Annotated in this window: 82 protein-coding genes and 1 riboswitch (2 of these 83 running past the window's edge); of the genes, 46 read left to right on the plus strand and 36 right to left on the minus strand. The window is 67.5% G+C overall.

The features are described 5' to 3' along the window. The 6 genes from O9271_RS05360 to O9271_RS05385 form a co-directional block, all read left to right on the plus strand. On the plus strand, nt 1-27 hold the 3' portion of the coding sequence (locus tag O9271_RS05360; protein ID WP_298266816.1) for a CoA transferase. Its footprint begins 1,119 nt before the window's first position; 27 of the gene's 1,146 nt are visible here — the last part of the coding sequence; its start codon lies beyond the left edge, outside the window; the stop codon is at nt 25-27. A 161-nt stretch (nt 28-188) separates the two neighbouring features. Next, on the plus strand, nt 189-755 hold the full coding sequence (locus O9271_RS05365) for a sigma-70 family RNA polymerase sigma factor (RefSeq protein WP_298266818.1): 567 nt from the start codon (nt 189-191) through the stop codon (nt 753-755). Beyond that, entirely contained in the window at nt 752-1,096 is a 345-nt protein-coding gene (locus O9271_RS05370) for a hypothetical protein (RefSeq protein ID WP_298266821.1), read from the plus strand. The genes O9271_RS05365 and O9271_RS05370 overlap by 4 nt, the downstream gene beginning before the upstream one ends. A 150-nt stretch (nt 1,097-1,246) precedes the next feature. Then, nucleotides 1,247-2,032, plus strand: coding sequence for a carboxypeptidase-like regulatory domain-containing protein (locus O9271_RS05375; protein WP_298266823.1), 786 nt, complete (start codon nt 1,247-1,249; stop codon nt 2,030-2,032). A gap of 100 nt (nt 2,033-2,132) precedes the next feature. Next, complete coding sequence (locus O9271_RS05380; protein WP_298266825.1) at nt 2,133-5,333, plus strand: SusC/RagA family TonB-linked outer membrane protein; 3,201 nt, start codon at nt 2,133-2,135, stop codon at nt 5,331-5,333. 4 nt (nt 5,334-5,337) lie between these two features. Beyond that, nucleotides 5,338-6,975, plus strand: coding sequence for a hypothetical protein (locus O9271_RS05385; RefSeq protein ID WP_298266827.1), 1,638 nt, complete (start codon nt 5,338-5,340; stop codon nt 6,973-6,975). An 84-nt stretch (nt 6,976-7,059) separates the two neighbouring features. Here O9271_RS05385 and O9271_RS05390 read toward each other — a convergent pair whose 3' ends face one another. From O9271_RS05390 to odhB, 3 genes are all read right to left on the minus strand, one after another. Continuing rightward, nucleotides 7,060-7,509, minus strand: coding sequence for a hypothetical protein (locus O9271_RS05390; RefSeq protein ID WP_298266830.1), 450 nt, complete (start codon nt 7,507-7,509; stop codon nt 7,060-7,062). 62 nt (nt 7,510-7,571) lie between these two features. Beyond that, a complete protein-coding gene (gene lpdA / locus O9271_RS05395) occupies nt 7,572-8,984 on the minus strand; it encodes a dihydrolipoyl dehydrogenase (protein WP_298266834.1) in 1,413 nt (470 codons plus the stop codon). 380 nt (nt 8,985-9,364) lie between these two features. Beyond that, the gene (gene odhB, locus O9271_RS05400; protein ID WP_298266837.1) at nt 9,365-10,606 is read right to left on the minus strand and encodes a 2-oxoglutarate dehydrogenase complex dihydrolipoyllysine-residue succinyltransferase; all 1,242 of its coding nucleotides are present in this window, start codon (nt 10,604-10,606) and stop codon (nt 9,365-9,367) included. Nucleotides 10,607-10,902: 296 nt separating this feature from the next. On the opposite strand from odhB, the gene O9271_RS05405 reads away from it, so the two are divergent. The 5 genes from O9271_RS05405 to O9271_RS05425 all read left to right on the plus strand — a co-directional run bounded on the left by O9271_RS05405 (nt 10,903) and on the right by O9271_RS05425 (nt 17,658). Beyond that, on the plus strand, nt 10,903-11,973 hold the full coding sequence (locus tag O9271_RS05405; RefSeq protein WP_298266840.1) for a zinc-binding dehydrogenase: 1,071 nt from the start codon (nt 10,903-10,905) through the stop codon (nt 11,971-11,973). Between the two features lie 4 nt (nt 11,974-11,977). Beyond that, nucleotides 11,978-12,274 (plus strand): hypothetical protein, encoded by a 297-nt coding sequence (locus tag O9271_RS05410; protein ID WP_298266842.1) that lies wholly within the window; start codon nt 11,978-11,980, stop codon nt 12,272-12,274. 42 nt (nt 12,275-12,316) lie between these two features. Then, nucleotides 12,317-13,195, plus strand: coding sequence for a hypothetical protein (locus tag O9271_RS05415; protein ID WP_298266844.1), 879 nt, complete (start codon nt 12,317-12,319; stop codon nt 13,193-13,195). Nucleotides 13,196-13,482: 287 nt separating this feature from the next. After that, the gene (gene gyrA, locus O9271_RS05420; protein ID WP_298266846.1) at nt 13,483-16,068 is read left to right on the plus strand and encodes a DNA gyrase subunit A; all 2,586 of its coding nucleotides are present in this window, start codon (nt 13,483-13,485) and stop codon (nt 16,066-16,068) included. Between the two features lie 114 nt (nt 16,069-16,182). Then, entirely contained in the window at nt 16,183-17,658 is a 1,476-nt protein-coding gene (locus tag O9271_RS05425) for a diguanylate cyclase (protein ID WP_298266848.1), read from the plus strand. On the opposite strand, the gene O9271_RS05430 is transcribed toward O9271_RS05425, so the two are convergent. Beyond that, the gene (locus tag O9271_RS05430) at nt 17,659-18,123 is read right to left on the minus strand and encodes a CoA-binding protein (protein ID WP_298266851.1); all 465 of its coding nucleotides are present in this window, start codon (nt 18,121-18,123) and stop codon (nt 17,659-17,661) included. Nucleotides 18,124-18,162: 39 nt separating this feature from the next. Here O9271_RS05430 and O9271_RS05435 point away from each other — a divergent pair, with 39 nt between their 5' ends. Continuing rightward, the gene (locus O9271_RS05435) at nt 18,163-19,317 is read left to right on the plus strand and encodes a saccharopine dehydrogenase C-terminal domain-containing protein (RefSeq protein ID WP_298266854.1); all 1,155 of its coding nucleotides are present in this window, start codon (nt 18,163-18,165) and stop codon (nt 19,315-19,317) included. A gap of 54 nt (nt 19,318-19,371) precedes the next feature. On the opposite strand, the gene O9271_RS05440 is transcribed toward O9271_RS05435, so the two are convergent. Then, the gene (locus O9271_RS05440; RefSeq protein ID WP_298266857.1) at nt 19,372-21,087 is read right to left on the minus strand and encodes a methyl-accepting chemotaxis protein; all 1,716 of its coding nucleotides are present in this window, start codon (nt 21,085-21,087) and stop codon (nt 19,372-19,374) included. Further along, nucleotides 21,084-22,340 carry a branched-chain amino acid ABC transporter substrate-binding protein gene (locus tag O9271_RS05445; protein WP_298266859.1) on the minus strand — a complete coding sequence of 419 codons (1,257 nt, stop codon included), beginning with the start codon at nt 22,338-22,340 and terminating at the stop codon, nt 21,084-21,086. Before O9271_RS05445 ends, O9271_RS05440 begins: the two co-directional genes overlap by 4 nt. A 298-nt stretch (nt 22,341-22,638) precedes the next feature. Between O9271_RS05445 and coxB the strand changes: the two genes are divergently transcribed. From coxB to dacB, 9 genes are all read left to right on the plus strand, one after another. After that, nucleotides 22,639-23,964 (plus strand): cytochrome c oxidase subunit II, encoded by a 1,326-nt coding sequence (coxB, locus tag O9271_RS05450; RefSeq protein ID WP_298266861.1) that lies wholly within the window; start codon nt 22,639-22,641, stop codon nt 23,962-23,964. A 38-nt stretch (nt 23,965-24,002) separates the two neighbouring features. Then, nucleotides 24,003-25,886: a cytochrome c oxidase subunit I gene (gene ctaD, locus O9271_RS05455; protein WP_298266863.1), complete on the plus strand. Its 1,884-nt coding sequence runs from the start codon at nt 24,003-24,005 to the stop codon at nt 25,884-25,886. A 1-nt stretch (nt 25,887) separates the two neighbouring features. Beyond that, a complete protein-coding gene (locus O9271_RS05460; RefSeq protein ID WP_298266865.1) occupies nt 25,888-26,580 on the plus strand; it encodes a cytochrome c oxidase subunit 3 in 693 nt (230 codons plus the stop codon). 4 nt (nt 26,581-26,584) lie between these two features. Beyond that, a complete protein-coding gene (locus O9271_RS05465) occupies nt 26,585-26,917 on the plus strand; it encodes a cytochrome C oxidase subunit IV family protein (RefSeq protein ID WP_298266868.1) in 333 nt (110 codons plus the stop codon). A gap of 256 nt (nt 26,918-27,173) precedes the next feature. Next, nucleotides 27,174-28,079, plus strand: coding sequence for a cytochrome c oxidase assembly protein (locus tag O9271_RS05470; protein WP_298266871.1), 906 nt, complete (start codon nt 27,174-27,176; stop codon nt 28,077-28,079). Continuing rightward, a complete protein-coding gene (locus O9271_RS05475; RefSeq protein WP_298266873.1) occupies nt 28,076-28,660 on the plus strand; it encodes a hypothetical protein in 585 nt (194 codons plus the stop codon). The genes O9271_RS05470 and O9271_RS05475 overlap by 4 nt, the downstream gene beginning before the upstream one ends. A gap of 88 nt (nt 28,661-28,748) precedes the next feature. Then, nucleotides 28,749-29,339 (plus strand): hypothetical protein, encoded by a 591-nt coding sequence (locus O9271_RS05480; RefSeq protein ID WP_298266875.1) that lies wholly within the window; start codon nt 28,749-28,751, stop codon nt 29,337-29,339. Beyond that, the gene (locus O9271_RS05485; RefSeq protein ID WP_298266877.1) at nt 29,336-30,532 is read left to right on the plus strand and encodes a hypothetical protein; all 1,197 of its coding nucleotides are present in this window, start codon (nt 29,336-29,338) and stop codon (nt 30,530-30,532) included. The genes O9271_RS05480 and O9271_RS05485 overlap by 4 nt, the downstream gene beginning before the upstream one ends. A 4-nt stretch (nt 30,533-30,536) precedes the next feature. Further along, nucleotides 30,537-32,222 carry a D-alanyl-D-alanine carboxypeptidase/D-alanyl-D-alanine-endopeptidase gene (gene dacB, locus O9271_RS05490; RefSeq protein ID WP_298266879.1) on the plus strand — a complete coding sequence of 562 codons (1,686 nt, stop codon included), beginning with the start codon at nt 30,537-30,539 and terminating at the stop codon, nt 32,220-32,222. A 9-nt stretch (nt 32,223-32,231) separates the two neighbouring features. Here dacB and O9271_RS05495 read toward each other — a convergent pair whose 3' ends face one another. Both O9271_RS05495 and O9271_RS05500 read right to left on the minus strand, forming a co-directional pair. After that, nucleotides 32,232-35,975, minus strand: coding sequence for an Ig-like domain-containing protein (locus O9271_RS05495; protein ID WP_298266882.1), 3,744 nt, complete (start codon nt 35,973-35,975; stop codon nt 32,232-32,234). Nucleotides 35,976-36,101: 126 nt separating this feature from the next. Then, entirely contained in the window at nt 36,102-38,003 is a 1,902-nt protein-coding gene (locus O9271_RS05500; protein ID WP_298266884.1) for an aspartate ammonia-lyase, read from the minus strand. A gap of 157 nt (nt 38,004-38,160) precedes the next feature. Here O9271_RS05500 and O9271_RS05505 point away from each other — a divergent pair, with 157 nt between their 5' ends. The 5 genes from O9271_RS05505 (at nt 38,161) to O9271_RS05525 (ending at nt 47,940) form a co-directional block, all read left to right on the plus strand. After that, nucleotides 38,161-39,198, plus strand: coding sequence for a N(4)-(beta-N-acetylglucosaminyl)-L-asparaginase (locus tag O9271_RS05505; protein WP_298266886.1), 1,038 nt, complete (start codon nt 38,161-38,163; stop codon nt 39,196-39,198). A gap of 497 nt (nt 39,199-39,695) precedes the next feature. Next, nucleotides 39,696-42,128 carry a leucine--tRNA ligase gene (gene leuS, locus O9271_RS05510; RefSeq protein ID WP_298266888.1) on the plus strand — a complete coding sequence of 811 codons (2,433 nt, stop codon included), beginning with the start codon at nt 39,696-39,698 and terminating at the stop codon, nt 42,126-42,128. 119 nt (nt 42,129-42,247) lie between these two features. Continuing rightward, nucleotides 42,248-43,393, plus strand: a complete 1,146-nt coding sequence (locus tag O9271_RS05515; protein WP_298266890.1) for a PDZ domain-containing protein — start codon at nt 42,248-42,250, stop codon at nt 43,391-43,393. 282 nt (nt 43,394-43,675) lie between these two features. Further along, nucleotides 43,676-44,776: an efflux RND transporter periplasmic adaptor subunit gene (locus O9271_RS05520; protein ID WP_298266893.1), complete on the plus strand. Its 1,101-nt coding sequence runs from the start codon at nt 43,676-43,678 to the stop codon at nt 44,774-44,776. Further along, nucleotides 44,773-47,940 carry an efflux RND transporter permease subunit gene (locus tag O9271_RS05525; protein WP_298266896.1) on the plus strand — a complete coding sequence of 1,056 codons (3,168 nt, stop codon included), beginning with the start codon at nt 44,773-44,775 and terminating at the stop codon, nt 47,938-47,940. Before O9271_RS05520 ends, O9271_RS05525 begins: the two co-directional genes overlap by 4 nt. A 57-nt stretch (nt 47,941-47,997) precedes the next feature. On the opposite strand, the gene O9271_RS05530 is transcribed toward O9271_RS05525, so the two are convergent. The 6 genes from O9271_RS05530 to O9271_RS05555 form a co-directional block, all read right to left on the minus strand. Then, a complete protein-coding gene (locus O9271_RS05530) occupies nt 47,998-50,121 on the minus strand; it encodes a KUP/HAK/KT family potassium transporter (protein ID WP_298266898.1) in 2,124 nt (707 codons plus the stop codon). 93 nt (nt 50,122-50,214) lie between these two features. Continuing rightward, complete coding sequence (locus O9271_RS05535) at nt 50,215-51,597, minus strand: TolC family protein (protein ID WP_298266900.1); 1,383 nt, start codon at nt 51,595-51,597, stop codon at nt 50,215-50,217. 17 nt (nt 51,598-51,614) lie between these two features. Continuing rightward, entirely contained in the window at nt 51,615-52,010 is a 396-nt protein-coding gene (locus O9271_RS05540; RefSeq protein ID WP_298266903.1) for a hypothetical protein, read from the minus strand. 11 nt (nt 52,011-52,021) lie between these two features. Next, on the minus strand, nt 52,022-52,459 hold the full coding sequence (locus O9271_RS05545) for a hypothetical protein (protein WP_298266905.1): 438 nt from the start codon (nt 52,457-52,459) through the stop codon (nt 52,022-52,024). Next, nucleotides 52,456-53,076 carry a sigma-70 family RNA polymerase sigma factor gene (locus tag O9271_RS05550; protein WP_298266908.1) on the minus strand — a complete coding sequence of 207 codons (621 nt, stop codon included), beginning with the start codon at nt 53,074-53,076 and terminating at the stop codon, nt 52,456-52,458. Before O9271_RS05550 ends, O9271_RS05545 begins: the two co-directional genes overlap by 4 nt. A gap of 23 nt (nt 53,077-53,099) precedes the next feature. Continuing rightward, nucleotides 53,100-53,720 (minus strand): HDIG domain-containing metalloprotein, encoded by a 621-nt coding sequence (locus O9271_RS05555; RefSeq protein WP_298266911.1) that lies wholly within the window; start codon nt 53,718-53,720, stop codon nt 53,100-53,102. Between the two features lie 363 nt (nt 53,721-54,083). Between O9271_RS05555 and O9271_RS05560 the strand changes: the two genes are divergently transcribed. Next, nucleotides 54,084-54,455, plus strand: a complete 372-nt coding sequence (locus O9271_RS05560) for a four helix bundle protein (protein WP_298266913.1) — start codon at nt 54,084-54,086, stop codon at nt 54,453-54,455. Between the two features lie 250 nt (nt 54,456-54,705). Here O9271_RS05560 and O9271_RS05565 read toward each other — a convergent pair whose 3' ends face one another. The 6 genes from O9271_RS05565 to O9271_RS05590 form a co-directional block, all read right to left on the minus strand. Continuing rightward, complete coding sequence (locus O9271_RS05565) at nt 54,706-56,058, minus strand: TolC family protein (RefSeq protein WP_298266915.1); 1,353 nt, start codon at nt 56,056-56,058, stop codon at nt 54,706-54,708. Between the two features lie 65 nt (nt 56,059-56,123). After that, a complete protein-coding gene (locus O9271_RS05570; RefSeq protein WP_298266917.1) occupies nt 56,124-56,306 on the minus strand; it encodes a hypothetical protein in 183 nt (60 codons plus the stop codon). A 102-nt stretch (nt 56,307-56,408) separates the two neighbouring features. Further along, nucleotides 56,409-56,870: a peptidylprolyl isomerase gene (locus O9271_RS05575; RefSeq protein WP_298266919.1), complete on the minus strand. Its 462-nt coding sequence runs from the start codon at nt 56,868-56,870 to the stop codon at nt 56,409-56,411. 82 nt (nt 56,871-56,952) lie between these two features. After that, nucleotides 56,953-57,774, minus strand: a complete 822-nt coding sequence (nth, locus tag O9271_RS05580; RefSeq protein WP_298266921.1) for an endonuclease III — start codon at nt 57,772-57,774, stop codon at nt 56,953-56,955. A 114-nt stretch (nt 57,775-57,888) separates the two neighbouring features. Beyond that, nucleotides 57,889-59,643, minus strand: coding sequence for a PHP domain-containing protein (locus O9271_RS05585; RefSeq protein WP_298266923.1), 1,755 nt, complete (start codon nt 59,641-59,643; stop codon nt 57,889-57,891). Between the two features lie 168 nt (nt 59,644-59,811). Further along, nucleotides 59,812-60,675: an alpha/beta hydrolase gene (locus O9271_RS05590; protein ID WP_298266925.1), complete on the minus strand. Its 864-nt coding sequence runs from the start codon at nt 60,673-60,675 to the stop codon at nt 59,812-59,814. A 65-nt stretch (nt 60,676-60,740) separates the two neighbouring features. Between O9271_RS05590 and O9271_RS05595 the strand changes: the two genes are divergently transcribed. After that, nucleotides 60,741-62,384 (plus strand): HEAT repeat domain-containing protein, encoded by a 1,644-nt coding sequence (locus tag O9271_RS05595; protein WP_298266927.1) that lies wholly within the window; start codon nt 60,741-60,743, stop codon nt 62,382-62,384. A gap of 37 nt (nt 62,385-62,421) precedes the next feature. On the opposite strand, the gene O9271_RS05600 is transcribed toward O9271_RS05595, so the two are convergent. Beyond that, entirely contained in the window at nt 62,422-63,495 is a 1,074-nt protein-coding gene (locus O9271_RS05600; protein WP_298266929.1) for a M20/M25/M40 family metallo-hydrolase, read from the minus strand. A gap of 29 nt (nt 63,496-63,524) precedes the next feature. On the opposite strand from O9271_RS05600, the gene O9271_RS05605 reads away from it, so the two are divergent. After that, nucleotides 63,525-63,881: a sulfite exporter TauE/SafE family protein gene (locus O9271_RS05605; protein WP_298266932.1), complete on the plus strand. Its 357-nt coding sequence runs from the start codon at nt 63,525-63,527 to the stop codon at nt 63,879-63,881. 11 nt (nt 63,882-63,892) lie between these two features. Here O9271_RS05605 and O9271_RS05610 read toward each other — a convergent pair whose 3' ends face one another. After that, nucleotides 63,893-64,795, minus strand: a complete 903-nt coding sequence (locus O9271_RS05610) for an ABC transporter substrate-binding protein (protein WP_298266933.1) — start codon at nt 64,793-64,795, stop codon at nt 63,893-63,895. A gap of 240 nt (nt 64,796-65,035) precedes the next feature. Further along, entirely contained in the window at nt 65,036-66,739 is a 1,704-nt protein-coding gene (locus O9271_RS05615; RefSeq protein WP_298266936.1) for an amidohydrolase, read from the minus strand. Between the two features lie 236 nt (nt 66,740-66,975). Here O9271_RS05615 and O9271_RS05620 point away from each other — a divergent pair, with 236 nt between their 5' ends. Further along, nucleotides 66,976-67,725, plus strand: a complete 750-nt coding sequence (locus O9271_RS05620) for a PEP-CTERM sorting domain-containing protein (protein WP_298266939.1) — start codon at nt 66,976-66,978, stop codon at nt 67,723-67,725. Between the two features lie 109 nt (nt 67,726-67,834). Here the strand turns inward: O9271_RS05620 and O9271_RS05625 are convergent, their stop codons facing one another. Next, the gene (locus O9271_RS05625) at nt 67,835-68,323 is read right to left on the minus strand and encodes a fasciclin domain-containing protein (RefSeq protein WP_298266941.1); all 489 of its coding nucleotides are present in this window, start codon (nt 68,321-68,323) and stop codon (nt 67,835-67,837) included. A 136-nt stretch (nt 68,324-68,459) separates the two neighbouring features. Between O9271_RS05625 and O9271_RS05630 the strand changes: the two genes are divergently transcribed. Next, entirely contained in the window at nt 68,460-69,473 is a 1,014-nt protein-coding gene (locus tag O9271_RS05630; RefSeq protein WP_298266944.1) for an endonuclease/exonuclease/phosphatase family protein, read from the plus strand. A 26-nt stretch (nt 69,474-69,499) separates the two neighbouring features. Here O9271_RS05630 and O9271_RS05635 read toward each other — a convergent pair whose 3' ends face one another. The 4 genes from O9271_RS05635 to O9271_RS05650 all read right to left on the minus strand — a co-directional run bounded on the left by O9271_RS05635 (nt 69,500) and on the right by O9271_RS05650 (nt 74,034). Continuing rightward, the gene (locus O9271_RS05635) at nt 69,500-70,096 is read right to left on the minus strand and encodes a YggT family protein (RefSeq protein WP_298266947.1); all 597 of its coding nucleotides are present in this window, start codon (nt 70,094-70,096) and stop codon (nt 69,500-69,502) included. A gap of 129 nt (nt 70,097-70,225) precedes the next feature. After that, the gene (locus O9271_RS05640; protein WP_298266949.1) at nt 70,226-71,530 is read right to left on the minus strand and encodes a UDP-glucose/GDP-mannose dehydrogenase family protein; all 1,305 of its coding nucleotides are present in this window, start codon (nt 71,528-71,530) and stop codon (nt 70,226-70,228) included. Between the two features lie 42 nt (nt 71,531-71,572). Next, nucleotides 71,573-72,844 (minus strand): VanZ family protein, encoded by a 1,272-nt coding sequence (locus tag O9271_RS05645; protein WP_298266952.1) that lies wholly within the window; start codon nt 72,842-72,844, stop codon nt 71,573-71,575. A gap of 20 nt (nt 72,845-72,864) precedes the next feature. Beyond that, nucleotides 72,865-74,034, minus strand: coding sequence for an acyl-CoA dehydrogenase (locus O9271_RS05650; RefSeq protein WP_298266954.1), 1,170 nt, complete (start codon nt 74,032-74,034; stop codon nt 72,865-72,867). Nucleotides 74,035-74,342: 308 nt separating this feature from the next. On the opposite strand from O9271_RS05650, the gene O9271_RS05655 reads away from it, so the two are divergent. From O9271_RS05655 to O9271_RS05675, 5 genes are all read left to right on the plus strand, one after another. Continuing rightward, nucleotides 74,343-76,268, plus strand: coding sequence for a hypothetical protein (locus O9271_RS05655; RefSeq protein WP_298266956.1), 1,926 nt, complete (start codon nt 74,343-74,345; stop codon nt 76,266-76,268). Between the two features lie 159 nt (nt 76,269-76,427). Further along, a complete protein-coding gene (locus O9271_RS05660) occupies nt 76,428-81,140 on the plus strand; it encodes a MupA/Atu3671 family FMN-dependent luciferase-like monooxygenase (protein ID WP_298266959.1) in 4,713 nt (1,570 codons plus the stop codon). Nucleotides 81,141-81,177: 37 nt separating this feature from the next. Next, nucleotides 81,178-86,913, plus strand: a complete 5,736-nt coding sequence (locus tag O9271_RS05665) for a type I polyketide synthase (protein ID WP_298266961.1) — start codon at nt 81,178-81,180, stop codon at nt 86,911-86,913. Continuing rightward, nucleotides 86,910-87,707, plus strand: a complete 798-nt coding sequence (locus O9271_RS05670) for an alpha/beta fold hydrolase (protein WP_298266965.1) — start codon at nt 86,910-86,912, stop codon at nt 87,705-87,707. The genes O9271_RS05665 and O9271_RS05670 overlap by 4 nt, the downstream gene beginning before the upstream one ends. Continuing rightward, nucleotides 87,704-88,588 (plus strand): hypothetical protein, encoded by an 885-nt coding sequence (locus O9271_RS05675; protein WP_298266967.1) that lies wholly within the window; start codon nt 87,704-87,706, stop codon nt 88,586-88,588. Before O9271_RS05670 ends, O9271_RS05675 begins: the two co-directional genes overlap by 4 nt. A gap of 21 nt (nt 88,589-88,609) precedes the next feature. On the opposite strand, the gene O9271_RS05680 is transcribed toward O9271_RS05675, so the two are convergent. From O9271_RS05680 to O9271_RS05690, 3 genes are all read right to left on the minus strand, one after another. Beyond that, nucleotides 88,610-89,611, minus strand: coding sequence for a polysaccharide deacetylase family protein (locus tag O9271_RS05680; protein ID WP_298266969.1), 1,002 nt, complete (start codon nt 89,609-89,611; stop codon nt 88,610-88,612). Between the two features lie 72 nt (nt 89,612-89,683). Then, nucleotides 89,684-91,594, minus strand: coding sequence for a bifunctional homocysteine S-methyltransferase/methylenetetrahydrofolate reductase (locus O9271_RS05685; protein WP_298266971.1), 1,911 nt, complete (start codon nt 91,592-91,594; stop codon nt 89,684-89,686). Nucleotides 91,595-91,622: 28 nt separating this feature from the next. Continuing rightward, nucleotides 91,623-92,735 carry a glycosyltransferase gene (locus O9271_RS05690; protein WP_298266974.1) on the minus strand — a complete coding sequence of 371 codons (1,113 nt, stop codon included), beginning with the start codon at nt 92,733-92,735 and terminating at the stop codon, nt 91,623-91,625. 139 nt (nt 92,736-92,874) lie between these two features. Between O9271_RS05690 and metH the strand changes: the two genes are divergently transcribed. Further along, nucleotides 92,875-96,567 carry a methionine synthase gene (metH, locus tag O9271_RS05695; protein WP_343213873.1) on the plus strand — a complete coding sequence of 1,231 codons (3,693 nt, stop codon included), beginning with the start codon at nt 92,875-92,877 and terminating at the stop codon, nt 96,565-96,567. On the opposite strand, the gene O9271_RS05700 is transcribed toward metH, so the two are convergent. After that, the gene (locus O9271_RS05700; protein WP_298266978.1) at nt 96,542-98,860 is read right to left on the minus strand and encodes a PQQ-binding-like beta-propeller repeat protein; all 2,319 of its coding nucleotides are present in this window, start codon (nt 98,858-98,860) and stop codon (nt 96,542-96,544) included. The genes metH and O9271_RS05700 overlap by 26 nt on opposite strands. 371 nt (nt 98,861-99,231) lie before the next feature. After that, a riboswitch (cyclic di-GMP riboswitch) is annotated at nt 99,232-99,320 on the plus strand. 25 nt (nt 99,321-99,345) lie between these two features. Here O9271_RS05700 and O9271_RS05705 point away from each other — a divergent pair. Further along, a complete protein-coding gene (locus O9271_RS05705; RefSeq protein WP_298266981.1) occupies nt 99,346-101,478 on the plus strand; it encodes an Ig-like domain-containing protein in 2,133 nt (710 codons plus the stop codon). Nucleotides 101,479-101,613: 135 nt separating this feature from the next. On the opposite strand, the gene O9271_RS05710 is transcribed toward O9271_RS05705, so the two are convergent. The 4 genes from O9271_RS05710 to O9271_RS05725 all read right to left on the minus strand — a co-directional run bounded on the left by O9271_RS05710 (nt 101,614) and on the right by O9271_RS05725 (nt 106,531). Beyond that, nucleotides 101,614-102,696 (minus strand): hypothetical protein, encoded by a 1,083-nt coding sequence (locus O9271_RS05710; RefSeq protein ID WP_298266984.1) that lies wholly within the window; start codon nt 102,694-102,696, stop codon nt 101,614-101,616. Then, nucleotides 102,696-104,093: an MBOAT family O-acyltransferase gene (locus O9271_RS05715; RefSeq protein WP_298266986.1), complete on the minus strand. Its 1,398-nt coding sequence runs from the start codon at nt 104,091-104,093 to the stop codon at nt 102,696-102,698. Before O9271_RS05715 ends, O9271_RS05710 begins: the two co-directional genes overlap by 1 nt. Nucleotides 104,094-104,178: 85 nt before the next feature. Further along, the gene (locus tag O9271_RS05720; RefSeq protein ID WP_298266989.1) at nt 104,179-105,018 is read right to left on the minus strand and encodes a HAMP domain-containing sensor histidine kinase; all 840 of its coding nucleotides are present in this window, start codon (nt 105,016-105,018) and stop codon (nt 104,179-104,181) included. 19 nt (nt 105,019-105,037) lie between these two features. Beyond that, a complete protein-coding gene (locus tag O9271_RS05725) occupies nt 105,038-106,531 on the minus strand; it encodes a sigma-54 dependent transcriptional regulator (protein ID WP_298266991.1) in 1,494 nt (497 codons plus the stop codon). A gap of 383 nt (nt 106,532-106,914) precedes the next feature. Between O9271_RS05725 and O9271_RS05730 the strand changes: the two genes are divergently transcribed. The 8 genes from O9271_RS05730 to O9271_RS05765 all read left to right on the plus strand — a co-directional run. After that, entirely contained in the window at nt 106,915-109,353 is a 2,439-nt protein-coding gene (locus O9271_RS05730; RefSeq protein ID WP_298266993.1) for a polysaccharide biosynthesis tyrosine autokinase, read from the plus strand. Between the two features lie 80 nt (nt 109,354-109,433). After that, complete coding sequence (locus O9271_RS05735; protein ID WP_298266995.1) at nt 109,434-110,213, plus strand: SLBB domain-containing protein; 780 nt, start codon at nt 109,434-109,436, stop codon at nt 110,211-110,213. 122 nt (nt 110,214-110,335) lie between these two features. Further along, nucleotides 110,336-111,013 carry a sugar transferase gene (locus tag O9271_RS05740; RefSeq protein WP_298266997.1) on the plus strand — a complete coding sequence of 226 codons (678 nt, stop codon included), beginning with the start codon at nt 110,336-110,338 and terminating at the stop codon, nt 111,011-111,013. A 139-nt stretch (nt 111,014-111,152) separates the two neighbouring features. Next, nucleotides 111,153-112,454, plus strand: a complete 1,302-nt coding sequence (locus O9271_RS05745) for an O-antigen ligase family protein (protein WP_298266999.1) — start codon at nt 111,153-111,155, stop codon at nt 112,452-112,454. A 1-nt stretch (nt 112,455) separates the two neighbouring features. Further along, nucleotides 112,456-113,262 (plus strand): polysaccharide deacetylase family protein, encoded by an 807-nt coding sequence (locus O9271_RS05750; protein ID WP_298267001.1) that lies wholly within the window; start codon nt 112,456-112,458, stop codon nt 113,260-113,262. Nucleotides 113,263-113,281: 19 nt separating this feature from the next. Continuing rightward, nucleotides 113,282-113,521, plus strand: a complete 240-nt coding sequence (locus O9271_RS05755; RefSeq protein WP_298267003.1) for an acyl carrier protein — start codon at nt 113,282-113,284, stop codon at nt 113,519-113,521. Between the two features lie 16 nt (nt 113,522-113,537). Further along, on the plus strand, nt 113,538-115,334 hold the full coding sequence (locus O9271_RS05760) for an HAD-IIIC family phosphatase (protein WP_298267006.1): 1,797 nt from the start codon (nt 113,538-113,540) through the stop codon (nt 115,332-115,334). Next, on the plus strand, nt 115,334-115,343 hold the 5' end (the start) of the coding sequence (locus tag O9271_RS05765; protein WP_298267008.1) for an XrtA system polysaccharide deacetylase. 842 nt of this gene lie beyond the right edge of the window; the window shows 10 of its 852 coding nt (coding positions 1-10); its start codon is at nt 115,334-115,336; the stop codon falls past the right edge of the window. The genes O9271_RS05760 and O9271_RS05765 overlap by 1 nt, the downstream gene beginning before the upstream one ends.

A 115,343-nucleotide genomic window follows, 5' to 3' on the forward strand; every position in this document is an offset into this window, starting at 1 on the left:
TGGCACGCCTTCGCGCGCGCCGAGTGATACGGCACACCATTTTCGTGATCCTATCGTGACCTCCGCGTGCGCGCTTCGTCTTTCTGGCGAGACGAACAGCAGACGTGGTGGTCGTCCGGGGGATGGTTCCCGGCGGCGGTTGTGCGGCAGGGGTGTCAAACCCGTCACCGCGGCGTTATCCTAGCGCCGTGACCACGACGGAATCCGAAATCCCACCACACGACGTCGACAACGATCAGGACGTCATTTCCCGGGTGCTCGCGGGAGAGCGCGACGCGTTCGCGTTGCTGATCGGTCGCTACAGTGATCCGCTGTATCGACATGCGCTCGGCATGACGGGCAGTCCCGACGTCGCCGAGGACATTCTTCAGACATCGTTCATCAAGGCCTATCACCATCTCGGTGAAGTCCGCGGACGATTCGATGCCTGGCTGTTCCGGATCGTTGCGAACGGGTGCAAGGACTGGCTGAAGAACATTCGGCGCGCGCACCTCAGCTACGACGAAGACGATCAGCCCTCCGGCTACGCGAGCCCCGATGAGGACCTCGACCGCACTGAACTGCGGCAGGATCTCGATGCAGCTCTCGCGCAGCTGGCGCCAAGCCTTCGGGAAGCCTTCATCATGAAGCACGTGGAAGGGCGCTCCTACGAAGAAATGGCGGACCTCCTGGGTACCACAGTCGGCGCTCTGAAGATGCGCGTGCATCGGGCACGTGAAGCACTTCAGGCCCTGCTCGAGGAGAAATACGCGTGATGCTCGATCGACACGAAGCGCACGACAACCTGAATCAGCAGGTTCGCGACCCGCGTGATGCGACGGCCCCGGCCGAGCGCCCCGTGCCAGATCGCGAGGTGCCGCTCCCCGGCGTTTCGGCGGCGGATCAGACCACCGATGCGGTGCAGCGGTGGCTCGATGGTGACGCCACGGAGGCCGAGGCACGCGCCGAGAACGAGCAGGCGGTGGCCTTCTGGATGCGAGTCAACACCGACGCCGGCGTGATGCGTCAGGCCAAGGCCCCGGCCCACCTGACGGCCAACATCATGGCGGCGCTCCCCGCCACGGCGCCGGTAGTCAACGCCCCGCTGGCAGACTGATTGACCAGCCGGACCATGGCCGGTTGACTAACCGCACGCCATGCTGAACACGCCGCTCGGCTCTGCCGGGCGGCATGTCTCTGTGCCGCCCGCCATGCGCGGCGTACGGTGGGACTGGTCGACACGCGGACCCCGACGCACCTTGCTCGCATGTCCCGCCCGATGACTGTGCTCCGCTCGTCGCTGGTGCTGCTGCTGGGCGCCGCCGTGGCACAGGCCCAGCCCCGTCCCCAAGTCGTCACCCCCGACGCCCGCCCCGACATGCTCGTGGGGACCGTGGTCAATGCCATCGGTCGTCCCATGGCCGATGTCGAGGTCTATCTTGCGCGCACCGAGCGAAGTACCCGGACCGACGCCCGTGGCGTCTGGCGCGTACTCAACCCGCCGGTTGGCGCCCATGTCGTGGTGGCGCGCCAGTTCGGCTATGTGCCCTACATGCGCGAAGTGATCATCGGCAGCGGGACCCCGGATAGCGTGGACCTGTTGTTGCGGCGGTATCCCACGACGCTCTCCCCGGTGGAGGTGCGCGCGCGATCCAATCGGTCGGCCGCCGAAGCGGACGTGGTGGCAGACCGGCTCACCCAGCTCAAGGCCAACGCCGGACGCCTCTTCACGCGGGCGCAGATTCTGGAGCAGAAGCCGTATTCGCTCGCCGAGCTGATTCAGGGGGTGCCCGGCATCCTCGTGCGCCGGGGGCAAGGGGAGATCGTGGCGACATCATTGCGTGGTGGAGCGGCGATCGGTGGCGGGGGCGGCTCCCAGTGCGAGCTGCAGTTCTTCCTCGACATCACGCCGCTGGACAATGCCGGCGCCGCGTCCATCGACCCGCTCAGCGTGCGCAGTGTCGAAGTGTATCCGCAGAACGTACTGCTCCCGGGACTGCCGCAACGCGCCGACAAGTGCGGCTTCATTGTGGTGAATTCGCTGCGCCGCTGATCGCGCGCCACCCTCGCGCTTTTGGGTACGGGCGCTACATTCGCCCGGTCGCTGTGCGTTCCGCGCTTGCGGGCGTCGTTCAATACTCACCCCCTCCGCAATGCCCCACTCCCCCAGTGCATCGCCGCGCTGGCGGTCCATGCTGGTCGCGACCCTATCCGTGGTAGGGTTCGTTGGCTCACCGCAGTCCGCCAGTGCGCAGGGCGCCCAACCGCCCGCCACCACTCCCTCCCGCCGTGCGCGCATCGCGGGCGTCGTGACCGATGTGGCGACGAAGCAGCCGGTCGCCGGTGTCAACATCTTTCTCGTCGGAACGCCCATCACGGCGACGACCGGCGCCGACGGGCGCTATGTCATCGCGAGTGCTCCCACGGGCATCTTCAACATCGAAGCCAAGCGGCTGGGGTTCGGCGCCCAGCGCGCGGACAACGTGCGTCTCATCGCCGACAACGTCACGACGATCAACTTCAGCATGTCGGCCGCTGCCACCCGACTGAATGAAGTGACCGTGGCCGGCACGATGGACCCGGTGTCGGTGGCCAAGTCCACGATTTCGGTGGACAAGATCACGGCGGATAACATTCCCGTGCCGCCGACCACGTCGGCGGCGGGCGCCCTCGTGGGCAAGGTGGCCGGTGTGGCCATCACCCGCGCCAGTGGCGCGCCGGGATCAGGCGTGAACATCGTCGTGCGCACCCCCATTTCCGGCATCACGCAGGACGGCGTGTCGCCATCTCCGCTGTTCGTGGTGGACGGCATCTTCCTCAATCAGGGGCAGAGCGTCACCACGCAGGACATCGAGGCGATGGACATCGAGTCCATCGAAGTCATCAAGGGGGCCGCCGCCGCGTCGCTGTACGGGTCGCGAGCCGCCGCCGGCGTCATTGCCATCACCACGCGACGCGGCCGCGGACTCGCGCTGGGCACCAACCAGTTTCAGGTGCGCGCGGAACAGGGTACCGACCAGTTTCAGGACCGGCTCGACAAGAACCAGTACCACCCCTTCCGGCAGGATGCCCAGGGGAACTGGCTCGACGCCAACAACGCGGTCGTGCCCCGCGCGCAGCGCGCGCTCACGCCCACCGGCTTCATGGACCAGCCGTTCCGCGGGCAGACGTACAATCACGCGGCGCTCTTCTTCCGCCCCGGCCAGTTCAACACCCAGCAGATCCAGGTGCAGGGCAATAGCGCGGCGTCGAACTACAACATTGCGTACACGCGGAATGCCAACCCGGGCATCCTCGAGAACAACGAAGGCTACCTGCGTCACACGCTGCGCCTCAACGTGGATTCCCGCGTGAGCGAAAAGCTCAACGTGGGCGTGTCCATGAATCACACGCGCGGCGTGCAGGATGTCTCGGCCCCCTCCTTCGGCAACTTCTATCGCATCGATACCGATGTGAACCTGAAGGAGCGGTCGCCGTTTCCCTCGACGAACGGGTTCCCGTACGTCATCGTCCCCGACTCGGTGACGCTGTTCGAGAACCCGCTGTACACGCAGTTCCGGGCGGACAACGTGGTCACCCGCTCCCGCACGCTGCTCAACGCGAACGGCGTCTACCGCCCCACGTCGTGGTTCTCGCTGTCGGCCGATGCCAACTACGATCGCGGCGACAACAACCAGACCACCTACACGCCGCGTGGGACCCCACTGGTAACCTCCAGCGGCGGCCTGTCCCCCAGCCTCGGCAGCCTGGTGGAGAACAACGCCGGCAACGGTGGCTGGATCTTCACCGGCACCGGCTCGCTCACCAAGGGGATCGGCGACCTCACGGTGCGTCTGTCACAGCGCGGCGAAGCGCGCCGGGAAGCGAACGTCAGCCTCACCACCACCGGCACGCAGTTCTCCACGGAAGGACTCAAGGCCATGTCGCAGGCCACGGTGCGCACCACCACCAACAGCCGCACCGACTACCGCGTGATCGGTTCCATCACGAGCCTTGGCCTCAGCTTCAAGGAACGGTATATCGGCGACTTCCTTGTGCGCCGCGAAGGCAACTCGCTCTTCGGACGGGCCAACCGCTGGAACACCTTCGGCCGCGCCTCTGCCGCCTGGCTGCTGAGTGAGGAAGGCTGGTTCCCGTTCCAGAACTTCAACAGCTTCAAGCTGCGCTACAGCTACGGCGTCACGGGACTCAATCCCGGCTTCTCGAACCAGTACGAGTCGATGAGCTCCGACGGCACCGGCGCCATTCGCCGCGGTACGCTGGGGAACGTGAACATCTCGCCCACGTACACCAAGGAAGAGGAGATCGGGCTCGACGTGGCGTACAAGTCGCGCCTCTCTGGCACGCTCACATACGTGCGCAACACCAGCCGCGATGTGTTCGTGAATGTGCCGGCGCCCGCCGTCACCGGCTATGAGGTCCAGGTCACCAACCCGGCGGTGCTCGGCGGACGCATCATCGAGGCCACCATTCAGGGGGCGATCCTCACCAACCCGAAGAAGCTGCGCTGGGATGTGCTCCTCACCGCCGACCGGGCGTCGCTGAGCACGGGGCGCTTCGGCCGCACCTGCTTCCAGGACGACATCCAGAACAAGTGCGACGGCATCCCCGTGAGCCAGATGTGGGGAATGATGAACGTCGAGAACCTGTCGCAGCTTCCGGCCATCCACCGCAACTCGCAGGCCCAGTTCGACGTCAACGACGAGGGCTATGTGGTGGCCGTGGGCGCCGGCAACACGTGGCGCGACGGGGTGGCCCGGAATCTCTGGGGCACCAACGTGGTGATCGACGGCACCACCTATCGCTGGGGGCACCCGATTCTGCGCCGCGCGGAGGATGGGACCAACTTCTACGGCAAGATCGGGGACTCCAACCCCGGTCTCAAGTTCGGCTTCCAGAACAACTTCCGGTACAAGGACTTCCGGCTCTTCGTGCAGACCAACGGTCAGATCGGTGGCAACGTGTACGCCGGCAGCAACCAGCTGCTGTATGCGTCGGGCGACCACCCGGACGTGGTGCAGGCCGGCAAGCCAGACGAGTTGAAGAAGCCGATCACGTACTACAATGCGGTCGCGGCGAACAACACCCTCTGGATGAGTCGTTTCGTCCAGAGCGGCACGCACATCAACATCGCCGAAGTCATGTTCGGGTATACGCTGGACGCCACCAGGTGGCGCACCATCGAACGGCTCGGTTTCAGCCGCATGAATCTCGACCTCATCGGGCGCAACATGCGCACGTTCACCGGCTATACGGGGCTCAACGTGATGAACGGCTCCCCCACGGTTCGCGTCGATGACACCCAATACCCGATGACCCGCACCCTCACGGGTGTGGTCACGCTCACGTTCTGATCCCATGTCGCCCAACAGACTCCGCGCAGTGACCGCCACCGGTCCTGCCACGCGCGTGCGTCGCGGACTCGCTGCCTGCGCGGCCCTTGCCGCGCTTGGCGGTTGCATGAGCCTCGATGTCACCGACCCGAACAATCTGAGCATCGAGACGGTGTTCACGAACCCGTCCAATGCAGAAGCGGCGCTCGTGGGCTCGTTCAAGGCCTATACCGAGCTCGCTCGGAGCAGTTGCCCCACCATCCCGCTCGAGATCTACGGCAACATCCAGTCGTCGACGAGCACCACGTACCTCGAGTACTCGACGGAACCACGGCAGCCCATCAACAACCGCGACAACCTCAACTGCCTCTCGCGCTACATCTTCAACACCAGCTACGAAGCGGCGGCGGGGGCCCGCGAGGCGTTCATCGGCATCAAGCAGAACAACCTCAAGTACGGCACCATCTCCACGCAGTTCCCCGACGGACGCGACACGCCGTCGCGCAAGATCTTTGCGCGCTTCGTCATCGGCATCTCGCAGCTCAAGCTGGCGCTGCTCATGGACCAGGCGTACCTCACGGACACCATCACGCCGGGATACAACCAGATCGTCCAGGAGCTCACGCCCTGGCCGGCGGTTCTCGACAACGCCAGGCAGCAGCTGCGCGCCGCCATCACCGAAGCGCGCAACACCCCCGATTTCACGTTGCCGCTGCTGTTCGTGAACAACGCCGCCAATCGGGCCATCAATCGCGACGAGCTGGTGCGGGTGATGCAATCGTTCCTCGTGCGCGCCGACGTCTATTCGGCGCGCACGCCGCAGCAGCGGGCCGCGGTCAACTGGGCCGCCGTGCTGGCCCGGCTCGACAGCACGATCACCCGGGACTTCGGCTACGTGGCCGACCCGGCGGTGGCCGGGACCGGGTCCACGTACATCACGAACTCGTTCGCCCAGAATACGCTTCGTCTATCCAATCGCTTCATTGGCCCGGCAGATACGTCCGGCCAGTATCAGGCGTGGCTGGCGCGGCCTGTCGCCCAGCGCAATGCGTTCGTGATGGCCACCCCCGACCTGCGCATCCGCAACGCCACGACCCCGGCGCCCACGGTTCCTACGCCGGCCCCCGTCCGCATCCAGCGGGTGACGACGACCATGGGCAGCGCCGCCAACGCGCCGTACATCACGTCGTTCTACCGCCACGTGCGCTTTCTCAACGTGGCCGCCGACTCGGGGAGCCGCACCTTCGTACCGGTGATCACGGTGCAGGAGATGCAGTTCATCCGCGCCGAAGCGCTCTTCCGCCTGGGCCGGTTCGCCGATGCGGCCGCCATCATCAATCCCTCCCGCGTCGCCGCCGGTCTCCGCCCGGTGGGTCCCACCGGGCCGCCGGCCGGACGCGACTGCGTGCCGCGCAAGGATGACGGCAGCTGCGGTGATCTCTTCGATGCCATCATGTACGAGAAGCGCATGGAGCTCTTCCCGCTCGAAGGTGACATCAACTACCTCGATCAGCGCGGCTGGGGGCGTCTGTTGCCGGGCACCCCGCTGCACATCCCCGTCAACGGGCGTGAGCTCATCACGCGGGGGTTCCCGTTCTACACCTTCGGCGGAACCGACGACCGGCAGAACTCGGCGCAGCTGCCCAACGCGCAGCAGCCGTAGGCCGCGCGCGGCATGCCCGCCTGCACGACGCCCCCCGCATCGCGTGATCGATGCGGGGGGCGTCGTGTCAGAGCGCCGCTCGATTTACGGCTTTTCGGAGATATTCGCGCATCCCCACACGTTCTCGTCGGTGGGCGAGACCTGCGGATCGAAGATGCGTACGTAGTAGCGCTTCCCCGAGACCAGCTTCGGCACGTTGGCCGTCGCGGTGCCGCCACCGTCCATCTGGCTCTGGATCTGCGTGAAGGCCGCCTGCGGCGCGATGGGGGCCCCGTTGTCGCGACACTGCCCCTCCACGATGTCCCAGGCCATGCGCATGTCGCGGTTCACGTTGCGCACCGACACCTTCACGCGCGACTGCTTGTCGTTGCGCGGATCGATGGTGAAATCGGCCGACCCGCCGGCACTGCGGATCTGGTTCACGGTACCCACCCACTTGCCGCTCTGCGCCTCTGCCATGACGGGCGACAGCAAGGCGACGGCGCCCACGGCGACCATCAGCGTGCGGGAGAAGCGGAACGCAGGGTGCGGCATCGGCAGAGCTCCAAAGAGAAAGGGGGAAGGCGCGCCCGACACGGGCATGCGCCGTGACGGCATCACATGTGAATGGCGCGCCCCAACGCACTCAACGCCGCTTCCTTCACGGTCTCGCTGAGCGTCGGGTGCGAGTGCACGGTGATCGCGATATCCTCGGCGCTACCGCGATACTCCATGGCCAGGACCACCTGGGCCAGGTTGTCGGCCACGTGCGGCCCGATCATGTGGCAGCCGAGAATCTCGTCGGTGGCGGCATCCACGACGAACTTCACGAAGCCCTGCGTCTCGCCCATCGTGCGCGCGCGCCCGTTGGCGCTGAAGGGAAACTTGCCCACGCGATAGGCGCGGCCGCTGGCCTTGACCTCCTGCTCGGTGAGTCCCACCGTGGCGATCTCCGGCCACGTGTACACCACGCCCGGCATCGTGCGGTAGTGCATGTGCACCGGCTTGCCGGCAATCACCTCCGCCGCGATCACGCCTTCGTCTTCGGCCTTGTGCGCGAGCAGCTTGCCGCCCACCACGTCACCGATGGCGAAGACATTGGGGAGATTGGTGCGCATCTGATCGTTCACCATGATCTCGCCGCGCTGGCCGAGCTGCAGCCCCAGTGCCGCCGCGTCCACACCGCTCAGCGACGGGCGGCGTCCGACACTCACGAGCACGTAGTCGCCATAGATGCTCGAGGCCGCGCCGTCCTTCTCCACGTGAATGGTCACGCCATCCTCGCGCACGTCTCCGCCGGTAACTTTGGTGCCCGTGTGAATCTCGAGCCCCTGCTTCCGGAAGATGCGGTCGGCCTCCTTCACCACATCGTCGTCGTTGCCGGGGAGGATGGTGGGGGCGTACTCCACCACCGTCACCTTCGCCCCCAGCCGGCGCCACACCGACCCCAGTTCGAGGCCGATCACGCCGCCGCCGATCACGATGAGGTGCTTCGGCACGTCGGGGATCTGCAGCGCGCCCACGTTGGAGAGCACGCGCTTCTCGTCGAACGGCAGGAAGGGCAGCTGCACCGGGACGGAGCCGGTGGCGATGATCACGTGCTTGCCCTGCCAGCTCGTGACCGTGCCGTCGGCACCCTGCACGTCGATCACGTTGTTTGGCTTGAGCGCCCCGAAGCCCTTGGCCCACGTGACCTTGTTCTTGCGGAAGAGGAACTCGATCCCCTTGGTGTTCTGTGCGACCACGTCGGTCTTGCGCGCCATCATGGCGGGGAGGTCCACCGCTGCCCCGTCCACCTTCACGCCATGTTCCGCGGCGTGGAGGCGCAGCCACTCGTAGTGCTCGCTCGACTGGAGCAGTGCCTTGGAGGGAATGCAGCCGACGGTGACGCAGGTACCGCCCAACGTCGTGTCAGCCTCGATGCAGGCCACGGAAAACCCGAGCTGTGCGGCGCGGATGGCGGCCACATAGCCGCCCGGGCCCCCGCCGAGCACCAGGACATCGGCGGATTGGATGGATGGGGAGGTCATGGCGGGAAAGCTAATCCCGGCGTAGCGGGAGGCGGCTGGGCAGGTAACCGGCTAACCTGTGAATGCCGCGGCGCCCGTTGCCAGGATGAGTTTGTTACCGCTTCCCGCTTGTGCCGTCCATAACACGACGGCACGTTATTCGCAGTAACGCAGCCATTGCCCACATGATCGTCAGCGGCGGCCCCAACCCTCGCGTTGAAAACGTTTGCTGACGAAGCCCGACGTCCCAGCGGAAACGCCAGGGGCGTCGTGGTGCTTTGGGGGGGGGAGTTCTTGGACTGATGACTGACCACTACTACTAAAGACCAAAAACTCCCCGCGGTCGGCGAGGAGTTCTTGGTGGTTAGTGATAGTCCATAGTCGTTAGCCAACTACTCTCCTCAGTACACCAGCATCGCCGCGGGATCTTCCATGAGTTCCTTCACCCGCACCAGGAAGAGGACGGCCTGCTGGCCGTCGATGATGCGGTGATCGTAGCTGAGCGCCACGTACATCATGGGCCGGATCACCACCTGGCCGTCGATCGCGACCGGGCGATCCTGGGTCTTGTGGAGGCCGAGGATACCCACCTGCGGGTAGTTGATGATCGGCGTGGAGATGAGCGAGCCGAAGACGCCCCCGTTGGTGATGGTGAAGGTGCCGCCGGTGAGGTCGTCCATGCTGAGCTTGCCATCGCGCGCGCGCTTGGCCACGGCGCCGATGTCCTTGCCGATCTGCACGACGCTCTTCTGGTCACAGTCCTTCACGTTGGGCACCACGAGCCCGGCGTCGCTGGCCACGGCGATGCCCATGTTCACGTAGTGCTTGTACACGATGGTGTCGCCGTCGATCTGGGCGTTCACCACCGGGTACGCCTTGAGCGCCAGCGCGGCGGCCTTCGCAAAGAACGGCATGAAGGAGAGCTTCACCCCCTGCTCCTTCTCCACGCGCTCCTTGAGGCGTTCACGGAGGGCCGTGATCGCCGTCATGTCGATCTCGTTGAACGTCGTCAGGTGTGCCGTGGCATGCTGCGACTGCAGCAGGTTGTCGGCGATGCGCTTGCGACGCGTGGTCATCTTTTCCCGCGTTTCGCGTCCGGATGCGGCGGCGGGGGCCGGCGCGGCCTGCGGGGAGACGGGGGCTGCAGCCGACGCGGGAACCGGCGCTGCCGCCGGCGCTGCCGCCGGCGCTGCCGCCACGGCACCCATCACATCGGCCTTGCTCACCACCCCACCGCGGCCGCTTCCCGGTACCGCGGCGGGATCGATTCCCGTCTCGGTTGCGAGCCGTGCCGCCGCGGGCGACACCTTGGGGTCGGCAACCACCGGTTGTCCGGCGCCGGCGGATGCCGCCGCGGGGGCTGCGGTAACGCCCGCCACGGGTGTCGCTGCGGCGGTTCCCGCCCCGACTCCTGCGACGATCTCGCCCAGTACTTCCCCGACCGCGACCACGTCCCCTTCGCCCTTGGCGCGCGACGTGAGGGTGCCCGCCTCCAGCGCCGGCACCTCCACCGTGATCTTGTCCGTCTCGAGTTCGACGAGCGAATCACCAACGGCGACCGCGTCGCCTTCCTTCTTCAACCAGCGGGAGACCGTCGCTTCGACGATCGACTCGCCGAGGGGGGGAACCTTGATGGACGACATATAGGCTTGGTGTTGGGGCTTGGGAGCGAACCCGCAATATATGGGGTGACACGGGGCGGGTGGGGATGGGGCTGATATCGCGCCGCGCCGGTGGGAAAAGCAGACGGCAGACGGCAGGAATCACAGTCAGCAGTGCGCAGAAATTCGGAATCGGGGGCGGCGCGAAGCGCCCGCCCCCGTTTGTTTTACCACATTCCTCCCGTCTGCTTACTGTAGTTCCTGCCGTCTGCCGTCTGCATTCAAGCCGTCGTCCCGCTTCCGCTGTTCAAGCTTCCGCCGTCCGAGCGTCCGCCGTCATGAGCCTCTTCCACACCATGCGCGCCCTCACCTTCACCGCCCATGGCGGCCCCGACCAGCTCGTCGTGCGCGACGACCTGCCGGTGCCCAGCGTGCATGCGACGGACGGCGTGCGGGTGCGCATTCACGCCGCCGCGCTCAACCGCCTCGACCTGTGGGTCCTTCAGGGCATCCCCGGGTCCAAGGTCAAGCCGGGTTGGGCGCTGGGCTCCGACGGCGCCGGCATCGTGGAGGCGGTGGGCAGCAAGGTCACCTCGGTGCAGGTGGGTGACCGGGTGATCATCAATCCCGGCGTGGTCGACCGCAGCTGCCGCTGCGAATACTGCCGCGATGGCGACCAGCCGCTCTGTCTCAGCTACGGCGTGCTGGGCGAGCACTACCCGGGTACCTTGGCCGACTACGTCGTGGTGCCGGAGGCCAATGTGCGCACCATCCCCGACTGGGTGCCGTGGGACGTGGCGGCCGCCTTCCCGCTGGCCACGCTCACGGCATGGCGCATGATCGTGACCCGTGCCAGAGTTCGCGCCGGTGAGCAGGTGCTCATCTGGGGCATCGGTGGGGGCGTGGCGCTCGCGGCACTGCAGATCTGCAAGCACATCGGCGCCACCTGTTGGGTCACCTCCGGCACCCCCGACAAGCTCGAACGCGCCTCCCTCCTGGGCGCCGACCAGCGGCTCGATCATCGGCAACCGGATCTCGGCAAGACCATCCGCGCCATGACCGACAAGCGCGGGGTCGACGTGGTCATCGACAGTGTCGGTGAGGCCACCTGGCCGCAGTCGCTGGTGGCCCTCGGGCGTCGTGGTCGACTGGTCAGCTGCGGAGGAACGAGCGGCCCCATGGTGCAGGTCGATCTCCGGCGCATGTTCTGGAACCAGTGGACCCTCATGGGCAGTACCATGGGCAACGACGCCGAATTCGATGCCATTACCGAGTTCTTCCGTCATGGGTCGCTACAACCGCCGGTGGACAGCGTCTGGCCCCTGGCGCAGGCGCCCGAAGCCTACGCGCGCCTCCAGAGCGGGCAGCAGTTCGGCAAGGTCGTGGTGCAACTCGTGCCGTGGAGCTGAGGCAATGGCTGACGCCGGACCGCCCGATGAGACGACGCCCCCAGCCGCCGACAGGCGCGCGGCGCCGCCGAAACCTGCCGGTGACGGGGCACGTTTTACGCCAGAGGAAGAGCAGCAGCTGCGCGCCGCGGTGCGCGACGGGACGCTGCCGTGCTGTCCTCGCTGCGAGGTGCGCATGACCCGTCGCCCCATTGGTGGCGGGTCGTTCGGCCTGGGCTACCATCGGCAGCGCGAATGGCTGCTCTGTCCTTCGTGTCGGCGCAGCGCCATCTTCGACGTACGGCGCGGGACACGGTTGTAGGTCGCCATGTTACCGTTGTACCACCACATCTCTCTCAACTCCGTGTCTGTGCAGCTTTCGCAGGATTCGCCGTCGTTCCCCGATTCCCTCATGATTGCCAGCGCCGCGCAGGACGCGGGCGCCGCCGGCACGGCGACCAGCACGTTTCAGGAGCGCCTCGAACAGAGCTTCGCCCTCCTGGGGGAGTTCGTGCCGGCGCTGTTCGGTGCGCTGGTCATCCTCTTCGCCGGCTATCTGGTGGCGAAGGTGGTCGAGAAGGGAACGGCACGCCTGCTGCGCCGCTTGCGCTTCAACCAGCTCCTCGAGCGCGGTGGGGTGCTGCAGGCCGTGGAGCGTTCGGGGTCCCATCTCAACCCGGCCAAGGTCATCGCCAACCTGCTTTTCTGGGTGGTGATGTTCGCGGTGCTGCTCATTGCCGCCAGTGCCATCGGCCTCGACTCGCTGGCCAATGTGTTTACCGAACTGATGAGCTACATCCCCAGCGTCATCGCGGCCATCGTGATCATCATCCTGGGTATCGTGCTGGGTGGCTTCGTGGGCGGCCTCATCATGGCCTCGGCGGGCGGATTGCACGGCGGTCCCTGGCTGGCGCGCATCGGGCGTGGTGGGGTGATCGTGCTGGCGGTGTTCATGGCCCTGCAGGAGCTCGGCATCGCCACCGACATCGTGACGACGGCCTTTGCCATCCTGTTCGGCGCCGTGGCGCTGGCGCTGGCGCTCTCGTTCGGCTTGGGGAACCGCGATTTGGCCGGCGAGATCACGCGGCAGTGGTACGACCGCTATCGCGCGGAACAGCGTGCCATCGACGCCGAGGCCGCAGCCGAGGAGGCCGAGGAGATGGCGGAGGAGCGGTCTGACGATGCCGCCGAAGACGCCGCCATCGCGGCCCAGCAGCGGGTCGAAGGGCGGGTGACGGCGTAGGGGCGAGGGCAGTTCAACCAGACACTCCAACTACCCACTGACAACTGCCCGCCCATCTGCGATTGCTGGTCGCGAACCGAACTCCCCGCCCACCGCGGGGAGTTTTTGGTTGTGGGTGGCAGTTCTTGGTCGTTGGTCAACCATCCAAAATCAAGGCCCACAAACGATTTAGGGCCGTTCCCCGCCCCTGTGATTAGGGGTGGGACCCGGGTAGATTTCGCGGGTTGGCGCCCAGTCGCGCCGAGCCCCGTGTCGGACGTCGTGTCGGACCCATTCCCCGCCGCCTCATGACCGTACCAAACGCCCGCGAACGCATCCTGCCGCGTCTCATCGACGAGGAGATCAAGGAATCGTTCATCAACTATTCCATGAGCGTCATCGTGTCGCGCGCCCTGCCGGACGTGCGAGACGGGCTCAAGCCCGTGCATCGCCGCGTCCTGTACGCGATGAACGAGCTCGGACTGTTGCCGGGGCGCCCCTACAAGAAGTCGGCAACGGTGGTGGGTGACGTGCTGGGCAAGTACCACCCGCACGGCGACAGCAGCGTCTACGACGCGCTCGTGCGCATGGTGCAGGACTTCTCGCTCCGCTATCCGTTGGTGGATGGCCAGGGGAACTTCGGGTCGGTCGACGGCGACAGCGCGGCCGCCTATCGCTACACCGAAGCGCGTCTCACCCGCATGGCGGTCGAGATGCTCACCGACATCGACAAGAACACCGTCGATTTCGCCCCCAATTTCGACGACCGGCTCGAAGAGCCGCGTGTGCTGCCGAGCGGCTTCCCCAACCTGCTGGTGAACGGGTCCTCGGGCATTGCCGTGGGCATGGCCACGAATATCCCGCCGCACAACCTGCGCGAGATCATTACCGCGGTGGTGGCCTTGGTCGACAATCCCGACCTCGAGGTGGCCGACCTGCGCCGCATTGTGAAGGGACCGGACTTCCCCACCGGCGGGTTCATCTACGGCCGCTCCGGCATTACCGACTATCAGGATACCGGGCGCGGCCGCATCGTCATGCGCGCCCGGGCGGCCATCGAAGAGAACGAGAAGGGGAGCAAGTCGCAGATCGTCATCACCGAGCTGCCCTATCAGGTCAACAAGGCGCGGCTGGTGCAGGACATCGCGGAGCTCGTGCGTGAGCAGAAGCTCACCGGCATCAGCGCCCTGCGCGACGAGTCCGACCGCGACGGGATGCGCGTGGTGATCGAGCTCAAGCGCGATGCGATTCCGCGCGTGGTGCTCAACCAGCTGTACAAGCACACGGCCATGCAGAGCACGTTCGGCGTGATCATGCTGGCGCTGGTGCCCGACCCCAATACCCGTCAGCTCGTGCCGCGGGTGCTTACGCTCAAGGAGTGCCTCACGCACTACATCGAGCACCGGCACGAAGTCATCGTACGGCGGACGCAGTTCGACCTCGATAAGGCGCTGGAGCGCGAGCACATCCTCGAGGGGCTCAAGATCGCCGTCGACAACATCGATGAGGTCATTGCGCTCATTCGCGCCGCCGAGGACACGCCCACCGCCAGTACGCAGCTGCAGGCCCGCTTCGGGCTGTCGGAGCGGCAGGCCGAAGCCATTCTCAACCTGCGCCTGGCCAAGCTCACCGGCCTCGAACGGGACAAGCTGGAAGCCGAGCTGACGGAGGTGCGCCTCACCATTGCCGACCTGCGGGGCATTCTCGAGTCGAAGCCGCGCCGCATGGACATCCTCAAGGGTGAGCTGCTCAAGCTGGCCGAGAGCTACGGCGACGAGCGGCGCACCGAGATCATGTTCGACGACGGGGAGTTCTCCATCGAGGACCTGATCGCCGAGGAAGAAATGGTGGTCACCGTCACGCACGGTGGCTACGTCAAGCGCACGCCACTCTCCGAATACAAGCAGCAGGGGCGTGGCGGCCGCGGCAAGGCGGCTGCCGATCTCAAGGAAGACGACTTCATCGAGCGGTTCTACGTGGCGAGTACGCACACGTACATGCTCATCTTCACCGACGACGGTCGCTGTTTCTGGCTCAAGGTGCACGAGTTGCCGCAGGGAGCACGCAACACGCGCGGCAAGCCCATCGTGAATCTCATCAACGTGGCGCCCAACACCCGGGTCCGCGCCATCGTGCTCACCAAGGAGTTCCGCGACGACGAGTCGCTGCTCTTCTGCACCAGGAACGGCACCGTCAAGAAGACGGCGCTGTCGCAGTACTCCAATCCGCGCACCAACGGCATCAAGGCCATCAAGATCGAGGATGGCGACGAGTTGATGGACGTGCAGGTCACCGCCACCGGGAACGACGTGGTGCTCGCCACCCGTAACGGGATGTCCATCCGCTTCCCCGAGGCCGATGTGCGCTCCATGGGGCGAGATACCACGGGAGTAAAGGGCATCGAGCTGCGGCCGGATGACCATGTCGTGGGCATGGTGGTCATCTGTCGCGAAGCCACGCTGCTGGTGGTGACCGAGCGCGGGCTCGGCAAGTGCTCCGACATCGGGCAGTATCGGGTGCAGGGGCGCGGCGGCAAGGGGATCAAGACGCTCGACCTCACGCAGCGAACCGGTCACGTCGTGGCCCTCATGGAGGTCATCGCCGACGACGAGCTCATGATCATGACCAAGGGGGGCATTGCCCTGCGGCTCAAGGTCAGCGACATTCGCGTCGTGGGACGCGTCTCGCAGGGGGTGCGCCTGGTGGCCCTCGACGATCAGGATCTCGTGTCGGCGGTGGCTCGGGTCATCCCCGATGACAAGGACGCCGCCGCCGCCGAGACCGGTCCGGTCGCGCTGGCAGCGACCGATGCCCTTACGGCGGTGGCCAACGGCGACGTCGAGGGCGCCGAGCACGACGCCGAGGCCGACGGCGGCGCTGGTGACGGTCCGTAGGACGCACTCGTCCATGCGTAGCAGGGAGGTGGCGGCCATGCGGCTGCCGCGCTCCGGGGTGGAACCTGTGGGCGAGTGCGCGCAAAGCGCACGCGCTGACCTTCGAGAGGGGTAATGGCGACGTCGCGCATCCTGGTGGCTGATGACGACGAGGCAGTACTCGAGTCCGTGGCCTGGTTGCTCCAGGAGAACGGATACGATGTCGTGCCCGCCAATGGCGGTGTGTGCTGCATCGAACAGCTGGAGCGGCGCGCCCCCGACCTGATCCTGCTCGACATCCTCATGCCCGATGCGGATGGCTGTCAGCTGCTCGAGCGCATCAAGGGTGACGAACGGTGGCGTGACCTGCCGGTGCTCATGCTCTCGGCGCAGCCACCCGAAGAAGCCTCCGTGAAGTCGTTGGGGCTGGGCGCGGCGGATTTCATCCGGAAACCGTATCGCCCCAAGGAATTGCTGGCGCGGGTTCAGGCCCAGCTGCGCATGGGGGCGCTGCTGCGCTCCACGCGGGCGGCGCTGCTGCGTACCGAGGAGCAGCTGGTACGGGCCCAGCAGGATGCGGATAGCCGACGCAAGCTCGTGGACATCCTCCACGAAGTCACCGGCGACCTGTCGGTCTCCGAGCTCTTCCACCTGCTGGTGCGGCGCGCGGCTCGAGCCCTGGGGGTCTCCCATTGCTCCGTGGTGCTCGCCCGGCCGGGCGATACCCTGGCCACCGTGGTGGCGGCCTTCGAGAACCCCGGGTTGCAGCATCTCACGGTGCAGCTCGATCGCTACCCCGAGCTCAAGGCAGCCTTCGACAGCGGGCAGCCCGTCCTCGTGGAAGACCTCGATACGCATCTCCTCTACGAGGGCGTGCGGAACGTGTGGGGCATCGAGGGGATCGAGGTGCCGATTCGCTCCGTCATCGCCCTGCCGTTCTCCATCGACCGGGGACAGTACGGCGTGTTTCTGGTACGCCGGACGCGCGATCAGGAACGCTTCGGCCCGGCTGACCTCGAGTTCGCCCAGGCGGTGATCACGGCGGCGGTCGCGGTGATCCAGCGCGCGCAGATGGTCGAGAGCACCATGGCCGACAACGCCCGCCTCGAGCAGCTGGCACAAACCGATCCGCTCACGCAATTGCTCAATCGCCGGGCGCTCACCGAGCGCATCACGGCGGAGATGGAGCGCGCCCTGCGCTACGACAGCACCATGGCGCTGCTCATGATCGATCTCGACCATTTCAAGCGCGTCAACGACACCTACGGCCACCTCGTGGGAGACGACGTGCTGCGCGACGTGGCGCAGCTGCTGAGCGACACCATCCGCTCGGCCGATATCGTGGCGCGCTACGGCGGGGAGGAGTTCCTAGTACTCCTTCCCGAAACCGATGACGCGGGCGCCGAATCGTTCGCGGATCGCCTCCGCTGTGCCATCGAGACCCACCCCTTCGCCAGCGACTCCCTCGCCGAACCCCTGCGCCTCACGGCCTCGATCGGGGTGGCGGTGTATCCGGCCACTCGTATCGAAAGCGTCGAAGACCTGTTCGCGCGGGCGGACGCGGCGCTCTACCGCGCCAAGGCCGACGGACGCAACCGGGTACACCTGTAGTTACGGCCGCATGCGGTCCAGCTCCACCTGTACGCAGCGATCCTGAATGACGTCGATCCCGGCCCGCGCCAGCGCTTCGGCCACGGCGTCATGTCGAATGCCGAGCTGCATCCAGACCACGCGCGGACGGTGCGCCAGGATCTCCTCCAGATGGCGCGGCACGTCGGTCGGTCGGCGGAACAGCTGGACCATGTCCACCGGCGGAGTGACCGTGGCCAGTGACCGGTGCACCGGGACCCCCAGGATCTCCTGAACCTCCGGGTAGTAGACTGGCACCGGCACGATCTCGTATCCCGCCCGCTGCATGCGGTCGGGCACGTAGAACGCCGGCCCCCCCACCGCCTCGGGCTTGATCCCGATCACCGCGACCCGCCGCACCTTGTCCAGGGTCCGCAGCACGTCGGCCTGGCGTTCGAGCAGATGCGCCCGCCATGCCGGGACGGCCGTCGTTAGCTTGTCTGTCACCAAAACCCTCCCCGGAAAATCACCCCTGGAGTAATCCCGATGCGTATGCTCGTGCTCGGCGCCGGGCTGCAAGGCTCCGCCTGTGCCTTTGATCTGCTGCGTGAACCCACCGTCACCGCGGTGCAACTCGCCGATCTGCAGGTTGTCGCCCTGCCGCGCTTTCTGCAACGGCAGGCTGACTCGCGACTGATGCCGGCCGTGCTGGACGTGCGTGATGAGGTGGCCGTACGGGAGGCGTTCAGCCGCTGCGACGCGGTCCTGAGCGCCATCCCGTACTACTTCAACGCCGCACTCGCCCGCCTTGCCGTCGAGGCCGGCGTGCATTTCACCGATCTCGGGGGCAACACCCAGATCGTGCAGGAGCAGCGCCAACTGCACGCGGCCGCCGTCGCCCGCGGCGTCAGCGTGGTCCCCGACACCGGGCTGGCCCCCGGCATGGTGAACGTGATCGCGCAGCATGCGATCGATCAGTTCGAGACGGTGGAATCGGTCAAGATGTTCGTGGGCGGGCTGCCGCAGCAGCCCGAGCCCCCATTGGGATACCAGATCGCCTACTCGATCGAGGGCATGGTGGACTACTACACCACCCCCTCGCTGGTCGTCCGCGACGGGCAGCCCACCACCGTCACGGCGCTCTCCGAGTTGGAGTCGGTGGATTTCGCCGGCGACATCGGGACGCTCGAAGCGTTCCATACCGCCGGCGGGCTCTCCACCATGGTCTATCGCTACGCCGGCCGCATTCCCGTGATGGAGTACAAGACGCTGCGCTACCCCGGGCACGCGGCCATCATGGCCGCCATTCGCGATCTCGGATTGCTCGGCACCACCCCGGTGACCGTGAAAGGCACGACCGTGGCACCTCGCGACGTGTTCGTGAAGGTGGCCGGCGACCAGCTGCGACGCGGCAAACCCGATCTCGTCGCGCTGCGGGTGGTGGCCACCGGGACGTCGCAGGGGCGGCGCCTGAGCCGTGCCTGGGAGGTGGTCGACCGCTACGACGCCGAGCACGGGATTTCCGCCATGATGCGGACGACGGGCTACACCCTGTCCGTGACGGGGCAGCTGCAGGCCGGCGGGGCAATTGCAGCCGGCGTGCACACGCCGGACGAGTGTATCCCGGCGGCACGGTACTTCGACATGCTCGCGGCTCGAGGGATCGTCGTGCGCGAGGTACCGGTTCCGCGCGGCGCGTGAGCGTTCCGGGGCTCCCCCCTCACGCTCGCTGCTCCCGTGCCCCTGTCGGGCAGTTCACACGCGGAACTCGGTGGTGAGTCCGCGCACTCGCAAGGACGCCGTCTGCAACAGCTCGGCGGTCGCACTGACTTGCTGCGCCGACGCCGAGGTCTGCTCGGTGCTGGCGGCTACTTGCTCGGCCGCGGCCGCGTGCCCTTCGGCGGTATCGCGTGCCGACGTGAGTGATCGTTGAACCTGTCCGAGTGACTGCCGGTTGGTCTCCACGGCGTGCACCACGCGCGCCGTGGCACCATCCACCTGCGCCACCGCGTGCTCGATGCGCGCCAGGGCGCTGCCCACGGCTTCGGCGACGGTCTCCACGTCCTTGAGCCGTGTCGCGCCCGACTCGACGGCGCTCGACGCACTCGTAATGCGGGCCCGGAAGCGCTTCACGTTCTCGGTGACTTCGTTCGCCGCGTTGGCGCTCTGTTCCGCGAGGGCGCGCACCTCCTGCGCCACCACCGCAAAGCCGCGTCCCGCGCTGCCGGCGCGTGCCGCTTCGATGGCGGCGTTGAGCGCCAGCAGGTTGGTCTGCGTCGCGATCTCGGAAATGACGCTGACGAAATCATCGATGACGCCCGTGGCATCGCGCAGTGATGTCATTTCCTGACGCGAGGCCGCCACGACTTCACGCGCGTTGAACAACGTATCCACGGCCACCTGCACCTGGTCGCGGGCGCTGTTGGTGGTGGTCCGGATCTCGCGCCCCACCCGATTGGTTTCGTCCGCTGCCTCGCCGATCGTGGCCCCGGCCTCCGCCAGCTCCTTCACCGTTTCGCCGGCGTGCTTGAGCGCCGACAGCTGCACGCCGGCGCCGTGCGAAATGTCCATGACCGCCGTGGTGACATGCTGCGACGACGCGGCCGCCGAGGAGGCCGACGCGGAGAGCTCACCGGCGGCGAGGGTGACCTGATCTGCCTCCTCCTGCACGCGCGAGAGCAGCAGGCGCAGCCGCTCACGCGCCTGCTGCATGGCGTCGATGAGTTCGGCGTACTCCTGCGCCACGCCGCCAAACCGCAGGTCGATGGTGGGTTCGCGCAGGTCGCCAGCGCCGATGGCCATCATCTCGTCGCGCAGCTGGACGAGCGGATCGGCGACGGCCCGGGCCGTGGATAGGCCGAAGAACGCTGCCACCCCGAAGGCCAGGGCGACCACCACCACGAGGCTGGCCTCTGCCTTGAACAGTACGCCGCGCATGCGCTCCATGTTGGCCTCGGCGCTCTGGCGTGCGCCGTTGCGCAGCGACTGCAGTTCATTTTCGATGAGCTCAATGTCGCGTGTCGTTTGCGCCAGGACGCGCTCGGCGCCCGCCGCGTTGCCGGCGACCTGCCACGCGCGCGTGACGGCGATGCGCACTTCGAGGGTGGCCTGCAGCTGACCGATGCGCTCGAGGTGACGGCGTTCGGCGGCGGCGAGCGCGCCGCGCCTCAGAATGTCCGTGCGCAGCGTCTCGGCCTGGGCGACGAGACTGCGGTATCTCCGCTCGTCGTCGCTGCGGCCGGTGCTGAGATAGCGCAGCCCTGCCACCAGTTCGCGCAGGACGGTGTTCGTGGTGCGTTCGATGAACTCGGAGCGTTCGGCGAGCGCGCGCACCGTCTGCTCGGCGTCCCGGTTGCTGCGCGACAGTCCGTACCACCCCAGCAAGCCGGCGGCGAGCAGCAGCGTGATCGAGGTCCCGAACCCGGCCACGAGTCGCGCGCGAATGGTGGTGAGACGCCACACCGCGTTCATCGACGACCTCGCGTGGCCCGTGAGGTGGCCGGAACGGGCGCGGTCGCCTCGTCGTCACGGGGGGTGACACCGGGAATGCGCGTGATGACCACCGCGCGGCCCTTGATGTCGTGGTCCTCCTCGAAGGCGATGCGCCCGGCGACCCCGTCCACCGAGGGGGCGCCGTTTCCGACGCGGGCAAGGGCGAGGCGCAGCGCCGCGCGTGTGCGCGCGCCGGCGGCGACGGTGCGGCCAATGACGATCGCCGCGTCATAGGACAGGGCGGCGAACACGTCGGGGGCCCGCCCGTATCGTCCGCGGTAGGCAGGCACGAACGACTGCGCCTCCGCACTCGAGGCGCGGGTCTCGTCGAAGAAGGCGACGTAGTAGGCACCCGACGCATCCGGATGTGCCTTCATCCCCTCGGTCCCATCGCCGCCCACGAAGGGAAGGCGTACCCCCCGGGCTCGCAACGCCTGCAGCAGCGCCAGGGCATCGGCTCCATCCCCGGGGAAGAGCAGTACCTCGGGACGTTCGGCGGCCAGCAACGCCGCGTAGGCGTCCCACTCCACGATGCTGGTGAGATAGGGATTGCGCGATAGCACTTGACCGCCCCCCTGCACGAAGCCGGCGGCGAACGTGTCCGCCCAGTCGCGGCCGTACGAGTCGTTGCGGTACACGATGGCGGCGCGTCGCGCGCGCAACGAGTCGAGGACCCAGCGTGCGGTAAAGTGGGCGGCGTCCGCGTCCGACGGCGCGACCCGGAAGAACCACGGGCTGATGCCGCTCAGCTGCGGCGAGGAGGATGTCGGCGAAACGGCCACCACGCCGTTGGCGCCGCCATGCTCCGCGTCGGCATAGATGGGGATGGCCTCGAGCGTCTTGCCGCTCTCCGGGTGTCCCACGACGGCAATGACGGCAGGGTCGTTGCGGAGCTGCTGGGCGACCTGCACGGCGCTGCTGGCACGGCTGTCGGGGAGGCGCACACGGAAGCGGGGCCCGCCGGCGGTCTCGTTGAGCCGCGCCACGGCAAGTTCGACCCCCTGCGCGACCTGCGCGTAGTTGGGCGCACCCGGGATGGCGCCGACGCCGATCGCTACGGTAGATGACGTGGTGGCCCGCTCGTCGTGTCGGCATCCGGCCAGCGCCGTCAGGAGCAGCGGCCCGCCGCATCGCCACGCGGCCAGCTGTCGAGCTCGGCTGCATTGGCGCGGACGCACGGGAGGGGGGGTGATCGCCGGAGTGACGGCGGCAGAAGCAGCAGTGTTGCTCACGAGGGAAAGACGACTGGCCGACCACCACGAAACGTCACCCCGCGCGGCGGATTCGCGGTGTTTCTGACCGGGCAATTAGGACCGCTTTCGGACTGAAAAACCTATGAAAAGTGCATTTGATGGTTACCACATCAAGAAATGTCGGCAAAACTCCGAAAACAGGAAGGGACTTGCTTGCGGGGTTTTGAAACGCCGGTTTAGCTTCGCACAGCAGTCCCACCACCCCACCTTCTGCCTTGTGCTCGGTATTCAGCCCGTGCACGGGGCAGAGGGATCCCACACTCCCTCAGGAACAGGCATGGTTGGCACGTTCCGCCCGCGGCGGCTGGCTTCCGCTGCGCTGCTGGGCGCTCTGGCCCTCGGGCTCGCAGCCTGCGGCGGCGAGTATCCGAACTCGACGTTCAATCACAACACCGACTTCAACGCGGACATCGACGCGTTGTGGGACAAGCTCCTGTTCTGGGGCACGATTGTCTTCGTCGGCGTTGAGGCTGCCCTCGTCTACACCATCTTCCGCTTCCGTCGCCGCCCAGGCGGCGCGACGCCGAAGCAGGTGCACGGCAACACCGCGCTGGAGATCACCTGGACAGCCATCCCGGCCGTCATTCTGATCTTCATCGCCATCCCCACGGTCCGCACGATCTTCAAGACGCAGGCGAAGGCGGCGCCCGATGCCCTGCAGGTCGAAGTGATCGGCCATCAGTGGTGGTGGGAGTTCAAGTATCCGCAACTCGGCATCACGACAGCCAACGAGCTGTACTTGCCGAACGGGCGCACGGTCAATTTCCAGCTCAAGACGGTCGATGTGCTGCATTCCTTCTGGATTCCCCAGATGGGCGGCAAGCGCGACCTGATCTCGAACCGGACCAATTACCTCTGGTTCACGCCCAACAAGGACCTGCCCACGTCGGCGTGGAACGGGTTCTGCGCGGAGTTCTGCGGGCCGTCGCACGCGAACATGAAGTTCCGCCTGTACACGGTCACCCCGGCGGAATTCGACCAGTGGGCCGCGCACCAGAAGCAGCCGGCCATCTTCCCGGCCGTCGCGGCGGTGCCGGTGCTGCCGGCGCCGTCGGGAGTGGCCCCTGTGCCTTCGGGCACCGGTGCGGCGCCCGTCTTGCTCGCGTCGACGCAGAGCACGATGCCGGCCGATACCGGCACGGCGGCCCCGGCCCCCGCTGCGGTGCCGGTGTGGACCTTCCCGCGCGAAAAGCTCGAGAAGGAGTTCGCGTACACGATCCCCACGGCGAAGATCCCGGTCAGTGTGAGCTTCGACGAGTCGCTGCTGGCCAAGGGGGACCCCGCGCGGGGCAAGGATCTGTACAGCAAGTCGAGCTGCATCGGCTGTCACGCGATCGCGGGCACGCCGTTCAACATGGCGGCCGTGGGCCCGAACCTGACGCACGTCGGGACGCGCTACACGATCGCCGGTGGTCTCTATCCGAACGACGCGAAGCATCTCGCCTACTGGATCAAGAACGCGCCGGCGCTGAAGCCCGGCAGTCTCATGCCGACGCTCGGCAAGGGACTCACCGATCCGAAGACGAAGATGGTCGTGAACGTTGGCGGGCTGACCGACGCCGACATCGCGGATATCGTGGCGTACCTGCAGGCGCTCAAGTAGACGCCGTCACCGACTCACGCTGACTGACTTTCGACACGATGGCTACCATCGCTGCCGCGCCCCCGTACACCGAAGCCAAGGCCGCACCCGCTGACACCGGGCTGTGGTCGTGGCTCACCACGGTGGACCACAAGCGCATCGGGGCGCTCTATCTCATCACGGGGCTGTTCTTCTTCGTCGTCGGCGGTCTCGAGGCCGCCGTCATCCGTGCCCAGCTGGCGGTCCCCAACGGCACGCTCGTGTCGGCGGACATGTACAACCAGCTGTTCACGATGCACGGCACGACGATGATCTTCCTCGCCGTCATGCCGCTCTCGGCGGCCTTCTTCAATTTCCTCATTCCGCTGCAGGTCGGGGCGCGTGACGTGGCGTTCCCACGCCTCAATGCATTCTCGTACTGGATCTACCTGCTCGGCGGCATCTTCATCACGGTGCCGATCTTCTTCTCGGTCGCACCGGATGGCGGTTGGTTCGGCTACGCGCCGCTGAGCACGAAGGCGTACTCGCCGCAGATCAACATGGACTTCTGGGTGCTGGGGTTGCAGATCCTCGGCATCTCGTCGCTCGCCGCCGGCTTCAACTTCATCACCACGATCATCAACATGCGGGCGCCCGGCATGACGCTCATGCGCATGCCGATCTTCACGTGGATGTCGTTCGTGGTGCAGTTCCTGGTGGTGCTGGCGTTCCCGGTGATCACCGTCGCGCTCGTCTTCCTGCAGTTCGACCGCTTCTTCGGCACGAACTTCTACACGATCGCGAAGGGGGCCGACCCGCTCCTCTGGCAGCACCTGTTCTGGGTGTTCGGGCACCCTGAGGTCTACATCCTCATTCTGCCCGCCTTCGGCCTCGTGTCGGAGGTGCTGCCGACGTTCTCGCGCAAGCCGCTCTTCGGCTACCCGGTCATGGTGTACTCGGGGATCCTCATCGGCTTCCTCGGCTTCGGCGTGTGGGCCCACCACATGTTCTCCGTGGGCATGGGTCCGATCGCCGACTCGGTGTTCTCACTGGCGACGATGCTCATCGCCATCCCCACCGGCGTGAAGATCTTCAACTGGATGGCCACCATGTGGGGCGGTCAGATCCGCTTCACCGTGGCCATGAAGTTCGCCGTCGCACTCGTGGGGCTCTTCACCATCGGCGGCATCTCCGGTGTCATGCACTCGTCGCCCCCGGCCGACCTGCAGCAGACCGACACCTATTTCATCGTGGCGCACTTCCATTACGTGCTCTACGGCGGGTCGATCTTCGGCATCTTCGCCGGCACGTACTACTACTTCCCGAAGATCACGGGCCGCTTCCTCTCGGAGAAGCTCGGCAACTGGCACTTCTGGATCTCGCTCATCGGCATGAACCTCACGTTCTTCCCGATGCACTTCAGCGGGCTCCTGGGCATGCCGCGTCGCTACTACCAGTACGATGCCGGGCAGGGCTTCGAGCTCTTCAACATGATGTCCACGATCGGCACGCTGATCCTCATGATCGGCACGCTCTTCGGGCTCATCAACATCTGGAAGAGCTGGACAGGGGGCGCGATGGCCTCGAGCAACCCGTGGGGGGCTGCCACCATCGAGTGGTCCATCCCGTCGCCGCCGCCCGACTACAACTTCGCCGAGCTGCCCCAGATCAAGTCGCGCTATCCGATGTGGAACCCGAAGGAGGGCGCGGAGCTGGTGCACGAGACGACCTACGAAGAAGAACAGGGGCGTCGCATTCCCACGTCGCAGGAGCTGGGCATTACCATGCCCAACCCGTCGATCTGGCCGCTCATCACCGCGGCCGGCATCATCGTGATGTTCTGCGGCCTCATGTTCCTGGAAAAGAGTACGGCCACCGGCGTCGGCATCATGCTGCTCGGCACCGTCTGGTGGGTCGGCTCGCTCTACAAGTGGCTGCTGACGCCGCTCGAGGATCACCACTGAGATGACTGCGACTACTGCTCCCCTCGCCCATGGTGATGGCCACGCCCATGGCGGCGGTCACCACCACACCTCGCTGGGCCTCGACAACCGCAAGATCGCCATTTGGACCTTCATCGGGTCCGAATGCATGCTCTTCGCTTCGCTGATCTCCACCTATCTCGTGTACAAGGGACGCAGCCCGCAGGGGCCGTATCCGCACGAGGCGTGGACGAATCCGTCGACGGGCGAAGTCATGAAGCCCATCCTCGACATCCCGGTCACGAGCGCCTCCACCTTCGTGCTCCTCATGTCGTCGGTGGCCATGGTGATGGCGCTCAACGCCGTGCAGACCAAGTATCAGCCCAAGATCACCACGTGGGACAAGATCAAGGGCTCGTCGAAGCTGTGGCTGTGGGCCACGGCGCTGCTGGGCACGATCTTCCTCATGTTCCAGGCGTACGAGTTCACCTCGTTCGTGCACGAAGGGCTCACCATTCGCACCAACCTGTTCGGCTCGAGCTTCTTCACACTCACCGGGTTCCACGGTGCGCACGTGACCGTGGGGGTGCTCTGGCTGTTCACGCTGCTCGCGATCGACTACAAGCGAGGCCTCGAGCCCAAGGATGCCCTGCTGGTGGACATCTCCGCGCTCTACTGGCACTTCGTCGACGTGGTGTGGATCGTGATCTTCCCGCTCATCTACCTGATCAAGTGAGGCGATGATGGCCAGTCACTCCGACGCACACGCGCACGAGCATCCGGGGCCCGGCACCTACGGCATCATCGCGCTGATCCTCACGGTCATCACGATCGCCGAGGTGTCGGCCTACTACTACAAGCCGTGGGAAGAGAGCGCGATCTACGTGCCGAGCATGCTGACCATGTCGGCGGTCAAGTTCTTTCTCGTGGTCGCGTACTACATGCACCTCAAGTACGACCACAAGCTGTTCAAGGCGCTCTTTTCGGGCCCGCTCATGGTAGCGGGGCTGACGCTGATCGGCCTGCTGTTCCTGTTCAGCAAGCTGGTGATCCGGCTCGGACTGCTGACGTGAGTCTCGGACCCCAGCGCTGAGCCTCGAAAATGGCGAGGCTGAGAGTTCAGCCTGGATCGCGGTGAGCACGAGGGTTCTCGCAGCGAGAATTGAGAGGGGCGCCCTTCAGGGTGCCCCTTTCCATTTCCTCTCAACTCCCACCGCGAGAACCCTCAACGCTCACTGCTATCCCGGCTCAATTCTTCGCCCCACCGCCTCACCTCTGATTCTCACCGCTCGGGTCTCCCCGCTCGCGGTACCCCGCTAGATTTCGCGTATGTCGCTGCTGCATCCCGTCGCCCGCCTTTCGCTCTCCGAGTTCTCGGTTCACCCGAGCACCACCATCGGCATCGCGATCTTCGCGGCCGCCTACATCTGGCGCGCGAAGCAGGGGCCCACGGCGGCGGATCGGCTGCCCGTCACGGTGACGGCACACACGGCCAATGCCACGCAGCTGGACATGGCCGCGGCGCCACAGGGCCCCACGCCGGCGCAGCGACTGGCGTACTTCACGTCGCTGGCGCTGCTCTTCCTCACGCTGAACGGGCCGCTGCACGACGTGAGCGACTTCTACCTGTTCAGCGGCCACATGGTGCAGCACCTCCTGCTGACCCTGATCGTGCCCCCGCTCATGATTGCGGGCACACCGGGGTGGATGCTGCGACCGTTGCTGCGCCGCCCCGGGCTCTTTGGGGCCGCGCGCACGCTCACGAGCATCACCTGGTGCTTCGTGTCCTTCAATGTGGTGCTCGCGTTCTGGCATCTGCCGCCGCTGTACAACCTCGCGCTGGCCAATCACGGCGTGCACATCGCGCAGCACCTCATGTTCATCGCCGCGTCGGTGCTCATGTGGTGGCCGCTCATGTCGCCGCTGCCGGAGCTCCCCCGCGCGGCGTATCCGGCGCAAATGCTGTACTGCTTCCTCATGGTCATCCCCATGTCGATCATCTCGATCTACATCGCCATGGCCGACACCCTGCTGTATCCCGCCTACGCGGCGGCACCGCGCATCCTGGGGATCACGCCCATGCAGGACCAGCAGTATGGGGGGCTCATCATGTGGATCCCCGGCGGCGTCTTCTTCTATGCCGTCATGACCGTGGTCTTCTTCAAGTGGTCCAATCGCGGCGAGGACACGGAAGAGAGCGCGCAGGTGGGGTGGGTGCCCACCACCACGCCATGAAGGGTGGCAAGCAGGGCGGCGGCGGACGCAGTGGTGGGCGCAGCGGCGGACGCAGCGGCGGGCGCGCCGGTGGGCGCAGCGGTACGCCGGCACGTGGCGGAAAGCCCACCGGCGGCATTGCACGTGGCGACGGGCAGGCGACCGGTGCACGACCGCCACGCGGGGCCCCCAAGCAACAGTTCGGCGGCAGCTCCAGCCGGGACACGCTCCCGCCCGCTCGGGGCGCAGCCCCCCCCGCGGCAGCCCCCCAGACGGCCGCGCGCAGCGCGGTGACCGTGCAACGCACGCTCAATGTACCCGCCAGCGCCGTCATCCGGGCCATCAACGACCCCGATCGTCGCGGGTGGGCGCCGCAGCAGCTGTATCGCGTCGTCAGCTTGCTGGCCCCACGCTTCATCCGTCTTGCCTTTCCCGACGGGACGCTGGTGGCGATCACGGTGACGCGACAGGGCAATGCCCGCTGCACCGTGAGTGTGGAACTCACCAACCTGCCGGCCAGCACCGACGAACGCGCCCTGCACGAACGGTGGGCGTACGCCCTGGCGGCGCTGCAGGATCAACTGGACAGCAGCTGGGATTGACGCGCTCCCACGGGCCGCGCGGCACCGCGCGGGACGGGATTCCCGCTGGCGCCCTCGACAACGTGGCTCACCTGCGCGACACTCCGGCATGACTTCCTGTCGTCCCTTTTTCCTCCGAGTGCTCGCGCAGAGCCGGCCACTCGCCGTGCTGCTGCTGGGCGCCTGCACCGATGGCGGGGCGAAAGCCAGGGCCACGGGCACCAGGCGCGCCGATGCGTCCCAGGCGAGCCCATCGCAGTGTGCTGGCCGCGATACCACCGCGCTGCGCGTGGCCGTGCTCGACTACATCACCACCGCCAATCCGCGTCCGCAGCGCTTTCTGAGTGCATTCGGAACGGACTCCGCGTTGCCGGAAGACGGCTTCACGTCGCTCCAGGACAAGGGACCGACGTACTACTACAACGACAATCCGAAGAACCAGGCGCAGGTGCGCGCCAAGCTGCAAGAGGCCGGCCCGTACACGACCATGCTGGTGGTGTACAAGGGCAACAAGGAAGCCGACAACGGCAATACGGTGACCGTCACCCTCGGTGGTCACTACGTGGGTGGTGAGTTCGAGGGCAGGGTGGCACCGGTTCGCAACATCACCGTCCGTTGCGATTCCACGGGTTGGCGACTGCCCTCCTCGGTCACGAGGCCGGCGGGGGCCGCCGCACCGGCCGCCGCACCCGGCTCGTGAGCCTCACCTTGAAGACCGAGCGCCTCCCGTCGCTGGATGTCTTTCGCGGCATGACCGTCGCCGGCATGCTGCTCGTGAACAATCCGGGAACGTGGTCGGCCATCTACCCGCCGTTGCAGCACGCGCCGTGGCACGGCTGGACCCCCACCGACCTCATTTTTCCATTCTTCCTCTTCATCGTCGGCATCACCACGGAGCTCTCGCTGCGCGCGCGGCGTGCCCGCGGTGACGATGAGCGTGCCATCCTCCGCCAGCTGTTCCGGCGCGGTGCCCTGATCTTTCTCTTCGGCTTCCTGCTCTCGGGCTTCCCGTTCTTCACGTGGCCGCCCGCTCTCGAGGGGGCAACCGTCCTCGACCGGATCGTGCACCGCGTGGAGCATTGGCGGGTGATGGGCGTGCTGCAGCGTATCGGCATAGCATACCTGCTGGCCGGGCTGCTCACCTGGCGCACGACGCTGCGACAGCAGCTCGTCGTGCTCGGCGCCATTCTTCTCGGATACTGGGCGCTGATGACGCTCGTTCCCGTGCCGGATACCGGCGTGCCGGGCCGCTACGTGCTCGACCAACCCGACCAGCTGCTGAGCGCGTGGCTCGATCGCCAACTGCTGGGCACCGCGCATCTCTGGAGCGGTGGCAAGACCTGGGATCCCGAGGGCATCCTCAGCACGCTGCCCGCGGTTGGCACCGTCATCTGTGGCACCTTCGCCGGCAAATGGATCGGCTTGAGCGCGCGTGCATTGACCGAGCGCCTCGCGGGGTTGTTCGCCGTGGGGGCACTCGCCATGATGATCGGCGCGATGTGGCACTGGGTGTTCCCCATCAACAAGAACATCTGGAGCAGCTCGTACGTGGTGTTCACCGCCGGCATGGCATCGGTCACGCTCGCCACCTGCATGTGGCTCATCGAGGTGCGGCAGTGGCGACAATGGACATCGCCCTTCCTCGTCTATGGCATCAACCCGATGCTGGCCTTCCTCGGCTCCGGGCTGATGGCACGCGGGCTGGCCTCCATCTGGACGTGGGACGCCGGCGACGGAACGCGCGTGTCAGCTCAGGGGTTTATCTTCAACACGGCGTTCGCCTCATGGCTTCCGCTGCGGGAAGCGTCGTTTGCCTACGCCGTCGCCTTCGTGACGTTCTGGTATCTCGTCCTGCGAGCTGCGGCGAAGCGCGGTTTCGTCCTCAAGGTGTGATGTCATGATCCGTTGTGTACGCTCGCTCGTCCGTCGTTCGCGACGTACGACCGGCGGACTGCTGCTGGCGATGCTGCTGGTGGAGCTGCTGGTGGTGCCCACCGTATCCGGACGGACGCTTCAGGCGATGCCCTCGGCGCTGGCGGTCTCGGCGCTGGCGGCACCGGCCTCGCCTGCCCAGGCACGAAAACGCCAGCCCCCGCGCAAGGCGAGCAAGAAGAAGCCCGCCGGCCGGTCCACGCGGGCCACCGGTAAATCGGCGCGACGCGCCCGGGTCCCCGTGGTACCGGTCCTGCGCCACACGACGCCGCGCGGTGCGGGTGCCCTCACCGCCGATCTGGCCACCTTGCTCGGCAGTCGCACCCGCAATGGCGATTGGGGCGCCATGGTGGTGAGCCTCACGCGCGGTGACACGCTGTTCGCCCACGGCGCGGGCACGCGGCTTGTTCCGGCGAGCACGATGAAGCTGTTCACCGCGGCCATCGCGCTCGACCGGCTCGGCGCCGAGCACACGTTCAGCACCGATGTGCTGCGTGATGGGACCGTCGCTGCCGACGGGACGCTGCGGGGGAATCTCGTGCTGCGTGGTGACGGCGATCCGTCGCTGTCGCCGCGCTTCGTGCGCGGTGGGCCGGGGGGCTCCATGACGCTGCTGGCCCAACTGGTGGCCGGTGCCGGCATCAAGCACGTCACGGGAGATGTGGTCGCCGACGCCAGTGGACTCGAAAGCCGCCGGATCCCGGAAGGCTGGTTGTCGCGATACGCCGGTGCCGGCTATGCCGCGCCGTTTTCCGCACTGTCGCTCAACGAGAATATCGTCATCGTGGGGGTGACGCCCGGCAAGGCAGGCGGGGTGGCCTCCGTGTTTCTCGAGCCGGAGACGCACGGTCTGATGATCACCAACACCGTGCGTACGGTGCCCGGCAGCGGAACCCGCATCAGCGCCCGCCGCGTGGGCGACGACCGCGTGGTGGTCAGCGGTACCGTGGGAGCGCGGGCGGGCACGGCGCGCTATCAGCTGGTCGTGGGCGACCCGGTGACCTTCACGGCCGGCGCGTTCAAGGCCGCCCTCGTGGCGCAGGGCGTGCGCGTCGATGGGGAACTGCGGACCGGGCGTACGCCGGAGCAGGCAGCGCTCATCACCAGTCTTCCCTCACCGCCCCTGGCGCGGCTGGTGAGCGTGATGAACCGCGAGAGCATCAACATCTTCGCGGAGCTTCTGTATCGCAATGCCGCTCGCGGCCCGGAACGGCGTGCGGTGGGCTCCGCCGAGACTGCCGGGTTCACCTTGCGCGACTTTCTCACGCGCCAGGTGGGTGCCGCGTCGGATGCCGTGACGGCGACCGACGGCAGTGGCCTCTCGGTTCTCGACCGGGTCACCCCGCGCGCCCTGGTGCAGCTGCTCGACCATGCGCATCGCGCCCCGTGGGGCAGCGCCTTCCACGCCTCGCTGCCGGTGGCGGGTGAGTCGGAGTTGCTGCGCCATCGCATGCGTGCCACGCCGGCGCAGGGCAACCTGCACGCCAAAACCGGCACCACCAACGAGGTCATCGGCCTCTCCGGCTACGTCACTGCCGAGAACGGGGAGATCCTTGCCTTTGCGTTCCTCTACAACGGCAAGGACCGGTGGCATGCCCGCGAGACCATCGACGCGATGGGCCCAACGCTGGCCGCCTTCGCCCGCGACTGACAGCGCGCACTAGCGCCGTTGACGTCGCGCCACGCCGACCGGGAGCGGCCCGCGAACGAGCGTGGCCCCGGCGCGCGGCGCGAGTGAGGCGGTGCGTGCCCCCGTAGCGACCCGTACGCCGGCCCGCAGCATGGCACCCGCGCTGCTCCCTGCGACCACCGTGCTGTTGTACCCCACCGCAAACGCGCCGCCGGCGCCGTTCGGGGAGCCACTCACCGACCACAGCTGGTCGGTGATGCCGCTGTTCATGGTGCTCCAGCCACTGCCGTTCCAGCGCAGGATCACGCCGCCTTCACCGGTGGCGTACACGTCATTGGGGGCAGGGCCCCACACCGACGTCAGTACCGATGATGTCGGCAGGGGGACGCTGTTCCACGTGTTGCCGGCCGTGCGGAAGGAGACCCCGGTGAGTCCCGAGTTGCCGGACCCCACGGCCAGCACGTTGGCCCCTCCGCCAGTCCACACGCCGGCCACGGTGCCCGTTGTGGGGAGTCGGAAGTCGGTCCACGCCGAGCCGTTGAAGCGCATCGCCGTGCCGTTCTCGCCCGCCACAAGAATGTCGTTGGCTGATGCCCCATGCACGATCCAGAGCGGACTCGCCGTGGTCACGACGAGCGACCAGCTGCTGCCGTTGAAGCGCAGGACTTCCCCGTTCGAGGTCACCGCGTAGACGTTGCTCGCGTCGGTGCCCCACAGGCCGTACACATGTCCCGTGGACGGGAAGCTCATGGCGTTCCACGACGAGCCGTTCCAGCGCAGCAGCGTGCCCTCATCGCCACCCGCGAAGGCGTCGGACGCGCTCACACCCCAGACGGAATTGAGGGTGGCCGTGGTGGGCGTTGTCTGACGCGTCCACACGGAGCCATTCCATCCGTACACGAAGCCGAACTCGCCCACCGCCCACGCGTTGGACGGCGAGGTGGTCCACACGTCGATCAGGTCGGGTGCCAGGCTCACCGTTTCCCAGGTGGAGCCACTCAAGCGCATGACGCTCCCACGCTGACCGCTCGTCCACACGTTGCCGGCCGGATCGATGGATGCCCCGAAGAGGCGGGGGGCATACGGCGTGCCGACCAGCGACAGCGTACTGCCGTTCAGGGCATAGAGCCCGTCGTCGCTCGTGATGTAGAAGCGGCCGTTGTTGGCGGCACTCCCGGCCACGCTGTACAGGTCGGAGGTCACGCCACTGATCACGCGAACCCACGACACCCCGTTCCAACGCAGCACCACGCCCGAGGCGCCCACGGCCACCGCATTGTTGGCGTTGGCCCCGTGCACCCCGTAGAGCGTTTCCGTGACGCCGGAGCTCTGCCGGCTCCACGTCGTCCCGTTCCACCGCAGCAGCTCCCCGTTGGTGCCGGCAACGAAGCCGGTGTTCCCCAGGGTCCAGACACTGTACAGCGTCTGCGTCGAGCCCGACGGCATGCTGGTCCATCCCGATCCGTTCAGGCGCAGTACGAGTCCGCCGGCACCGACGGCAAAGCCGCTGGCCGCGTCCTCGAGATGGATGCCGTTGAGGGTCTGCTGCGTCCCCGAGATCATGCGCTGCCAGCTGGTGCCATTGAACTGCACGATCACGCCGTTGGTGCCCACGGCCATGGCGCTCGACGGCCCGGTCGTGCTGACGGCCAGGAATTGCGTGCCGTGGGCGCTGCCGCGGGTGGACAGCGTCCATGCCCCGCCGCTGAGCCGGAAGACATCGCCGCGGGAATTCACGGCAAAGGCGTTCGTCGCGTCGGCGGCGTCCACCGACACCACGTCTTCATACAGGGCGCCACCCAGTCGTCCGCTGCTCCAGCTGGTGGCGAGCTGCGTGGGTGCCGCCGACACGGTGATCGCCGCGGTGGCAAAGCGGGTCGGATCGGCCACGGCAGCGACCGTCACGGTGGCGGTGCCGCTGGCGAGCGCCGTCACGAGTCCCGCAAAGTTCACACTTGCCACGGCGGGGTTGTCGCTGCGGTAGGTGACCGCCGTGGACGCCCCGCCACTGACTTGCACGGCGGGCACAAGCTGCACGCTCTGGCCGGCCTGCACGAACGACGCGGCCGGCGTGACGGTCACGCCGAGCACGGTCTGCGCGGTGCGCACCGTGATGAGGGACGTGGCCTGGCGTGTCGTGTCGGCCGTCGAGACGGCGGTGATTGTGGCCGAGCCGGTGCTGACGCCGGTGACGACGCCGGACGCACTCACCGTGGCCACGGCGGCGTTCGCACTGCGCCAGGTCACGGCGGTATTGGCTCCGGCGTCGGCCGACACGGCAGCGACCAGCAGGCGCGTTTCGCCTACCGCGATGGAGGCGGCCGCCGGTTCGACGGTGAGGTCACGGACGACCGGGACGACCGTCACCGTGGCGCTGCGCCGAACCATGGTATCGGCGACCGCGACAGCGGTAATTGTGGTGGTGCCCTGCGCGAGCGCGGTAACGATACCGTTGGCCGCCACCTGGGCGATGGCCGGATCACCGGCACGCCAGGTGACCGCCGTGGACACCCCCAGGTCGCCCGTCACGGTGGCGGTGAACTGGCGCGTCCCGCCAAGCACGATCGAGGCGACCGCTGGTGACACCGACACGCTGCGGACGCTCGCCTGCACCGTGATGGTGGCACTGCCGCGACGAGTGGTGTCGGCCACCGACACGGCGGTCACGGTGGTGACGCCCGGCGCCACACCGGTTACGAGCCCGGTCGACGCCACCATGGCCACTGCCGGGTCGGAGACGCGCCAGGTCACGGCGGTGCTCATGCCTTCGTCGATCTGCACGGCGGCCACCAGCTGCTGGGTCTCACCCGGCGCCAGCGTGCTGGTGCGGGGGGACACCGACACGGTGCGGGGCACGCGAACGGTCACGCTGGCCGAATCCCGCAGACCATTGAAGGCCAGTGACCGGACACGAACGCGCGCGGTGCCAAGGCCCACCGCCACCAGGCGGCCGGAGGAGGTCACCGTCGCAATGGTGGGCGTAGCCGAACTCCACTCCACGTCCCGGGATTCGTTCTCGTCCACATCCACCAGCGCGGTCAGCTGCCGCTCGTCGCCGATTGTCAGATCGGCCGGCATGTCGCGGATGGTCACGCTGCGCGGGGCCGTCACGGTGACCTGCGTGCTTGCCGACACGCGCGGGTCACCGATGGCGATGGCGCGCACGGTCGCGACGCCGGTCCGGAGTCCCGTCAGCACGCCGGAGGAGACGGAGGCGATGGAGGGATCGGCGCTTTCCCACCGGATGGCCGTTGCGGCCCCGGCATCGGCGTCGAGCGTGGGGGTGAGCGTGGCGCTGGACCCGGTTCGTAGCTGCACGGTGGCCGGCAAGGCGATGCCGCGCACGATGCTCACCTGCACGACCAGCTCCTGTGTGGCGGCACCGCTCGTGGCCCGAACGGTGGTACGGCCCGGTGCGCGCGCGGTGATGATGGCGGTGCGCCCGGCCCCCGATACGTCGGCCACGGTGATGTCGTCGCTGCTCCAGTTCACGGCGGCGTTCGGCAACATCGTGCCGGCCGCATCGCGCACAATGGCGGTGACGTTCTCGGTTGCCCCGACCGCACCCAGCCCCACCGTTGCGGCCGACAGGTCGATGCGCGTTGCCACCGCGGGAGGCGTGCCGCCTCCTGTTCCGTTGCCGGAGACACCCGTCACATCGGTCGGTGCGGTGCACGACGCGGTGAGGACGAGGGCCAGCATCGTGGTGCCGCGCAACCGGGAGCGGGTGGCGAACGAACGAACGGCGGCGAAGCAGTCGGGAATCGTGCGCATCGAATCAGGTCAGTAGGGACACGTGATGTTTGCTCAAGGACGAGCAAGTCACAGTGGAGCTACACCCATCACACACCGGATCGGTGACGCCGCTCACGTTCCCCGCATCACCGCGCCGCCACGCATTCACGGCGTGGGACGAACCGCCGCAAACTCCTGCGTGAAACGCGGCGCGGTCATGGCTTCGGGGTCGAGAATCGCGTCGAGCTGCGCTCTCGAGAGGAGGCCGCGTTCGAGGACGATTTCGAACACGCCACGTCCACTGGCAAGCGCACTGCGGGCTACGTCGGTTGCCTGCTCGTAACCGATCACCGGCACCAACGCCGTCACGATGCCGATGGAGTGCTCTACAAAATGCCGCATCCGATCGACGTTCGGCGTGATTCCGGTCACACAGCGTTCACGAAGCACCGTGCAGGCGTTGCGAAGCATGTCGATGCCGCGGAGCAGCCGATACGCGATCACCGGTTCGAAGGCGTTGAGCTGCAACTGACCGGCTTCCGCCGCCATGGTCACGGTCACGTCACCGCCAATCACGTCGAAACACACCTGATTCACCACTTCGGGGATCACGGGGTTGACCTTGCCCGGCATGATCGATGATCCCGGTTGCATCGCCGGCAGGTTGATCTCGCCGAAACCGGCACGCGGCCCCGACGAGAGCAGGCGCAGGTCATTGCAGATCTTCGAGAGCTTGGTCGCCGTGCGCTTCATGACGCCCGACAGCTGCACGAACGCCCCCGTGTCGCTGGTGGCCTCCACCAGATCGGGGGCCGTGATGACCGGCACCCCCGACACGGCGGTCAGGTGCGCGGCCACGAGCTCCGCGTATCCCGGCGGGGCATTGATGCCGGTGCCGATGGCGGTGGCGCCCAGATTGATCTCGCGGATGAGACCCTGCGCCTCAGCCAACCGGTCCACATCCTCACGCAGCGTATTCGCAAAGGCCATGAACTCCTGCCCCAACGTCATCGGCACGGCATCCTGCATCTGGGTGCGCCCCATCTTCAGGAGTGGCGCGAACTCCCGCCCCTTTTCGGCGAAGGCGTCGGCCAGCCGCCCCAACTCGTCGCGAAAGGTTGCCAGGTTACGGTGCAGGGCGAGGCGCACCGCCGTGGGGTACACGTCATTGGTCGACTGCGAGAGGTTCACGTGGTCATTGGGACTGACCACGTGATACCTGCCCCGCACCTCGTTGCGCAGTTCGAGCGCGCGGTTGGCGATGACTTCGTTGGCGTTCATGTTGGTGCTCGTGCCGGCCCCGCCCTGGATCATGTCCACGAGGAAGTGCTCGTGATGGCGACCGGCCCGGATCTCGCGCGCCGCGCGCACGATCAGCTCCGCCGTCATGTCGTCCAGCAGCCCCAGTTCGCGATTGGTCTGCGCGGCTGCCTCCTTGACCGCCGCCAGCGCCTCGATGAGCACCGGGAACTCACGCAGCGGAATCCCCGTGATGGGGAAGTTCTCCAGCGCTCGCAGGGTCTGCACGCCGTAGAGTGCTTCGAACGGGACCTCCCGCTCGCCCAGCAGGTCGTGCTCCACCCGCGTGCGGTTGCCGCCGAAGCCCAGCGTGCGGCCGCGACCGACCAGCGTGGCGTCCGCGCGTCGGAGGCGGGCGGAGATGGCCCGTGCCGCCCGCGCGACCAGCGCGGCGTACAACTGGGGGGCTTCGCGGGTGATCTCGTCCAGCTGGGCCCGGGTAACCATGACGCAGTGGCCCGGCATGATGACGCGGGCCGTGGTGCCATGATTGCTGTCGTCGAGCAGCAGTCCTTCCCCCACCGCTTCCCCCGCACCGAGGGTCACCAGGCGAACGGTACGCCCATCGGCCGCCTTCTCGACGGCCACGGCACCGTTCAACAGCACGGCAAACCGCTGCCGAGGCTCTCCTTCGTTGAAGATCGTGGCGTCGGCGTCGAGGACCGTCGGCGTCACATGGCGGGAGAGCTTCCAGAGGTGGGCGTCGCTGAAGCCGTCGAGAAAAGCAGTGGCGCGCAGCTGATCGGCGATTTCGGCCGGTGTGTACATGGGGGCTGGTAGGCAGGCGGTGGGAGTGGCGGGGCGGTGGGCCCCGGCCGTGGGGAGGCAGACGGCTGCGATGGGCTCTCGCCACGGCCACCCGATTCGACTAACGTCGGCAGGGTACATACCACGCTGCATGCTGCCCCTGTTCCGGAGCCTCGCCATGACCTGGTCTCGCCGCGAATTCCTCGAGCGTTCGGCTGCGTTGTCTGCGGCTGGGTTCCTCCCCCGGCTGCCGGACGCCTGGGATGCCCCGGCGCCCGGGGCGGTCACGCCGTTCCGCGGGCGTCCGTGCGTGGTCTCGTCATCCAACGGCCTTCGTGGCGTCCAGGTGGCCTACGACCGGATGGTGGCCGGTGCTGACCCGCTCGACGCCGCCATTGCCGGGGTCAACATCCAGGAGCTCGATCCGGACGATCAGTCGGTCGGGCTGGGTGGGCTGCCCAATGAGGAAGGGGTCGTGCAGCTCGACGCCTCCTGCATGCACGGGCCGACCCGGCGCGCTGGCGCGGTGGCGTGCATCGAAGGCATTGCCACGCCGTCGCTCGTGGCCAAGGCCGTGATGGACTACACCGACCACGTGATGCTGGTGGGCGAGGGCGCGGGGCGGTTTGCCAGGGCAATGGGGTTCAAGGAGCAGAACCTGCTCACCGAAAAGTCGCGCCAGGACTGGATGCGGTGGAAGTCTCGGCTCAACCCCAACGATGCGTGGCTGGACCACAGCGACGACATCCGCATCAAGTTCACGACCGGCACGATCAACATGAATGCCGTGAATGCTGCCGGGGACATCGGCTCGGTCACGACCACCAGCGGCATGGCGTGGAAGATCCCCGGGCGGGTCGGCGACTCGCCGATCGTGGGGGCCGGGCAGTACTGCGACAACACGGTGGGGGCTGCCGGCAGCACGGGTCGCGGCGAGGCGAACATCAAGACCTGCGCGTCGTTTCTGGTCGTGGAGTTCATGCGACAGGGGATGGCGCCGCAGCAGGCGTGTCTCAAGGTGCTGGAGCGCGTGGTGGCGATGACGGAGCCGCGCCTGCTGGGCGCCGGGGGGCGTCCGCGGTTCGACCTCGAGTTCTACGCCGTCACCAAGGCTGGCGACTTCGGCGGCGCGACGCTGTACTCCGGCGGCCGGTTCGCGGTGTGCGACGAGCGCGGGGCGCGGCTCGAGGAGGCGGCGTACCTGTACCGGCGATAGTCGCCCATCCGGCGACGGGGAACTACGCGGGGGACTGCGCGCGATCGACTACGCGTTGGCGGGGACGCGTTGGCGCCAACGTTTCGGCACCCACGCGTTGGCAGGAACGCGGAGGGGCGCCGGCGCCGACGCGTGCACGAACGCGTGGCGACAACGCGGGTCTGGGTTGGGGGCGCGGCGGGCTGCGCCCGCGCGGGGCGTGGTTGTGGGCGTGGTTGTGGGCGTGGTTGGGGCGTGGGGGCGCCCCGACCCCGACCCCGACCCCGACCCCGACCCCGACCCCGACCAGCGACCGGCGAAGCCCAGTCGCCCGCGTTGTTCCCGCGTCGTTTTCGCGTCGTTTTCGCGTCGTTGCCCGCGTGGGTGCCCGCGCCTCTCCGCGTTTCTGCCAACGCGTGGGTGCCGAAACGTTGGCGCCAACGCGTCCCCGCCAACGCGTGGTCGATCGCGCGGGGTGCATCGCGTCGTTCGACCCCGACCCCGCTAGATTACGCGGGATGCACGAGACCGACGCCCCGACTCCGTATGTGCCCGCGGCCGTAGAGCCCAAGTGGCAGCAGCGCTGGACCGACCGCGGCACCAACACCGCGAATCTCGAGAACCCCACGCGCCCGTTCTACGCCCTGATGATGTTCCCCTACCCGAGCGCCGAAGGGCTGCACGTGGGGAACCTCTTCGCCTTCACCGGCAGCGACATCTCCGCGCGCTTCCACCGGCTCATGGGACACGACGTGTTCCAGCCCCTCGGCTTCGATGCCTTCGGCATCCACTCCGAGAATTACGCGCTCAAGATTGGGGCGCACCCCATGGAGCTCACGCCGAAGAACGTCGCGAACTTCACGCGACAGCTCGGGCGCGCCGGTTTCATGGTGGATTGGCACCAGAAGGTCGACACCTCGCGTCCCGACTACTACAAGTGGACACAGTGGGTCTTCCTGCAGCTTCACAAGCAGGGGCTCGCGTACAAGAAGGCCGCAGCCGTGAACTGGTGCCCGTCGTGCAAGACCGTGCTTGCCAACGAGCAGGTGGAGGACGGCCAGTGCGAGCGGTGCGGAACCACCGTGGAGCAGCGCTTCCTCGAGCAGTGGTTCTTCAAGATCTCCGAGTATGCGCCGCGATTGCTGGCCAACCTCGAATGGCTCGACTGGTCGGCCATCACCAAGCAGGCGCAGCGCAACTGGATTGGCAAGTCGGAGGGCGCGCAGCTCACCTTCTCGCTCGCCGGTCACGACGAACGCGTGACGGTATTCACCACGCGCGCCGACACGATCTACGGTGCCACGTATCTCGTGCTCGCTCCCGAGCATCCGTTGGTGGCCACGCTCACCACCGACGCGCAGCGCGCGGCCGTGACCCAATACGTCGAGGCCACCAAGAAGCAGGACCTCGTCTCCCGCAAGAGCACGAAGGACAAGACCGGCGTGTTCACCGGCGCGTACGCGGTGAATCCCGCCACGAAGCAGCAGATTCCCGTGTGGATCGCCGACTACGTGCTCATGGAGTACGGCACCGGCGCCATCATGGCCGTGCCCGGACACGATGAGCGCGACTACGAGTTCGCCCAGGTGTTCAAGCTGCCCATCGTGCGCGTGGTCGCGGGCCCCAACGACAACGCCGACACGCCGCTCGGCGATGCCGCCTTCACCGACGACGACGGCGGGCGCCTGGTCAACAGCGGCGCGTTCGACGGCCTGCCGGTGCACGAGGCGAAGCGCACGGTCACCGAGTGGCTCGCCGAGCAGCAACAGGCGAAGGCGGTGGTGAACTACCGCCTGCACGACTGGTGCATTTCGCGGCAGCGCTATTGGGGCCCCCCGATTCCCATCATCTACTGCGATGCGTGCGGGGCGGTACCGGTGCCCGAACAGGACTTGCCGGTCGAGCTCCCCAACATCCCCGACTTCAAACCGGACGACAGCGGCATCTCGCCGCTCGCCCGTCACGAAGAGTGGTATCGCGTGCCGTGCCCGACCTGTGGCAAGACGGCGCGTCGGGAAACCGATGTGAGTGACACGTTCCTCGACAGCGCGTGGTACTTCCTGCGCTATCCCAGCGCCACGCGCAGCGACGTGCCGTTCGACGCCGACACCACCAAGCGGTGGCTGCCGGTGAATTCGTACATCGGCGGCAACGAGCACGCCGTGTTGCACCTGCTTTACTCGCGCTTCATCACCATGGTGATGAAGGACGGCGGGTTCATCGACTTCGAGGAGCCGTTCACGCGCTTCCGCGCGCACGGCATGATCATTCGTGAAGGCGCGAAGATGTCGAAGTCGAAGGGCAATGTCATCAACCCCGACGTGTACATGGAGGAGTGGGGCGCCGACGCGTTCCGTATGTACCTCATGTTCCTCGGGCCCTACGAGGAAGGCGGTGACTTCCGCGATCAGGGGATCAGCGGGGTCCGTCGTTTTCTCGACCGGTTGTGGGCGTCGGTACGTGATGCCTCCGCCGAGGGCACGCCGGATGCCGACGTGTTGCGCAAGCTGCACCGCACCATCAAGAAGGTGGGCGAGGATACCGCGAACCTCGGTTACAACACCGCCATCGCGGCGATGATGGAGTACATGAACGCCGTACGCCGTGGCGAGCGCACGCCACATCGTGACGAAGTGCTGCCGCTCGTGCAACTCGCGGCCCCTTTCGCGCCGCACCTGGCCGAAGAGTGCTGGGAGGTCCTCGGGCACCCCACGAGTGTGTTCGACGGGGGGTGGCCGGCCTTTGATCCGGCGCTGCTCGTGGACGACGAGGTCGATCTCGTCGTGCAGGTGAACGGCAAGGTGCGCGGCAAGCTGCGGGTGCCGGCCGCGATCGCGCAGGCGGAGGCACTGGCGCTGGCGACCGCGGACGAGGCGGTCGCGAAGTTTGTGACGGGCCCCCCGCAGAAGGTGATCTTCGTGCCCCGGCGGCTCCTCAACATCGTCGTTTAGGCCAGGGGGGTGGTGGCGCGTCGACGGCCACGCGCTCCGGTGCGTCCCCCGACGGGCGCGGCAACCCTGTCGGCGGCCTTCGTGTCAGACCTCGTGAACATTCCAACGAGGCGCGCAAGATGCTGGTCCCATTTTCTGTACGCTCCCTTGCCGTGACCGCCGTGGTCGTGTGCGGGGGACTCTTTGTCATCAGCAGCCGGCCGTGCGCAGCGCAGGACGTCGAGGAGCGCGACGTGCGCATCCTGCGATCGCCGGCTGCCATCACGGTGGTACGCGGCGGCGCAACGAATCGCGCCGTGCTGGGCGTGGTGCTCGCCGCGAGCAGCCGCGGCGACAGCCTCGGCGTGCGCGTGGAGTCGGTCGAACCCAACAGCCCGGCCGCAGCCGCGGGGCTCGCGGCCGGCGATCTCATCACCGAGATCAACGGCATCAGTCTTCGGGTCTCATCGATCGACCTCGACGATCCAGCGCTCGCGGGGCTCGCGCAGCGTCGGCTGCAGCGCACCATGGCCACCGTGAAGCCCGGCGACGACGTGCGTCTCCAGGTGCGTCAGGGCGCTGCCGTGCGCACGGTGACGGTCACCGCCACGTCGGTGGCGCAGTTGGAGCGCGCCAACGCTCCCGCGCTGGAAGAGCAGCGGCGCGCGCGTGTACCGGGTGAGCGCATCGAGACGCGTGAGCGAACGGTGCCGCGCGGCATGGTCGGTGTACGCGTCGGCGGTACGGGTCATGCTCGCGATACCCTGGGGCTCTTCATCAGCAGCGTCACCAGCGGCGGCGCAGCCGACAAGGCCGGCCTCGTCGAAGGGGAACGGATCGCGGCCGTGAATGGTGAGGATCTCCGCGTGCCGCGGGAGGATGTTGACGACGTGCAGGCCGCATCGGCCCGCGTTGACCGCTTCGTTCGCGCCGTGCAGAAGGTCGAGCCGGGGAAGACCCTCGCGCTGCGGGTGTGGTCCGCCGGACGGGTGCGCGACGTCACCGTGACCGTCGAGGCGATCAGTGACGCCCCGCGCATGAGCGAACCGCAGTGGTTCGAGTTCGAACGCGATGGGGGGGCCCGTGCACGCGTGCGCCTCAATGGCCGTCAGCTCGAGTTCGATGGCGACGCCATGCAGCGTGCCCTCGAGGACATGGGGCAGCGCCTTCAGGAGCGCCTGCGCGAGGTGGAGATCGAAGTGCGCGACCTGCGGGGGCTCCCCGAGCGATCGGGCGCGGCGCGTCTCGCGCCCCGGGGGCGGCTCATCCGCACCGTGGTGCTCTGACGGACGAGACGGCTGGGCCCGGCGCGGCAACGCTGGAGACTGTGCTGACGTAGAATCAGCAGTCCATACACGCGAACCCCGTCCGAGGGCGGGGGGCCGCGCGCCCTTCCCCTGTCGTTCGCCCCGCGAATGTCCGCAATTGTTACACTGAGGGCTTCGGTCCGCCAGCGCTCCATACCGCGTCGTCACGCCGTCGCCACTGCCGCGACGGTTGTCCTGATCAGCTCGCTGGCGGCCTGCAAGGAGCCGGCGCGGCCGCAGCGGCCTGTGCCCACGGTGTCGGTGACGACGACCAAGGCCGCCCCCCTCCCCTATGTGGTCACGGCCAGCGGGCAGGTGGAGCCCAATCGCACGGTCGCGGTACAGTCGCTGGTGTCGGGGCAGCTGACGCGCGTCGCCATCGCGGAAGGGGATGAGGTGCGCGAAGGGCAGGTGCTCTTCCAGATCGACCCGCGCCCCTTCCGTTCCGAGGTGGACCGGCTGGAGAGCACGCTGGCGCGGGACGACGCCACGCTGGTGCGCGCGCGCAGCGACTCCGTCCGGTTCGCCACCCTCGCCAAGGACGGGTACGTCACGAAGCAGCAGCTCGACCAGGCGTTTGCAGAAGCGTCGGCGCTGGCGGCCACGGTGGCGGCCGGTCGCGCGTCGCTCGAGCGGGCACGCCTCGATCTCGAGAACACGACGGTGCGCGCCCCCATTTCCGGGCGCACGGGACAGCTGCTGTTCAAGGGGGGCTCCCTGGTGCGGGCCTCCGCCGATCAGCTCGTCACCATCAACGAACTGCGGCCGGTCCTCGTGCGCTTCCCGGTTCCCGAGCGCGACTTCGAAGAGCTGCGCCGCCGGGCGGGGCTCGACCGGGCCCTCGCCGTGCGTGTCCTCCCGGGCGGGACCGACAGTACTCGCAGCATCACGGGCACCCTCACCTTCGTGGACAACCAGGTGGACCGGGCCACCGGCTCGGTGCTGCTGAAGGCGCGGGTGGCCAACACCGACCGCAGTTTGTGGCCGGGGCAATTCGTGACGGTCCTGCTGCAGCTCAGTGTGGACGAGAACGCCATCACCTTGCCGTCGGAGGCGGTGGTCACCTCCGGCACGAGCACCTTCGTGTACCTGCTCGAAGATGGCAAGGCCAAGCGCCAGGCCGTCAGGGTGGGACGCGCCGCCGGCGCGCTGGTCAAGATCGATAGCGGCCTCACGGGTGGTGAAACGGTCATTACCGAGGGACAGGCCCGATTGCGCGACGGGGCGCCGGTTCAGCTGCGCAAGCCCGCCGGGGCGGCTGACGCGGGCGGTGGGCGGGCGCGCAACGGCTCGGCCCGCGGTCAGGGGGTGAACGGACAGGCGCCCAGCGGTTCGGGAGGCCAGGGAGGACCCACGCGATGAGTCAGCAACGACCGGCGAACGACGTCCCGCCTGAAGTCACGGGCAACTCCAATCTCAGCGAGATCTGGATCCGCCGTCCCATCATGACCACGCTGGTCATGACGGCGATCCTGATTTTCGGGGCGGTGGCGTATCAGCGGCTCGCGGTCAGCGATCTGCCGACCATCGACTACCCCACCATCACGGTATCGGCGGGGCTCCCCGGCGCGAGCCCTGAAGTGATGGCCACCTCGGTGGCCACGCCCCTTGAACAGCAGTTCGCGACCATCTCGGGCATCGACAACATCACGTCGTCGAGCTCACAGGGGAACACCAACGTCACGATCCAGTTCAACCTCGATCGGGACATCGACAAGGCCGCCGCCGACGTCCAGTCGGCCATCTCCAAGACGCTGCGCCAGCTGCCGCAGGGGATCAATCCGCCGTCGTACAACAAGGCGAACGCGGCCGACGCCCCCATCATGATGTTTTCGCTCACCTCCGACGTCATGTCACGCGCGGAGCTGAACGAGTACGCCGAAACGTTCATCGGGCAGAAGCTCAGCACCGTGACCGGCGTTGCGCAGGTGCAGATCTACGGCTCGGCCAAGTATGCCGTGCGCGTGCAACTCGATCCCGGTGCCCTCGCGCAGCGCGGCATCGGCATTGACGAAGTGCAGCAGGCCATCAATCAGGGGAACTCGAATTCCCCGGCTGGCGTGCTCATGGGGCCCAACCAGTCGTTCACGCTGCAGGCCACCGGTCAGCTGAAGAACGCGGCCGAGTTCCGCCAGCTGGTCGTGGCGAATCGCAACGGCCTGCCCGTGCGTCTCGGTGATCTGGGCACCGTGTACGACGGACTGCAGAATCTGCGCGGCTTCAGCGAAATCAACGGCGTCAGCAACATCTCGCTGGCCATCATCCGGCAGCCCGGCGTGAACACCGTGGCCACCGCCAAGGCCGTGGAGCACGAAATGGAGCAGCTCATCGAGCAGCTCCCCCCCGGCGTGCGCGCCTTTACGGTGTTCAATCGCGCCGAAGCCATCGAAGAAGCGGTGTGGGACGTGCAGTTCACGCTGGCCCTCACCGTGGCGCTCGTTGTCATGGTGATCTTCCTGTTCCTGCGGAACGCCCGGGCGACGATCATTCCGTCGCTGGCGCTGCCCTTCTCGATCATCGGCACCTGCATCGTGATGTGGGCGCTGGACTACAGCCTGAACAACCTCACCCTCATGGCGCTCACGCTCGCCGTGGGGTTCGTGGTGGACGACGCCATCGTGATGCTCGAGAACATCGTGCGTCACATGGAGATGGGGAAGTCGCCCATGCGGGCGGCGCTCGACGGGAGCAAGGAGATCAGCTTCACCATTCTCTCCATGACGCTGTCGCTGGTGGCGGTGTTCATTCCGCTGCTGTTCATGCCCGGCATCGTCGGGCGGCTGTTCCGCGAGTTCGCGGTCACCATTGGCGTGTCGATTCTCGTGTCCGGCTTCGTGTCGCTCACGCTCACGCCCATGCTCGCCGCCAAGTTCCTCAAGGGCGGTGAAGGGCATGAGGAGCCCACGGGGGTCTGGCGGTCGGTGGAGCGGCTGTATCAGGGCGGCGAACGCGCCTACGTGACCTCGCTGCACTGGGTCATGCGGCACCGCGGGCTCACCATGCTCTTCAGTGCCTTCACACTGGCCGCCACCGTGGGGCTGTTCGTCTACATCCCCAAGGGCTTCCTCCCCTCCGAGGATACCGGCCGCGTGCAGGGCTCCGTGGAAGGGCCCGAGGGCATTGGCTACGAGGCTTTGGCGGCGAAGGGGCGGGAAGTCGGCAAGATCATCGAGCAGAGCCCGCATGTGGAGCGCGTGAGTGTGTCCATCGGCGGCGGCCCGGGCGGCGGCAGCAACAGCGCCCGCCTCATGCTCACGCTCAAGCCGCGCGATACGCGTCCCCACGTGGACCAGGTCATGCGCGAGATCACGCGGGCCACGGCAAACGTGCCCGGCGTGCAGGTGTTCCTCCGCAATCCACCGCCCATCAACATTGGCGGCCGTCGGGGCAACAGCGCGTATCAGGTGTCGCTGCAGGGCGCCGACATTGCGGAGTTGTACACCAGCGCGCGGGCGCTCGAGCAGCGCATGCGCGAGTTGCCGGAGCTCGAGAACATCTCGAGTGACCTGCAGGTGGGCAATCCGCAGGTCGGCATCGTGATCGATCGCGAACGCGCCTCGGCGCTTGGCGTGACCGCCAGCCAGATCGAGAACGCGCTGTACAATGCCTACGGCTCGCGACAGGTCAGCACCATCTACACGCAGACCAACCAGTACCAGGTCATCCTCGAGCTGAAGGAAGAGTACCAGAAGGACCCGGCGGCGCTTGGTCAGCTGTTCGTTCGCTCCAACACGGGCAGTCTGGTGGCGCTCGGCTCGGTGGCCACCTTCAGCAAGGGCGTGGGGCCGGTCTCGGTGCAGCACAACGGGCAGCAGCCGGCCGTGTCCATTTCGTTCAACACGCGCCCCGGCGTCGCGCTCGGGACGGCGGTGGATGCCGTGCAACGTGAGGCGGCGGCCGTGTTGCCCGTGGGCGTTACGAGCGCGCTCAGCGGCGACACGCAGGCGTTCGCGCAGGCACAGAGCGGACTCCTGGCGCTGCTGGTCGTGGCGATCTTCGTGATCTACGTGGTGCTCGGCATCCTCTACGAGAGCTACATCCACCCCATCACGATTCTCTCGGGTTTGCCTTTCGCCGCTGTGGGAGCGCTCGCCACCCTGCTGATCTTCGGCAAGGATCTCAGCGTGTACGCGTACGTGGGCGTCATCATGCTCATCGGTCTCGTGAAGAAGAACGCGATCATGATGATCGACTTCGCCATCGAAGCCGAGCGGAACGATGGCATGACCCCGCGCGACGCCATTCTCGAGGCGGCGCGTGTGCGCTTCCGCCCCATCATGATGACCACGATGGCCGCGCTCATGGGCACGTTGCCCATTGCGGTGGGTTTCGGCGCTGGCGCTGAATCGCGGCAACCGCTCGGGCTCGCGGTTGTTGGGGGGCTCGCTTTCTCGCAGCTGGTGACGCTCTATGTCACGCCGGTGGTGTACACCCTGCTCGACCAGATGGTACGGCGACGCCGGTTGAAGCAAGGCACCATGGCTCCGGCTCCGGGGCTCGAGCCCGTGCCGGTGGGCGGTGACTGACGCCCAGGTCCGACGAACGCCGGACCTGGGCCGCACGACGGCGCGCCATGCGGCGGGTCAGAACTCGATCTGGGTCCCCAGCTCCACCACCCGATTGGGTGGGATGCAGAAGAACTCGGTGGCGGACCGCGCGTTGCGCGCCATGAGGGCAAAGACCCACTTGCGCCATCGGGAGAGCACGATCTTGTCGCCCGTTCTCGCGGCCACCGGAATGAGACGTTCGCGCCCGAGGAAGTAGCTCGTTTCCATCGGTTTGCAGCGAATGCCCATCTGGTCCACGACCTCGAGGACCTGCGGCACGTTGGGTGTCTGCATGAAGCCGTAGGAGGCCACCACGCGCCAGAAGCCGTGGCCAAGCGCCGTCACGCGCACGCGTTCCGCGGCGCTGGTTTCCGGTACGTCCGCCGTCTTCACTGACACGAGCAGCACGCGCTCGTGCAGCACCTTGTTGTGCTTGAGGTGGTGCAGCAGCACGGGCGGTACGCCGTCGTCACTCCCGGTCATGAACACCGCAGTGCCGGCGACGCGGTGCACCTTCGACTTCTCCACCCCGTCGAGAAAGAGCCCGATGGGCATGGTGCCGTCGGTGAGGCGCTGCATGAGCAGCAACCGGCCGCGCTTCCAGGTGAGCATGAGCATGAACAACACGATGCCCAGCGCCATGGGGACCCAGCCGCCGTGCATCAGCTTCACCACGTTGGCGCTGAAGAACGCGAGATCCACGGTGATGAAGAGTGCCGCCACCAGAAACGCCTGCCAGGGTTCCCAACGAAAGCGGATGCGCGCGACAATGTAGAACAGCACGCTGGTGATGAGCATCGTGCCGGTCACGGCGATGCCGTACGCTGCGCCCAGATTGGAGGTGTTGCGGAACGTCAGCACGACGATCAGGCAGCCGACGGCGATGAACCAGTTCACCTCGGGGATATAGATCTGCCCTTCTTCCTGCGTGGACGTGTGCCGGATCTCGAGCCGTGGGATGAACCCGAGGGCGATCCCCTGGCGCGTGGTGGAGAACGCCCCGGAGATCATGGCCTGTGAGGCCACGATGGCCGCCAGGGTGGCAATAATGAGCAGCGGAACGAGAAACCACTTGGGCGCCAGCAGGAAGAACGGATTCTCGGCGGCTGCAGGGTTCTCGAGCAGCAGTGCGCCCTGGCCGAAGTAGTTGAGCAGAAGCGCCGGAAAGACCAGGATCACCCAGGCCAGCCGGATCGGCTTGCGTCCGAAGTGCCCCATGTCGGCGTAGAGCGCTTCGCCGCCGGTGATGACGAGCACCACCGAGCCCAGTACGAAGAAGGACAACGACCCGTTGGCCTGCACGAACTGCACGGCGTACATCGGGTTCACGGCGGCGAGAATGGACGGCTGCTGTGCAATCTCCACCGCCCCGAGCGTGGCAATCGTGATGAACCAGACCAGCGTGATGGGGCCGAAGGCCTTGCCCACGAGGTCGGTGCCGAACCGCTGCACGAAGAAGAGCGTGGTGAGGATCACCACGGTAATGGGGACGATGTACTGCGCCAGCGAGGGGACCGCGAACTCGAGCCCTTCCATGGCACCGAGCACGCTCATGGCGGGGGTAATGATGCCGTCGCCGTACAGGAGGGCCGTCCCGAACAGGGCGAGCGCCACGAAGATTCCGCCCTTGGTGAACCCCTGCGGGGTACCGCGCGGGAAGATCAGCGCGAGCAGGGCGAACTGACCACCTTCGCCGCGATTGTCGGCGCGGAGCACGAAGCTCACATACTTGACGCTGATGACCAGCGTGAGCGCCCAGACGATGAGCGACAGGACGCCGAAGACGTTGTCGCGGGTGGGCTGCAGGCCGTACAGGTGGCCGAAGATTTCCTTGATGGAATACAGCGGGCTGGTGCCGATGTCGCCGTACACCACGCCGAGCGCAGTGAGGGTGAGAATGGCAAGGCGCTTGCCCGTGGGATCGGTGTCCCGGTGGTGCGCACCGTGGGACTGCACCGGAAACATGCCGGTGTTGGAGCGCACTTCCTCTCCCGGCTGTGCCTCGAAGGCGTTCGAGGCGCCGGACTGGGTGGCCGGTGAGCTCGGGTGGCGCAGCGAGCTGTCCGCGATGGACGGTGGCTCCGTCGTGCCGTCGGCTGATCGTTCGGGAACGGCCTCGGCTTGATCTGCCGAGGCCGCAGGATGCTGTTCGTTGGGCATGGAGTTGATGCGGGAATACCAAATGTACACAGCGGGGCGCACGCGGTATACGGACGACTGGGGCCGTCTGGCCGGGGCCCCGACGGCCCCCTGCTACATCTCCCGGCCGATCAGCGCGCTCAGCTGCGCGCGGGCGATCCGGCCGTCGAAGCGCGCCTGAATGAGCGCCTGCCGCGCCTGGTTGAGCTGCGTCTGCGAGGTCAGCAGGTCGAGCAGGGTGCTGGCGCCCAGGGCATAGCGCTGCTGCTGCACACGCAGATCCTCTTCGGCCGCGGCGATGGCGGCCACCTGTACACGCGCCCGTGCTTCGGCGTTGTCGAGGGCGCGCAGCTGCTGGGTCAGCGTCTGCCGTGCGCCCAGGCGCGCATCCCGCAACTGGGCTTCCGCGTTGCGAAGGGCCACATCGGTCTGCACCGTTTGCTGCTCGCGGACGAGGCCGTTGAACAGGGGGTAGCTGAAGTTGAAGTTCAGCTGCTGCCGGTTGGGATTGCCGCCCGAGAACAGCCAGATGTCGCTGCTGGAGAAGCTGCGGCTGGTCTGTGTGTACGCGTAGTTGTACGACATGGTCAGCGACGGCAGGTACGTCGAGCGCTGCGCCTTGCGGCCGGCCCGGGCCGCCAGGAGGTTCGCCTCGGCCTGCATCACCGTCGGGCTGCGCGCGATGAGCTGCTCGAGCTCCTGCTCCGACGGCAATGGCTCCAGGGCATCCACCGTGTCGTCGAGCGCGGGAGTGACCAGCACCTGTGAGCCGATCACCCGCGTGAGCGCGGCATTGGCCACCCGCCGGTCATTCTCGGCGGTCAGCACGGCCAATTGCGCGTTGCCCAGCTGAATGGCCGAGCGGAGGGAGTCGGACTTGGTGGCCACGCCGGCCACGAAGCGTGCGGTGGACGCCTTGAGCTGCTGCTCGGCTTCCGTGAGCAATGCGCGCGCGGCCGCTTCCGATTCGCGCGCAGCGAGTGCGGCGTAGAACTGCTGCTTGGTCTGGAGCGACGCGTCGAACCGGGCCTGAATGGTTGCGGCGTCGGCCGCATCGGCCACGGCACGGCTGCGGGAGAGTTCATGCCACCGCTGGTTGCCGTCGAACAGCTGCAAGGAGGCCGCGAGACCGTTGTTGTAGTTCCACGGATCGCCGCGCAGCGGCACCAGCGCGCCCTGGAAGAACTGCACACCCTGGGTGCGGGCGCTGCCGGCGCTGAGGGTGAGCGCCGGCATGTAGGCGGCGAGCGCACTGCGGTTGGCGGCCGCGGCGTTGCGCTCCAGCCCGCGCGCGGCCACGGCGGCGGGGGCATTGCGCTGCGCCTGTTCCACGGCGTCCCGCAAACGAATCGGACGTGCTGCCTCGTCGCTGCGCCCGCCATCGCGCAGGGGGTCGCGTGCCGGCGCCCCGGCAGACTGGGCCTTGGACGACAACGGGGCGGCCAGCAGGACCGCCCCCATGGTCAGCACCAGCCGGCGCCAGCGATCGGTAGCCACTGGTTTCACGGAATGAGTCACTTGGATGTGCCGCGCGCGCGTTCTGCGCTATCGGCAAGACGCTGGTTACGCTCGATCAGGCGCCGGAAGGATTCCTTTTGCGCCTCATCGAGAATGGCCATCATGCGCCCGCGGGCGCTGTCGCGCACCGAGTCGAGCGCCGGGCGGACCGCCGCCATGATCTCGCGGGAGCGCGCCCGGCGCCACTCCCATGCCGAGTCCACGACGACCTTCTGTTCGGCGGTCAATCGGAGTTCACGGGCGAGCTCTTCCCGCACCGACTTCTCGTCGTTGAGCATGACGACCGGCTTGCTTACGGCCCGCTCGGCGGCGAAGCCCACGGCACCTCCGGTGAGGAAGGCGCCGAGCAGGAACATCATCGCGAGCGACTTGGGGCGGGGTGATGTGGACACGGGTAGCCGGCTCAGTAGTCGAGCGGATTCAGATAGCGCTCGGGGGCATCCTTGGGCAGGTGTCGACGGCCCCCGGTGAGCGTGCTGCCGTCGATGGGGAGCGGCATAGCGGTTTCGACGGCGGCGCGCGCCGCCAGCTCGCGAGCCCGGGCGCTGGCCGCCTGCCCGCGCACGAACGCCGCGCCGGCGGCGAGCAGCGCAATCGTGGCGGCCACGGAGGCCACGGCCCGCATGTCGGCGCCGCGCAGCTCGGCGAAACCGCTCCACCACGAGGGGCGCAGCTCCCGTACCACGCCACTGGTCGCGGTGGCCAGCCGTTGCATGATCGACTGTTCGAGTTCCCCCCAATACGCCTCGCCAGCGGGCGCCTCGTAATGCGCCCGCAATACCGCGGTCACCTGGGGATCCGCACCCGGGCTCCGCCCGTTGTCGTTCCGCGTGACAGTCATGATCCACTCCGAAGATTGCTCAGCTGGCGCCGCAGGTGCGCCCGAGCATGATGCAGGTCCGATCGGGCCGTGCCCTCGGGAATTCCGAGAAGTGCCCCGATCTCCGCGTGCTTGTATCCCTCGACGTCGTGCAGCACGATCACCGCGCGCTGCCGCTCACCCAGGGTGTCCAGCGCGCTGGTGAGGCGCGCTCGCAACTCATCTGACTCTGCCGGGTCGCGATGCGGACTCGACAGCGTTTCCGGTAACTCGTCGGCGTCGCGCACCTTGCGACGTCGCGCGATGTCCAACGCCGCATTGGCGACAATCCGGTGCAACCAGGCCCCGAACGCCTGCTCCGGCCGAAAACGCTCGAGGGCCCGGAAGGCATGCAGGAATCCCTCCTGCACCGCATCCTCGGCGTCGTCGTGTGACAGGACGATTGCCCGCGCCACCGCGTAAGCACGACGCTGATGACGGCGCACGAGTCCGGCGAAGGCTGCACTGTCTCCGGCCTGCGCGGCCAGCACCAGCTCACGCTCCTCCAGCGCCTCGGCCGAGAGCGGTCGCTCAGGGCCCATGCGATGGGTCCCCGATGCGGGAACCAGAATTGGCGTGGGAAGCGGGATGGCGGTCACGTGATCGGGTTGGGACACCCGAATTACGCATCGCTGGAAATCGCCGTTGAAGCCGAGTGGGGCTGGGGCACACCTGCGAGTCCCAGCGCGGCGGCGTTTTCCTGCATGGCCGCCAGGACCAGCCCGATGTGTTCGTCGAGCGGGACCCCCAAGGCGTCGGCGCCCTGTACGATATCGTCCCGATTGACGCCCCGGGCGAACGCCTTGTCCTTCATCTTCTTCCGGACCCCCGCGACATCGACGTCGCGCACCGCCCGGGATGGCTTCACGAGGGCACAGGCCGTGATGAGCCCGGTCAGTTCGTCTACCGCGAACAGGGCCTGCGCCATGGGGGTGGTACGGGCTACCCCGGTATAGTGCGCATGCCCGAGGATCGCCTCGAGGATCTCGTCAGGCCAGCCCAGACCGCGCAGGTGGCGCACCCCCTCCGCCGGATGCTCGGCGTCGGGTGCCTGCGCGTCGTTGGGGAAGCGCTCGTAGTCGAAGTCGTGGATGAGCCCCGCTGTGCCCCACGCTTCCTCGTCCTGCCCCAGCCGCCGGGCATAGGCGCGCATGGCGGTTTCCACCGCCAGCATGTGCTTGCGGAGGGACTCGGACTGGGTCCACTCGCAGACGAGGGCAAAGGCTTCCGCACGGGTGGGCATGGGGGGATTCTGGCGACTGTCCACGCATCTCGGTAGGGGCGAACGACGCGGGAACGACGCGGGGGACCACGCGCGATCGACTACGCGCTGGAAGGAACGCGTTGGCACTCACGCGTTGGCAGCTACGCGTTGGCGGGAACGCATAGGGACGCGGGCAACCACGCGCGCAACTACGCTGGGTCACTACGCGGGCGACGGCGCTGCGCTGGTCGCCGGGACGCGGGCGACGGCGCTGCGCTGGTCGCCACGACTTCCGGCTGCCGTTTCGCCACGGCGACTGGGTTACCGGCCCGCCGCGTTCGAATGCACCGATGCGCGAACGATTGATGACACAGATGACCTGTGGGTGTGGCATGCTGGCACATGCCCAAACGCTCCTTCCATCGCTCGCGTTCGGCGGCGCGAGCCCTGTCCCTTGCCGTGCACACGGCCGCCGACGAGCTGGTGGCACGTCGCTCGCCCGGTCTGCGCAACCAGCTACTCCGCGCCGCGGTGTCGGTGCCGGCCAACATTGCCGAGGCAGAACAACAGACCAGCGACGCGCAGGCGCTCAACTTCCTGCGCGTGGCGCTCGGCTCTGCCGACGAGGTAGGGGCGCATCTTGAAACAGCGGCAGATGCAGGGGCACTGTCACCCCGCAGATACACCGCCTGTCAGGGTACGCGACAAGTCGTGAAGACCATGCTGCAGCGCCTGATCCAGCGACTCGAACAAGAGAGGCTCCCCCGCCCCTAGTCCGCCGATGCCCCTCCGCCTCTACCGCGACCAGCGCAGCGCCGTCGCCCGCGTGGTTGCCCGCGTGGTTGCCCGCGTAGTTGCCCGCGTAGTTGCCCGCGTGGTTGCCCGCGTGGTCCCCCGCGTCCCTACGCGTCCCTGCCAACGCGTAAGTGCCAACGCGTAACTGCCAACGCGTTCCTTCCAGCGCGTAGTCGATCGCGCGTTGCTCCCCCGCGTTGTTCCCCCGCGTTGTTCCCCCGCGCGCGCGTCACGGCAGGCGTCGCACCGTTCCCGTGGCGCGTGCGAGAGACACGCGGGCGCCATGGTAGAGCGCCAGGGCATCGTTGCGGAGCGTCCGGGCCTGATTGAGCGAGAGCAGCGCACTGATGACGTCGCCGTTGCCGGCCACACCCGCGCGGAACCGTTCCTGCGCCTGCGCCACTTCCCGCTCAGCGAGACCGAGGCGCTCTCGTGCCGCCTCCACCTGTTCCGCCGCAGCCGTGAGCTCCAGCAGCGCCGCGCGCACCTCCAGTTCGCCCTGCGCCCGCGTTTCCTTGAGGCGTACCTCGGTTTCACGCGCCACCGCGAGCTGCTCCTCGAGGCGCGATTCGCGGCGGTACCCGTCGAAGAGCCCCACCGAGAGCTGCACGCCCCAGAGGTATGTGGGCAACAGTCGGTCGGCGTTTCGTCCAATGACGCCCTGCTCGACCAGCGCCGACAGCTGCGGCGTCCGCTCCCAGCGAATGGCCTTGGCCGCCTGCTGCTGGGCGAACTCCTGAGCACGCAGTGCCTGCACGTCGGGGCGCGCATTCAGGGCGGCGGAGAGGGCCTCCCGTTCGCCGGGGTGCGCGGCGTCCACCGGCAGCGCGCCCAGGGAATCCGCCAGCTCAATCGAGGCATCGAGCGGCGTGCCGGTGAGGCGCTTCAGTTCCAGGAGCGTGCGATCGCGATCGGTGCGGGCCGCGATGATCTGCGCGCGTACCGCCGCCAGCTGCGACTCTGCCCGTGTCACGTCGAGGGCAATGCCTACGCCAGCCTGGAGCTGATCCCGCGCCATGCGCACCAGCTCCGCGGCGAGCGTGCTGTCGGCGCGACGTGCGCCCAGCTGGGCCTCCGCCCGGGCGGCCCGCACGTACGCGGTCGCCGCCGATGCCGCGGCGCCCTCGGCCTGCGCTTCCACCTCCAGTGAGGCCGCGCTCGCCGTGGCCTGCGACGCGCGCCACCCCTGATACCGACCGAGATCGAGCAGCGGGGCCTGTACGCGATACCGCAGATCGAGCGTGGGGATGGGCCCGAGCAACTCCCCATCGGGGCGGAGTAACGGGCGTCCGGTAACGGGATTGCTGAAGGAAAAGCCGAACGTCGCCGAGTTGAGGGTACGCTCCGCTTGCTGCACCCCCGCCGACAGGTCGGGCAACAGGGCGCTGCGGCGCTGGGTTACCCGGGCCTCGGCCTGCGCCGCCCGCGCGCGCGCCACGTCGACCGCGCCGAACTGCCGCGCCGCCAGACGCGCCGCGTCGCCGAGGGACAGCCGCTGGGCCAGGAGCGGCGGCCCCATGGGGACGACCAGCATGGCGAGGGCCAGCAGGAGCGACGAGCCCGTCGCGCGAGGACGTGTCATGAGGCAGAAACACCACGGGCCCGACCGTGTGGTCGGACCCGTGATGAGCTTTCCATAGTTGAGAATCAGGTGCGCGCCGGTGCTTCCACGGCGATCGCGGCCTTCTTCTCGGCGCCATGCCCCTCGAACTTCTTGTTTGTCCAGAGCACCACGCCGTAGAGAATCGCGCCGAGGAAGATCATCCCGCCAATGAGACCGGCAAATGCCGCGCCCATGTCGGGGTTCGTGTCGTGCTTGTGACCTGCCATATCGTAAGTCTCCCAGGGGAGTGGATGGGAGCGACAGAGCGAACGTTGCGCCTGCCGTCGGTAAGTCCTGCCGGCTGCGGTCGGCGGGTGAGCCAACCAGCCTTACTGCGAATCGGCAACCCGCACCGACACCATGTGATCATTCTGCGCGATGGACGGCAGGATCTCCAGCCCCTGCGTTACCTGACCGAATACCGTGTGCACCCCGTTGAGGTGACGCGTATTCGGCTCGCTCAGCACGATGAAAAACTGGCTGCCGCCGGTGTCCTTGCCGGCATGCGCCATGGAGAGGGCACCCGCCTTGTGCTTGTGCGGATTGCCCGCCGTTTCGCACTTGATGCGCCAGCCCGGACCGCCAGTTCCGACCGGACCCTTACCGTCCTTGGTGTGCGGGCACCCGCCCTGCACCACAAAATCGGCAATGACACGATGAAACTTGATGCCATCGTAGAAGCCGCTGTTGGCGAGCTTCTCGAAGTTTTCCACGGTGATCGGCGCCTCGGTGGGGTACAGTTCCGCCACGAGGGTGCCCTTGTTCGTTTCGAATGTGGCCAGCTTGGTCACAGGAGTCTCGGGATAGGGGTAGACAACGACTGCGGAAATCTACACGGCCGCCCCCACTTTCCACCCCGGTAGACTGCCCGATTCACTCGGCGACCCCGGCGCTCGGACAGACCTCCTGCACGACGCAGCGCCCGCACGCCGGCTTGCGGGCGAAGCAGGTCCGACGGCCGTGGAAGATCAGCAGATGGCTGAGCAGCGCCCAGTCGGCCTGCGGGAAGAGGGGCATGAGCTCCCGCTCAATCCCGATCGGATCCGGCTCACGCGTGAGTCCCAGCCGCCGCGACAAGCGCTGCACGTGGGTGTCCACCACGATGCCCTCGTTGATGTCGAAGGCGTTGCCGAGGATCACGTTGGCCGTCTTCCGCCCTACCCCGGGGAGTGGCACGAGCTCGGCGATGGTGCGGGGGACCTCCCCGCCGTGGCGTTCCACCAGCCGATTCGCCATCCCCACGAGGCTCTTGGCCTTGGCCCGGAAGAACCCGGTCGTGCGCACGATCTCCTCCACGGCCTCGAGCTTCGCCACGCTCAACGCTTCGGCGGTGGGGTACGCCTTGAACAGCGCCGGGGTCACCATGTTCACCCGCACGTCGGTGCACTGCGCCGACAGAATCGTGGCGCACAACAGCTCGAAGGCATTCGTGTGATCGAGCTCGCAGTGCGCGTCGGGGTACTCCGTCTTGAGTCGCTCCAGCACGACCGCCGCCACGCGCCGCTTGTCGGCCTTCGTCCGGGGACTCGTTGCCACCGGCGCCGCGCGCTGACTGGGCTTGAGGCCGAACGTCTTGCTCGTCTTCCGCGCCTTCGGTGCCGCGGCCGGCTTGACGGGAGAGGAGACCTGCTTCGCCGTCTTGGCCGGCTGCTTCACGCTGAGCGGCTGACGGGGGCTGTTCGATCCACGGGCCATCACTGGGTCAACGAAATGGGTTTCACTGCTCGTAGGCGACGCGGAGGGTCAGAGAAAGCCGAAGACATGGTAGCGCTCTGGGTCTCCGCGGCTCCGCGCCTCCCCCGAGCCGTTTCACACACCGGTGCCCGCCGCCGCACGCCGCGCGCGCGCAAAGGCCAGCACCTCGTCCGCGCTGCGCGTGTTCAGCACATGCCGCGGCTCCAGCCATCCCTTGCGGGCGATGGCTGTGCCCAGCTCGAGATTGTCGAAACCCTGTGGGGAATGCGCGTCGGGGCCGATGCTCACCAGTGTGCCGTTCTCGGCCGCCAGGCGACAGGCCTTCCAGTCGATGTCGAGACGGTGCGGGTCGGCATTGAGTTCAATCGCCACGCCCACGCGCCCCGCCTTCTCGATGATCGCCGCGAGGTCGATGGCGTACGGCTCCCGCGTCAGCAGCAGCCGACCGGTCGGATGCCCCAGGATGGTGAGGTGCGGATCGTCGAGGGCCTTGAGCACGCGGTTCGTCATCTGCTCCGCATTCATACCATACCGCGTGTGTACGCTGCCGATCACGAAATCAAAGCGATCGAGAAACGCCGCGTCGTAATCCACCCGGCCGCACGGCAGGATGTCGGCTTCGATCCCCTTGAGCACCCGGAAGTCGACCCCCTCCTCCGCGAGCCGCGCATTGAGCGCGTCGATCTCCGCGTGCTGTTCTTCAATGCGATCACGCGACAGACCACCGGCGTAGGTGTTCGACTGTGAGTGGTCGCTCACCCCCAGATAGCGCAGGCCGCGAGCCATCGCCGCACGGGCCATCTGTTCCACCGTGGCGCCGCCGTCACTGTACTGCGAGTGGCAGTGCAGCGCACCGCGCAGATCCTCTTCGCGCACGCCGGCCGGCAAGCTCCCGCGCGCCGCGGCGTCCACCTCGCCGTGCCCCTCGCGTTGCTCGGGGGGGACCCACGCAAGCCCCAGCTGCGCGTACAACGCCATCTCGCTGGCGATGGGGATTGGCGTTCCGCTGGCGTCCCGCAGTTCGTCGTTGGCCATCGTGAACCCCAACCGGGCCGCATGCATCATGACCTGCTGCACGTGGAGGGCACTGCCGGTGGCTCTCCACAGGGCCATCGCGAACTGTTCCGGGCGCACGCAGGCGAGATCCACCCGTACGCCATCGGCGAGTCGCAACGAAAGCGACCGCCCGCCCCCACCGAGTACCTCGCGGACGTCGCCAAGCTGCGCCAGCGAGGCCGCCACAACGCTGGGGGACCCGCGCACCGCGGCCACGAGATCCACGTCCCGCACGATCTCGACACGACGCCGAATCGAACCCGCTATCTCCAGCGTCAGCACGTCGGGATGGGCGCGCATTGCCTCGACAATGCGCTCGGCCTCGGCGCGCCCGTGCTGCCACAGCACGTAGGCCCCCGTGGCGCGCAGGTCGGCGATGCCCTTGAGTACCTTGTCGGCCGTTTTCGCACCAAACTTCGGGAGTGCGGCCAACCGGCCATCGCGGGCGGCCAGCTCCAGTTCAAGGAGCGTGTCCACGTGCAGGTGCTCGTGAATGGAGCGGATGCGTGCCGGCCCCAGCCCCGGGACGCGCAGCATCTCCATCAGCCCCTCCGGCGTTTCCTCCTGCAGGCGTTCCAGCATGGATGAGCCGTTGCTCTCCGCCAGATCGCGCAGCACATCGAGGGCTCCGGCATTGAGGGCGCCGACCTCAGCGGCCATGCCGGCCAGGACCTCCCGCACATCGCGTTCACCGTGTCCCGCGATTACGCGCGCCGCGCCCTGCATGCCCCGCACGACGTCACGGTCCCCATCGTGCAGCTCGAGCAGCACGGCGATCTGGGTAAGGGCCTGCGCGGCGTCACGGCAGTTCATGGACGCAATCTAGCCACCGTCCGGCGGGCCCCGTGAGCCCCCGTGTCGCGCCCGCTGCTCGCCTTTCACACCCGTCAGGTGCGTCATCTGCTGCACGCGCGTCAGCAGCGGTGCCTCGGTCCGCTGGCGCTCCTGGTGCGCTGCCTCCGTGTCCAGCAGCCCCATGCGCTAGGCGGTAGCGGTCAGGAAGCGTTCAATGGTACGGAACAGCTCGTCGGGACGTTCAACGTACGGCACATGACCACACGCCTCGAGCACGACACACTCGCCGCCAAGCGCCTCCGCGGCCGCGGTTGCGGACGCAAGCGGAATGGGATCCTGCCGTCCATGAATAACGAGCGTGGGTACGCGCACGGCACGAAGCGATTGACGCAGATCAAAGTCGCCGAGGGACTGCCACACCGATTGCTGCACCTTGCCGGTGACCCGGAATGGCGTGAGGGCGGTGGCTCGTGCCGGGTCGGCGAAGTACCCCGCCACGCTCAGCTCGAAGCTGCGTTGGCGGAATGCGGCCGGATCCGAGTCCCGCAGGCCGGAGGCCGTCAGCGTGTCGCGCATGGCCCGGATGGCGTCACTCCGTCCCCGCACGGCGAGGGTGGTCTCGAATTCGTCTCGCCACGCCCGCGAAATGGGCGCCGGGGAAATCAGGACGAGGCGCGCAACCGGGGGGAGCGTCGCGTCCATGGTTGCCTGCAGCGCGTAGAGCATGGCGAGCAGGGCACCCCACGAATACCCCACCACCGTCGCGCCACCGGCGCCGGGCGGAGCCACGCCGAGTTCCGCGAGTACCTGCGCCAGATCGGCCACCTGGGTCTGCCAGGTGATCGGGGCGGGGTCGTCCGTTTTCGACCGCCCCCCGCCGCGCTGGTCGTAGGTCACCACCCGGTGCCGATCGGCCAGGGCCAGCATCTGCGGGTAGAGATAGTCGTGATGCGCCCCGGGGCCGCCGTGCAGGAGCAGCAACGGGTCACCGTGCCCGTCAACACGATAAAAGAGGGGGATCGCGGTGGTGTGCGTAAAACCGGTAGGCATAACCCAAAGCTAGTGGTGGATGAGGCACCGTTCACTCAGTGCGGGCCGTGCCCTATCTTTGTGGCATGCCCCCTCTTGGCTATGGCCGGACCGTGGTCGCCGCGGGCGAATCCAGCGCGCCGCATGTGGTACCCGGCGGTCGTGCGGCGCGTGGGACGCTCCGTTCGCTCGCGCTGCTCGTCGATCGCATGGCCACCCTGGGCACGTCCCGCGACGGTGCCCAGGGGCCGGACGCGGCAACCGCGGTTCGGGACGCACTGCGTCAGTTCACCGCCCGTGTGCGTGAAGCGCCCCTGCTGTGTCGTATCCACGAGCAGCGGTTCGTGCTCGACTGGGAGCCCGTGGATCGGGGACTCACGCGCGACGACCCCCTGCTGGGCACACTGCTCTTCCGCTGTCTGTCGCTGGGCGTGGGTGGCATCACCGTACGGCAGGGGGCGGCGCCGGCCGAACTGCTGACGCTGGCGACGCTGCTGGCGCGGCGGCGGACGGAGGAGGATACGCTGGTCATGAACGATACGCCCACCTCGATGAGTGCCGTGGCTGAGCAGCAACCGCGCGAACTCTTGCGGTCGTGGAGCGTCCTCGTCACGCCGGCGGATCACCCGGGCGGGCATCGGCTCGCGACACCTCCCGATGGCGCCAGGGGCGTGTCAGCCGGGGCGTCATCGATGCCCACGGAAGTCAAGGCCGGTGTTTCGACCGAGGCGCTGCAGGGGGCCGGTCCCACGCTGGTACGGCTGGCGGCCGCCACCGACGATATGGCATGCAGTCGCGTGGTGGACGCGCTGGTGCCGATCATCGATCAGGCCGAGTACCGTGGTGACGCTCGCCTGCTGGAGCAGGTCGCCGTCGCGGCGGCACGTCAGGCGCATGTTGTCGCTGGGGGGGGCGGTCGACTGGCGCTCGAACGGGTGATGCGCCGGCTGCAGCACCGCAGCAGCCTTGAGCTGCTGGCCGGGCGACTGCCGTACGTGGAAGACCGCACGATGCTGCTGGAGCTGCTTGCCCGGGCGGGCGAGACCGCGGTGGATATCCTGGTCAAACAGCTGATGCAGGCGGATGACGGCGCCGCGCGGCGGGTCTATTTCGACAGCATCGTCCAGCTTGACATCGCCGGCCCGACGCTCTTTGATCACGTGCGCGATTCCCGCTGGTTCGTGGTGCGCAATGCGGTGGCGCTGCTGGGCGAGATGGGGATCGAACAGGCCGATCTCGCCATGCTGCCGTTGCTGCACCATGCCGACGAGCGCATCCGGGTGGCAGTCGCGCGATCCCTGGTGCGTCTGGGCACGGTCAAGGCGCTGCAGGGGCTGCACGCGGCCATTGACGACGCCAGCGCCGAGGTGCGACGCATCGCGGCGATCAGCTACGGGTTGACGCCAGGCACCGGCACTGTGGTACGCCCGCCGGCGCTGCGTCTCGCCATGGCGCTCGAGAAGGAAACCAACGAGGATGTGGCGCTCGAGATGCTGGCGTCGCTGGGCAAGCTGGGCAGCGCCGACGCCGTGCAGCGGCTGCTGCGGCTGGCGATGCCGCAACAGCAGGTGGGTGACACGGGGGAGGCGCCGCGCGAGGCATGGCTGCGCATCGCGGCACTCGAAGCGCTGGTGAAGGCACGCGGCAGCGCCGTCATGCCGCACGTGGAGACGCTCATGAACGACGCCGACCCGGAAGTGGCGCAGGCAGCCTTCCGGCTGCGCGGCTGACGCGCGCGGTCTCCGCGTCAGCCGTGTTGGGGGGAGGTCAGCGCGCCGTGAAGTCGGTGGCGGCCGTCACCCGACGGCAGGTTTCCGCAATGAGCTCGGCGGCGCGATCGAGATCGTCGAGTGAGACCATTTCGTTCGGTGAGTGCATGTAGCGGTTGGGAATGCTCACCAGCGCCGTGGCCACTCCCGTGCGCGCCAGCTGCATGGCATCGGCGTCGGTGCTGGTGAAGCGACCGGCGGCGTGAATGCTGAAGGGGATCTCGAGGGACTTCGCGGTCTCCGCCAGCAATCGGTAGACGACCGGACTGGTCACGCTGCCGCGCGTGAGCACCGGTCCGCCCCCTATCGAGTGTTCGCCCACTTCTTCCTTTTTCATGCCCGGATGATCGGTGGCGAAGGTCACGTCCACCGCGACGGCCATGGTGGCCTCCACGCTCTGCGCCGCCACGCGCGCCCCACCGCCGCTGTAGCCGATCTCCTCCTGCGCCGTTGCGGCGGCCACGACGCGCGCCGCCCCGGGGCGTGCCGCGTAGCGACGCAGCGCCTCCAGCACCACGAACGCGCCAATGCGGTCGTCGATGCTGCGGCTCACGAGGCGGTTGTTGGGCATGTCGAGGGAGCGCGAGTCGATGACCCCCGCGTCACCCACTTCCAGCAGTTCGAGCGCTTCCGCCTTGGTCGTGACGCCGATGTCCACCCACAGATCGGTGATCTTGGAGGCCTTCTCGCGCTCGTCCGGCTTCATGAGGTGAATGGGCTTCTTGCCGATCACGCCAATGACATCGCCATGACGGCCGAGAAAGCGGATGCGCTGCGCTACGAGGACCTGGGGGTCCCACCCGCCGATGGGCTCGAAGTAGACGTAGCCCTTGTCATCGATGTGGGTGATGATGATGCCGATCTCGTCGATATGGCCCGCCAGCAGAATGGTGGGGCCGGTACCATCCCCCTCGGCGGTGGCCAGCGAGTTGCCGACCACGTCGGCGCGGATGTCGGCCGCGAAGGTGGCCGCTTCGGCGCGCCACACACGCGCCGGCGCGCCTTCGAACCCCGACGGCCCAGGGGTATCGAGCAGGCGCTTGAGAAAGGCGATGGACGAGTCAGAAAGCATGGGGGGAATATAGGTGCTATTGTGGAGGCATGACCCTCCTGCTTCTTGCCATCGGCCTGGGCGCCGGCATTCTGTCGGGCGTCTTCGGAATAGGCGGCGGCATCGTGATCGTGCCGGCGCTGGTGTATCTCGCGAAAATGCCACCGCAGCAGGCGGCCGGGACGTCGCTGGCGGCGCTGGTGCTGCCACTCGGGGCGGCGGTCGGTGCGCTGACCTACTACCGCGCCGGCCACCTGCAGCCGCGCGATGCGCTGCTCATTGCGGTGGGCATGGCGGTGGGCGCGTTCGGCGGGAGCTGGATTGCCACCAACATCGACGCCGACATGCTGCGCAAGGGCTTCGCCGTGCTCATGGTGATCATGGCGGTGAAGATGTGGGTGGGGTAGCGGTGGTGCGGCTACTGCAGCCGCACCGCATGCCAGGGTTCGATCTCGCTGAACAGCGAGGGCGCAAAGATGCTGGCCATGGCCTCGATGCCTTCCACCACCCGCGGCCCAGGCCGTGAGATGAGGCCGTTGGCGTCGAGCGCCCAGACCTGCCGCCCCGCAAGCCATTGCCACTGCGGCAGGGCAAGACACCGCCCCGCCTCCGCGGCCGCCTGCTCGAGCGAGTAGCCGCAGGGGGCAAACAACACGATCTCCGGGTCGGCATCGCGCAGGGCGTCCATGGCCACCGGCACGCTGTGCGCTCCCGCCGCACCCAGCACATCGGTACCGCCGGCGCGGGCGATCTGCTCGGGCCCCCAATGCCCGGCGACGTACAGCGGGTCGGTCCACTCCACCAGCGCTACCCTGGGGCGCGGCGCCTGCGCCGCCTTGAGCGTGCTGTGCACATGCTTCACGCGATCCCGCAGCCCCGCCAGCAGTTCATCGGCCTCGTCGTCGGCCCCGATGGCCCGGGCCACGGCTCGGATATCCGCGTAGATCCCGTCCAGTGAGGTGCCGCCCAGCGTCACCACCTCCGGCTGTGGCGCGAGGCGGGCGGCAAGCGCCCGGACGTCCGCCTCGCGCACGGCGCACACCTCGCACAGCTCCTGGGTGAGAATCGCCGTTGGGTGGAGGGCCGTGATGGTCTTGTCGTCGAGCGTGAACAGCGCCACGCCGCCGGCTTGGGCATCACGCACCGCCGCGTCGATGGCCGACGGATCGTGGGCATGCGGGAGGGCGCTGCGTGTCACCCGGGCACGCGATCGGACGACGTCGGGATAGTCGCACTCGTGGGTGATGCCAACCAGATGATCGGTGGCGCCAAGGAGGGCCACGATCTCGGTGGCGGCGGGGAGCAGGGAGACGATGCGCATGACCAGGGGAGGCAGGGAGACACACGGGGGAGCGTGGCGCTCTGCCCAATGCTGCGCTCGCGCACGCAACCTGGCGAGTAATGGCGCAAAAAAAGGGAGGCGGAGCGACGTGAGTCGCGCCGCCCCCTTCGCATTGGCTGCCGCACAGAGCGGCCAAGTCGTTGCGCTTTCGTCGCTGCCTCACGCCTCTGTCCCCCCCCATGCAGCGAACACGCATGAGGCTGTGGCGTCTTCACCCGCTCACTGCGGGGCTTTGTAGACCAGCTTGCCTGCCAGCCAGGTGCTCAGCACGCGTGTCCGCAACACCAGGTCCGCTGGGATGCGCATGATGTCCTGATCGAGCACCACGAAGTCGGCGTACTTGCCCGGCGTGATCGAGCCCATGACCTGTTCCTGGAAGCCCGCATACGCCGGCCAGAGCGTCATGCTGCGCAGCGCGTCTTCGCGCGACATGCGCTGCTCGGGGTACCAGCCACCGGCAGGCCAGTCACGCGCATCCTGGCGGGCAATGCTGGCGTGGAAGCTGATGAGCGGGTTCACGTCTTCCACCGGGAAGTCACTGCCGTTGGGGATCACCACCCCCGTCTTCAGCAGCGACTGCCAGGCATAGGCGCCGTAGAGGCGCGTGGGGCCCAGGCGCTTGCCGATCCAGTACATGTCACTCGTCTGGTGGCTGGCCTGCATGCTGGGAATCACCCCCAGCTGCGCGAAGCGCGGGATGTCGTCCTGGTGCAGGATCTGCGCATGCTCCACGCGAAAGCGATGGTCGGCGCGGGGGACCTGGGCGAACGCCCGCTCATAGGCGTCGAGCACCACCCGGTTGCCGCGGTCGCCAATGGCGTGCGTGTTGACCTGGAAGCCCGCCGCCAGCCCACGCTCGGCCACCTCCTGAATGTGCGCCGGCGCGCTGAGCAGCAACCCCGAGTTGTTCGGGTCGTCGCTGTACGGCTCCAGCAGCGCCGCGCCGCGCGAGCCCATGGCGCCATCGGCGTACAGCTTCACCGCCCGCACCCAGAGCTGACCGTCGTACAGCGCGTTGCGTGGCCCGAGGGCGAAGTAGTGCTGCAACGCCTCGGCGTTGTCGCCGATCATCACGTAGAGGCGCAAGTTGAGCTCGCGCTTCGCGGCCATGTCCTCGAACAGCTCGATGGATTCGCGCGAGGCGCCGGCGTCGTGCATGCCCACCAGCCCCAGCGAGTGCATGCGCGCCACCGCGTCCTTGAGCGCGGCGCGCAGCTCCTCCCGCGAGGGCGCGGGCACCTTGTTCTCCACGAGCCCCGACGCGCGGTCGATGAGCACCCCTGTGGGCGCGCCCTTCGCGTCGCGCAGGATCTTGCCGCCGCTCGGGTCCTTCGTGGCGGCCGTGAGGCCGGCAAGGCGCATGGCCGCGGCGTTGGCGAGGGCCGCGTGTCCGTCCACCCGATCGAGGATCACCGGGTGGTCGGGCACGGCCGCCGACAGCGCCTCGTGGGTGGGGAAGGCCGTATTCCCCCAGGCGTTCTGATCCCAGCCTCGCCCCACGATCCACGATCCCGCGGGGGTGGTCTTGGCGCGGTCGACCACCCGCGCGATCACCTCGTCGTAGCTCCTCGTGCCCACGAGATCGACGCTGCGCAGCTTCTGCGCGAGGCCGGCGAAGTGCGCGTGGCCGTCCACCATGCCGGGGATGACCGTCCGGCCGCCGGCATCCACAACCTGTGTGGCGGCCCCCGTGAGGGTGACCGCTTCGCGCGCCGAGCCGGTGAAGACGATGCGACCGCCGCGGACGGCAAAGGCCTCGACCAGCGGGCGGGTGTCGTCGGCGGTGTAGACGCGGGCGTTGGTGACGATCAGATCGGCCGGCGACTGGGAGGCGACGGCCCGCGGCTGGGCGGCGGCGAGGCACGGCGTGCCGGCCAGAAGCAGCGCGAGGAGCGCGCGGCGTGGCGCGAGGGAAATGAGCATCCTCAATAGTGCGCCCCGATGTCCGGCATTGCCACGGCTGTAATGCGCCCTGCTGCTGGGCTCCGCTCTCGTGACTGGACCGTGCGGGGGAACATTGCGGCATGCGCGACGCACCTGCTGTCGCAGCGTCGCCACACACCGTATGCCCGAGCTTGCCACTTCAGAGGGCGAGGGTGTGGCACGAAACGTGATTCAGGGTGCCCGGGCAAGCATCAGCCACCCCTTCTTTCCAGCCAATGTCCAGCCTCCTCTCCCGCTCCCTGCGTTTCGCCGTGGTTGCCGCCACCGTAACGGCGGCCTCAGCCCAGGCGCAGGCGCCATCGGCGTCGGCCACCAGCGGCTACCTCGACTTCGTCGGTACCATCGGCGGCGCCCCCATTGCCAACAACATCATCACGGGGCCGTACCGGGCGAAGTTCCAGCCCACTGGCGGCGCCATGGGCGCCAATGCCTTCGACATCTACTGCTTCGACTGGCTCGGCCGTGCCGGCGACAGCGACGTGCAGCTGCTGACCTTCTCCGATGCCGTCATGTCGATGGCGCCGGTGCCGACGGCACTGCGCCTCAAGTTTGCCGACGATCCGGAAGGCACGGCGGGTGGCCTGACGACCGCCAAGCTCAACTCGGCTGCGTGGCTCACCACCCAGATGACCATGGCCAATCAGGCGCGCTGGAATGAGATGCACGTGGCGCTCTGGCGCATCTTCTGGGACGCCGGCGTGGGCAGCCCCACGCTCCCCGATCTCAGCTTCCAGCAGGGGAGTGGTGACCCGAACGCGCAGTACTGGTTCGACATGGCCGCGCAGAATGCCACTTACGACGCGAGCAACTTCCGCATTCTTGCGCCGGTTGACGGGCAGGGCGTTTTCCGTACCGATCGGCAGGTGTTTCTGGCGCAGGTGCCGGAGCCTGGTTCGTTCGCGCTGACGGGTGTGGGACTGGTCGCGCTTGCCTGGGTGTCCCGTCGTCGTCGTCACGTCGCCTGACGTTCGGCTCCTTCCGTGGTACGACGAAAAAGCGCCACCCGGTTCGGGTGGCGCTTTTTCTTGCATCTTCCGCTGACGTCACCCGTGCGAGGGTGACGCAACACCCGCCTTACTTGCTGGGCGGCAGGATCACCGCGTCGATCACGTGAATCACGCCGTTCTTGGCGGCGATGTCGGTCTTCACGATGTGCGCGTTGTTGATCATCGGCGTGCTGCCCATGACCGAGATCTTGGCTTCGGACCCTTCCACCGTCTTGGCGCCCTTGCCGGCGAGCTTGAGGGCGTCGGCAGCCATCACCTTGCCAGCCACCACGTGGTAGAGCAGGACGCTCTTGAGCTTCGCCTTGTCGGCGGCCAGCGCCTGGAGGGTAGCGGCGGGGACCTTGGCGAACGCCTCGTCGGTCGGGGCGAACACGGTGAACGGACCCGGGCCCTTCAGCGTTTCAACCAGGCCGGCATCGCCGAGGAGCTTGGCGAGCGTCTTGAACGAGCCCGCCGCCACGGCGGTCTCGACGATATCCTTATCCTGCGCCTGGGCCACGGTGGGGGCAGCGAAGGCCAGCACGGCGGCCGTAGCGAGCAGGGAAAGCTTGCGCATCGGTGACAACTCCATGTCATCGGGTTCCAGTACATGTAGGACCGACCGGTCCTAACAGCAGGTGAATACCCCGCTCTCATACCCTGTTCCTCGGCTCCAGATCCTGTGACAGTCCGAGTGCCACAGTCCGAAACCCATGGCTAGTTCCGGGCGCGCCGCCTCGCGGCCGGGCCAGGTCACCCGACTCGTCCGCTCGGCGGTCTGGCTTGCCAGTGCCCTGTCGGTCGTCGGTTGGCTTGTCCTGGCTTCCGTGAACGATGCCAGCCCGTTCGGAATGCTACTGGGCTTTGCTCCCCGGTGGTGGGTGGTGTTCCCCTGGCTCCTGCTGCTTCCCCTGGGGGCTCTCGCGGGTCTCCCCACGGCGCTGGTCGCCGTTGGCGGCACGCTGGCCGCCGTCTTTGGAATCGCCCGGTTCGAGCTCCCCCGTGGGACGCCCGCGGCCCCGCCCCGCGCGCTGCGCGTCGTCACCTACAATACCGACTTCAGCCTGCCGCTGACCTTGCGGCTGCGCAACGATCTGCGCCGATGGGATGCCGACATCGTGCTGCTGCAGGACTGCAAGGTCGTGCTGGCCCAGACACTGCGCCTTGCCGTGCCCGAAGCGGGCTCGCTGGGCCCGTACTGCTTTGCCTCCCGCTGGCCCATCGTCGAAGCGGTGCCGCTCACGCCCCCTGAGTCGCGAGGAACCACGACCTCGCCGCCCGCCATCCGGCTGCGTATCCGCACGCCCAGAGGTGAGCTGCTGGTCTATGCCGTGCACTTGCCCAGCCCGCGCCATGCGCTCGGGGCGGCGCGATGGCCACAGCCGGGTGAACTGGTTCCGCGGTTGCGTGCGTCGCTGGAGGAGCGCGGACGCGCGTCGGCCTACGTCTCCTCGGTGGTCGCGCGGCGCGACCGGCACTTCCTCGTGGCCGGCGATTTCAACCTGCCCTTTGGCAGCGCCATTCTGCGCCGAGACTGGAGCGACCTCACCAACGCCTTCGCCGCCGTCGGGGTGGGCTTTGGCCACACCATGCAGGCGGGGATCTTCCCGGTGCGCATTGACCACGTACTGGTGCCGCCCACGCTGCGCCCCGTTGCCGCCACCGTCCTGTCTGGGTACCCCAGCGAGCATCAGCCCGTGGTGGTCGACCTCGCCTGGCCGGACTGACCGCCGGTGGCGCTCGGGCGCTCGGCTCAGCGCAGCGCGCTCAGGACCACCGTTTCAAGGAGGCCCAGGCCGAAGTACGCCACGAGCACGCTGATGTCGATCATGCCGATCGTGGGGATCACATTGCGCAACGGAGCCAGGAACCACTCCGTCAGGACGAAACTCCAGCGCCACCACTTCGAGTAGGGGCCGCCGCCCACCCAACTGGCGATCACGCGGGCGAAGAGCGCAAGGCGCAGCACGCTGAACGTCCACTTCACCAGCAGCAGGAGCATGCCGCCGCCGCTCTGGCTGGCGTAGGCCATGAGCAGGAACTGGTCGCGCAGGAACTGCAGGCCGGAGAGCAGGAGCAGGCCCCCCAGAATGACCGCCGCAAGCGCCCACCACGGGGCGGCGTATGGGGTGCCCCCGGCCCGCAGCAGGCGACGCTCCATGGGCGCGACCAGCACCGGGTCGATCCGCTCACGGACGAACCGCGCGACCGGAGAAAACGGGGAGATGCGCCGCGTCCGCACGCCCCAGCTGGTAATGGCCCCCACCCCCGCAAGGAACCCGGCGGCAAACACCAGCGGCCGCAGCAGCACGAGGACGGTGTTTAGAACTCCGGCGACGGTCTCGATCATGACCGAATTATACCCGGGAGGCGCCTTTCGGGCGTGGAAGGGCGGAAGGAGTGAAGGGTTGCCACCTGACTGGACATCGCTTTTCGGTTCGGAGGCAACCCCTCACTCCTTACGCCGTCGCAGTTCCCCCTACGGCCGCCCCACACTCGAGTACGCGAACCCCAGCCCCCTCACCACCTCTGGCCGGTACACATTCCGCAGGTCCACGAAGACCCGCTGCGCCATCACGCTGCCCAGGCGCTCGAGGTCGAGCCCTCGGAATTCGTTCCACTCGGTCAGCAGCGCGACGGCGTGGGCACCGGACGCCGCCGCATACGGGTCGCTGCACCACGCTACCCCCGGTAACAGCGACTTGCCTTCGTGCATGGCTGCCGGGTCGAACGCCTGCACATGCGCACCGGCGTCCTGCAGCGCCGGCACGATCGACAGGCTCGGCGCATCACGCATGTCGTCGGTGTTGGGCTTGAAGGCCACGCCCAGCACGGCAATCGTCTTCCCCCGGACGCTTCCGCCGCACGCCGCCATGATGCGGCCGGCCATGGCCCCCTTCCGGCGATCGTTGATCTGCACCACCGTTTCCACGAGCCGCACCGGCGAGCCGACATCCTGCGCCGTGCGCGCGAGCGCGAGCGTGTCCTTGGGGAAGCAACTGCCCCCGTATCCCGGCCCGGCGTGCAGAAACTTCTTGCCGATCCGGCCGTCGAGCCCCATGCCGCGGGCCACGTCCTGCACATCGGCGCCCAGCTTCTCGCACAGGTCGGCGATTTCGTTGATGAACGTGATCTTGGTGGCGAGGAACGCATTCGCCGCGTACTTGGTGAGCTCTGCCGTCTCGAGGCTCGTCATCACGATCGGCGTCTCCATGAGAAACAGCGGTCGATAGAGCTCGCGCAGCACCGCGCGGGCACGGTCGGTTTCGCAGCCGATCACGACCCGGTCGGGGCGCATGAAATCGGCAATGGCCGATCCTTCGCGCAGAAACTCGGGGTTCGACGCCACATCGAACGTGGCGTCGGGATTCGTTTCGCGCACGAGCGCCGCCACGCGACGTCCCGTGCCCACCGGCACCGTGCTCTTGGTGACGATGACCGTGTAGCCGGTCAGGGCGCGCGCCACGTCCATGGCGGCCGCTTCCACGAATCGCAGATCCGCGTGGCCATCACCGCGCCGGCTCGGCGTGCCGACCGCGAGAAACACGGCGTCCGCCTCCGCTACGGCCCCCGGGAGATCCGTGGTGAAGCGCAAGCGCCCGCTCCGCATCCCCCGCTCGACGAGGTCATCGAGGCCGGGCTCGTAAATGGGGATCTCACCGCGGCCAAGCTGTTCGATCTTCTCCGGGTTCATGTCCACGCAGGTGACGGTGGAGCCGAACTCGGCGAAGCATGCCCCCGACACCAGGCCTACGTAGCCGGTCCCGATCATGGCAATGTGCATGGCAGTGCCCCCAGAAAGCGAAGTGGATGACCCGCGGCCAATCTATCCGGCGCGACCGCTGGACCAGAGGCGCGCCGTGTCGCGGCGCAGTAACGCTCCTACGCCGAAGGCCCCGATGACCAGCAGCCAGTCGGTGAGGCGAACGGGATGGATGCCCGTGGCGGCCGGAAGCCCCAAAAGCGCCAAGGTCAACGCGGTGGGCCAGGCCAGTGTCGCGATCACGCCTCGGGCAGCTGGCGTCATGCGCGCGCCCGCGACCAGCCAGCCCACTGGGAGGAACAACGCGATGGTCCAGCAGCCCTGCACGAGGCGCGCATCTATGCTGCCGGGGGCCACGACCGATTGCCACAGCGCCCATCCAACCAGCGGGGTCAACGCCCACACGCTCGTCGAAACGCGGTTATGCCGCTGCACCGTCACCGCCAGCTCCCGCGACGAACTCGCCGCGGCGATTCGCACCGGCTCGTCGGGACGCCACGAACCGGTTTCGTGGACCAGCATGAGGGGGGTGAATCCGGCCGCCTCCGCCCGGATCCGACGACGCACTTCGACACGCGAACCATGCTGCGCGAGCATGAATGTTGGCGTGCTGTCGCCAGCGGCATGCAGAAAGACGATGGATCGGCGCGTCAGGGCCGGTTCGAGTCGACGAAGCTGCAGCTCCAGCCGAAGCGTGTCGCCAAGGACCGCGACCTCTCGGACCAACGGACCGTATCCCGGATGCGGGAGGCGCTGGTCGTTGATCGACACCCGCGTGATCTCGCCTCCGAAATACCCGAACGCCGGTGAATAGCTGAATCCGCTGGGGCGGGTGACCGTCTCGGTCGCGGGGGGCCACGGGGCAGCCGGCTGCACCGCCAGGCTCGTACCGGCAAGTACGAGGAGCACCACGGCGCCCCAGCCGTTGGCGAGACGGCGGGCGACTGCGGCGGAGCGCCAGCGTGTGGCGCGCGCCCGCTGCGACAATCCCCACCCCGCGACGGCGCCCAGGCTGTTCGTGACGAGGTCGGCCACGGCCGGTGAACGTGCGCCGACGATGCCACTCCACTGCACGAGCTCGACTGTCAACGACAGGGCGGCCCCCATGAGCAGCGCCGTACGGGCGCGCATCCGCCCCACGGACACGGCGGCGCCGAGGGGCAGGAAGAGCGCCACGTTGGCGACGGCGTCGGCCAGCCAGGAGGGACCGCAGACCAGGCACCACGCGCGCGGCATGCGCGCGGCGGGCACGCCGTTGGCCGGTACCAGCGTGACGAGGGCGATCACACCGACAGCGCCGAGGAACAGCGCCATCGATGCGCGTCGCGTGCGCATGGGGAAACGGAAGATCCGGGCTACCGGAGCACGGCCTTCGCGATCGTCTGCAGCTGCATGTTGCTCGTGCCTTCATAGATGGTGCCGATCTTGGCGTCGCGGTAGAACTTTTCCGCGGGATACTCCCGCGTATAGCCGTACCCGCCAAACAGCTCCACGCACAGGCTCGTCACGCGCTCACACATCTGCGAGGCGTACAGCTTGGCCATGGCGCCCTCGCGCGCAATGTCGCGGCCGGCATCCTTGAGGCGTGCCGCGTTGTACACCATGAGGCGCGCGGCTTCGAGTTCGGTGGCCGCCTGCGCCACCTGGAACTGGATCCCCTGGAACTCCGTGAGCGCCTTGCCGAACTGCTTGCGCTCCTTCAGGTGCCCGATGGCCGCCTGCAGTGCCCCCTGCGCCACCCCGAGCATTTGCGCGCCGATGCCAATACGTCCCTCGTTCAGCGTCTCGATGGCGATCTTGTATCCCGCTCCGACGTCACCGAGCACGTTCGCATCGGACACGAAGACATTTTCGAAGTGGAGGCTCGTGGTGCTGGACGCACGAATACCCAGCTTGTCCTCTTTCTTGCCCACCGAAAAGCCGGGCGTGCCCTTCTCCACGATGAACGCCGTGATCCCCTTGTAGCCCATATCGGGCCGGGTGTTGGCAAACACGACGAACACGCTGGCTTCCCCACCATTGGTGATCCACGCCTTGCTCCCATCGAGCGTCCACCCGCCGTCGGCCCGCGTGGCGCGCGTGGCGAGGCCAAAGGCGTCCGAGCCCGAGCCGGGTTCGGAGAGGGCGTAGGCGCCAATCGTGTCGGCCGTCATGCGCGGGAGGATGCGCGCGCGCTGCTCCTCATTGCCGTACCGGTGCAGCGGATAGTTGACGAGCGTGTTCTGCACGTCCACCTGAATGGCCGCCGACGCGTCCACCTTGCTCAGCTCTTCCACGGCGAGGGTGACCATCATGAGCGACCCGCCGGCGCCGCCGTACTGCTCGGGCAACTCGATGCCCATGAGTCCGAGCTCGAAGAACTTGGCGGTAAGGACGGGATCGAGCTTGCCGGCCTCCTCCATGGCCCGAACGCGCGGCGCGACGTCGGACTGCGCCAACTCGGCCACGGCGGAGCGAAAAAGCTCCTCCTCCTCGGACAGGATGGTCAGCGGGCGATGGGAGGGTTCGGCGGCGGTGGGACTCATGGTGGGTGGCGGAATGGGCTGGGAGGACGCACGAAGCGGACGGGTAATGATCTAAGGTGCGGGTGAGGCGGGAGAAAGGTGACCGCGCCACCGGTGGCTGGAATGGCCGAAATCGGCACGCGAGTTGCCCCGGGAGGCAAGCGAGTGACAGAGATGCCACCTCGGTAACGGTCGCCGGAAACATGCCAAGTAACTTCACCACAAGCGTTTACAGCCGAGTCGGCGATCGGGGGGTGTGCACTTCCGTCTTCGTGCGGCTGGCATCGCTTTTGGGAGTGTTGCAGGGGTGCAACGGTGACACCCTACAGATGCCTGTGGCGGAGCCGATTGCGCCCCCTGCAAGCGTCAGGCAGCTGCAGCTCGCCACCGACACGGTGCAGGCTGGTGCACCCGTGGCCTTCCGCGGCGAGCGACTGGCGTTGGCGCCCGAGGCGTTCCACGTCACGGTAGACGGGACGCCGGTCGCCGTGGACTCCGTCGCCGCCGACCGCGTGTGGATGCGCATGCCTGGCACCTCGGCTTCCTGCGACGCCGCCACGGTGTCCGTCATGATGACGGGACCGGGTTGGGCCTTCCGCGGCGAGGTTGCCGTGTCCCCGGCGCTGCGTGTCGATCTGCCGGTGGGCGGTTCGCTGATCGCCCCGATGGCAGGTCATGCGCTCTGTCTGGATGTCGACGGCGCGGCGGCCGACTCGGCCCGCTTTGTGTTTACGGTCATGAACCCGGTTGCCGATGCCGCACACGTGGCCGGCTTCACGCTTTCCGGCATCGGACGAGGGGCGCTGGCCCACCGAAAGGGGACGGTCCTCGCGGACGGCTCGGTGCAGCGCCTCCCCGCAGCGACCGCAGGCCACGCGGTCCCGGCAGCCAGCTTGGCGCCTGCCTTTATGGGGCGCGCGGCGGACACGGAGCAGGAGGCCATGGTTCGCCATCTGGCGCGGCTCGACGCACGGGCCCTCCCCACGGCAATGGCCACCGCGCCTGCTCACGCCGCGGCCGCCGGTACGTCTCCAGCCAAGGGAGCGTCGGGTACCGCGCTCCGCTGGCAGGTGGGCGAGATGGTGAATCAACGGGTAGCAACCGGAAGCTGCGCTGCGGCCCAGCCGGTGCAGGCCCGCGTGGTGTACGCCGGCCCCACGGCCGTGCTGCTGGAAGATGTCTCGGCCCAGCATGCCGGTCGTATGGACGAGTGGTTCGCGCGCATCGGCGACGAGTACGAGCGCGTGATGTTGCCGCTCGTGCAGCAGCAGCTGGGCAATCCGCTGGCGCGCAACGCCGCTCTCGATGGTGATGGCCGCGTGACGCTGCTCTTCACCCCGGTGGTGAACACGGGCATGCCGGGCACGGCGGCGTTCGTGAATGCGTGCAACCTGTACCCGCGCAGCATCATGAGCGGAAGCAGTGCCGACGAAGTGATGTACATCCGGGTACCCGGCAACGGCGAGTCTCCGGCGGATTGGATGCGCGCGCTCCGCTCGACGCTGGTGCACGAAACGAAGCATCTGGCCAGCTTCGCGGAGCGCCTCTCCCGCGGCCGGCACTTTGAAGAGCCGTGGCTGGAAGAGGCCACGGCGCGTCTGGCGGAGGAGCTGTACTCACGCACTTTCCGCGGGGGGGGCCAGTGGCTGGGGCGGACGACCTTCGCGTCGAGCGTGCACTGCGAACTCGTCTGGTGTGACGATCGCCCGCTCATGATGTACACGCATTTCGCGGCACTGCACCAGTTCCTGCGGAATCCGGCCGCTCTGTCGCCGCTGGGTCCCGTTTCCCCTGCCGACGCCACCCCGTACGCCAGCGCCTGGTCTCTGGTGCGTTCGGTGCTGGACGCCACGCGCGGCGACGAAGCTCGTCAGATGCGCGCACTGGTACGTGGCGATGCCGGTGTGGGGATCGCCGCGCTCACCAGTGTGTCCGGGAAATCGCCCGCCGACATGCTCGATCAGTGGATGGCCGATCAGGTCGACGCCGATACGCGCCGCACTGCGGGTGTCCTCCGCAGCTGGGACAGCGGGAGCGTCTGGGAAGGGCTGGCCGCCATGTTCCCCGGGGTGTTTCGCGGTGCGCCGCTGCGCGCGACGCTTCTCGAAGCGGGCATTTGGGAACACACCGGTACGGTGCGGGGCTACACCGCCGCGTTCGCCGTCCTGCACGGTATCGGCTCGGGAACGCAGCGCGTGATGCTGCAGTCCGATGCTCGCGGCACCGCCCGCGTGCGTGTGACACGCGTCGACTAGCCTCGCCATCAGGCCAAAGATGGTCCGCCAGGGTCAGGGCGCGGGGGGGGGTGGGCTTGTATGCTTCGAACAGGTTCATTCGTCTGACTGGGTACCCCGTCCCACATGTGGCGGGGCCGAGACACTCTGCCTGTACCGCCCGAAACGAAACGATTATCCATGCGCGCTCTGCTGATCGGCAGCGAATCGTTGGTCATTCAATGCGGCGAGGTCCTGCGGGCCCGACATTGGCACGTGTCGGGCGTCGTCAGCGACGCCGCCGCTGTCCGCGCGTGGGCGGGAGAGGCCGGTATCCCCGTCTTTGGGGTTGCCGACCTTGATGCCGCCGCCGATACGCTCGCTTTTGACTGGCTGCTCTCCATCACGCACCTGAGGCCGATCCCCGATCACGTTCTGGCGCGGGCGGCCCGCGGCGCCGTGAACTTTCACGACGGCCCGCTGCCGCGATACGGCGGCCTCCAGGCGGCGGCGTGGGCGCTGCATGCGGGCGAGCGCACGCACGGTGTGGTTTGGCACCGGATGACCACGGTGCTCGACGGCGGCGCGGTGCTGGTACGACGCAACTTCCCCATCGAGGAGACCGATACGGCCCTCACGCTCAACGCGCGCTGCTGGGCGGCGGCGCTGGACGGGTTCTCGGAGCTCGTCTCGCGGCTTGAGCAAGGAGACGTCGTCGGATCTCCCGCGGAGGCCCCCGATCCCGCGACCCATCATGGTCGCGCCGATCGGCCGCGCGATCTTGGCCGCCTGCTGCCGGGGCAAACGGCCGGTGACTGGGAGCGTGCCTTGCGGGCGGCGGATACGGGACCGTATCCGAACCCGTTCGTCCTGCCGTGGGTCTGGTTGGGAACGCCGGTCGTGGTAGGGGCGGTGCAGCCGGTCCCGCACGATGGGGCCGGTGAGCCCGGGCAGCTTCTCGCCGTGAGCAGTGCATCACTGGTGCTGCGCGTTGCCGACCAGGCCGTGATGCTGTCGGACTTGCGTCATCTCGACGGCCGCGCGTGTCGCGCGGATGCGCTGTGCGCTGAGGCGGGGCTCGCTGCAGGCGATATGCTGCCGCCGTTTCCGGCGCTGCCCGCCACCGCGGCCGTACTGGCGCAAAGCGCGAAGCACGAGGCGAACTGGGTACGGACTTGGGAAGCGTATCAGCCTCTGGTGCTCTCCAGCGGACATGGCAACCAGCAGGCGACGACCACCGCTGTGCTGGGGCTTCCGGCCGCTGACGATGCGCTCGCGGCCGTGGTCATGCTGCTGTTTGCGCGCGGAGCGATGTCGGGGAGCGGACTCGGATACACGTGCACGGCCCTGGCGCACAATGCGCGCGGTGGTGTGGGCCTGCTCGCGCCAGTGGTGCCACTCGAGGTTGCCGTCGATGAGACGCTGACGGTCGCCGAGGCACTCAGCACCCTCGTGGCATGCTGCACACGCGCGGAGCAGGACGGTCCGCATCAACGGTCCATCTTTCTGCGCTACCCCGCACTGGGTGGCACGGAGCGATCGTGCGACGTGGTGGTGCAACGCCTCACGGACGGCGAGTGGCCGGCTCCCCCGGTAGGCGCCAGCCTCGTGGTGCAGGTGACCGCCGATGGCTCGGCGGTGCGCTGGGCATCGCCGAACGGCACGTGGTCCGTGGACGATCTCCTGACGTGGCACGACCGGCTGATGGCACTGGTCGGGCAGCGGCGCGGTGACCCCACGACACGGGTCGCTGATCTGTCCATCCTTTCGGAGCGTGAGCGCCAGCTGATCGAGGGCTGGGGATGCGGTCCGACCGACGACGCGGCGCCTCGCACGATCGCCGACGCAGTGCGCCGGCAAGCACTCGAGACGCCGGATCGTGTCGCGCTTCACTTCGGTGATCAGTCTCTCACCTTTGCCGCCTTGCAGGAGCGCGCCGATATCGTGGCGTGCCACCTGCAGGCGCGTGGTGTGCACCCGGACGAGCGCGTCGCGGTGATGGCCGAACGGTCGATGGATCTGGTGGTGGCGCTACTCGGTGTCCTGCGAGCCGGTGCGGCCTACGTCCCGATCGATCCGCGCTATCCCGCCGAGCGCCGTCGGCTCATGCTGGAGGATTGTGGCGCGCGTATTCTGCTGACGCAGGCGGGGCTGGCGCTGCCTGGCGAGCTGCCGTCGCTCACGCGCCTCGACATGGAGGGCCTCACCCCGTTGCCGGGCGCCGTCCTTCGCGACGACGTGCGTCCCGAGCACCTCGCCTACGTGATTTACACATCGGGATCCACCGGTCGCCCCAAGGGCGTCATGGTTGAGCACCGGCAGGTGAGCAACTTCTTCGCCGGCATGGATCGCGCGCTGGGCACCACTCCGGGCGTGTGGCTCGCGGTGACCAGTGTGTCCTTCGACATCTCGGTTCTCGAGTTGTTCTGGACGCTGTCGCGAGGCTTCACCGTGGTTGTCGCTCCCGATCGACCCGGTGCGGTGGAGGCAGCGCCCATGACGGCCAACGGCCTCGGATTCTCCCTGTTCTACTTCTCCGCCGACGAACAGGGTGAGGGGCGCGAGAAGTATCGCCTGCTCATGGAGGGCGCGCGCTTCGCCGATGCCCACGGATTTGAAGCCGTGTGGACGCCGGAACGCCATTTCCACGCGTTCGGCGGGTTGTATCCCAATCCCGTGGTGACCAGTGCGGCCATTGCCGCCATTACCACCAACGTGGGGATTCGTGCGGGCAGCTGCGTGCTGCCCTTGCATCACCCCGCCCGGGTTGCCGAAGACTGGGCGGTGGTGGACAACCTGTCAGCTGGGCGCGTGGGCGTGTCGATCGCGGCTGGTTGGCAGCCCAACGACTTCGTGTTCCGCCCGGAGGCGTACGCCGACGCGAAGCAGAACATGTTCCGCGAGATCGAGTTGGTCCAACAGCTGTGGCGCGGCGAGGCGGTCACCTTCCCCGGACCCCATGGCCCGGTGGAAGTCCGTACCCTGCCTCGCCCCGTGCAGCCGCGCCTTCCGGTATGGGTCACGACCGCCGGAAATCCCGAGACCTTTGCGCAGGCGGGTCGCGTTGGCGCCAATCTGCTCACGCATCTGCTCGGCCAGTCACTGGAGGAACTGACCCCCAAGATCGCCGCCTATCGCGAGGCGTGGCGGGCGGCGGGCCATGCCGGGGTTGGGCGTGTCACCCTGATGGTGCACACCTTCATCGGCGCCGACGACGAGCAGGTGCGCGATACGGTGCGCGAGTCGATGATCGCCTACCTGCGGACGTCGGTCAGTCTCATCAAGCAGTACGCGGGCGTATTCCCTACGCTGCGCCAACGGCCCGGATCGGACGGCAGCGACGTGGATTTCTCGGCGCTGAACGAGGCGGAGATGAACGCGCTGCTCGAGTTCTCGTTCGAGCGGTACTTCACCACCAGCGCGCTGTTCGGCACCGTCGAGAGCGCCATGGCCATGGTGGGGCGCATGCGGAGCTGCGACGTGGACGAAATCGCCTGCCTCGTGGACTTCGGCCTGCCCACCGACGTGGTCCTCAACCACCTCCCGCAGCTGGCGGAGTTGAAGTCACAGGCGATCCGGCGATTCCCCGGCAGCGCGCGCACCGTGGCGCCGGAGAGCGATCTGGCGACCCTCATTGCTCGGCACGGTGTGACCCACTTCCAGTGCACGCCTTCCATGGCCCGTCTGATGCTCGAAACGCCGGGGCATCGGGAGGCCTTGGGACAGCTGCAGGTGCTCTGCGTAGGTGGCGAGGCGTTGTCCGCGGCATTGGCGAGAGACTTGATGGCCGCAGGCCCGCGTGCCCTGTTCAACATGTACGGTCCCACCGAAACCACCGTCTGGTCCTCCGTGGGGCGCGTCGACGGCCGTGCCGGCGCCGTGGCGCTCGGCCATGCCATCGCGAATACGCAGCTGCGCATCGTCGATCCGCGATCGGGGCGCCTGCTCCCGCAGGGCATGGCTGGGGAACTGTGGATCGGCGGAGAGGGGGTGACGCGCGGCTACCTGGATCGGCCGACCCTCACCGCCGAACGATTCGTCACCGACGCGGAAGGCACGCGTTGGTACCGTACAGGTGATCTGGTGGAGTGGCGCGACGGAGAGTTGCACTTCCTTGGACGCCTCGATCACCAGGTGAAGATTCGCGGGTATCGGATCGAACTCGGTGAAATCGAGGCCCGACTGGCCGATGACGCGGCGGTGCAGGAAGTGGTGGTCATTGCCGACCAGGTGGCCGACGGTGATCCACGACTGGTGGCATATCTGACGCGCCGCGAGCTGATCCCGATCGATACGGCCGCGTTGCGGCGGCGGCTGCTGCAGGTGCTCCCCGACTTCATGGTGCCCACGCGCTTCGTGGTGCTGCGCGATATGCCGCGCACTCCGAATCTCAAGATCGATCGCGCGGCTCTGGCGAGTGCGCCGCGGGCCGATGAGGGGGTGACGGCGGACCGCGTGGCACCTCCTGTGTCCAGCATGCCCGCCGCGCGGAGCATTCCGACTCGTGCGCCCTCGGTTGCCGTAGCGGCCGAGACCGTGCGACAGCTCGAGCAGGCCATCGCCGGCATCTGGCAGGACGTGCTGCGATTGCCGGTCACGGGGATGCACGACAACTTCTTCGATCTCGGCGGACACTCCCTGCTGGTGGTACAGGTACACCAGCGGTTGCAGGCCCATCTGGGGCAATCGTTCCCGGTCACGGACCTGTTCCGGTTTGCCACCATCAGCACCATCGCGGCGCACCTCGCGCCGCAGGCCGCGAAAACGCCGTCGCGAGTTCCGGAGCTGGCGGTCCCCGATTCTCTTGAGGACGTCGGCGACGGTGCGGCAGACGCCAGCGCACACTCGGCCGAAGGCCGTGCAGCGCGTCGTCTGGCGCTCGCCCAGAATCGCCTCGGCCGTCGCAGCCGATGATTTCTTCACAGATGCCGGGCGTCAGCGCCCACTCTCGATGACCGATTTGACGGACGCCACGTGGCAGGGCACTGAAATTGCCATCGTGGGTGCGGCGGGGAGGTTTCCCGGTGCACGCACGCTCGATGAGTTCTGGACGCTGCTCAATGAGGGGCGCGAGGCCATTCGGCTGCTCAGCGACGAGGAGCTGGACGCGGCTGGTGTACCGGCGTCGGTACGCGCCGCACCGAACTTCGTGCCGCGCGGCGCCGTGCTCGATGACATCGGGTGGTGGGACGCGCGCTTCTGGGGATTCAGCCCGAAGGACGCGGCAATCATGGATCCCCAGCATCGGCTGTTTCTCGAGTGCGCGTACGAGGCGCTGGAGAACGCCGGGATCGCGCCCGACCAGGCGCCGGGGCGCGTTGGCGTTTTCGCCGGTGTGGGCATGGGGAGCTGGTTCCAGCAGGTCCTGCTGCGCAACCGGGCGTTGTGCGACGATGTCGGGATGTTCCTGCTCCGCCACACGGGGAATGACAAGGACTTCCTGTCGACGCGGGTGTCCTACGAGCTCGACCTGCGTGGGCCGAGTGTGAACGTGCAGACCGCCTGCTCGACGTCGCTCGTCGCGATGCACATGGCCGCGCAGGCGCTGCTCGCGGGAGAGACGGACGTTGCGCTAGCCGGTGGCGTGACCATCGAGTTGCCGAACACGGCAGGGTACGTGTTCAAGGAGAACGAGATTCTCTCGCCGGACGGGCATTGCCGTCCGTTCGATGCCGACTCGGCGGGCACGGTGTTCGGCAGCGGTGCCGGCGTGGTGGTCCTGCGGCGTCTGCAGGACGCGCTGGACGACGGCGACCATATTCTCGGCGTCATCCGCGGATCGGCCATCAACAACGATGGGGCGGGGAAGATCGGATATCTGGCGCCCAGTGTGGACGGACAGGCCGATGCAATTGCCGAGGCGATCGCCGTTGCCGGCGTCCCCGCGGACACGATCGACTACGTCGAGGCACACGGTACGGGCACACGGGTCGGAGACCCGATCGAGGTGGAAGCGCTCACGCAGGCGTTCCGTCGCAGCACGGACGCCACGGCGTTCTGTGGCCTCGGGTCCGTCAAGTCGAACATTGGTCATCTCGACACGGCGGCTGGCGTTGCTGGCGTGCTCAAGGTGCTGCTGTCCATGCAGCACGGGACGCTGCCGCCCACCCTGCATTTCCGTACCCCCAATCCGCTCATCGATTTCGCGCGGACGCCCTTCCGCGTGGTCGCCGACCGCACCACCTGGGTTCGTCGGGGACATCCCCGGCGGGCCGGGATCAGCAGTCTCGGCGTGGGGGGAACGAACGCCCACGTGCTGCTCGAGGAGCCACCGGCCCGCGCAGCGCGTGTCGTGACGCCGCACTGGCAGCTGCTGCCCTTGTCGGCCCGCAGTGCCAGCGCCTGCGACACCATGGCGATCAATCTGGCCGACCATCTGCGTGAGCACCCCGACGTGGCGTTGGCCGACGTGGCGCATACGCTGCAGATCGGCCGCATGGCGCATCCGCATCGCGCGTTCGTGGTGGCGCGCGATACGGCCAGTGCTGCCGTCCATCTGGAAGATGCCGAGAGCAGCTGGCGTGGGCGTGGCGTGGCGAGCGGACGACGGCGCGCGCTGGTCTTCCAGTTTGCCGGGGGTGGAGCTCAGCATCCGGATATGGCGCGCGCGCTCTGTCGCGATGATGCCGTGTTTCGCGAGGTCTTCGACGAGGCCCTGCACAGCCTCGATCGCAGTGTCGCCGACGAGCTTCGCCGTGTGCTGCTGGCGCCGTTGGCACCGAGTGATGCTGGCGACACGCTCGAGCGCCCCTCGGTGGGCTTGCCGGCACTGCTCATCACCCAGATTGCGATGGCCCGCCGGCTCATGCAGTGGGGCGTGACGCCAACCGCCATGATCGGCCACAGCATGGGCGAGTATGCGGCGGCGCATCTGGCCGGGGTGTTCTCGCTGCACGATGTGGTGCGGCTGGTGGCGCTGCGCGGTCGCTTGTTCGAGCAGGTGCAGCCGGGCGGGATGCTGTCAGTCCCGGTGGCCGCAGCCCGGCTGGCGCCGCTGTTGCCTGAAGGAGTGTCGATCGCTGCCGTGAACGCCCCCGAGTTGTGCGTCGCCTCCGGGCCGATGAGCGGGCTGGCACAGCTCGAGCAGCGCTTGAGCGAAGCCGAACTCGAGTATCGCCGGGTGCGCATTGCGGTGGCAGCGCATTCCATGCTGCTCGATCCGATTCTCGACGAATTCGAACAGTTCCTGCGCACTTTGAGCTTCGGGGCACCGGAGATTCGCTTCGTGTCCAACCGCAGCGGTGACTGGATGAGCACCGCCGACGCCACGTCGCCGCGCTATTGGGTACGTCATCTGCGGGAGACGGTGAATTACACCGCTGGGCTGGACGTCATCCTGCGTGATCCCGAGGCCATCGTGCTGGAGGTGGGTCCGGGACGATCCATGACCCAACTGGTGCAGCAGCATCCGGGACGTGGCGCGGGGCATCTCGTGCTGAGCACGCAGCCGGGGACGAGCGACCGGCAGGCATCGGAACCGCTGCCAGCGTTGCTCAGTGCCGCGGGCACCCTGTGGTGCCACGGTGTGGAGGTGCGCTGGCCACTGCAGGTTGGTGAGGAGCCGGGGTGCCGCGTGCCGTTGCCAACGTATCCGTGGGAACGACAGCGGTACTGGGTGGAAGCCGATCCCGAGCAGCGCGAGGCCGCGCCACTGGCGACTGCGTCGCCGGCCGGTGGTGACGTTGGTGTATCGACGGGGGACCGCACCGCCGACACGCGACAGTGGTTTCACGAGGCGACATGGGAACGGATCCCGTTCGAGCAGGCCGTGCCCGTGAAACGTCTGTGGGTGCTCGGTGATGTGCTGCCTCCGGCGCTCGAGGCGGCGGTGGCCCACGTTGCCTCCGGTGGGACGCCAGTGCTGCGCGTGCGTCATGGTGACGCCGCGCCGCTCGCCGACCTCACTGGTACGGCCACCGTGTCGCTGCCGAGTACCAGCGCCGACGCATGGGAGACGCTGCTGGCCGAGGCGCTGCGCCAGCAGGCCGCGCCGTCGCATCTGCTGCATGCGTGGGCGAGCGCGCCCGGTGTGCTGGACATGGAAGCGGCGGCGTTCGACACCCTGGCGGCATTGGGACAGGCCATGTCACGCGTCGAGTGCGGCCCGCTCGAACTGCGGGTCGTCACCCGTGGAGCGGTGGCGGTGACCGGGGGCGATATCGACGATCCCGCGGCGGCACTCTCGATGGGGCCAGCACTCGGCTTGCCGGCGGAAGTCGAAGGATTGCGGGCGCAGGTGATTGATCTCGACGCCGCGACGGCGCTCAACTGCTCGCCGGTGCTGGTGGAGGCGCTCGCGGGCGACGTGTCCGCGAGTTCGTCGGCCGCCGTGGTGGCGTATCGGTATGGTCGCCGGTGGGCCAGAGGCTTCCGGTCGGTGCGGGCGACGGGCGAGGCGGCCCCGATCATTGCCCGTGACGGAGGCTGCTATGTCATTACCGGCGGCTTGGGAGGCATTGGCCTCACCCTCGCCAGGACGCTCGCCGCAGGAGCGCGTGTGCGCGTGTCCCTCTGGTCGCGTCGGGGGCTTACGGACGACAGCCCGGCAACCCGCCAGGCGATCCAGGGGCTGGAGGCGTTGGGCGCGTCGGTCGAGGTGCGTCAGGTAGACTGCGCCGACCCGGCGCAGGTACGTGACGCCATGCAGGCGTTGATCACGACGTGGGGCGCCGTTCACGGCGTGATCCATGCGGCCGGTGTGCTTGCCGACGGACTGCTGGCACTCAAGAGCGACGCCGACATGAAGGCGATCATGGCGCCGAAGGTGCGCGCCGTGCAGCCGCTCGCCGAGGCGTTTGCGGCGCAGCCCGAGACCACGCCGCGCGACTTCTTCCTTTGCTGCAGCTCCGTGAGCGCCATGGCCGGACTCCCCGGTCAGGTGGACTACGCTGCCGCCAACGCGTATCTCGATGCGTGGTGCGCCCGCGAGGCCGCGCATGTCACGTGGCCGGTGATCTCCCTTGCCTGGAGCGCCTGGCGCGATACTGGCATGGTGGCGCGCTCGCGCGGCGCCGGACCTGTGTCCGTGTCTCATCCGCTTCTTGGCCGCACGCTGCGCTCCGGCGCCGACGCGCTCTTCGCCGTGGAACTCGATCCGGCGCAGCACTGGATCATGGCCGAGCATCGCCTCGCGAACGGCACATCCCTGATCCCCGGAACGGGATACCTGGAGATCGCCCGCGCTGCACTCGCCTCCTGGAGTGCCGGTCGCGTGCTCGAGCTTCGTGATGTCGCCTTCTTTGCCCCGTTCGTGTTGCCGGATGACGCGCCGCGTGAGTTGCGGGTGGCGATCGACGCCCGCGACGATCGGGCGCAGTTCGTGATCGCCGGCCGCGTGGAGCCGGGCGAGGACGGCGGTCAGTGGGAGGAGCACGTCATGGGGAGTGCGCGGTGCCTCCCGTCAGAGGACCGGGCGCCGTTCGATGCCGAGGCGTTGCGCCGGAACGGTGCGCTGCAACCGCGCCCGGTGGCCTATGATCCGCACCTTCGGTTCGGCCCCCGGTGGCACAATGTGCAGTCGCTGTCCGTGGGCCACGGGCAGGCGCTCCTCGAGCTCGCATTGCCAGCCCCGTACACGGCGGACTTGCGCGACTATCTGCTGCATCCGGCGCTGATGGACATGGCCACGGCCGGGGCGCAGTGCCTTATCGACGGCTTCGATGCCGCGCGTGATTTCTTCGTGCCGTTGTCCTATGGCGCGATCCGCTGCCACGGTCCGCTTTCCGCGCGCCTGTGGAGCCATATCACGCTCCGCACCGACGCCAGCGCCGATCCGGATCTGGCCTCGTTCGACGTGCTGGTGGCCGATGCCGACGGTCGTGTGCTGGTGGAGATCAGCGACTTCCTCATGACGCGAGTGCGCGATCAGGCGCAGCTCATGGCGCCCGACTCCACGCGCCGCCGACGTCGGCGCAGTACGCTTGATCTCGACCGCGAGGTCGCGGCAGCGCCCGAGGCGGACGAGCCGTCCTGGTACGCAGAGGCCATCGCGCCGCGAGAGGGAGGCGAGGCCTTCCTGCGTGGCGTTTCGCTGGGGGCAGTGCATCCGCACCTGTTGGTCTCCCCCTTCCCGCTCGAGGGGCTGCTGCATCGGCTGCGCGAGGCCCCCGCGCGTCGAGCGCCGCGTGAGGCGACGCCGGTGTCGGCGCCGCAGGTGCCCGTGGAGCGTATCGAAGCAACGCTGGCGGAGCATCCGGCTGTGGCGCAGCAGGCCGTCGTGTCGCGCGTCGATCGCACAGGCAGCGTGCGGCTCGTCGCGTACGTGCAGCTGTCGGCAGGGGCCCGTGCGACCGTTTCCGAGTTGCGCCGTGCGCTCAAGAAATCGTTGCCGCCACACCTGGTGCCGTCGATGTTCCTGCTGCTCGACACCATGCCCTCGAGTGGTGACGGGACGGTTCGGCGCGAGGCACTCCCCGATCCGTTCGGTGCCGACGACGAGGTCGTGCCGCCGCGGACCGATATGGAGCAGGCCATTGCCGCCGTCTGGCGCGATGTGCTTGGCGTCGAGCAGATCAGTGTTTACGACAACTTCTTCGACATCGGCGGACACTCGCTGCTTGCCGTGCGCGCCATCACGCGCCTCGAGCGCGCGGTGGGGGTCCGGCTGAATCAGGCCAACATGGTGCTGCAGACGCTCGAACAGCTCGCGGCGGAATGTGCCCGTCGCGCCGAGGGGGTGCCCGCATGAACGCGCTCTTCTTCGGTTCCTCCGATGCCCCGTTGTACGGCGTGTACCATCCCCCCAAGGCGCGCTCCGGCCGCCGCACGGGCGTTGTGTTGTGCGCGCCGTTCGGGCAGGAGTACATGCGGTCGCACCGCGCGTTCCGTCAGCTGGCGCTGATGCTGGCCAAGGCCGGGTATCACGTCTTCCGCTTCGACTACCGGGGCACGGGGGATTCGTGGGGCGAGGGCGATGCCTTCACGCTGCGCGGAGCGGTTGACGATACCCTGCTGGCCATGGAAGAATTGCGGGACACCGCGGATGTCTCGGAGATCGCGCTCGTGGGGCTTCGACTGGGGGCCACGGTGGCCGCGCTCGCGGCGCAGGAGGCCGAAGACCTGTCGCACCTCATTCTGTGGGATCCCATCGTCGACGGGCCATCGTACGCCGATGCCTTGGCGGGATCGGTGCACGATGGCACCGCCGGTGGCGCAGCGCAGACGCTGACTCGCAGCACCCCGGCGGGTATCGTGCATGCCATGGGATTTCCTGTGGGGGCGGCCCTCCGTGACGAGTTGCAGTCCCTGCGGACACCGGGGCCGCTTCGCCATGGCGGGCAGACGCTGGTGGTCCTTCCCGACGAGGGCGACACGGCCGCTGACGCCCTGGGACTGGAGTCTGGCAACGGCACGGCGTCGACCGAACGCGCTGTGGTGCCCGTTTCCGGGCGGTGGGACGAAGTGGATAATTGGGGGTCGGCGATGATTCCCCAGAACGCGATCCGGTTCCTTGTGGACTGGATCCAGAACCGGGCACGATGACGATGGTCGAGCAGGTAGTGCGGTTTGGCACGGCGGCAGCATTGAACGGCATCCTGACCGAACCGGGTGACGGTCGGGAGGTGCCGGTCGCCGCGCCGGTGATCCTTCTCAACTCCGGTATTCTGCACAAGGTGGGAGCGTGCCGGCTCTACGTGACGCTGGCGCGTCAGCTGGCGGCCGCGGGCGTACCGACCTTGCGCTTTGACCTGAGCGGCCTGGGCGACAGCGATGTGCGTCGTGATGCGCTCGGCTTCGAGGAGAGCGCGGTGGCGGAAACGCGCGAAGCCATGGATCACCTGACCACGGTACGCGGGTGGGACACCTTTCAGCTTGCTGGTCTCTGCTCGGGGGCTGACGTGGCACACATGACGGCGGTGGTCGATGCACGCGTGGTGGCGATGGCCTCCATCGACGCGCGCACGCATCTCACGCCGGGCTTCTGGTGGCACAACTACGCGCCCAAGCTGTTGGCGCCCGGGACGTGGCCCGAACTCATCCGCCGACGCCTGGCGCGGCGGGCCGCGGCGGTGGCGAGTGAGGCGCTGCCGGATGAAGAGGCCTTCGAGCTGCCCACCTACGTGCGGGAGATCCCGCCGCGCGATGCGTTGGCCGCCGATCTCCGCGTCCTCGCCAAGCGGCAGGTGCAGCTGCTGTACGTGTTCACCGACGGGCTGGGCTTCTACAATCACGAGGGCCAGCACCGGCGCGCGTTCCGGGATGTGCCCTTCGGCAGCTGCCTGCGGGAATGTCACCTGCGCGGGGCCGACCACATCCTCACCGATCCATCGCACCAGCGCCGGGCGATCGATCTGCATCTCGAATGGGCGCGGCGCACGCCGCTCAAGGCAGCGGTGCCGGCGTTGGAGCAGGTGAACGTCTGACGTCGGCCGGTGCGCGCGCTGTTAGCGGCCGAGCAGGATGCGCCGCACGGCGAACGCCGGTTCCTCGCCAAGCGTGAAGCGCGGTACGGCGTACCGCCGCTCGGTATGACTTCCGGGAAGCAGCGCGCCGCCGAGCGTGGTGATGGCGCCCGCCACGTCGCAGTCGTCGAGGATGCGCATTTCGCGCGGCCCGAAGTCCGCCTGTGTGCCGTTCGGATAGCAGAACACCCGCGACGGCTGGACGAACGCGGCGCGCACCCGGCTGATGGATTCCCCGATCTGCCAGCGCGCTTCGGTATCGCTGCAGGTGGCGAGAACTGGATGTGTCATCGTGTGTGCGCCGAACTGCACCAATGGCGACTCGGCCGCGCGCAGCGCGTCGAACGAGGCGAGCGTGAACTCGTCGGGCGGTGCCGCGGGCAACTCGATGTCGAGGGCCAGCGCGAGTCGCTGGACGGCATGCATCCGCTGGTCGTGGCTGATCGCCTTCAGCCCTTCGCGGAGCCGGTTGAGTGCCTCCGTCCCTTCCGCTGACGACAGCGGATGCACATGGAATGTGATCCCCGAGATCTCAAGGGTTACGCTGCGACGGGCCCGCGACGTGAGATACCAGAGCTTGTCCCACCAGAACCAGTCGTTTTGCTCCACGAGTCCCGGGCACACGAAGCCCGTCACCGGGGCATCGAACTCCCGAAAAATCGGCAGGCAAATGGAGGTGAAGTCCCAGTAGCAGTCGTCGACGGAAAAGGCGACGAAGGGACGGCTGCGGCGAGCCGGTGATTGCCCGATGGCGACGCGGACGGCCTCGTCCACGGAGACGATGTCGATGTCCACGCGTCGCACGGCATCGAGAATCGCGCGCAGTTCCTCGACGCGGTGTCCGGCTTCCTGCCCGGGGAAGCAGTCGAAGCGGTGCAGGAAGAAAATGGCGCCGCGAGCGCCCGCGACCGAGGCGATCGCTCGGCCTGCCAGCGATGAGGCGAACACTCCCTCAGCAAGAAAACGGACCAGCGGTAGCAGCATGGTGAGGGACGTTACCTGGAAACCCGCGCACGTCCAGCGGTGCGCGCCATGGCCCGCGTCGCGCGTGACGCGTTATGCAAGGACGTCCACCGCGAGTTCGGCCTTGCCGAACGGTGCCGAGACCTGAACACCCTGCACTGCGTCGCGCACACCGGCCAGCATCTCTCGGGCTATGGCGATCCCCTCCGCGACTGCATGCTCCTTGCTCACGGCACTCGCGCGGCGCATGCGATCGAGCACGGCGTCGGGCACGGTGACCCCCGGCACCTCGTTGGCCAGGAACTCGGCGTTGCGCGCGCTCACGAGGGGCCAGATGCCGGCGATCACCGGAATGCGCAGCCCCTCGACGCGGCGCAGGAACGCCTCGAGCTGCGCGGGATCGAACACCGGTTGGGTAATCGCATACTCCGCACCGGCTTCCACTTTCCAGTGGAAACGGCGCAGCTCGTGCTCCGGATCGATGGCGGCGGGATTGACCCCAACGCCGATCACGAAGCGGGTGGGTTCGCCAATGGGATTGCGTCCCGGGTCGAGGCCGCGGTTCAACTGGCTCACCAGGTTGGTGAGGCCGATGGCGTCGATGTCGAAGACCGCCGTCGCGTCGGGATACGGTCCCATCTTTGGTGGGTCGCCGGTGACGAGCAACAGGTTCCGCAGGCCGAGGGCCGAGGCCCCCAGCAGGTCGCTGAGCATACCTAGGAGGTTGCGGTCTCGACAGGCATAGTGGGTGACGGCCTCGATCCCGTGCCGTTCGATGATGAGACTGGTGGCAATGGCGCCCATGCGGCTCTGGGCGCGCGGACCATCCGGAACGTTGATGGCGTCAACGCCCGCGCGGGCCAGTGCCTGTGCGTCCAATTCCAGCTTGGCGGTATCCACCCCGCGCGGCGGAACAATCTCCACACTGGTGACAAAGGTCCCCGCCGCCAGCTTGCCCCCCAGGCGCGAGCGTTCCGCGAGCGGCGCCGGCGAACGGCCGACCACCCCGGCCGTCGAACCGGTGTCGTGGGCCGGGGAGCCGACGGTCACTCGGGACCGCGGCGCCAGAGGGCGCACGCCCTCGACCATGGCCTTGATGTGCTCGGGGGTGGTGCCGCAGCAGCCGCCGACAATCTTCGCGCCCGCCTGAATGAGATGACGCGCATAGGTCGCCATGTACTCCGGGCTGGCCATGTACATGCTGCGCCCCCCCACCTCACGCGGCATGCCGGCATTCGGCTGCGCGCTCAACTTCCTGCTCGTGACGGTGGCCATGCGTTCGATGGCCTCGAGGATCGTCTGCGGGCCAACCGAGCAGTTCAGCCCGATGACATCCACGCCCCATTTGTCGAGCACGCGCGCCACGTCTTCCGGTGAGGCTCCGTAGGCCGTACGCAACTCGGGACCCACCGTGGCCTGCGCAATGACAGGCATCGCCGCGTTGACGTCCCGGGCGGCACGAATCGCCTGTTCGAGCTCCTCGAGATCCGCAAAGGTCTCCAACACGAAACAGTCGGCGCTGCCGTCGGCGAGCGCCTGCATCTGCTCGCGGAACATGGCACGCGCCTCGTCACGACTTGTGGGGCCGTAGGGCTCGAGCCGCACCCCCAACGGACCAACGGCACCTGCCACCAGACGCTCCGCGCCTGCCGCCTCACGCGCCACGATGGCTGCCCGCCGGTTGATGTCCGCCACCTGCGATTCGAGGCCGTAGTGCGTGAGCTTGGCACGATTGGCGCCGAACGTATTGGTCTCGATGACCTCGGCGCCGGCCTTCACATATGCCGCGTGCACCTCGCGGACCATATCCGGGGCACGCAGCACGAGTTCATCGTAGCACTGATTGATGAACACGCCCTTGGCATAGAGCATCGTCCCCATGGCGCCATCGAACACGATGACCTCATTGGGGTCCAGCAGACGGGCGATGAGCGCGGCACGCGCGGAAGGCGCGGAAGGTGCCGACGAGGCGGCGGATACGGTCGAGGGCGGCGGGCTGGGCATGGCTGGAGGAAACATAGTCGGCCCCCGCTTACGCGTCGCCGGCCGCCACGGCGGAATACGCATCCACATACCGGGCCGTCATGCGCTGTGCTTCGAACTCTTCGAGGAAGCGACGGCGCGCGTTGGTGCCGAACCGCTCGCGCAGCGACGCGTCGAGCAGCAGCCGTTCGAGGGCCCTCGTCAAGGTGGTCTCGTCCGTGGGATCGATGAGGAGCGCGTCCTCCTCGTGCCGGATGATGTCGGGGATCCCCCCCACGCGTGACGCCACGATCGCGCACCCCGCCGCCATGGCCTCGAGGAGCGCCATGGGGGCTCCTTCGCTCGCGGAGGGCATGGCGAAGATCGAGGCGCCCGCGAGAAACGGGGTCACGTCATCGACGAACCCCACAAACTGGACATGCGCGGACACGCCCAGCGCGTCGGCGAGGCGTTCCAGCTCTGGACGCAGTGGGCCATCACCGACGATCTGCAGCGTGCAGGGGTGTCCCCGTCGAACGAGCGCGGCAACGGAGTGGATGGCGGCGGCAAAGCGCTTGACAGGCACCAGGCGGCCGACCGCCACGATGCGCGCGGGGTCACGTTCGCCGCGCGGATCTGCTGACACCACAGCAAAACGATCCACGATGCCATTTTGAATGATGGCAAGCCGATCGCGCGCAACGCCCCGCTGCTGCAGATCGCGCAGCACGCCCGTCGAGACCGCGATGACCTTTTCGAACGATCTGCAGAACGTCGTTTCGGCGAGCATCGCGGCGCGCATATCGGTGGACGACGCGGACTCACTGTGTACCGTGGCCAGGACCGGCCGGCGCCAGAACAGGCGGGCGAGCCCCACCGCCGTCGCGGCCTTGTATCCATGTACGTGCACGACGTGCGGATCACCTGCCCGCAGCGTGGCGACGACGCGGCGCAGCGGCCCGAAGCCCACGAACCGCGTTATGGGCACGAAGTGGACGGGAATACCCTGCTCGCGCAAGAGCCGCCCCAGCGCGCCCCCCTCGTCTTCTTCTCGGCACAAGGCCAGAAAGGTGACGTCGACGCCGCGAGCCCGCAGCACCGGCAGCAGCGCCAGCAGCATGCGTTCGATGCCGTACAGCCCCCCGCTCTGGTTCACGACTACGACCCGCATGGGTTCACTCACGCCCTGCACCCTCCGTCGAAATTCGAGCCCGAGCGCCTGGTGTGCGCCGCCCATGCCCGACGTTCGGGTGCTCGAATGCCCCCGATGTGAATAACTTACCAACATGTCGAACACTGCCGCTGCCGTCCCACCGAATCGCATGGCGCTCCTGCGCCGTCGTGCCGCTTTCGAGGCCGCGCTTGCCTCACGCATCCTCGTGCTCGATGGGGCCATGGGCACCATGCTGCAGCGTCACCGGCTCACCGAAGATGATTATCGGGGCCTCGGCACAACAGACCGCTTCGCCGAGTGGCCGCGCGACGTGAAGGGCAACAACGACCTGCTGGTTCTGACCCAGCCGGATCTGGTTGCGAGCGTCCACCGGGAGTACCTGGAGGCCGGGGCCGACATGCTCGAAACCAACACCTTCAATGCCAACGCCATCTCCATGGCCGATTACGGGATGGAGGCGCTGAGCTACGAGCTGAACGTGGCGGGTGCCGCGCTGGCGCGTCGCGTCTGCGACGAGGTCGAGCGGCAGGATCCCACCCGCCCGCGGTGGGTGGCCGGCGTGCTGGGCCCCACCAATCGTACGGCGTCCATTTCCCCCGAGGTGGAGAACCCGGGGGCGCGCAACGTGACGTTCGACGAATTGGTGGCCGCCTACCTCGAGGCGACGCGTGGGCTGGTTGATGGCGGCGCCGACATCCTGATGGTGGAAACCATCTTTGACACGCTGAACGCCAAGGCCGCCCTCTTCGCGATCGAGACCTTTTTCGAGCAGTCGGGGATGACGATGCCGGTGATGATCTCCGGTACCATCACCGACGCGTCCGGGCGTACGCTGTCAGGGCAAACCGCCGAAGCGTTCTGGGCCTCCATGGCGCACGTGCGCCCGGTCTCCATCGGCCTCAACTGTGCGCTTGGCGCCGCGCAGCTCCGCGGCTATGTGCAGGAGCTCAGCCGCATCGCGGACTGTCACATCTCCGCCCACCCCAACGCGGGACTCCCGAACGCCTTCGGCGGCTACGACGAAACGCCGAATATGATGGCCGAGCACATTGCCGAGTGGGCACGGAGCGGGCTGCTGAACATCGTGGGCGGCTGCTGCGGGACCAGCCCCGAGTTCATCGCGGCCATTGCCAAGGCCGTGGAGGGCGTGCCACCGCGACGCGTGCCGCAGGTGGAGCCGCTGCTGCGCCTCAGTGGGCTCGAGCCGTTCACCGTGGGCCCCACCACGAACTTCGTGAACGTGGGTGAGCGCACCAACGTGACCGGCTCGGCCCGCTTCGCCAGGCTCATTCTCGAGGGCAACTACACTGAGGCGCTGGCCGTGGCGCGCCAGCAGGTGGAGAACGGCGCGCAGCTGATCGACGTGAACATGGACGAAGGGCTGCTCGATGCGCAGCACGCCATGGTCACGTTCCTCAACCTCGTGGCCAGCGAGCCCGACATCTCTCGCGTGCCCATCATGGTCGACTCCAGCAAGTGGAGCGTCATTGAGGCCGGACTCAAGTGCCTGCAGGGCAAGGGTATCGTGAACTCCATCTCCCTCAAGGAGGGAGAAGCGGAGTTTCTGCGTCAGGCGCGCCTCGTCCGCCACTACGGCGCCGCGGTCATCGTGATGGCCTTCGACGAGCTAGGGCAGGCCGATACGGTGGAGCGCAAGGTGGAGATCTGCACGCGCGCCTACCACCTGCTCACGCAGCAGGTCGGGTTCCCGCCGCAGGACATCATCTTCGATCCCAACATCTTCGCGATCGGTACCGGCATCGAGGAGCACGCCGGCTACGCCGTGGCGTACTTCGAGGCCACACGGCAGATCAAGGCCACGCTGCCGCACGCCAAGATCAGCGGCGGCGTGAGCAACGTGAGCTTCTCCTTCCGCGGCAACAATCCGCTGCGCGAGGCCATACACGCGGTGTTCCTGTACCACGGCATTCGGGCCGGCATGGACATGGGCATCGTGAACGCCGGCGCGCTCGTGCCGTTCGAAGACATCCCGCTCGATCTGCGTGATCGTGTGGAGGATCTGGTCCTCAACCGTCGTCCCGACGCCACCGAGCGCATCATGGAGGTGGCGGAACAGCTGCGAGGCACAGGGAAAAGCGGAGGCGCTGAGGAAGCGGCGTGGCGTTCTCTCCCGGTTGAGGAGCGGCTCACGCACGCGCTGGTACATGGGATTGACGCGCACGTCGTGGCCGACACCGAAGAGGCGCGTCAGACGGTGGCGCATCCCATCGAAGTGATCGAAGGGCCACTCATGCGAGGCATGAACGTGGTGGGTGACCTGTTCGGTGCGGGCAAGCTGTTCCTGCCGCAGGTGGTGAAGAGCGCGCGCGTGATGAAGAAGGCCGTGGCGCATCTCATCCCCTACATCGAGCAGCGCAAGACGGCCGACACCAAGACCAACGGGCGCGTGCTCATGGCCACGGTGAAGGGCGATGTGCACGACATCGGCAAGAACATCGTGGGCGTGGTGCTGCAGTGCAACGGCTACGAGGTGGTGGACATGGGCGTGATGCAGCCCTGTGCGGCCATTCTCGACAAGGCGCGTGAGGTGAACGCCGACGTGATCGGCTTGAGTGGCCTCATCACGCCCAGCCTTGAGGAGATGAGCTTCCTGGCCAGTGAAATGGAGCGGCAGGGATTCACCATTCCCTTGCTCATTGGCGGGGCCACCACCAGCAAGGCCCACACGGCGCTCAAGATCGAGCCTGAGTACCGTGGGCCGGTGGTGCATGTGCTGGATGCGTCGCGCGCCGTCGGCGTGACCAGCAACCTGCTGAGCGACGAGCGGCGCGAAGCGTACGTGGCGGAGGTGCGACGGGACTACGCCGCCATCCGCGACGCGCGGAGCGCCCGCGGTGGCGCGGAGCGTCTGGTGTCACTGGCAGACGCGCGCGCCAACCGGGCGCGCATCGACCTGTCCGTCCCGGTGCCCGTCCCCACGTTCACCGGCGCACGTACGCTGGCGCCATATCCGCTTGACGATCTCGTGTCGTTCATCGACTGGACGCCGTTCTTCCAGACGTGGGAGCTGGCAGGCCACTACCCGGAGATCCTCGACGATCCGGTGGTGGGGCCCTCGGCGCGCACGCTGTTCGCCGACGCCCAGGCCATGCTCCATCGCCTGGTGACCGACGGCCGAATCGAAGCGCGCGCGGCGTTCGGCTTCTGGCCGGCCCATGCCATCGGCGACGACATCACGCTGTACACCGACGCCACCGCCACCGAACCGCTGGCCACGCTGCACATGCTGCGCCAACAGCTCGACAAGAAGGGTGATGGACGGCCGAACTTCTGCCTGGCCGATTTCGTGGCGCCCGTGGCTAGCGGTGTCGTCGATTACGTCGGGGCGTTTGCCGTGACCACCGGGCACGGGGTGGAGGCGCTGGCCGCGGAGTATCGCGCGGCGCACGATGACTACGGGGCAATCCTGGTACAGGCGCTGGCCGATCGCCTGGCCGAAGCGTTCGCGGAACGGTTGCACCAGCGCGTCCGCACGGAGTTCTGGGGCTATGCGGCCGGGGAGACCCTCACCAACGAGGGGCTCATCAAGGAGAGCTATCAGGGGATACGTCCCGCGCCGGGCTATCCCGCGTGCCCCGATCATGCGGAAAAGGGCACCCTGTTCACGCTCCTGGATGTACCGGCGCGCGCCGGCATGACGCTCACGGAGAGCTTCGCGATGTTTCCGGCGGCCAGTGTGAGCGGCTGGTACTTCTGGCGGCCCGAGAGTCGCTATTTCGGTGTCGGCCCGATGGCTGAGGACCAGCAGCGGGACTACCGGGAGCGCACCACGCGTGGGCGCGCCCTCGTGGCCGTCAACGCGCCGATGACGGCAACGTGAACGCGATCACGCGATCGGAGCGCCCCGAGAAGCCCTTGTAGGCGCCGCCTGTTGCGACCACCACCACGTACTGCGTGCCGTTCACGTCGTAGACCGTGGGCATGGTGGAACCGGCGGCGGGCAACCGGTACGCCCACAGCTCGGCGCCGCTGGCGGCCTCGAAGGCCCGGACCATGTTGTCGGTCGTGCCCGTCGCAAAGAGCAGCCCGCCGGCCGTCGCCGTTACACCGCCGATGTTCTGCAACCCCAGCACCGGCTTGCCGTCAGGGCGAACGCCGTCCAGGCGTCCGAACGGGACCTGCCACAGCTTGCGTCCGCTGTTGAGGTCCAGCGCCGTCAGCTGCCCCCACGGCGGCCGACTGGCCGGGTGTCCCCGATCGTCGAGCACCAGCTGCCAGAACGCGCTCAGGGACAGGGAACGCTGCCGGTCGGCGCGTTGGTCGAGCGTCGCGAAGTAGTCGTACAGCTGCTGCAGGTTCGTGGCCGTGACCGCCGGGCGCTTGCCGGCCCGTTCGTGGCGCGCGGCGAAGTCGGCGGGCGACTCCAGTTGATCGCGGCGACGAAGGAAGGTGATACCGACGAGCGAGGGGACGTAGGCGTCGCCCGCGCCCTCCCACTCGTACGAACCACTGCGGCTTGCACCGTGGCACGAGGCGCAGGTGGACTGGTACAGGGTGTTCCCCAGAAGGTCTGCGCCGGACTTGCTGGTCGCCTTCACGTCCGCGTATTGGACACGAATCACCCACGGGACCTGCGTCGACGGGACATACAGAATGCCCTTGCGCGGATCCACAGCACCCCCCGGCCACTCGGCGCCACCGTGCACGCCGTAGAACGCGATCTTGCCGCCAATGACTGGTGGTTCGAAGAAACCGAAGCGAGCATCCCGCAGCTTGTCTTCGGCGGTCCGCCGCGCGCTTTCCGAGATGTCCGTGATCTGGTCGCGGGTGAACTCGTCGCGCGAAAAGGGCTCGGGCAGCGTGAACACCGGCTGGTACGCGGCCGTCTGCTCGCCGGGAATGGACGACGTGGGGGTTCGTCGACGCTGGTAACCAAAGATGGGGCGGCCGCCATCGCGATCGAGCAGCAGGGTGTTGCCACGCTTGGTGAGGACGGCCACCACGTCGACTGTTCGCCCTTCGCGCGTGATGGTGGTCAGCACGGGGGCGGCCGGAAGGTCGAGATCCCACAGGTCGTGTTCGACTTCCTGAAAGCTCCAGCGCACCGCTCCGGTCTTCGTGTCGATGGCGACCACGCTGCACGAGTAGTCGTTCTTGCCCGGTCGACTGGACCCGATCATGGCCGGTCGGGGGTTGCCCGTGGAGACGTACGCGATCCCGCGCTGCACATCGGCCGATATGCCTCCCCAGGGGGCCGCGCCGTCCAACGCGGCAGGCTGTCCGCCGGGCTTCGACAGAAGGGACCGCGACCAGAGGCGAGTGCCCGTGCGCAGATCGTATGCTTCCACCGCCGGCTCGAGGGTGGCCACCACCAGACGATCACCGACGATGACGGGGGCGATCAGCGAGGCATTGGTGCCCACCACGCCTTCGGTGCCGAACTCCTTGATCACCGTGCCATCGGCGGCACGGACCGCGTACACCCCGCGGCTGGTGGGCACGAACAGCCGTGACGCGGTGAAGTCCGGATTGGGTTCCCACACCAGGCCGCGCTTGGCCACCGGTGCCGGCAGCGGCGTGCGCCACAGCTCCTTGCCGGTCGCGGCATGGACGGCCACGAGGTCCCCTTCGACGCTGGTCAGGAAAAGGTGCGTGCCGACGACCACCGGATTGGTCTGCACGGTAGGGCCCGTCTTGGTGGAGTCGCCAACGTCGGTGCCCAGGGAGTAGCTCCACGCCACTTGGAGCTGTCGCACGTTGCTCACCGTGATCTGATCGAGCGCGGAGTACTTCGTGGACTGGGCGTCCGCGCCGCTCCGATACCAGCCACGCTCCACCGGTTCCGGTGCGGTACTTGGCGGCAGCTGCGCCACATCGACGCCCGGTACATCGACGAATTCCGGCAGGGCGTTACGGGCAGCGGCGTCTTCCCGGGGCGGCATGCCCGAGGAATCCGCCAGCGAGTACGTCAACGTCCCACCGACGGTCGGAATGAAATCCTTGGGAACCGTCAGAGCTTCACCGACCACCGCCGTGAGCCCGCCGCGCCGGACGCGGTCCCACGCTTTGGCCAGCGTACGACGCACACCCAGCTCACGCGCCTTCTGCACGAGATCGGGGCGCGCAATCCACGCGGTGGGAACGGCGACCACGGCGATAACCGCCGCAGGCATTACGGTGCGTCGAAGAAGGCGTCGGGGCATTGCTCAAGAAACGGGCAGGCACCGGCATCCCGCGGCGTATGCCGGCAGTATGGGCGCGGACTCGGGGCACCAATCACCCATAATACGGTTCAGGCTGGCAAGGGTCACCAGTGCGTGCGTGCCTGCGCGAGAATCTGCGCCGGGATCGCAGTCTTCCGATGTGAGGAAAGAGGCCAGAATTGTGATGTAGGTAACGCGGATTCGCCCAACCTGTCACATCGAAAGACATACGTGTTTTGGGTCACTGAAACACGGTTACTGCGGACATATCCATATCGTCGCTCAAGCGAGTCGGACTTCAGGCCGCGGCTGTGTGAAGATGCACACCATGACCCGACTCATCGACGAAACGGCATACCCGCCGAAAGGCGGGGACGCAAAGCCTCGGGGCTGTCGCGACGAAGGTCGCCAGGCCGGCTGGGTTACCGAATCCGGGAACGGATCAGGAGAAGTCTGTGCACATCCGCTATGCGCGTCTGACCGGCGCCCTCGCCACCATGCTACTCGTCTCGGCCTGTGCCGACGATCGAGCCCACAGCGAACTCGTTACCGGGATTCCCACAGGGTCCCTGCTGACCGCCCGAACCGGTAGCGCCGTGACCCTGCGCGTCCGGGACTCGGTCCAGTTGACGACGGTCAATCTCAAGCGGTCCGTTCGCTGGAGCAGCAGCAATCCGGGAGTGGCGGGTGTATCGCGAAACGGCATGGTTGTCGGGCTGACGGGAGGAACGGCCACCATCACGGCGTCGGGGGGGAATGGGCTTGAACGGACCACCGTTTCGGTGGCCAGCGCGACACCCACCGTGACGAGCCTTACGCTCAGCCCCGAGGCCGTTCAGCTTTCCACTGGCCGCACGCAACAGTTTACCGTGTCCGCGCGCTGGTCGGATGGCAGCGCGGTGGTGCCACCTGTGACGTATTCAGCAACTGGAGGGACCATTACTTCATCTGGATTGTATACGGCCGGAAGCCTCGCCGGCACGTTCATGGTGGTGGCCACCTGCGCCTGCGGCGTGGCGGACACGTCGGCCGTCGCCGTGCAAGTGGCCGCACCAGCGCCGACCGTCACGGCCCTCCGAGTTTCGCCGAAGGATGTGTCGGTGTCGCCAAGTGCAACGGTACAGCTTTCCACCACGGCCAGCTGGTCGAACGGTGCCACGACGCTTCCTCCCATCAGCTATGCGGCCCTCGACGGCGGCACGGTGAACGCCACCACCGGTGCGTTCGTGGCGCCTGCCACGGCCGGTCGCTTCCGCGTGGTCGTGAGCAGCACGGCGACGCCAGCGCGCGACACCGCGAACATCACGGTGGCGGCCCCGCAACTGGTCACGCTGCGCATCGCGCCGCGCACCAGCTCGGTGGCTGGCGGCGCGTCGGTGCAGTTCTCTGCGACTGCGTCGTGGTCCACCGGTGCCACCACGTTGCCGCCAGTGACCTACACGGCGCCCGATGGCGGCAGCGTCAATGCCAGCACGGGACTCTGGGTCGCCCCGGCCACGAGCGGGTCGTTCCGCGTAATCGTGGCGCACACCGGCGGCTCGCTGCGCGATACGGCCACGGTTACCGTGACGGGAACTACACCGCCGCCTGCCCTGGTCACGCTGCGTATTGCGCCGCGCACCAGTTCAGTGGCCGGTGGCGCGTCGGTGCAGTTCTCTGCGACTGCGTCGTGGTCCACCGGTGCCACCACGTTGCCGCCAGTGACCTACACGGCGCCCGACGGCGGCACCGTCAATGCCAGCACGGGACTCTGGGTCGCCCCGGCCACGAGCGGGTCGTTCCGCGTAATCGTGGCGCACACCGGCGGATCGCTGCGCGATACGGCCACGGTTACCGTGACGGGAACAACACCGCCGCCTCCCCCGGTCCCCACCGCCTTCACCCCGAACCTGCCCAGTGGCATGCGGATGGTGGGTGACTCCGAATTCGACAACCAGAATGTTCCGGGTATCGAAATCATCAACTGGGACCGCAACACGGTGCAGTCTCCAACGACACACGGTGTGGCATTGATGAATGTGGACGGGCGCTCCGTGGTGCGGGCATGGTTCCCGGAGCGGCACGCGGGGAACGGCGTAGGGCCGATGACGATCACGACGGGCGAAATGAATGCACGGTCCCACTACATGTCGGTGCGTCTGCGCTACAGTGCGAACTACCAGTTCCATACGAACACCGAAAAGCTGCTCTACCCGGTCCTTGTGGCGCCAGGGGCGGGAGCGCCGCTGCTCAACATCGGGCGCAACGGGGAACTCGCTGGATTCAGCGGCCCCATGAACGGGCCGGTTGCTCCGCTTGTCACCGCGCTCTCACCGGCCGGCGTCATTCCGATCGGCCGGTGGTTCCACATCGAATACTACACGCGCCTCAACAGCCCGGGCCAATCGGATGGCGAGCAGCGCGTGTGGGTGGACGGGCGTTTGGTACTCGACCGTCGGAACGTGAGTTTCGTGGTCCACGGCTCGCAGGTGCTGTTCCTGCGTGGGCGCCTCGACTTTACACGCGGCGGCGGCCCCTCCTCGGTTCTCACGCCGCTCGGCGGGCAATGGGTAGACGTGGACCGCCTCGCGTTCTACGCGGGGAATTGACGGAGCGTCGCTGCGCAGGGAACGCAAAGGGCCGCCACGATGACGTGGCGGCCCTTCGTTGTTGCCGTCGTTCCAGCGAGACACCGACCTTCTGCTCGATGAATGTTCGAGATGCTGACGTGCGCAGCGACCGAGTTACTTGTTGCCGCCCCGACAGAGCAGGGGGTGCAGCGCCCGGGCGGTCTCGCCGGCAACGGCAGCGGCGCCCGAATCATTGAAATGCCCGAAGTCGCGGAAGGCCGAGGGACCGAGGGTGCGCAACCGCGCTCGAGGATCCACGAGCATGATGCCTGAATCGGCCGCCACCGTGCGGGTGCGTTCCGCCGCCGCCGCGTCGAAGCGCACGATGGCCGTGCCGGTGTACTCCGGATAGAAGCGCTCCCACGCCGTGAGCATGCGGCGGGCATCCAGCGACGTGGTATCGGTAAACCGATTGGCGTGCACCATCAGGATCGGCGTCGTACCGGCACCGCGCACGGTACCCACCAGGACGCGCAAATCCCGTTCGAAGGCGTCGAGACGATCCTGGTCCACCGTCGTGCGCGCCGTGATGACGTCGACCTTTCGCGCCCGTGCCGTCATGAGCGTCCGGCCCAGGTCGAGCAGCGGTTCGGGGACGCCGCGCTTGATGGCATCCCGGAAGCGCGGCAAGGCCCGTGAGCGCCACGGAGACAGGGGCTCGATGGCTCCTGGGAGCGGCTCCGCCGCCGTCGGCAGCGGCGACGCGAGATACTGCATGGGGGTCGGGTAGTAGATCCACACCGCCGGCGCATGCGGTTGCAGCCGTCGCACGAAGTCCTGCCGTACCGTGGGCAGCGACATCCCCGCGAACGCCGCGTTCAGCACGTGCACCGGCCGCGCGCATTGCTGCAGACTGTCCTGCAGTTGTTGCGGCCAGTCGCGACCGGGTGACTCGTACAACCCGAACGTTTCCGAGGCCCCCGCGGCAAACACCAGCGACCCGTTGCGCGTGGCCGGATCGACGTCGCTGCCACGAAACCCCCAGCGGTTGATCCGATACTGACGGTAATGCACACCGGCCCGAGCGTGAAAACCCAGCGAGTCCCGCACGGCGAGCTCGGACATCGCCACGGCGGGAGCGGACAGCGGCACGCCGAATTGCGCCCAGTCGTCCAGCCGCACGGTGAACTCGAGAGCGGAGGCGCCAACCAAACTGGCAGCGACCGCTGAACCGACCAGCGAACGCGCGGTGCTCATCAGAACTGGAAGTAGAGGAAGGGCGACGGACGTGCCGTTACGATCATCGCGAGGCCAGCGCCGAAGGCGGCGGCCAGTCCGAGCCGCCGACGCCACGTCCACTCATGGCGCATCTCGAACGCATTCGGCCCCGCCATGCTCCACCACGCGGCGATGCCCATCGTCACCATGGCCAACCCGAGATTGACCTCGGTGAAGTGCAGCCCGTCCGTGGGGATGACCAGTAGGCGGAGGATGTGCAGCGCTTCCCCGAACGAGGTGGCGCGGAAGAAGATCCACCCCACCATGACAGCCACGAACATGCCCAGCTGCTGCGCGAGCTTGGGCAGGCCATCCCAGGTCGCCTTGAAGACCCGGTAGACACAGAGCAGCAGTCCGTGGTAGAAGCCCCAGAAGACGAAGGTCCACGACGCGCCGTGCCAGAGCCCACCGAAGAGCATGGTGAGCATCAGGTTCCGGTAGGTGTTGAAGGTGCCGAACCGGTTGCCGCCGAGGGGGATGTACAGGTAATCGCGAAGGCACGAGGAGAGCGAGATGTGCCAGCGCTCCCAGAAGTCGGACGGATTGAGTGCCTTGTACGGCGAATTGAAGTTCTGCGGAATGCGGATCCCGAACAGAAATCCGAGACCCACGGCCATGGTGCTGTAGCCGGAGAAGTCGAACAGCAGCTGGAAGGTGTAGCCGATTACCGCCAGCCAGGCGCCGCTCGAGGACAGCTCCCGCCAATTGGCAAACGACGGATCGACCAGCGCGGCCAGCGTGTCGGCGACCAGGACCTTCTCGACGAGACCGATGCAGAAAAAGGAAATGCCCTTGGTGAGCCAGCGTGTTCGGCTGCTGCGCCCCAGCGCCTCGAGGTCCTCCTCGATCTGGCGGAAGCGTACGATGGGCCCGGCCACGAGCTGCGAGAACAGCGATACGTACGTGGCGAACTCCCACACGTTGCGCGTGGGCGTGATGGTGCCACGGTACGCATCCACGATATAGCTGATGGTGTGGAACGTGTAGAACGAAATGCCGATCGGCAGGATGATATCGAGATGGGGAACCTCGAGCGGCGCGCCGGCGGCCGTCGATAGCGACCGGACCGTGTCGAGCGCGAAGTTCGTGTACTTGAAGAACGCCAGCAGACTGAGGTCGATGGCGATGGGGACCACGAGGTACATCTTGCGTGCCCGTGAACCCACCGGCGATCGCAGCATACCGAGGCCTGCCACGTAGCTCACGAGCGTCGAGAAGGCCATGAGCAGGCAGAAACGCGGATCCCACCACCCGTAAAACACGTACCCGGTGAGGGTCAGCCACCGGTACCGCCACGACGCCGTCGGCAGCAGCCAGAAGACGACATAGGCGATGGGGAGGAACGCGAAAATGAATTCTATGCTGTTAAAGAGCACCGCGTCTCAATCGGAACGGGCGAAAAGCGGAGGGCAGGAAACGCATGAGCATTCCGCCAGAAGGAGGTGGGGCCCAGGCACTGCGCTACGACGGTTGGCGTCGTGGCAACCGGACAGTGGCCGTGGTACCGGCCCCGGCGTTGTCCTCGAGGGACAGCGTGCCGCCGACCAGATCGAGCAGACGCATACAGATACCAAGGCCAATCCCCGATGGCATCATGGGCAGCCCACGGCGTTCGATCGCACCGCACGGGGTGCTGCCGGGCTCCGAAAGCCCGATGCCACTGTCGATAACGCGGGTGACGAGCGTGCCATCGCTCTCCTCGCTCACCGTGATCGTGATGCCGCCCACCTCAGTGAACGTGATGGCGTTCACGACCAGGTTGAGCAGGGTCCGATGAAAAACCAGCGGATTGCCACGGTACGCATCCGCGCGGTCGATGCTCACGCGCAGATAGAGGCGCCGGTCCTCGAACAGCGGCCGTGTCGCGGCCCGGACATCCTCGAGAACACCGCGCAGCGAGAAGACGCGATCGACTGCGGCCAACGGTGAACTCTGCGCCGCCACATCGCCGAGACTGCTGATGAGAATGGCCATGCTCTGGGCGGCGCTGCGCGCCCGTCCGAGCAAGTGCTCCTGCGTGGCGGTGAGCGGACCCGCCATGCCCGAGTGCAGTTGGTCGATGGTGAGCATCAGTCCCCCCAGCGGCGACTTGAGGTCGTGGGTCAGGCTGAGCAGTAGCAGGTCGCTCTCGCTGGTGCTGGTGCGGTCGGCTGGGTGATCCGCGATTCCGCGCGGCCCCCGCAGCGCGACGGTACCGGCCGCGATCAGGGCGTCAACGGCTTCGGGGCTAGTGTCGAGCGACGCGTCCGCGTGGTCGGGGGCGGACGACGGCGCAGCCGAGTGCAGAGGAAGGGGCGTCATGCGAGCGGGAGGGAAAACATCACTCGGCGGTACCCGAAAGCGCGTCACGCGTGAAGCCGTGCTTCTCCATCAGGCGATAGAGCGTGGTCCGATCAATGCCGGCGAGACGCGCCGCCTTCGACATGTTGCCGCCCGCGCGCGTCGTCAGACGCAGCAGGTACTCCTTCTCGAAGTGCGTGATGAGGGTGTCCTTGGCAAGGTGGAAGGCCCCATTCATGATGCCGCTCGGGAGTCCCGGCTCGGCCGTTTCCTCCATCGCGCGGTCGTCGTACACGGGAATGTCGTCGGGAGTGATGCTGCGCCCCGCATCGACGATCACGGCCAGATGCTCGATGACGTTCTGCAACTCCCGTACGTTGCCCCGCCATGGGCACGACTGCAGAAAGGCGATGGTCTCCGCCTCGAAGACGGGCGCCGGCGCACCGCTGGCGCGGTGACGCTCCCAGGAGCGCTTGAGGAAGAAGTCCGCCAAGAGCGGGATATCCTCAAGTCTCTTCCGCAGGGGCGGGAGCTTGATGGGCACAACGCGCAGCCGATAGAAGAGGTCCTCGCGCAGGATCCCTTGCTGCACACTCTCCTGCGGGTCCCGGTTGGTGGCGCTGATGAACCGGACGTCCACGACCGCGTCCTGCGTCTCGCTGCCCAGCCGTCGCACCACGCCATCTTGGAGTACACGCAGCAGCTTGGCCTGGAGCGGCATCGTCATCTCGGTCAGTTCATCGAGAAAGAGCGTGCCGCCATTGGCCACCTCGAGGAGGCCGGCCTTGTCACGATCGGCCCCGGTAAAGGCGCCCTTGCGATAGCCGAACATCTCGGACTCAAGCAGGTTATCCGGCAGCGCCGCACAGTTCACGGGCACCAGCTTACGCTGGGCACGACGGCTGTGTTTATGGATGAATTGCGCGATCATCTCCTTGCCGGTGCCGCTCTCGCCGCTGATCATCACGCTGGCATCGGTGGCCGCCACCTTCTGGGCCAGTTCAACGGCCTTGCGGAAGGACGGCGAGACACCGAGGAGTTCCATCGACTCGCCCGCGCCGTTCTGCGTCAAGAGGGCAGAGGGCTTGATACTCTCCCGGGGTTCGCGCGCGGCCGCCGCCGCATGGGCGGCGCGCCCGACCAGCACCTGCAGATGGCTGGCCGAGAACGGCTTGGGCAGATAGTCCCACGCGCCAGCGCGGAGGGCGTCGATGCTCGACTGTACCGACGGGTTGCCGGTCATGACGACGACAATGATCCCCGTGTGGGCCTCGACGGCTGCCTTGAGCACCTCCATGCCTGACACATTGTTCAGGAAGAGGTCCACCAGAAGCAGGTCGAACCGACGGCGCCGGACGAGCTCGAGGGCCTCCTCGCCGCGTCCGGTGCTGACCACGCTGTGTCCGTCCATCTGTAGTACGGACACGCACCCTTCCCGCAAGGTCCGGTCGTCGTCAACCACCAGAATGCGCAGGCCCGTTCCCTTTTGAGGAATGACGGCGGTGCCGGAGTCGGGGAGAAATGGACCGGTCATTGCGTAGGGAGTCGATTACCACCTTCGACGACGGTGCACGCGGACCCCACGGTTGGGGCCGCCGTCGGCGTCCTGAACAGCGGTGCAGCAGTTCGATACATGGCGTCGCGCCCTTACCATAACAAAGATGAACGGTGGCACCGGTGCGTCCGCGCACCGCGCCACTGCCACCGAGATACGCTGATGCGTACTGCGCGTCAATGTATTTCCGTGGCTTCTTCACTACAGTTGTCGTGTCGTGACTGCAACAGTGGCCAAAAGGTCACGTATCTGTTGCCTGCGTGCCGCGCAATCCGTGCGCTTACGCAGCACCGTGTTGCGGACGAGATTTCTGGGCCGTCATTAGCACGATTGTTGCGCCAGTTCCCTACGCCGTCATCTCAATGTCCGGACAGCAGATCCAGCCTGTAGAATCACGAGACCTTGCGCCGGCCCCTCATCAGGAGGGGCCGCCTCCTGCTGATTGGGGTAGCGAGCACGAGCCGTCCCACGAGCCCAAGGGTCCCACGCTTGGACGCTATCTGGCAGCCCTCAACCGCTTCAAGTGGCTCATCCTGCTGCTGACGGCGCTTGGGGTGGGGCTCGGCGTAGGCGCCACCCGGTACATCACGCCCGAGTACGAGGTGCAGGCGACCGTGCTGCTCGAGCAGGGTACGGCCGTCGGAGGGGAGAATCGAGGCCCCATTCAGGCGGAAGAACTGCTGAAGGCGTCGGGATGGCAGGATCTGATGCGGTCGTTTGCCGTGTCAGATCCGGTGGTGAACAGCCTCGCCCTCTTCGTCCAGCCGACACGCGACGCAGACAGTACCCTCTTCCGCTCGTTCCGGGTCAGCGAGCAGCAGTCGCTCCGCCCCGGCCGCTATGTGCTCAAGGTGAACGGGCCGCGCTATGTCCTGAATACGGCGGAGGGGCTGGAAGTGGAGCAGGGCGCCGTGGGGGATTCCATCGGCGCCCGTGTGGGCTTCATCTGGCAGCCCACAACCGCTGCCCTCGGCAACCGCGATGAAATCGGTTTCAGCGTGCAGACGCCGCGCGAAGCCTCCATTGCGCTCATCAAGAAGTTGCAGATGAATCTGGTGGACGGCTCCTCGTTCCTGTCCATCTCGCTTCGCGGCAGCAATGCGCAGCGCACTGCCACCACCCTCAATGCGTGGGTCGAGCAGTTCGTCGCCACCGCCACTGCGCTCAAGAAGAAAAACGTCACGTCGGTGGCCGCCATCCTCGAGGGACAGCGGGAGTATGCGGCACGAGACCTGGCGGCCGCGGAATCGGCGCTGGAAGGCTTTCGCGTACGCACGGTCACGGAACCCACGGAACGGCAGACGATTCAGCCCGGCATCGAGATGACCAACAGTCCGGTCTTCGAGAACTACTTCCGGGACAAGATCCAGGCCGACGCCTATCAGCGCGACCGAGAAGCACTCGACCGTATTTTGGAGGGGTCCCGTCGCGGCGAGCCCATCACGCGGGAAGCCGTGCTCTCGGTGCCCAACGTGAATGCCGATCCTGCCGCGGAAAATCTGCGCAACGTGCTCAAGGATCAGGCCGACCGGGAGTATGCCCTTCGCCAACTGCGCGAGAGCTACACCGATGAGTTCTCGAAGGTCAAGGAAGCACAGTCTGCGCTGACCACGTTGCGCACCGTCACCGTGCCGGCGGCGCTCGACGCCTATCTCGGCCAGTTGCGGCAGCGCGAACAGGGGCTCACGGCCAGCATTGAACGGAGCAGTCGTGACCTGCGCACCATTCCGACCCGAACCATCGAAGAGCAGCGCCTCAAGCGGCAGGTCGAGGTCAGCGAAGAGATGTACAAGAGCCTCAACCTCAAGGCGGCAGAAGCCAAGCTGGCCGAGGCGGCCACCATTCCCGATGTCAGCATCCTGGACGGTGCCGTACCGCCGCTGAGTCCGACGCGCAACACGGCCCCCGTACTCATTCTCGCCTGTACCGGCGCGATGTTCGTGCTGGGGGTCCTCCTGGCCATTGTGCTGGACCAGACCGATCGCCGCTTCCGGTACCCGGAGCAGGTCACCGGTGATCTGGGGCTCTACGTCCTCGGCGCCGTGCCGGTGGTGTCATCCAAGGGGCGTCGCAGCAGGTCGGATCAGGCGGCACAGGTGGTGGAGGCCTTCCGCACCGTGCGCATGAACGTGCGCTATGCGGCCGACCCACGGCGCCCGCTCACCATGACCATCACCAGCCCGGGACCCGGCGATGGCAAGAGCTTGGTGTCGAGCAACCTGGCCCTCAGTTTCGCGGAGTCCGGCGCTCGCACCCTGCTCATCGATGGGGACATCCGGCGCGGCGAACTCGCCAAGACCTTCAGCATCCCCTCGAAGCCGGGGCTGGTCGAGTATCTTGACGGCACGGCCCTCATTGCCGAGGTGCTGCATCCGGTCGAGGCGCACCCGAATCTGACGGTGCTGCCCGCTGGGGCTCGTCGCCGCAAGGCGCCGGAACTGCTGGCCACGCCGCGCCTGACCCAGTTGGTGAGTCAGATGGCCGCCGAGTACGATGTCGTCATCGTTGACTCCCCGCCCCTGGGCGCCGGATTCGATGCCTATGCGCTGGCCACGGCCACCGGCAACATGGCGCTCGTGATGCGCGTCGGCGTCACCGATCGCAAGATGGCCGAAGCCAAGATGGCCGTGGTCGATACGCTCCCGGTCCGGGTAATGGGAGCCATCCTGAATGGCATCGAACTCAAGGGCGCCTACCAGTACTATTCGTACTATCAGGAGTACGAGGCGAAGGACGAGCCCATGGAGCGTCTCCCGGAAAGCACGCGCAAGACCACGGCGCTGCCCAGCGGGCGGTCGTGATGATGCACTCTGTTGCCCGCACCATGCTGACCATTCGAACGCCACGGAGTCCAATCGTCGCAGTATCCGGCCGAGCCGTGGTGGCTCGCGTCCTTGTCGTTGCGGCCATGCTGGCCACAACCGGGACCCGGGCCAACGCACAGGACATCGTCGCGGCGGGGCCGCAGCGTGCCACGCGCGACGAGCTCACCACGCGGGTCGCGGAGCTGCAGAGTCGCCAAAACGCCTCACGCGGGAGCGCGCTGGGACGGGTGCGACGCGAAATGTCCGTCATTCAGCAGCGTCTGCAGACGGGCGATTTCCGCGTGGGTGACCGCTTTGTGGTGTCGGTGCGCATGGACAGCGTGCGCATCGATACGGTGCTGGTGCGCGACAGCTTGCGCGTGCTCGTGCTCAACCTTCCCGAGGTGTCGGTGGCCGGCGTCTTGCGATCCGAGCTGGAGGCGCACATCAACACCCACGTCGCCCGATACGTCCGCAACGCGACCGTGCGCACCAGCGTGTTGACGCGCGTGTCGGTGCTCGGCGCCGTCCTGCGTCCGGGCATCTACTATGCCGCGCCGGACCGTCCCGTCAGCGATCTGCTCATGCTTGCGGGCGGACCGCTCCCCGACGCCAAGATCGATCAGTTCCAGGCCAGTCGTGGCGCTACAAGACTTCTCGACGCGAAGGCCGCCAAGCGTATCGTGAAGGACGGCAGTACGCTGGAAGAGGTGGACATCCAGAGCGGTGATGAAGTGCGATTCTCGCAGCAGCGCAAGATCAATTGGGGGCTCGTCGTTCAGCTCGCCTTCGTGGCTTCGTCCCTCTTTTTCGCCGCATTGCAGTTCATACAATGGTATTACAGCCGTCAGGACTGAGCACGGTGCATATGGTGGATCACGGAGGATCGTCCTTTCTGTTCTCGGGAGTCAAGCGCGTGTCGCTGCGTGTCGCCGGTACTCAGTCGGCGGGAGAGGGTTCAGCCACCGAGGAACTGTCCATGACCGGCCCGGGCGACGACTTCGAACCGCGACACCGGTCGGAGATCGCGTGCCGCGCCTTCAACGTGACGGTGGCGCTGCTCATGCTCACGGCCTCGTTGCCGATCATGCTACTCACGGCCATGCTCATCCGCCTGAGTTCCCGCGGGCCGGTGTTCTACACGCAGGTACGCGTCGGTCTTGACCGCCGTTGGAATCGCACGCGTGCGCTCAACGAACGGCGCCGAGAAGACCTCGGAGGCACCCCGTTCACTATCTACAAGTTCCGCTCGATGCGCGTCGATGCGGAAGTGAATGGGCAGGCGGTCTGGGCCAAGCAGAACGACGATCGCGTCACGGCGATCGGCGGGATCATCCGCAAGTCGCGCATCGACGAGCTGCCGCAGCTGTTCAACGTGCTGCGTGGCGACATGAACATCGTCGGTCCTCGCCCGGAACGGCCGAGCATCTTCGTCCGGTTGCGGGAGCAGATCACCGACTATCCGGTGCGCCAGCGCGTGAAGCCCGGAATCACCGGACTCGCGCAGGTGTCGAACCCCTACGATACCGATCTCGACGACGTGCGGCGCAAGGTCGCGTTCGACATCCAGTACATGCAGCGGCAATCCGTTGCCGAAGACGTCCGAATCATGTTGCGCACCATTCCTGTCATGATCTTCCGCATCGGCGGACGGTAGGGCAGTGACGGCACCATCGCCCCCGTCCCGTCAGGTGGCGCCCGCGCCGGCCCCCGGACGGCCGCGCGGGCGGTTTCCGGCCGTACGTTCTGGTGTGGGCCGCGGCGCCTTCCGCGCGAGTGCTCCTTCCGCGTGGACCATGGCGTCCGTGCTGTCCATCGGCATCGTGCTCGCCATCGTGGGCCGTCTCCACGACGCCGTGGGCGAAGGCACGATCCCCGCCGGCAAGATCCTGCTCGGCCTTGGCGTGATCGTCCTGCTCACCGGTCCGACGTTGACGGTTGTACGACGCAGCTGGGCCACGCCCGTGGGCAAGGCGCTCGTCGTCTTCAGCGCGGCGCTGTACCTCTCGCTGCCGTTGTCGCTGCTGCGCAGTGACACGCTCGCCATCGCATTCGCGTTCGTGACGCGTACCGTGCCCTTCATCCTCATCATGGTGGTGGCCGTGCGCGGGGTCGGGGACATCAGCCGCCTCCTTCGCAGCATGGTGGTGATGCAGATCCTCATGGGCGTGCTCATCGCCGCCGGGTTCGGCGTCGTGCTCAATGGCGCCGACGGCGCGCGCACCACGCTTGCGGGCAGCTACGACCCGAATGATCTGGCGCTGGTGATGGCGGCGTGCGGTGCCGCCTCGCTCTGGGCCCTGCGTGACAAGCAGATCGTGTGGCGCGTGGCGGGACTCGCCGGTCTCGTGCTGGGCATGTACGTCATCATCCGTACATATTCGCGCGGCGGAGCGATCTCCTTTGCCGTCATGGTGATCATGTCCCTGGTGCTGGCGCGCCGCGCCGTGCCCATGTGGCTGCGCCTCGCCATGTTCCCGGCCGTAGCGGCCGCGCTGTTGCTGGCGCCGCAGAAGTACATCGAGCGCCTCAGCACCCTGGGCACTGTCAGCCAGGACTACAACATCACTGACGAAACGGGACGCACCAAGATCTGGAAGCGAGGCTTCGGCTACTTCCTGTCCCGACCGCTCACGGGGGTCGGTGCCGGACAGTTCGGTCAGGCGGAAGGGCGCTACGGTCGCGAAGAGCTTGGGCGTAACGCAGGCTGGAAATGGTCGGCGGCCCACAACATGTACGTCGAAAGTCTTGCGGAGCTCGGGCTTCCAGGCTTTCTCGGCCTGCTCGGCATGTTGGTGCCGAGTGTGACCCTCTGGTGGCGCGTGCGGGCCTATCCGCCGCGATCGGACGAGGAGTTGCAGTATCAGCGACAGGTGGAGACGGTCGCGGTGGCTGTCATCACATTTATGGTGGGCGCGGTATTCCTGAGCGCCACTTATAGCCCGATGGTCATGCTGCTTACCGCGCTCGGCATTGCGCTGCGCACGGTGCCGCCAGCGGCCCGATTCGTGGGGCGCGCTCGTCCCGGGCGTTCGTCACGGCGGCGCGCACGGGCGGCGCCGATCGCCGTCCCTGCCGGACTGACGCCAGGAGGCTGAGGTGTCACGACACTGGGCCGCCCTGATGTACCACGCCACGCCCGCGCGCCACGAGGATGCCGACTACTTCGCCGTGCCGGCACTGGCGCTGGCGCGGCAGCTGGCGTGGTTGCGGGACCGCGCCATCGCCGGGCGTTCGCTCGAGGCTGTGCTCGGCGACGGCGCCGAGTCGCCAGGCGTGGCCATCACCTTCGACGACGCGCAGCGGTCCAACTACGAGGTGGCCTTCCCACTCTTCGCCGAGGCGGGCATGACCGCCACCGTCTTTGTGGTGCCGGCGTGGGTGGGACGTACGGGGTACTGTACATGGTCGCAGCTGCGCGAACTGCAGGCCGGTGGCTGGTCCATCCAGTCGCACACGCAGACCCATCCCTTCCTGTCGACGCTCGACGCGGCCGCGGTGATGCACGAACTGGCGGACAGTCGTCGCGAGATCGAGGACAACGTGGGCGCACCGGTCATGACCCTCGCCCTGCCCAATGGCGACTGGCCGCAGCGGCGCTATCGCCATCTGCTGGAAGGGAGTGGATACCAGTACATCGCCACAAGCCGCTGGCACGCGAACGGTGACGCGGAACGGCGTCGTGGCGTCTTCGGTCGGTACACGGTACGCCGCGATACGCAGCCGGAGGCATTCGACGCCATGGTGACCGACCTTCCGGGGAAGCTGTCACGCGAATCGCTGCGGCTGGCCACCCTGTCGCTGGTGCGCCGTTCGCTCGGGGTTCGCCGGTACGGCGCGATTCGTCGCTATCTCGTGGATCGTCGCGCGGCCACATCGGCTGCCGGTGTGACGCCCCCGTCTTGACCATTCCTTTGCCCTGCAGATGAGCGAGAGTACGGCCCTTCAGGTTCGCGCAGTCTTCACCAGTGTCCTTGGTGTTCCGCACGAACGGCTTTCCGACGACGCGTCTCCCGACACGATTCCCTCATGGGACTCGCTGACGCACATCAACCTCATGCTGGCCATCGAAGGCGCGTGTGGGGTGCAGTTCGAGCCCGACGAGCTGATGGAATTACGGACCGTCGGTGCGGTGGTACAGCGGGTCATCGCCGCCCGTGGCTGATTCAGCACCCGGCGAGGTGACGTTGCTTCGCCACGGGCCCCCATTCACCGATGCCGCGGCGTACCATCGTCTGGCGCGTGAGCTCAAGGCCCGCAGCGGCCCGCGCCCGTTGCGCGTCGCACTGCTGGCGTCGTACACGCTGGGATTCATCGAGCCCTTCCTGCGAGTCGAGCTTGGCCGACTGGGCGTGGATGTCGACCTGTTCATTGGCGGGTACGGCGAGGTGGAGTCGCTGTGGCTCGATGAGTCGAGTGCATTGCACGCGTTCCAGCCCGAGGTGGTCGTCGTGGCCCTGCGGCTCGAGGACATGAGCCCTGACGCCGCCATCCGGGTCGTCGATGCCAGCGGAGCGTCGTTGCGCTCCGCCTTCGATGCGCTCGTCCAGCGCCTCTCCGCGTTGCTGCAGGCGCGAGCCGGCGACGGGGCGGGCGCCCGCTGGACCACGCTGGTGGCCAACTTTGCGCCAGTGGCACCGTCGCCATTCGGCGTGGGGGATGCCTCGGTCGCGGCGTCGCGCCAGGAGGCCTTCGCGGCGGCGAATCACGCGCTGCGTGAGTCGGTATCGGCGGTTGGTGGCGCCTATGTCTGGGATTATGCCGGACTGGTAGCGGCCCACGGCGCCGGCGCGTGGCGCGATGATCGTCTGTGGTTTCTCGGGCGCATCCCCGTGGCGGCGGCGCATCATCCCGCGACGGCGCAGCATCTCGCGCGAACCGTTCGCGCGGCCGTTCAGCCATCGGCCAAGGTGCTGGTGCTGGATCTCGACAACACCCTGTGGGGTGGGGTGGTCGGCGACGATGGCGTCGAGGCGCTCAAGGTGGGCGACGACTATCCGGGCAACGTGTTCAAGGCGGTACAACGCCACGCCCGTGGACTGCGCGACCGCGGTGTCCTGCTCGCCATCGCAAGCAAGAACGACGAAGTGGTCGCACGCGACGCCTTTGCGCGGCACCCCGAGTTCCTGCTGCGGTGGGATGATTTCGCGGCCCACGCCGTGAGCTGGGAGCCGAAGTCTGTCGGTATCGCGCGGATGGCCGAACAGCTGGGGCTTGGACTCGACGCGTTCGTGTTTCTCGACGACAACCCCGTCGAGCGGGCGGAAGTGCAGTCGAGGCTCCCCGCGGTGCACGTGATCGACGTCGAACCGTGGGGGTCGCTGCCTCGTGCACTGGCTGCGGCGCCGTGGTTCGACCAGTTGGCCGCCTCGGCCGAAGACCTGCGCCGGGCCAGCCAGTACGCGGAGGAACGTGAACGGCAGATGGTGGCGAGTGCATACGGTACGGTCGAGGAGTATCTCGCGTCGCTCGACCTGACGGCACAGGCCATGGCCACCACGGCGCTGGAGCGCCAGCGCGTGGCGCAGCTGATCGCCAAGACCAATCAGTTCAACCTTACGTTGCGCCGCCCGTCCGAGGCCCAGGTGACGGAGTGGATGGCCACGCCGGACACGCATCGCGTACTGCACATGCGGCTCGCGGATCGCTTCGGGGACCAGGGTATCATCGCGGCGGCCGTGCTGGCTCGCCACGACGAGACCGCCCGGATCGAGGTGTTCGTGATGAGCTGTCGCGTCATGAATCGCCGTGCCGAGCACGCATTTCTGTCGTTTGCCGCGGATGTCGCGCGTGCGTGGGGCTGCACGCGGCTGCTCGGCGAATTCGTGCCGGGGCCGCGCAACAGCGTCGTGGCGGATCTGTATCCTTCCCTCGGCTTCGATCCGGAGCCAGCCGCGACGGCGACCGACGCGGCGTGCTTCGGGATCAGGCTCACGGACGCGGCACTGCCGTGGCCGGCTGCGATTCGGCGCACCTGATGACCACCC

The sequence above is a fragment of the Gemmatimonas sp. genome (assembly GCF_027531815.1).
In the GTDB taxonomy this organism is placed as follows: domain Bacteria; phylum Gemmatimonadota; class Gemmatimonadetes; order Gemmatimonadales; family Gemmatimonadaceae; genus Gemmatimonas.

Coding starts and splice junctions, on each gene's coding strand:
- O9271_RS05375 (WP_298266823.1), top strand. CDS start 1,247: ATGTCCCGCCCGATGACTGTGCTCCGCTCGTCGCTGGTGCTGCTGCTG.
- O9271_RS05380 (WP_298266825.1), top strand. CDS start 2,133: ATGCCCCACTCCCCCAGTGCATCGCCGCGCTGGCGGTCCATGCTGGTC.
- O9271_RS05385 (WP_298266827.1), top strand. CDS start 5,338: ATGTCGCCCAACAGACTCCGCGCAGTGACCGCCACCGGTCCTGCCACG.
- O9271_RS05390 (WP_298266830.1), bottom strand. CDS start 7,509: ATGCCGCACCCTGCGTTCCGCTTCTCCCGCACGCTGATGGTCGCCGTG.
- lpdA (WP_298266834.1), bottom strand. CDS start 8,984: ATGACCTCCCCATCCATCCAATCCGCCGATGTCCTGGTGCTCGGCGGG.
- odhB (WP_298266837.1), bottom strand. CDS start 10,606: ATGTCGTCCATCAAGGTTCCCCCCCTCGGCGAGTCGATCGTCGAAGCG.
- O9271_RS05405 (WP_298266840.1), top strand. CDS start 10,903: ATGAGCCTCTTCCACACCATGCGCGCCCTCACCTTCACCGCCCATGGC.
- O9271_RS05410 (WP_298266842.1), top strand. CDS start 11,978: ATGGCTGACGCCGGACCGCCCGATGAGACGACGCCCCCAGCCGCCGAC.
- gyrA (WP_298266846.1), top strand. CDS start 13,483: ATGACCGTACCAAACGCCCGCGAACGCATCCTGCCGCGTCTCATCGAC.
- O9271_RS05425 (WP_298266848.1), top strand. CDS start 16,183: ATGGCGACGTCGCGCATCCTGGTGGCTGATGACGACGAGGCAGTACTC.
- O9271_RS05435 (WP_298266854.1), top strand. CDS start 18,163: ATGCGTATGCTCGTGCTCGGCGCCGGGCTGCAAGGCTCCGCCTGTGCC.
- O9271_RS05440 (WP_298266857.1), bottom strand. CDS start 21,087: ATGAACGCGGTGTGGCGTCTCACCACCATTCGCGCGCGACTCGTGGCC.
- coxB (WP_298266861.1), top strand. CDS start 22,639: ATGGTTGGCACGTTCCGCCCGCGGCGGCTGGCTTCCGCTGCGCTGCTG.
- ctaD (WP_298266863.1), top strand. CDS start 24,003: ATGGCTACCATCGCTGCCGCGCCCCCGTACACCGAAGCCAAGGCCGCA.
- O9271_RS05460 (WP_298266865.1), top strand. CDS start 25,888: ATGACTGCGACTACTGCTCCCCTCGCCCATGGTGATGGCCACGCCCAT.
- O9271_RS05465 (WP_298266868.1), top strand. CDS start 26,585: ATGATGGCCAGTCACTCCGACGCACACGCGCACGAGCATCCGGGGCCC.
- O9271_RS05470 (WP_298266871.1), top strand. CDS start 27,174: ATGTCGCTGCTGCATCCCGTCGCCCGCCTTTCGCTCTCCGAGTTCTCG.
- O9271_RS05475 (WP_298266873.1), top strand. CDS start 28,076: ATGAAGGGTGGCAAGCAGGGCGGCGGCGGACGCAGTGGTGGGCGCAGC.
- O9271_RS05480 (WP_298266875.1), top strand. CDS start 28,749: ATGACTTCCTGTCGTCCCTTTTTCCTCCGAGTGCTCGCGCAGAGCCGG.
- dacB (WP_298266879.1), top strand. CDS start 30,537: ATGATCCGTTGTGTACGCTCGCTCGTCCGTCGTTCGCGACGTACGACC.
- O9271_RS05495 (WP_298266882.1), bottom strand. CDS start 35,975: ATGCGCACGATTCCCGACTGCTTCGCCGCCGTTCGTTCGTTCGCCACC.
- O9271_RS05500 (WP_298266884.1), bottom strand. CDS start 38,003: ATGTACACACCGGCCGAAATCGCCGATCAGCTGCGCGCCACTGCTTTT.
- O9271_RS05505 (WP_298266886.1), top strand. CDS start 38,161: ATGACCTGGTCTCGCCGCGAATTCCTCGAGCGTTCGGCTGCGTTGTCT.
- leuS (WP_298266888.1), top strand. CDS start 39,696: ATGCACGAGACCGACGCCCCGACTCCGTATGTGCCCGCGGCCGTAGAG.
- O9271_RS05515 (WP_298266890.1), top strand. CDS start 42,248: ATGCTGGTCCCATTTTCTGTACGCTCCCTTGCCGTGACCGCCGTGGTC.
- O9271_RS05525 (WP_298266896.1), top strand. CDS start 44,773: ATGAGTCAGCAACGACCGGCGAACGACGTCCCGCCTGAAGTCACGGGC.
- O9271_RS05530 (WP_298266898.1), bottom strand. CDS start 50,121: ATGCCCAACGAACAGCATCCTGCGGCCTCGGCAGATCAAGCCGAGGCC.
- O9271_RS05545 (WP_298266905.1), bottom strand. CDS start 52,459: ATGACTGTCACGCGGAACGACAACGGGCGGAGCCCGGGTGCGGATCCC.
- O9271_RS05555 (WP_298266911.1), bottom strand. CDS start 53,720: ATGCCCACCCGTGCGGAAGCCTTTGCCCTCGTCTGCGAGTGGACCCAG.
- O9271_RS05560 (WP_298266913.1), top strand. CDS start 54,084: ATGCCCAAACGCTCCTTCCATCGCTCGCGTTCGGCGGCGCGAGCCCTG.
- O9271_RS05565 (WP_298266915.1), bottom strand. CDS start 56,058: ATGACACGTCCTCGCGCGACGGGCTCGTCGCTCCTGCTGGCCCTCGCC.
- O9271_RS05570 (WP_298266917.1), bottom strand. CDS start 56,306: ATGGCAGGTCACAAGCACGACACGAACCCCGACATGGGCGCGGCATTT.
- nth (WP_298266921.1), bottom strand. CDS start 57,774: ATGGCCCGTGGATCGAACAGCCCCCGTCAGCCGCTCAGCGTGAAGCAG.
- O9271_RS05585 (WP_298266923.1), bottom strand. CDS start 59,643: ATGAACTGCCGTGACGCCGCGCAGGCCCTTACCCAGATCGCCGTGCTG.
- O9271_RS05590 (WP_298266925.1), bottom strand. CDS start 60,675: ATGCCTACCGGTTTTACGCACACCACCGCGATCCCCCTCTTTTATCGT.
- O9271_RS05595 (WP_298266927.1), top strand. CDS start 60,741: ATGCCCCCTCTTGGCTATGGCCGGACCGTGGTCGCCGCGGGCGAATCC.
- O9271_RS05600 (WP_298266929.1), bottom strand. CDS start 63,495: ATGCTTTCTGACTCGTCCATCGCCTTTCTCAAGCGCCTGCTCGATACC.
- O9271_RS05605 (WP_298266932.1), top strand. CDS start 63,525: ATGACCCTCCTGCTTCTTGCCATCGGCCTGGGCGCCGGCATTCTGTCG.
- O9271_RS05610 (WP_298266933.1), bottom strand. CDS start 64,795: ATGCGCATCGTCTCCCTGCTCCCCGCCGCCACCGAGATCGTGGCCCTC.
- O9271_RS05615 (WP_298266936.1), bottom strand. CDS start 66,739: ATGCTCATTTCCCTCGCGCCACGCCGCGCGCTCCTCGCGCTGCTTCTG.
- O9271_RS05620 (WP_298266939.1), top strand. CDS start 66,976: ATGTCCAGCCTCCTCTCCCGCTCCCTGCGTTTCGCCGTGGTTGCCGCC.
- O9271_RS05625 (WP_298266941.1), bottom strand. CDS start 68,323: ATGCGCAAGCTTTCCCTGCTCGCTACGGCCGCCGTGCTGGCCTTCGCT.
- O9271_RS05630 (WP_298266944.1), top strand. CDS start 68,460: ATGGCTAGTTCCGGGCGCGCCGCCTCGCGGCCGGGCCAGGTCACCCGA.
- O9271_RS05635 (WP_298266947.1), bottom strand. CDS start 70,096: ATGATCGAGACCGTCGCCGGAGTTCTAAACACCGTCCTCGTGCTGCTG.
- O9271_RS05640 (WP_298266949.1), bottom strand. CDS start 71,530: ATGCACATTGCCATGATCGGGACCGGCTACGTAGGCCTGGTGTCGGGG.
- O9271_RS05645 (WP_298266952.1), bottom strand. CDS start 72,844: ATGCGCACGCGACGCGCATCGATGGCGCTGTTCCTCGGCGCTGTCGGT.
- O9271_RS05650 (WP_298266954.1), bottom strand. CDS start 74,034: ATGAGTCCCACCGCCGCCGAACCCTCCCATCGCCCGCTGACCATCCTG.
- O9271_RS05655 (WP_298266956.1), top strand. CDS start 74,343: ATGCCTGTGGCGGAGCCGATTGCGCCCCCTGCAAGCGTCAGGCAGCTG.
- O9271_RS05660 (WP_298266959.1), top strand. CDS start 76,428: ATGCGCGCTCTGCTGATCGGCAGCGAATCGTTGGTCATTCAATGCGGC.
- O9271_RS05665 (WP_298266961.1), top strand. CDS start 81,178: ATGACCGATTTGACGGACGCCACGTGGCAGGGCACTGAAATTGCCATC.
- O9271_RS05670 (WP_298266965.1), top strand. CDS start 86,910: ATGAACGCGCTCTTCTTCGGTTCCTCCGATGCCCCGTTGTACGGCGTG.
- O9271_RS05675 (WP_298266967.1), top strand. CDS start 87,704: ATGACGATGGTCGAGCAGGTAGTGCGGTTTGGCACGGCGGCAGCATTG.
- O9271_RS05680 (WP_298266969.1), bottom strand. CDS start 89,611: ATGCTGCTACCGCTGGTCCGTTTTCTTGCTGAGGGAGTGTTCGCCTCA.
- O9271_RS05685 (WP_298266971.1), bottom strand. CDS start 91,594: ATGCCCAGCCCGCCGCCCTCGACCGTATCCGCCGCCTCGTCGGCACCT.
- metH (WP_343213873.1), top strand. CDS start 92,875: ATGGCGCTCCTGCGCCGTCGTGCCGCTTTCGAGGCCGCGCTTGCCTCA.
- O9271_RS05700 (WP_298266978.1), bottom strand. CDS start 98,860: ATGCCTGCGGCGGTTATCGCCGTGGTCGCCGTTCCCACCGCGTGGATT.
- O9271_RS05710 (WP_298266984.1), bottom strand. CDS start 102,696: ATGAGCACCGCGCGTTCGCTGGTCGGTTCAGCGGTCGCTGCCAGTTTG.
- O9271_RS05720 (WP_298266989.1), bottom strand. CDS start 105,018: ATGACGCCCCTTCCTCTGCACTCGGCTGCGCCGTCGTCCGCCCCCGAC.
- O9271_RS05725 (WP_298266991.1), bottom strand. CDS start 106,531: ATGACCGGTCCATTTCTCCCCGACTCCGGCACCGCCGTCATTCCTCAA.
- O9271_RS05730 (WP_298266993.1), top strand. CDS start 106,915: ATGTCCGGACAGCAGATCCAGCCTGTAGAATCACGAGACCTTGCGCCG.
- O9271_RS05740 (WP_298266997.1), top strand. CDS start 110,336: ATGACCGGCCCGGGCGACGACTTCGAACCGCGACACCGGTCGGAGATC.
- O9271_RS05745 (WP_298266999.1), top strand. CDS start 111,153: ATGGCGTCCGTGCTGTCCATCGGCATCGTGCTCGCCATCGTGGGCCGT.
- O9271_RS05755 (WP_298267003.1), top strand. CDS start 113,282: ATGAGCGAGAGTACGGCCCTTCAGGTTCGCGCAGTCTTCACCAGTGTC.